Genomic DNA, 94,527 nt, shown 5'->3' on the forward strand with positions numbered 1-94,527 from the left:
GGAGGGGCCCGTCCTACCCGTGAGGAGCAGGACGCCCTGCGCGGGTTCGTGATGCAGGGGGGGCACCTCCTCCTGTCGGGCAGCCACGTGACGTCGGCGCTGGCCGTGGGCTCGGCGGAGGACCAGGCCTTCCTGGCGGACATTCTTCGCGCGGCGCCGGGCAGCGGAACGCCCCCATTCACCGTGGAGGGCATGCCGGGTGACTGGCTGGCCCAGCTCACCGGGGTGGCGCTGGATGACGGCACGCGGGGCGGCTACGCGGTGGGCGTGACGGACGTGCTGACGCCCGCGTCGGGTGGCACGTCCGTGCTTCGCTATCTGGGAACTGACCTGGCGGCGGGCGTGATGTCGGCGCCCAACGGGCGGGTGCTGCTGCTGGGCGTGCCCTTCGAGGGCATCGTCAGTCCGGTGCAGCGCGCCGGGCTCATGTCCTCGTTCCTGGTGCAGGCGGGCCTGCTCACGGAGCTGCCTCCGCCGCCGGCCGAGGAATCCGGCGCCGCGAGCCTGCTCACCGCCTGTGTGGCGGCGCGGGGCGTGGACCCGCACCCGCCACCGGAGCCCGAGCCGGAACCCGAGCCGGAGCCCCATGTGGTGGGGGTGCTGCCGCAGTTCTATCCGCTGGGAGATTCCGGCTGTGGCTGCGGGGCGGGTGGGGGAACGGGCACCGCCGTCTGGCTGTTGCTCGGGGTGATTGTTCAGCTTCGGCGTGCGCGTCGTCGCGGGGATGTCGCCGGGCGTTGACTCGGCGGGTCGCGATGCCTACGGTCGGCCGCCCTCGATTTTGACGTGACGACCTGTGGGTGCCTGGCACCCACTGCTCAAGGAGACGACGAACATGGCTACCCGGATTGCCATCAATGGTTTTGGCCGCATCGGTCGCTGCATCCTCCGCGCGGTGCTCAGCCGCAAGGAAGACCTCGAGATTGTCGCCATCAACGACCTCGACAAGCCCGCGGCGCTGGCGCACCTGTTCAAGTACGACTCCGTGCACCGCACCTGGCCGGGCGAGGTGAAGGCGACGGAGAAGGGCATCGTGGTGGACGGCAAGGAGATCACCGTCACCGCGGAGAAGGACCCGACGGCGCTGCCCTGGAAGAGCCTGAACGTGGACGTGGTGCTGGAGTGCACCGGCCGCTTCACCGCGCGCGACGCGGCGGAGAAGCACCTGAAGGCGGGCGCGAAGAAGGTCATCATCTCCGCCCCGGCCAAGGGCCCGGACATCACCATCGCTTACGGCATCAACCACAACGAGTACGACCCGGCCAAGCACCACGTCATCTCGAACGCCTCGTGCACCACCAACTGCCTGGCGCCCATCGCCAAGGTGCTGGTGGATAACTTCGGCATCGAGAAGGGCCTGATGACCACGGTCCACAGCTACACCAACGACCAGCGCATCCTGGACCTCACCCACGAGGACATGCGCCGCGCCCGCGCCGCCGCGCTCTCCATGATTCCCACCAGCACCGGCGCCGCGAAGGCCATCGGTGAGGTGATTCCGCAGCTCAAGGGCAAGATGCACGGCCTGGCGGTGCGCGTGCCGACCCCGAACGTGTCCCTGGTGGACCTGACGGTGAACACCGAGAAGAAGGTCACCGCCGAGGCCGTCATCGAGGCCTTCCGCAAGGCCGCCGAAGGCCCGCTCAAGGGCGTGCTGGAGTTCAGCGACGCGCAGACGGTGTCGGTGGACTACAACGGCAACCCGCACTCGGCCATCTTCGACTCCACCAACTGCTTCGTGATGGGCGACAACCTGCTCAAGGTCATGGCCTGGTACGACAACGAGTGGGGCTTCTCCAACCGCATGGTGGACACGGCGAAGTTCCTCGTCTCCAAGGGCGTCTAGTCCCAAGGGCGTTCAGGGTACCGAGAGGGAAAGACCGAGATGATCCGTTACATCGATGATCTGCAGCTGACCGGGAAGCGCGTCTTCATCCGCGTGGACTTCAACGTCCCGATGGAAGGACGGCGCGTGACCGACGACACCCGCATCCGCGAGGCGATGCCCACCATCCGGCGCGCGCTCGAAATGGGCGGGAAGGTCATCCTGGCCTCCCACCTCGGCCGCCCCAAGGGACCGGACCCGAAGCTGTCGCTGGAGCCTGTCGCCGTGCGGCTCGCCGAGCTGCTCGGCGGCAAGCACGAAGTCATCCTCACCGACGACTGCGTCGGTGACGGCGTGAAGAAGCAGGTGAAGGAGCTCAAGGAAGGCCAGGTGGTCGTCCTGGAGAACCTCCGCTTCCACAAGGAAGAGGAGGCCAACGACGAGACGTTCGCCCGCGAGCTGGCGGCGCTTGCGGACGTCTATGTCAACGACGCCTTCGGCACTGCCCACCGCGCCCACGCGTCCACCGCGGGCATGGTGCCCTTCGTGAAGGAGAAGGCGGCCGGCTTCCTGATGCGGAAGGAAATCGAGTACCTGGGCAAGGTGCTCAAGAACCCGGACAAGCCCTTCGTGGCCATCCTGGGTGGCTCGAAGGTGAGCGATAAAATCAAGGTCATCGAGAGCCTGCTGCCCAAGGTGGACGCGCTGCTCATCGGTGGCGCCATGGCGTACACCTTCCTGAAGGCGCAGGGCGTCGAGGTGGGCAAGTCCCGCGTCGAGGGCGACAAGCTGTCGCTGGCCACGCGCCTGCTGGAGGCGGCGCACCGGTTCAAGACGCAGCTGGTCCTGCCGGTGGACCACATCGTGGGCACCGAGCCCACGGAGAACAGCCCCGCCACGGAGACGCCGGACAACGCGATTCCGCCGGACATGATGGGCCTGGACATCGGTCCCAAGACGCGCGCCATCTTCGCGCAGCACATCCGCGATGCGAGGACGGTGGTGTGGAACGGGCCCATGGGCTTGTTCGAGGTGCCCAAGTTCGCCGAGGGCACCCGCTCCGTCGCCGCGGCCATGTCCATCAACACGCAGGCCACCACCGTCATCGGCGGCGGGGACAGCGCGGCGGCCGTGGAGCAGATGGGCTTCGCGGACAAGATGAGCCATGTGTCCACTGGTGGAGGTGCGTCCTTGGAATTCCTGGAAGGACGCGACTTGCCGGGCATCAAGGCGCTGGAGACGCGGTAGGCTCCGCGTCCGACACACCACACACCCCTGGGGGACACCATGGCCACCGCGCGTCGTCGGAAGATCGTTGCTGGCAACTGGAAGATGAACAAGTCGGTACCGGAGGCGCTGGCCCTGGTGCGCGATCTGCGAGGGCAGGTGGCTTCCCTGGGGGACACCGTGGAGGTGGTGGTGGCGCCGCCGTTCGTGGCGCTGCAGCCGCTGCATGTCGCTCTGGAAGGCGCGCCGCTGGCGCTGGCGGCGCAGAATTGTCACTGGGAGTCCTCGGGCGCCTTCACGGGCGAGATTTCCGCGCCGATGCTGGCGGAGCTGGGGTGCGCCTACGTCATCGTGGGGCACTCCGAGCGCCGGCAGCTCTTCGGGGACACGGACGAGCAGGTGAACAAGCGGGCGAAGGCGGTCCGCGCGGCGGGGATGACGCCCATCATCTGCGTGGGCGAGACGCTGGCCGAGCGCGAGGCGAACCAGACGCTCGCGGTGGTGGAGCGTCAGGTGCGCGGGGCGCTGGAGGGCTTCGAGGCCAAGGACGTGGCGGGCTTCGTACTGGCCTACGAGCCGGTGTGGGCCATTGGGACGGGGCGCAACGCCACGGCGGCGCAGGCGCAGGAAGTCCACGCGGCGATCCGGGGGCTGGTCGAGCGGCTGTATGACGGGGAGACGGCCGGGCGGGTGCGCATCCAGTACGGCGGCAGCGTGAAGCCGGACAACGCCGCGGAATTGCTGGGCCAGCCGGACGTTGATGGGGCGCTTGTCGGGGGCGCGAGCCTGAAGGCGGGCGACTTCGCGGCCATCGTCAAGGCGGCCACTTAGAGTTGATCCTGGGGGCGGGCGGAAGATGTTGTCACCCGTTCACCACTTTGGTGTAGGGTGCGCCTCCTTTTCACGGAACGTCTGAAAGAGTCCATATGCTGACCTTCGTCACGATCGTGCACGTCCTGGTGTGCGTGTTCATGATCTTCGTCATTCTGCTCCAGCCGGGTAAGGACGCCGGTATGGGCTCCGCGCTGGGCGGTGGTGCCGCCACGAGCGCCTTCGGCGGCCGGGGTGCGGTGACGTTCCTCAGCAAGCTGACCGGCGTCTTCGCCGCGCTCTTCTTCTTCAGCTCGCTCGGCCTGTCCTTCGTGGGGCTGCGCTCCTCGGTGGCGGCGGGTGGCTCGGTGGCTTCGCCTCCGGCGCAGCCGGCCCCGGCGACCTCGGGTGACGCGGCTCCGGGCAGTATGGAGCAGCCGCGCGGCGAGCAGTCGACTCCGCCCGCCGAGGGTGGTGGCAACCCGGCGACGGGTGAGCCGGCTCCGGCGCAGTAGTCGTTCGCGGTACGTGGTTCGTAGGAAGAATCTGATTCACGCAGCGGTTGAGATTGTCGTTGCGTGAATCAGAAAGCTCCGGTAGATGGACGCCGCAGCAAACGCCCAGGTGGTGGAACTGGTAGACACACCATCTTGAGGGGGTGGCGCCGAAAGGTGTGCGGGTTCGAATCCCGCCCTGGGCACTCCGAATCAGGCCTCCGAGTCGAAAGACTCGGGGGCCTTTTTCGTTTCTGGGTCAGGCTTCCTGGTGTACCGCACCGGGTTGTTGAGACACTAGGTTGGTCGTAATCAGGCCGCTTGCTTCAGTCTCAGCTCTCGCCGGGCCTGACTCGGCGAAAGGAAGTGGTGGCGCTCAAGTAGCCAGTGCTCGTTATGCCGGTGGGCCCATTCCAGCAGGGCCAGCCGGAGTTCCTCCACGATGGCGAAGGTGCGCACCCAGAGCAGTTGCTCCTTGAGGGGGCGGATGAAGCGCTCGGCGCAGCCGTTGCCCTCGGGACTGCGAATGAAGGACGGACTGGAGTTGGCCCCCAGGAAGCGCAGCTCGTTCTGAAAGACGTCGGAGGTGTACTGGCTGCCGTTGTCGTGGCGAATAGCCAGCCCCGAAGCCACGCCCTGGCCGTACGCACTGAAGCGCGCCTTGATGTCCTGCCGAATGGGCTCGAGAGCCTCGAAGCGGCTTCCCACCTTGGCGGCGTGGATGCCTACGCACTCGGCAGTGCCATGGTCGACGGCGATGAAGACGGTTGCCTGCCCTTCCGACGTCGTCACCGTGCAGGTGGCGTCGGTGCCCCACATGACATCGGGCCTGTCGGTGGTAATCGAGCCGTCGTGGTTGCGCGGCCCCAGCACCCGGCGGGCGCGGCCCGGTGCCAGCAGCCCCGCCTCGCGCATGAGTCGCAGGCAGCGCGCCTTCGAGGTGCGCACGCCCTGGGCACGCAGCCGAGCCCACATCTTGCGGTGCCCCTCGCCCAGGAAGGGCGCCGCCGCCAGCACGCCGCGGATGGCCTCCAGCAGCGCCTCGTCCGTCAGCGCCGCCTTGGGGCCGCGCCGAGCTGCAGGCGCGGCCACGGTGCGCAGGCGGGCACGGCGCCGGTACGCCGTGCACGGGGTACGCGCCAGGTGGCCGTCACGAGCGCCAGCCCGTACCGCTTGCCGCTGGAAGGCGAGAGACAGGCGCTCATCCTCTCGACTTCCTCCAGGGAAAACCCGGCGCGTTGCCCTCTAAGAGACGGGCCTTCTCAGCGAGCAACTCGTTCTTCATCATCAACTCGCCCACCATGGCCTTCAGCCGCAGCACCTCATCGTCTGCCGGCTCCGGCTCGCGGCTCTTGAGGTTGGCCTCGGCGCCAGCCAGGAACTTCTCCCGCCATTCGCTCAGCACCGCCGCAGTGACGCCCAGCTCCCGCGACAGTGCGTCGAGCTCCTCGCCCCTGAGCAATCGGAGCACGGCCTCTTCTTCCGCTTCGCCGAGAACAGACCGCGCTCCGCCGTCCTGTCCTGCGTCTGCTGCCTCTTCACATCCACCTCACGAGGGGGAGGCTATCCCCCAGAGAGGTGTCTCAAGAATTCCTGGGGCGGAGGACGACTCAGGATTACAAGAGAACTACGAATGCATCATCGGAAGGCGTCGGACCAATAGAGAACCGCGCCGCTTCGCTCATCGACAAGCACGATATAGCCCCACTTGTCGGTCGCCACTCCGCCCAACGTCGGAGCAACCCGGAACACGGAGAAGCCCAGATCCCGTAGCCGGGCACACGTTACTTCTCGCTCCTTAAGCGGAAATTCTCCAATGGTGTCTACCGGAAGCGAAAGCACGCATTCGCCTTGAATCGGATCAAGCTCGTCTACAAGTGAGGGCACATCTTTGGAGGGGACAATAAAGACTCCATGAACCACATCCCAATCCAGATGGTGTCGCTGCGCAATGTCCATCGCATTGGCGGGCACAAAGGAAGGGAGCCACTCACCGGAACCCATCCCTTCGGCATGTGGCTGGTGCCCATGGGAGTAGCGTCGATCGATTCTCTTCGCCTGCCAGGCGAACATCGAAAGCGCGACGACACCCGCCACAACGAGAACTGCAACTGCCACCGTCATAGCGAGCAGACGAAGTCTACGGCGAGTCGTCCCCATTTCTAATACTTTTTCACCCGAGGGCGCGGCATCCCAGTGTGGTTCCTGCATCGTTCCGCACACGAGTCGTCACGGCGCGGGTCGACCCCACAAGTATTACTGTCAACGTCTGCATATCCATCCTCAATATTGTCACCGATACGCACCCCTCTGTGCGCCTTATTGATCCCATCCAACAACTCCATGGACAGCCCAAGGTCCCATGCCCCCGCACTGTTGAGGGTAGAACTTGGCGTAGTCCCACACAACTGCGCAATGAGACAAGTAGTATGGCGGTGCGCCTTTGCGTCTCCGACCCCAATGCCGAATTCAGCCGTCGTCAAATCCAAACCGTGCTTGTTGAACATGTATGCGCAAGCCGGATTGATTGGATTCTCACCGGTTGGGTCCACGAACCGCATTGGATTGTTAAGCGCGTAGGCATACGCGGGCGTGCTCAGTCCCTGCTGCGCCATACCCTTTACGGACTCCGGGTCCTCCTGCAACGGCTCCGGCTGCAGATACCGCCCCGCGCTCGGATCGTAGTAGCGGTTCCAGTTTTCGAAGAGGTCAGTCTTGGCGTCGTGGTACTGACCAGGGAAGCGGGGTGGTGTCCACAAAGGCTGAGCGCCCGTTTGCAAACGTCGGTATTCGTAGGCGGACACGGCTACCCCCGTCTGGGAGCGAGCCGCAGTCGGCGCATTCCCAGTACAAGCGCAGCCAACCGACGCAGGGTCACAATCGCCCGCGCTCGCGCCTGGGCCAGCCGCGTCAGAGCGCGACAAGCCTCCCGCCGGCTGCTGGCCTGCTCCTTCTTCAGCCGCCCAGCCCCCCTGAACGCTTACGGGGTCCCGCTTGGTGGAATGGCTGTCCGACATCGGCCCCGACTACACAGCCAAGGACACCCGTGACTTCGGTCTCAGCCTTGGCCTGTGGGTGTGCACCACGCCCGCCTACTCGCCCCAGAGCAACGGCATGGCCGAGTCCTTCGTGAAGACCTTCACGCGCGACTACGTTTACGTCAACGAATTGCCCTCGGCCTTCCACGTCCTCGCCCAACTCCCCCTTTGGTTCGACGACTCCAACCGCTGCCACCCGCACCGCAGGCTGAAGATGAAGTCACCCCTCGAGTTCCGTACTGCTAACTCTCCTCCCTGGGCTGTCCGATTTGACGGGGGCAACTCCAGGCAGGAGGCGTCAGCTCCGCCGCGCATGCGCTGCCTCGATGCGCGAACCGGACGCTGAGCGAAGGAGGCGCCCTACCGAACGCCCTTTGGAATCAGATGAACTCCGGTCCCTGGAAGTCGAAGGGGATGCCTGGACGTTCGTTGTTCCATGCCCCCACGGCGAGGTGCGCTGCGCGGCACCCCCGCGTTCCGCAGCGCGTTCCGGGCTTTCGCCATCAGGCAGCATCCCGGGTCACCGGGCCGGAGGATATTCGAGCGGGTTGGGCGGCTCTTGGCTGATACGGCTCCGCGCCGCTTCAATCGCGTGAGCCGGTGAACTCCGGCAGCAGGAACTCGTCCGCGGCGGGCGCCTTCTCGATGAGGTCCAGCTCCACGAGCTGCTGGGCCAGTTGCTCCCACCGCTGGCGGTTCATCGTGCCCAGTCCTCGGGCCCGCGTCTCCTCCGTCTCGATGAGCGGCTTCTGCGCCTCGGCCCCCGCCGCGAACGTCTCCGCGTCCATCGTCGTGTTCAGCTTGCCCATCACCGCGTTGGTGGGCCCCGCGTTGTCCAGGTAGGCCCGCCACCCCTCGCGCACCGCCGCCACGAAGGACTTCACCCGCTCGGGCTGTTCCTCCCAGTACTGGCGCCGGGTGATGACCACGGCGAGGTACGGGTTGAAGCCCTCCTCGGCCACCAGGAACACTGTTGGCGTGGCGCCCTGCCGCTTCGCGGCGATGGGCTCGGCGGTGATGAAGCACTGCTGGGCGAAGTCCTTGTCCGCCAGGAAGCGCGCGACACCCCCGTCGTAGGGCACCACCTTCACCTTGTCGAAGCTGTACTTCTTCTTGAGGAAGGCCACGTAGGAGAGGCCCGGCTCCAGCGCCACTGTGCCCGAGGACAGCACGTCCGCGATGTTCTTCGCCCCGCGAGAGGCGTGGGCCATGATGGCGTGCGGAGACGTCTGGTACACCGCGAACAGCGGAATCACGTCCAGGCCTCGGGCCCGCGCGACGAGGAGCTCGTCGGCGCCGCTGATGCCGAACTCCACCTTGCCGGTGGCCACCATCTGCGGCACGGGGGCGCCGGCTCCGCCGCCGAGGATCTCCGCCTCGAGCCCATGGCGGGAGAAGGCCCCCGACTCCCGCGCCGCATAGAAGCCGCCGAATTCGGGCTCCGGCACCCAGTTGAGCGCCAGTTTCACCTTGGCCGGGGCGGCCGCCTTCGGAGGGGTGGTGCTGGCCCCCGTTGCGGCCTGGGAGCCCTGCTTGGGCTCCTCCTTCTGGCGCGAGCAGGCGCCCGCGGCCACGAGAAGCACCGCGCAGCCCAACAGTTTAAAGAGGCGTCCGCTCACCTTCAGCTCCTTTCCAGGCGATTCATGTTCCCTGCGCCGACGGGTGCCAGCGCCGCAGCAGCCGGGCGCCGGTGAGGCTCACCACACCGAACAACACCAGGCCCAGCCCCGAGGCCGCCAGCACCGCGGCGAACAGCAGATCCGTGCGCAGCTGACGGTACGCGGACAGGACGAGGATTCCCAGCCCCGCGGAGCCCTCAGAGAAGCCGGCGACGAACTCGCCGACGATGGCGCCAATGACGGCCAGCCCCGAGGCGATGCGCAGCCCCGTGAACAGGTGTGGCATCGCCGCGGGCAGCTCCAGCTTCCACAGCGTGGCGAGCCGCCGCGCGCCATAGAGGCGGAACATGTCCCGGAGCGAGGGCTCCACCGAGCGCAGCCCGGTGAGCGTGTTGGCGATGACCGGGAAGAGCGAGACGATGAAGGACGACACCGCGACGGCGCGGGGGCCCGGGCCGAACCACAGCACCAGCAGGGGGGCGATGGCCACGATGGGCACCGTCTGCAGGAAGAGGGTGTAGGGGTAGAGGGCGCGCTCCACCATCCGCGAGGAGGCCAGGAGGACGGCCACGAGCACCCCCAGGACCGCGCTCAACCCGAAGCCGACCAGGGCGGAGCGGCCCGTGGTGACCGCCGCGCCGAGGAGCGAGGACGCCTCCTGGGCTCCCGCGGCACCAATGGCCGAGGGCGGAGGCACCAGCCAGCGCGGAACCTCCAGCAGGCGCACCGTGCCTTCCCAGAGGGTCAGCAGGACGACGAGCGCCACCAGCGGAGGGACCGCCGCGCGAAGGGCTGAGCGGTTCACCAGCGCTCTCCTTGTTCCAGGGCCTCGTTGAGCAGGCGGGCCTCGCGGGCGAAGGACGCCTCGGTGCGCAGGGATGCGCTGCGCTCACCTGGCAGCTCCAGCGTCCGGTCCAGCACCACGCGCGCGGGACGTCGCGACAGGACCACGGCTCGCTCGGCCAGGTAGGCGGCTTCGGAGATGGAGTGGGTGACGAAGAGCACGGTCATCCCCAGCTTGCGCCACAGCGCGCGGAGTTGATCATCCAGCCGGCCGCGCGTCAGCTCGTCCAGGGCGGCGAAGGGCTCGTCCAGCAGTAGCAGCCGGGGGTGGGTGACGAGCGCGCGTGCCAGGGACACGCGCATGCGCATGCCGCCGGACAGCTCCGCCGGATAGCGGTCGGTGGCATCACCCAGCCCCACCTGCTCGAGCACGGCGCGCGCGGCAGCCTGCCGCTCCGGTTTCGACACGCCGGTCAGCTCCAGCGGCAGCGCCGCGTTGTCCAGCACCGAGCGCCAGGGCAGCAGGTGCGCGTCCTGGAAGACGTAGGCGATGGGGGCGCGCTCGCCCTGGGGGCGCTCCAGCGTCGGGGTGAAGGAGATGTGCCCGGCCTCGGCGCGGTCCAGCCCGGCCACCAGTCGCAGCAGCGTGGACTTGCCGCACCCGGAGGGCCCGAGCAGCGCCACGAATGAACCGGGCGCCACGTCCAGGTCCAGCCCCGACAGCACGGCGACGTTGCCCGGGAAGGTGCGGCGCAGGCCCTCGACCTTCACACGAACGCCCCCACTTCCGGAGATGGGGGCCAGGGGAGAGGGGGAAGGAAGGCCAGGAGGCGCCATGGAAGGAGTGTTTCTAACCGTCCAGCGCTCGGGAGGCGAGCGCGGAGTCAGGAGCAATCCTCAACGGTCAGTCCCTCGCATGCGCGTACTCGGCCTCTGGAAGCTCGCCGCCCGTCCGACGCAGGTGCACCCGGTCGAGCGTGACGCCCTCGGGCAGGCCCGACTCCACCTGCTTGAAGACGTACTCGGTGACGCGCTCGGCCGTGCAGTTCACCGTCTTGAAGTAGGGGTGCTCGTTGATGTTCGTGTCATGGAGCTCCCGGCACACCCGATCGATGATGTCCTGGAGATCCTTGAAGTCGATGATGACGTCCCAATGGTTCAGCGCTCGCGCCTTCACCCAGACGCGGACCCACCAGTCGTGCGTGTGCAGGGGCTCGCGCTGGCCGTCCGGGAAGGTGACTGCGTGGGATGCTTTGAATTCAGCGGTGAGGCTCAAGTAGTGCATCGCGGTCCACTTCGAAGTCGTGGTGGGAAGATCCTGGTGAGCCGCCCTCAGCGGGCACGCGCCATGATACCGCCTCCGGAGCCGGCTTCGACGGCCCGCTGAGTAAGGGAGCAGGCAGACCGAATCGAGGCTGTCGCCACGGAGTTCTTCCGAGCAGGGCCCCGCCAGAGGGCTCCAGGTGCCGACACGACGGCGCCTCGCCTGGCCCGTGCGCTTGCGGTGGGCACCGGCCTTGACGGATATGTGCATGAGTGTGTATATGCATGTCTATGCAACTCGACGTCTTCCAGGTGCTCGCCGACCCGACGCGACGCCGCATCGTCGAGGCCCTTCGGCACGGTGAGCAGCAGGTCAGTGACGTCGTCGAGAAGGCCGGAATCCACCAGTCAGGTGTCTCGCGGCATCTGCGCATCTTGTCGGAATCGGGCTTCGTCTCGATGCGGCCGGATGGGCAGCGTCGCCTCTACGCCTTGAAGCCGGAGCCGTTTCAGGAACTCGATGGGTGGCTCACCGGGTACCGGCAGCTGTGGGAGGCGCGACTCGATCGCTTCGGAGCCGCACTGGAGAAGAAGCAGCAACAACAACAGACTCGCCGAGTCGAAGAGAAGGGGCAGCGGAAATGAGCAACGAGAAGGCGAAGGTCGTCATCGAGCGCACCTACCGGGCGGGAATCGAGGACATCTGGGCGCTCTGGACCACGAAAGAGGGCTTCGAGTCGTGGTGGGGACCCCAGGGCTTCCGTGCCGCGGTGCAGGAACTCGATGCACGCGTAGGCGGCGCCCTTCGGTACGACATGATTGCCGACTCACCGGAGATGATTGCCGCGATGAAGCAGATGGGCCAGCCGACCTCTCACGCGACCCGTTCCCGCTTCACCGAGGTGGCGCCACATTCGCGGCTCGTCCTCACGAACGTCATCGACTTCCTCCCGGGTGTCGCTCCCTACGAAAGCAAGATCGCCGTGGACTTCCTCCCGAGCGGCGACGGCGTTCGCATGGTGGTGATGCTGGACGCGATGCACAGCGAGGCGTTCACGAAGATGCAGCAGGAAGGCTTCACGAGCCAGCTCACGAAGCTGGACTCGCGCTTCGCGTGATGGGACGGCGAGAGGTCCCGAATCGAATCCATCACGGAGCGTAGTTCCACTCGCTGGAGGGGCTCGGCGGGAGTCCTCGGTTTGCTTCAAGCCTGCTGCGCCCCGGACGGGCCGTTCAGCCCCGTCCGGATCGCCTGTGAATCACTCTGCGTAGTAGCTGTCCGTGTACACGCTGAATCCGGACTCGGTGTCGACGAAGAACGTCGCGCTGTGGTCGCTCCAGGGGTCACGCGCGTAGCCGTAGGAGCAGCCGAAGAACGAGCGGCCCTCAATCAGGGTGTTCAGGTTGGCCAGACCGGCGGCCTTCACTTCCGGATCCAACGTGCCGAAGCTCGCGGCAGCGTTGACGAACGCCTCGACATGGGCGCGAACCTCGGCGGCGTCAGCATTCGTCCCGCGGTGGTTATGCGGTTCGGACACCCGCTCCGTCCTTTCGCCGAAGCACTCATTGATCTGGAAGTTGTAGAACCGGCCGTTCATGTTCGCCCACCAGTCGAAGTGGCGTGCCATGAACACACCACCGTGCGGCCGCGGCAGGTTGTTCACCGCGTTGATGAGCGCCTCGAACGGACGGCTCAGCGTGGCCGCGTTGCGGAGGTTGCGGAAGCTCACGTCGGCGATGCCCGTCGTGTTCGCGATGGCGTCCGCGTTCGTGAACGGGCGCTGATTGCGCAGGTTCAGCGCGCCATTCCAGGCGTAGGGGAGGATGTCGTGCAGCTCGGTGGAGCTGATGCTGTTGACCAGCGACACGATGGCGGCCGCGTCATCCTGCGACAGCGCCAGCCCATTCGCGATGCCGTAGCAGTCCGTGTCGATGTAGTCCTGGCTCCGGGCGCCCTGCTCGATCTGCTGCAGACGCGCCGGACCGACCAGCGCCACGGAGGAGATGTCCGCCAGGGAGACGAACTGCGAAACCGCGCGCCGGTTGACCAGGTTGTGGACGACGTTGCTGGGCAGATAGGCGTCCAGCGTGTTGAACGTCGCTTCATTGACGAACTGGAGAATGCCCTGGCACTCGGTGGCGACATCCACGTCAGCCTCCGTCAGCAGCCCCTGCTGCTGCTCCTGGGGCTGCTGCGTGGACGTTTCGGTTTCGCTCGGACCACAGCCAACGAGCAGACCGGCGGCGAGGAAGGCAGATCCAACATAACGACGCATCGAGGGAACTCCTGCTAGGGGGGACAATGAAGTGAGGCGGCTTTAATACATCAAAATCGAATGTTCCTGGCAATCCTGATTCATGTTTGTGCCGTGTCACAAATTTGTTCCCAGGACTGTGCACTCCAGGTGTTGCCTGGGCCCTCTTCTCGTCGCGATAGGGTGCCTGTCTCCCTCTGAAACGACCCTGGGCGTCCCTTTCCCGATGCCGTGGTTTTTCGGCCTCCCAAGGCGTGGATGGATGATGAGGGATTGGGCGTGTCTGGCGTCTGTTTTCAACGTGGCACGTCGCTTTTGGCTACAGCGGATGAGTCATTGCGTGCGCTGCCGAGGGGCGAACGAATGGGACGGGTGTGAGGTCTGTTTTTCGTGAATAGCCCGTGATATGCTCTCCGGCATGGGGAACACCAGTCCGATTCGTCCTGGAGTCGCGCCTCGCCCCGCCGTGGCGCCATCCGCGTCTCACGTTCGGGATTCCGTGGCCACGCCGCCATCGGCGCCTGGGAATGCTGCTCGGCAGCCGCCGCCATCCAGGGACCGCTTCGAGCCACCGCGTTCAGTCCCTCTGGTGAATCTCTCCGGTCAAGGTGCCGCTCCATCCGGCGGACAGCGCCAGCAGGCCCTGGAGGTTACGCGGCAGAGTCCCCCGGGTTCAGTCGGGGCGGCCATCCGGCCCTTGCTGTCGGGGGCTGTGGGGATGCTGGGCACGGCCGGCCATGCCGTGGGGGCCTTGCCGGGCGCCGTGGTTCACGCCGTGCCCTTCGTGGGCCCCGCGCTTCAAGCCTCTGGCGTGACGAGGCCGTTGACGCGACTGGGGCCCGCCGTGGAGGCCTACGCTCGCGAGTTCGGCGCAGGCCAGGTGGGGGACTTCTACGCGCAGCAGCGAGAGTTGCTCAGCCAGCCCGCGACCGAGGCCAACATCGCGGAGTTCGCTCGGCGCGAGACGGAGTTCTTCCAGCGCGATCCTTCCGCCGAGGCTCGGGCCTTTGGGGCCATGTTCAGCGCGGAGGAGCGTGCGGCCCTCATCGGGCTCAGCGCGCGTGTGCAACGCCAGTTCCCATGATGAGGGACTGGCTCAACGCTTAGCGCGTGTTCCCCTCGGCGGTGACGTCCGGGGGACGTGGCGGCGCCCAGTTCCAGGCGACCACGGCCCATTCGTCCGTCGCGTCCCGGTAGGTGTGGATCGTCTCGAAGCCGACCCGCTCGTGCGCGCGCAGGGAGCGGAGGTTCCGCACGGAAATCTCGGTGACGATGAGGTCGAACTGATCTCTGAAGTGGTCCCGGTGCTGGTGGTAGAGCCGGTCGAACAAGCCCTGTCCCCGGTGCGCCTTGTCGATGCAGATCTGCCCCATCACGTAGAAGCGGTAGTCGCGCAGCGACTTGCTTCGGAACTCGAGCGAATCGAGGAGCGCGAACATGGGCTCCAGGATGGGGGCCAGCGCGCGGGCCTCGCGCGGCATCGACAGGGCGTAGGCCACCAGCACTCCGTCGTGGCGGGCGACAATGCTGGGCGCCATGGCGTGCATCTGTTCCAGTGCCGGCAGGTCGTGCTGAACCGTGACGAACCCCTGTGAGCGCATCTCTTCCGCGGACAGCGCCTGCTTCAGGTTCTTCTGTTGCAGCGCCAGGATGTGCTCCAACTCGTCCCGGTTCCGCACGGCGGTGACTGTGTAGGTGGGCGTCATCGACAGCAGGATATGCCGCAGCGGTGCGCCTTGCCGAAGCGACGCGGGGTGCGGGCAGGCGGGCGACAGAGGCTGCGCTTCAGTGGCGCGTAGGGCAGTGGGCGGGGCTCGACGTGGCGGGCCGCGCTGATGGGAAGGCGGGGAGATAGCAGTCTCCCTTGTAAACGTAACCGTCTTCAGCACAGTCCTTGGGGTCCACCGCCAGCTTCACCCAGCATCCGCCGTGAATGAGGACGTGGACCTTTCGAGGACACCGGCCCGACGAGTCGGGCCGCGTCTGACCGGGGAAGGGCTTCGGTGGCAGGTCCAGCGCGATAGTGGACCACGCCGATGGCGTTTGGGCCGTCGCGACCGGCGCCGCGAACACACTGTCTCCGACAGCGACCGTGCCTCCGTCCGTTGTGTCGACGGACATCGCAGCAGGTCCGGGCGCCACGGTGACCGAAGCTCCCGCGCGAGGCCGCCAGCCGAGGCTCAGTACCAGGGGGCCTCCAAGTCCGATGATGGCCACCCATGGCCACCGGGGGCGGCGGGCTCGATGGCGGACGGAACGTTCATTCCACTGCGCCGATGCACGGGAGTGAAGGGCACCTCCCACCGTGAGTGGTACATCCGATTCCGAGCCCGCCCGTGCCACCTCGGAATCCAGAGCCTCCGCCAGCTCGCGTGCGCTGCCTCGCACATGGAGGCTTGGAGCGAGCATCCGCGACACCAACGCGCTCAACTCCGGGCAGCAGTGCCCATTCGTGTCTCGCGGGGATGGGGCTTGGGCTCGCTCGGTGTGCCAGAACCTGGACTCCGCCACGTCAGGATGCGTCGACGGCGGATACCGCCCCGTGATCATCCGGAACGCGGTGACGCCCAGGGCGAAGACGTCATCCGCCTGTCCCGGCGCATACGGAGGCGCGGAGTCACTCGCCGCGAAGCGCCATGCTTCAGGGGAACGATAGGCCGGCGTCCCTGGTGGAAACGGCGAGCTCGTCTGCGTCGCGGCACCCACGTAGTGACTGGAACCGAAGTCCATGAGGAACGCCTGCCCATCGGCCTCACGCACCAGCACGTTGTGCCCTTTGACGTCCCGGTGCAGCCCCCCGGCCGCGTGGGTGGCTTCGAGCGCCCGCGCCAGCCTCGCGAGCAGGGCCATCACCTGCCGCGACGTGGGACGGTGCTCGCTGGCCCAATCGTAGAGCGGCGTGCCCTCCACCCAGTCCATCGCGAGGTAGGGGTGGGGCGGTCCCTTGGCGGGTTGCCAATGCCCGCTCGCTCGCAACCGGGGAACGGCGGGGTGATGGATGCGGGACAGCAGCTCGGCCTCGCGCGCGAAGCGTTCGTCCCGGGCATGCAGGGCCAGCTTGAGGGCCACGGTGTGCGTGCCCGTGATGTGCCGGGCCCGGTAGACGGCGCCGTAGGTGCCTCGGCCTCGCAGGTCCATGAGGCGCCACGGGCCCACCCGGGTTCCGGGTGGAAGTCGGGCCGGATTCAGGAAAGGGAGCCCCATGCAGACAGAGGCTACTTCCTGAGTAGTCAGTTTGCACCGGAATCTGTCAGGTCAATGTGGCTCGCTGGGAAGAAATCTGGAAGGCGCAGCGCGCGAAAAGCGACGCAACCCGTGGCCGCGGGGCGGCGGTTGCCGCGCGCCTCACTTGCCATCACCTTGACGCAATGTGCCGATGCCGGGTGGAGTGTCGGCCTGGTCTCCTTCCGGGGGAGGGCGTGTTCATGGCGAGTGTGGTGCCTGCTTACGCGGAGTGGTCCAATCTGGAGCGCCGAATCCGGGCGCTCGTTCCCGAGGCGTTCGACCCGACTGGCCGAGTGCTCAACCTCATCGCGGGTGAATGGGGGCATCCCGGAAAGGGGAAGCCCTACCTGTCCCCGGTGGACGGCACCGTCCTGGGCCGCCTGCCCATGATTGATGCGAACACCGCGCGTGTCGCAGCGAGCGCCGCCGCCGCGGAGGCACGGACCTGGGCCCACCAGGACCTCGATGCGCGCAAGGAGCGCGTCACCCAGTGCCTTTCCCTGCTGCGTGAGCAGCGTGAGCTGCTGGCCCTCATCCTGGCCTGGGAGATTGGCAAGCCGGTGCCACAGGCCCGCGTCAGCGTGGACCGCTGTATCACTGGCGTGGAGTGGTACGTCTCCCAAATCGAGCCCATGGTGGAGGGCCGCCGTCCGCTGGGGCTCATCTCCAACATCGCTTCGTGGAACTACCCGCTGTCGGTGCTGGTCCACGCGGTGCTGGTCCAGGTGCTCGCGGGCAACAGCGCCATCGCCAAGACGCCCACGGATGGTGGGCTCTATTCGCTGACCCTCTGCATGGGGCTCGCGCGCCGCTGCGGGCTGCCTGTGTCGCTCATCAGTGGCTCGGGCGGACAGCTCAGCGACGCGCTGGTGCGCAATCCGGAGATCGCCTGCCTGTCCTTCGTGGGCGGCAAGGCGAACGGGCGGGACATCGCGGCCAGCCTCTATGACCGCAACAAGCGCTACATGCTGGAGATGGAAGGGGTGAATGCCTACGGCATCTGGCACTTCAGCGACTGGGACGGGCTGGCGAAGCAGCTCAAGAAGGGCTTCGAGTACGGCAAGCAGCGCTGCACCGCGTACCCGCGCTTCGTCGTGGAGCGGAGCCTGATGCCGCGCTTCCTGGAGACGTACCTGCCCGTCGTCTCCGCGCTGAAGGTGGGGCACCCGCTACTGGCGGAGACTCCGGATGGCGAGCCACCCGCGCTCGACTTCGGCCCGCTCATCAACAGCCAGAAGGTCGAGGAGTTGCACGGCCTGATGAGCGAGGCGGAGGGCCGCGGCGCCGTGCCCCTCTTCGCCGGGAGGCTGGACTCGGAGCGCTTCCTGCCGGACCAGGACGTCTCCGCGTATCTGGCCCCGCACGCGCTGCTGCACGTTCCGCGCAACTGCAAGCTCTACCACGGCGAGCCCTTCGGCCCCGTGGACACGCTGGTCGTCGTGGACAGCGAGGAAGAGCTCATCGCGGAGATGAACGTGTCCAACGGCTCGCTGGTCGCCTCCATCGCCTGCGACGAGCCCGACACGTGCAAGCGCGTCTCCACCGAGCTGAGGGCCTTCAAGGTCGGCCACAACGGGCCGCGCTCGCGCGGAGACCGGGACGAGGTCTTCGGCGGCATCGGTGGTTCGTGGAAGGGGTGCTTCGTGGGCGGCAAGTACCTGGTCCAGGCCGTCACCGAGGGCGAGCCCGGCGAGCGGCTGCACGGCAACTTCCACGACTACACGCAACTCCCCGACACGCGCTGACGCGGGCTCATCGTCTGCTCGGGCGTCTGGCGCCGCGCACCTCGGCCGCGAACAGTTCCGCGGCGGGCGTGCGCGGCGCGCCTTTTCGCCACAGGAGCGCCGCAAGTTCGGCCCGGGGCGCAGGGGAGAGCCGCTTCACCACCAGCCCCGCGGCATCCGCGAGTTGAGGCTCCGGGAGCACCGTCACCGCGAGCCCCGCGCGAACGGTGGCCAGCACCGTGGCCACGGCGTTCGACTCCAACGCGACATGCGGCGCAATCCGGATGGCGGCGAACCAGGCATCCACGCGGGCTCGCACGCGCAACCCTCGGGAGAGCAGCGCGAAGGGTTCCTGGGCCAGGGGCTTCGCGCCCACGGTCTCCAGCTTCGCCAGGGGATGTCCCTTGGCGACCACCAGCGCCAGCTTGCTGTCGAAGACGGGCTCCGCCTCCAGGTCCGGTGAGCGCGCGGGGGCGTAGCCCAACCCCACGTCGAGACGGCCATCCGCCAGCCGCCGCTCCACCCGCCGTACCACGGCTTCCTCCGCGCTCAGCACCAATCCCGGGTGCCTTCGCAGCACGGCGGAGAGCGCGGGCAGCACGACGCCTCGCATGCTGGGCGGGTAGCCCACGCGCAGGGCGCCGGTGGTGAGGCCTCTCAGCGCGCCCACGGCGACCCTGCCCGCGTCCACGTCCTCCAGCGCTCGCGAGGCGTAGGTACGGAACAGCTCGCCCGCCTGAGTCAGGCGCACGCCGCTCCGGGCGCGCTCGAAGAGGGGCGCGCCGAGCTCCTCCTCGAGCTGGCGAATCTGCTGCGACAGCGTGGGCTGTGAGACGTGGACGCGCCTGGCGGCCCGCCCGAAGTGCAGGGTGTCCGCGACGGCGGAGAAGTAGCGGAGGTGGCGCAGTTCCATGGCGTCATCATAGGCATTGCCTATCGAAGCCATGGGAACAAACGAATGTACCAATCATGGCCCGCGCGTAAGTGTTCTCCCATCGCGAGGTCGTGAAGGAGGCACCCGATGAAGGCGGCAGACCTGTTCGTCAAAGCGTTGGAAGCGGAGGGCGTGCGCAGCGTCTTCGGGCTTCCGGGAGAGGAGAACCTGGACGTCATCGAGGCCATGCGGGCCGCGGGCATGCGGCTGGTGCTCACCCGTCATGAGCAGGCCGCGGGCTTCATGGCGGCCACGTATGGGCGGCTCACCGGCCGCGCGGGCGTCGTCCTGTCGACGCTGGGGCCCGGGGCGACCAACCTGGTCACGGCCGCCGCCTACGCGCAGCTCGGCGCCATGCCCATGGTGATGGTCACCGGGCAGAAGCCCATCCGGGCTGGCAAGCAGGGGCACTTCCAGATTGTCGACGTGGTGGGGATGATGCGCCCCCTGACGAAGCTGACGCGCACGCTCGTGTCGGCGGAGCATGTCCCTTCGGCCGTGCGTGAGGCGTTCCGCCGCGCCGAGGAGGAGCGCCCCGGCGCGACGCACCTGGAGCTGCCGGAGGACGTGGCCCGGGAGTCGACCGACGCCGTGCTGCTGGCGCCCAGCGCCCAGCGACGGCCCGTGGCGGATGAGGCGTCCATCGCGCTGGCCGTGGAGGCGATTGCTTCCGCTCGCCGGCCCTTGCTCATGATTGGCGCGGGCGCCAACCGCAAGCTCACGTCGGAGATGCTGCGTGTCTTCGTGGACAAGACGGGCATTCCCTTCTTCAGCACGCAGATGGGCAAGGGCGTCGTGGACGAGTCGCATCCCCTGTGGATGGGCACGGCGGCGCTGTCGGAAGGAGACTTCGTTCACCGCGCCATCGAGGCCTCGGACTGCATCATCAATGTGGGCCACGACGTCATCGAGAAGCCGCCGTTCTTCATGCGCGACAGCCGCCGCACGGTGGTGCATCTCAACTTCTCTTCGGCGGCGGTGGACCCCGTGTACTTCCCGCAGTTGGAGGTGACGGGCGACATCGCGAACGCGGTGTGGCGCATCGGTGAAGGACTGGGGCCTCGCGCGCACTGGGACTTCGCACCCATCGAGAAGTTCCGCGCGGGACTCGAGGCGCAGCTCGCACACGGTGGGGATGACGACCGCTTCCCCATCTACCCCGCGCGGCTCGTCGCCGAGCTGCGGCGCGCGCTGCCGGACGACGGCATCGTGTGCCTGGACAACGGCATGTACAAGCTGTGGTTCGCTCGCTACTACCGCACGCGCCGGCCCAACACGCTGCTGCTCGACAACGCGCTGGCGACGATGGGGGCGGGGCTGCCTTCGGCCATCGCGGCGAAGCTGGTGCATCCCCGCCGCAAGGTGGTGGCGGTCTGCGGAGATGGCGGGTTCATGATGAACTCGCAGGAGCTGGAGACGGCCGTTCGGCTGGGCCTGGACCTGACGGTGGTCGTCGTGCGCGACGACGGCTACGGGATGATTCGCTGGAAGCAGGGGGAGATGGGCCTGCCGGACTTCGGCATGGCGCTGGGGAACCCGGACTTCGTTCGCTACGCGGAGGCGTATGGGGCCCATGGCCACCGGCCGACCAGCGCGACGGAGTTCGGCGCGACGCTGGCTCGCTGCCTGTCGTCGAGCGGCGTCCACGTCATCGACGTGCCCATCGACTACTCGGACAACGCACGGGCGCTCGGCGCGGGCGCGGAGGAACTCGCCGCGCTCTGAGGGGGAACGGCGGTTCGCGAACACTGGAGGAACACCATGCTGGCTGAACGTTATCCGTACTACCTGGCCAACCGTCCCCGGCAGCCCAACGCGGAGCTGGCCGTCACCCACAAGTACTCGGGCGAGGTCGTGACGCACGTCGCGGTCGCGGACGCCGCGGCTGTCGAGGAAGCCATCGCCGCCGCCGTTCGCGCCGCCGAGCCCATGCGAAAGCTGGCGCCGTACGCGCGGCAGGCGGTGCTCGAACACTGCGTGCGCCGCTTCCGCGAACGCGCGGAGGAGCTGGCCCTGGCGCTCTGCATCGAAGCAGGCAAGCCGCTGCGCGACGCGCGGGGAGAGGTGGACCGGCTCATCGACACCTTCAAGGCCGCCGCCGAGGAGGCCGTGCGCGGCGGGGGCGAGGTGCTGAACCTGGAGGTGTCGAAGCGCGCCGCGGGCTACCGGGGCTTCACCCAGCGCGTGCCGGTGGGGCCGTGCTCGTTCATCACCCCGTTCAACTTCCCGCTCAACCTGGTGGCGCATAAGGTGGCGCCGGCCATCGCCGCGGGCTGCCCGTTCATCCTCAAGCCTTCGGACCGCACGCCGGTGAGCGCGCTCATCATGGCGGAGGTCCTGGCGGAGACGGAGCTGCCCGAGGGGGCATTCTCCGTGCTGCCCGTGCGGCTGGAGGACATCGGGCCGCTCATCGAGGACGACCGGCTGAAGCTGCTCTCGTTCACGGGCTCGGAGAAGGTGGGGTGGGAGCTGAAAGCGCGGGCGGGCCGGAAGAAGGTGGTGCTGGAGCTGGGCGGCAACGCGGCGTGCGTGGTGGACGAGGCGCCGGGCGCGCCGCTGGACTTCATCGCGGACCGGGTGGCGCAGGGGGCCTTCTTCCAGGCCGGGCAGAGCTGCATCTCGGTGCAGCGCGTGCTGGTCCATGCGTCGTTGTACGACGCGCTCCGGGAGAAGCTCGTCGAACGAGCGAAGGCGCTGCGGCCGGGCAATCCGTCGGACGAGGCCACGACGCTGGGGCCCATGATTGACGAGCCCGCGGCGCGGCGCCTGGAGGGCTGGATTCAGCAGGCCGTGCAGCGTGGGTCGCGGGTACTCACGGGTGGCGGACGGCGGGGCTCGGTGCTCGATGCCACGGTGCTGGAGGGGGTTCCAGAGGATGCGTTGCTGAGCAGCGAGGAGGCCTTCGGTCCAGTCGTCCTGGTCCAGCCCTTTGACAGCTTCGACGTGGCTCTGGCCCAGGTGAACAGCGGGCGCTTCGGACTCCAGGCGGGCATCTTCACGCAGGACCTGTCGCGGGCGATGAAGGCCTGGGACGAACTGGAGGTGGGCGGAGTCGTCGTGGGCGACGTGCCGAGCTTCCGCGTCGACACCATGCCCTACGGGGGCGTGAAGGGCTCGGGCATCGGCCGCGAGGGCGTGAAGTACGCCATCGAGGACATGACGGAGCTTCGGCTGCTGGTGCTGCGTCAGGCGTGAGGGAAATCGGCCATGGGCCCGGAACGCGGCGCCGCCTCCGGATTCTTCCTTCGCGTCGATCTGTGGCGGCGGGACGGCTGCTGGCGATATGAGACACTGCGCCAGCCACCGCACCCATGGACGAGAAGCGCTACCCCATCCCGGCCGGGCTCCACCGGGTGGAACAGGACATCCAGAAGAGCCGCTTCATCACCACGGCCGCCCCTGCGCCCACCGTGGAAGAGGCGAAGGCCTTCATCGCCCGCGTCCGCGAGGAGTTCGCCGACGCCACTCACAACTGCTGGGCCTTCGTGGTCGGGCCTCCGGGTTCCACCGCCCAGGTGGGCATGAGCGACGACGGCGAGCCCCATGGAACGGCCGGCCGGCCCATGCTCACCGCCCTGCTCCACGGGGGCGTGGGCGACGTGGCCATGGTCGTCACCCGGTACTTCGGTGGGACGCTGCTCGGGAAGGGCGGGCTGGTGCGCGCCTACACCGCTGGCGTCCAGCAGGCGCTCGAAAGCCTTCCCACCACGGAGCGTGTGCGCAAGACGCGACTGGCCGTCGAGGTGGAGTACACTCACGTCGATGGGTTGCGCCGCCTGCTGCCGTCCTACGAGGTGCAGGTACTGGCGGAGGAGTATTCGGCCACCGTGGGGTACCGGCTGGAGCTGCCCGTCACCCAAGTGGAGGCCCTGCGGACCGCGTTGAACGACCTGACATTGGGACAGGTGCTCGTCGAGCCGCTCGATTCGGACGATTGACCCTGGGCCACGGAGGGGAGAGCCTGCGGCCCGATGAGCGCTGGCCCCGACCTCTTCTCTGCCTCCGTCGACGTGAATCGCTTCGCGCCCCTGGCGGAGCGGATGCGGCCTCGCACGCCTGACGAGTTCATCGGCCAGTCCCACCTGCTGGGCCCGGGCCGTCCGCTGCGCCAGCTCATCGAGCGCAAGGCCATCGTGTCCTCCCTCTTCTGGGGGCCCCCAGGCGTGGGCAAGACGACGCTCGCGCGGATGATGGCCACCGGCGTGGACGCGGAGTTCGTCATCCTCTCCGCCGTGTCGGACGGCATCCCCCGCATCCGCGAGGTGGTGGCCGAGGCCGAGCGCCTGCGCAACCAGTACAGCCGCCGCACCGTCCTCTTCGTCGACGAAATCCACCGTTGGGCGAAGAACGTGCAGGAGCAGGCGCTGCCCCACGTGGAGAGCGGCCTCTTCGTCCTCCTGGGCGCCACCACGGAGAACGTCAGCTTCGAGGTCCGCCCCGCGCTCGTCAGCCGGTGCCGCGTGTTCCAGCTCAAGGAACTCACCGTCGCGGACATCCAGTCGGCGCTGACGCGGGCACTCGGTGACTCGAAGCGGGGCTTGGGCGCGCGCAACCTGACGGTGGGGGAGGAGGCGCTGACGCTGCTGGCGAAGGGCGGCGTGGGCGACGTGCGCAAGGCGCTGGGCGCGCTGGAGCTGGCGGCCAGCCTCACCGCGGACGGCGCGGAGATTACGCCCGAGACGGCGCGCGAGGCAGTGGGCACCAGTCTGTCCCGTCACGACAAGGACGGCGACCAGCACTTCGACTTGCTGAGCGCGCTGCAGAAGTCGTGCAGGGGCTCCAACGTCCAGGGCGCCGTCTTCTGGGCGGCGAAGCTGCTCCAGACGGGCGACGTGGCGTCACTGTGGCGACGGCTCAAGGTGATTGCCGTGGAGGACGTGGGCATGGCGATGCCCGAGGCCATCAGCATCGTGCGTGACTGCGAGGAGTCCTTCCACGCCATGGGCATGCCGGAGGGGCGCATCTGCGTGGCGCACGCCGTCGTCCTGCTGGCCACGGCGAAGAAGAGCAACCGTGCCTATGCGGCGCTGGACGCGGCGATGGCGGCGCTCCAGGAGCATCCGAATGCGGAGCCTCCGCTTCACATCCGCAACGCGCCCACCGAGCTGATGAAGGAGCTGGGGCACGGCAAGGGCTACCAGACGCCCTGGAACTTCAAGGACCACTACGTGCCCGGGCAGACGTACCTGCCCGCCCCGCTGGAGCGTTCCGTCTTCTACCGCCCGAGCAAGGAAGGCTACGAGGCGGAGATTCATGAGCGCATGAGCCACTGGTGGCGCGAGGACAAGGCGTCCCGAGGCGAGTAGGGCAGGCAGCCCCCGCGGGCCGGACTCTGCCGTCCGGTGCGCAATGCTCCTGGGCAGTAGTGCCGGTTGTTCATCCGGAGACGCCCTCCCAACTTGTTGCTCAATGAGCACACGGCGGTTCGCCGTCTCAGAGGGGGAATCATGATGAACACTCGCAGGTCCACGTTGGTGCAAGGTGTGTTGTCCGCGGCGGTCGCGGTCCTCGCTGTCCCGGTCGCCAGGGCGGCAATGCCACCCGCGCCTCCGGCTGACTGCTCGGTGGCGGGCGGCTACACACAACGCAACCTCGTGGCCAACAGTCCGGCGCTTGGCGCCGAGCATGTCGATCCGCACCTCGTCAACGCCTGGGGGCTTGCCTTCAACCCGATGGGCGTCTCGTGGGTGGCGAACGAAGGCACGGGCACCTCAACGCTGTATGACGGCAACGGGGTTCAGCAGCCCCTCATCGTGGGCATCCCCGCGCCGCCAGGAGAGACCGAGTCGGGAGAGCCCACCGGCGTGGTGTTCAATGGCTCGGAAGCATTCGTCGTGACAGGGACAGGTGTCTCGGGGCCCGCTCGCTTCATCTTCGCCACGGAGGAGGGCGTCCTGGCCGCCTGGGCACCCGCGGTGGACGAGGCCTCGGCCAAGATCGTGGCGGACAACTCCGCGATGGGCTCTGTGTACAAGGGGCTGGCGCTGGCCGGCACCGGCGCGGACGCCATGCTGTACGCGGCGGACTTCCGGAACAATCGAATCGATGTCTTCAACTCCAGCTTCACGCCCATGCCGATGCCGGGCGCCTTCGCGGACCCGTCACTGCCCGCCGGGTACGCGCCCTTCAACATCCAGGACATCGGGGGCACCCTCTATGTCTCGTATGCGCAGCAGAACGAGGAGCGTTCGGATGATGTCCCCGGCGTGGGCGCGGGCTACATCAACGCCTTCGACATGAACGGGCAGCTGCTGCGGCGGTTCGCTTCTCAGGGCGCGCTCAATGCGCCGTGGGGCATGGCCCTGGCGCCGGCGGGCTTCGGGCAGTTCAGCAACCACCTGCTGGTGGGCAACTTCGGGGATGGCGCCATCAACGCGTATGACCCTGCCTCCGGTGCCTGGGCAGGCGCGCTCACTCGGCCGGACGGACAGCCTCTCAAGGTCGACGGACTCTGGTCCTTGCACTTCGGCACTGGCGTGCAGGGCCTACCCGCCGAGGCGCTCTTCTTCACGGCGGGGCCCGCGGACGAGGAACAGGGACTCTATGGTCGGCTCGACATGACGCCCGTGTGTCCGCAGGGCGGCCTGCCCCCGTGGAAGACGCCTCGCGGGCCTGAGGCGCAGTGAGCGGGATGCGGGTATGGCGGCGCGGGCCGGAGCACGGTGCTCCGGCCCGCGCTGTCACGTGGGGCGCTACTACGAGGTGAAGGCGCGTCTCAGGGCTGCTGCGAGCCGCTGCCTCCGTAGCCCTGGTCCTGCAGTTGCTGCCAGCGCGCCTTGGCCTGATGTTCGCGCTGGAGGTTGGCGTCCACCTGGCGCTGCTGATCCGCCGCCTTTCGCCGGGCGTCGGCGACGGCGCTGGAGAAGTCCCCTGGGGACAACTCTTTCGCCCGGACGTCCGCGTTGGCGTTGACGGCTTCGTACTTCGCCTGTTCGAGCTGGGCGTCGGCCACGTCCAGCTCCCGCTGGCGCATGACCTCCAGCGACTTCAACGTCGTCACCGCGTCGTCGCGCCAGGCCGTCTCCGCCTCGGCCAGGGTGAGGGCGTGCTGGGCCGTGCAGTCGGCGTGCTGGGCCCGCTCGATGGCCGCGACGTCACCCGTTGCCTGCGCGGCCTCGAGCGCTGCCTCACCTGCTTCGTGGCGGGACTTCGCGGCGTCCTCGTTGCGTTGGGCGACTGCTCGCTCCGCCTCGGCGTCCTGTCTGGCCACCTGGGTGCGGGTGATCTGCTCCCGGGCATGGTCCTCCGTGAGCTGCGCCTCGCGCACGTTTCCCAGCTCGCCGGGTGGGACGCGCGCCACCCATTGCTTGTCCACCTTCGCGCTGGAGCGATGGGAGGCACAGCCTCCCAACAGCATCACGGCCGTGCCGGCCATCCCCAGGTACATGCGACGCCTGCCTGGCTGCGCCATGCCTTCCTCCCGGTCATAGGGTCCTGTCCGAAACTGTGCGCATCCGAGGGGAGGGTGAAAGCAGCGGCGCACCGCTCGGCGCGCCATACGCCCCTGCCCACGGGGCAGGGGCTGCGCACACACGCCGAACGCCGCGCTAGCGGGGGGCGAGCAGGGCTTCGAAGAGCGTGCGCGGGTCCAGCCCGGGTGGCAGTCCGGAGACGCCGCCGTCGTTCACCTCGACCACCGCCCAGCCCCCGTCCTGGAGCATGGCCACGTCCAGGGTGAGGAAGGGCGAGTCGATGCGCCGGGCCAGGGGCTCGAAGCCGGTGAAGTCCGGCACGTCGACGTCGAACTCGTGGTACGGCTCGGCGGCGAGGAGCCGGCCGCCTCCGAAGAAGAGCCGGAACTCGAGGTGGGCCGGGCCCGCGGGTGTCCGTCCGTACGTCTTGAAGGGGAGGAACTTCCGGACGACGAGGCCCCGCTCGAAGCGGTCTCCGCGCTCGTCGACGAGGTTGGCGCAAATCTGTTCGAAGCGCGCCTGCGTCGTGCCCTCGGGGATGAAGCAGGCTTCATCCCAACGCTCCTTGGCCGACTTCACGTGGTCCTTCACCAGCCAGGGCTGCGGGCCGAGCGCCTGGGCCGCGTGCCAGGCTTCTGCCGCGTCCATGCCCTCCGTCCAGACGCTGCGGGCGGTGTAGCGGGAGAGCCGGGGGTACCAGTTGGGTAGGTAGAGCGCCGCCGCGTACTGCTCGGGCGTCGTCGTCAGTCGGTGCCCCAGGGCGGACACGGCTTCGTCCAGCGCGGTGTACTCCTCTTCCGTCAGCATCCAGCCGCGGTAGAGGAGCCGGAGCCTGCCGCGCTCAGGGAGGGTGGAGAGCGCCTGCTCGGCATTGCCGGAGAGCAGGGCGCCCAGGTCTGCCTGGTAGGTGTCGACCCCCAGCGCTTCGGCCGCGTCGGCCTCCACGTCGAAGGGGTCGTCCTGGGTGGGATTCCGGCCGAAGAGGATGGCGCGCGCGTGAGACGGACGTCGGGAGCCTGGCATCCAGAAGCCTCGCATCAAGGGTGGCGGTGTGTGGGGGGCACCTCCGACGCGTGCGCGCGCGAACCCTGACACGGCCAGATGACGCCCCGTCCGGAGCGCTCTGGCCCGGTCCCCGCGCGGATTTCGCGGGGACCGGACGCGGGACGCTCAGTCCCCCAGCGCGTCGTACCGGACCAGCCGGAAGCGGGCGCCCTGCGCGTCCCGGATGCGGGCCGCCAGCTTCTCGTGCAGCTCCGGCGTCCAGGCGCTCCACCGCTGGAAGAAGGCCGCGGTGGCCGCCTTGTCACCGCCGTGCTGGAGCGCGAGCACCTTCTCCAGCAGCGACGTCACGACGGCCGGGTACTTGTCGTACTGGATGCTCAGGCGCGCCGTCTGCGGGTCCGCCTGCAGGAGGCCGTGCTCCAGGAACCAGTTGAACTGCACCAGTTGCATGCGCTGGTAGGGCTGGTCCTCGCGCGGGCGCACGTTCTGGAGCGTGCGGCGGATGCCGGAGGCCTGCACCGCGCGCAGCCCGGCGGCGTCCAGCGCGCCCTTCTTGTGGAAGTCATGCAGCGAGAAGAGGCTCACCAGGTCCGCCTTCATCTCCTCTACGGCGCCCGCGTAGTCCTCCAGCGCGTCGTCCAGCGTGCGCCCCTTCTGGTCACGGTCCGGCCCCAGGTAGTGGCCCACCTCGTGCCAGAGGGTGCGCTGGAAGTTGCCTTCGGAGACCAGCTCCCGGGCGTGGGCATCCACCACCGCGGCGCGCCAGATGCGCTCGTCGGACGCGAACAGGTCCGGGTTCCGCATGATGTTCTCCCGCAGGAGGATGGTGCGGCCGTAGCGGCGCGCGGCGAGCGCGTCGTTGGGGAGGATGCTCGCGGTGTTGGTGCCGCGCGACTGGCCGAAGTCGGCGATGACGTCGTAGACGCCCACGGGGATGTCTTCGCGCACGCGCTTCTTCGCGGCGTAGGGCAGCGCGTCCTCCACCGCCTGGAGCCCGCCCAGGCGCTTGCGCAGCTCCTGCGTGGCCGCCTCGTTGCTCAGCAGTACCGACAGGCTGTGGAACGCCTTCACGCCGAAGAGCGCGTCGTCATACGTCTCATACGCGCCCAACTGCACGTTGAGCTTCTGGAAGCGGCCCGTCACCCAGGCCGCGTCGCCGCTCTCGTAGTCGTTGGTGAGCAGGTCGCGCGCGCGGTTGCGCAGGTAGCGCGCCAGCTCCACGTCGCTGGCCTCCAGCCGCTGCGCCGCGCGCATCACCAGCCCGTAGGCCTTCACCAGCTCCGGCCCATAGGCCACGGCATAGGGCACCGCGTAGAGCGCCTTGGCGTCGGGCCGCTTCGCCTTCGCTTGCAGGGCCTGGCGCAGGCCCGGATGCAGCGTGTCCAGCACCGAGTGCGTCTGGAGGACCTTCACGTCCTGGCGCAGGTTGGCGGCCGTGGCGCGGCGAACGACCGTCTTCTCGCTCAGCAGGGATTGGCGCTCGCCGGGGTTCGCGGCCAGGAAGGCGTCCACCTCCGCCCGCGTGACGTCCACCGGGTACACGTTGCGCGCGGACACCTGCGCGTCCACCGGGAGGAACGCCTCCCGCGCGTTGCTCAGGGTGCTGGCGATGGGGCCCTGGTACAGGCGGTACAGCGTGAGCAGGTCTTGCGTGCGCTTGGGGCTGCCCAGCTTCTTGTCCAGCGCCTCCAGCTTCGCGTGAGCCGGGAGCGCCTGGTGGTGGCGTGAGGACTCGTAGAGCCCCTGGAAGATGGCGCCCACCTCCAGCAGGTCCTTCACCGCCGCCTGCTCGTCGGGCGTGAGGCGGGAGAGGTCCGGCGACAGGCGGACCTCCTGCGTCTTGGCGAGGACTTCGGCCACCTTCTCCTCTGGCCAGTAGCCCGAAGGCAGGGTGGGGGAAGGACGGCTGGGGGCGGCAGCCTGTGCCGACAGCGCCAGGAGGGCCGCGGCGCCCAGGGAAAGCGCGTGGGGGATTCGCATGGCGCGCAAGACTGCCACGGAGGTGGGCGTATTCCCCACGGGTTCGGTTGGATTGCGTCACGCACGGGTGACGTCCTGTGCGCCGGACAAGTCTTGCGCTACATGGTGCGCATGAAACTCAAACTTCCCTTGTTTCTTTCGCTATCCACGGTTCTCCCGGCGCTGATCAGCTGTGGAGCCCCGACGTCCACGGACACCGCGCACGAGGCCGTCGTGCTCGGAACGCAGGCCCAGGAGCTGGCCACCGGTACGCCCGCCGCCGAGGGTGTGCTGTCCTTCCTCAACGACTACTCCATCTCCTACACCGTGCTGGACCTGGAGGTGCCGCTGGACGCCCAGGCGGCGCAGGCGCTGATCGACTTCCGCGAGGGGCCGGACGGCGTGCTCCACACGGGCGATGACCGCCGCTTCGTGAGCATCGAGCAGGTGGACGCGGTGCCGTACGTGGGCCCCGCGGCGCTCGCGGCGCTGGAGGCCTATGCCCGGGGCACGGGCCGCGTGGAGCTGCCGGTCGACGGCCACGTGGGCACCTTCCACGGTGTGGCCTTCAACATGGCGGAGGCCCGCCGCGCCATCCTCGCGGCGAACACGGAGAGCGCGTCGAACCTGGGGGCCGTCTTTGGCATTCCCGCGGCGGCGGTGCAGAGCCTGGTTGCGGCGCGTCCCATCCTCCACATGGTGCAGTTGTCGCGGCTGGCGAACGTGGACGCCGTCACGATGGGACAGCTCAAGGTCCACACGCAGCTCGCGGCGGAAGGTGACCCGTGCACGGGTCCGACCCTGTGTCAGCCCGGGCTCGTCTGTGAGGGCCGCCCGGGTGACGGCTCCAGCCCTTATGGCCGCTGCATCGACGCCTCGTACTTCCCCGCCTACGGCGAGGTGTGCTCCCGCTTCGTCGCGTGCCAGACCCCGAAGTCGGTCTGCATCGGTCTGGCGTCGGGCTGGGTGGAGGGCTACTGCGCCCCGGCGTGGATGGGCAGCTCCTTCACCGAGTACTCGGACCTGCGGCTCCAGTCGACGAACCCGCTGGTGACGGCGCCGCTCGTCGCGGTGGGCCTGGCCACGGTGCCCATGGACATCAACGTGGAGCTGGACATCGTCCACACCGCGCCGCACCGGCTGGTGCTGACGCTGGAGGACCCGGGTGGTGAGACGGCCCTGCTGTGGGACGGTCCGAACGAGGGCACGCCGCCCTCGCGCATCGTCGTGACGCGGGGCATCCCGCGCGACGGCGCCGTCAATGGTCGCTGGAAGCTGCACATCGCCAACCCGTCCGGGGTGGGCAGCGGCACGCTGCGCTCGTGGACGCTGAAGCTCACCAGCCGCTACGACTGAGCCGGCTGTTTCGCGGTGGGCCTTCGCGCTTCGAGGGCCCACCGCGCGTTTCACGGTGGCTATGCGTGCCGGCTGGCGTGCACCGGTGGCCGCCGCTGGGCCCAGGGCCGCGCCTGCTCGAGCTGCCCCGCCAGTTGGAACAGCGTGGCCTCGTCGGCATACCGGCCGGCGAACTGGACGCCGATGGGCAGGCCCTCCGCGCTCCAGTGCAGGGGCACGGACATGGCGGGCTGCCCGGTGACGTTGAACAGCGCGGTGAAGGGGCAGTGGCCGAAGGCGTGGTCGTACCACTCCCGCGCCGTCCGGGGCGCGTTGGCGTCCAGGAGGCCCAGCGGGAAGGGCGGCGCCGCGACCGTGGGCGACAGCAGCACGTCGTACTGCTGGAAGAAGGCGCCCACCTGACGTGACACGAGGTTGAACACGCCGAGCGCCCGTTGCAGGTCCGTGGCCTTCAGCTCGCGGCCGTGGCGCACCGCCGCCCAGGTGGTGGCCTCCTGCAGCTCCGGTCCCGGGTCGCGGCCGGAGAACTGGCCCAGCATGCCCACCAGGGACGCCATGGTCGCCGACCAGACGGTGCTGACGGCCTCGTGCAGCAGTTGGCCGTCGTGCTCGGGCGCGGCCTCGACGACGTCATGGCCCAGCTCCGTACACAGGCGCGCCGCCGCTCGAGCGGCCTCCACACATTCGGCGCTCACCGGTGAGCCCATGGGGGCTTCCGTCATCAGCGCGATGCGCAGCCGGCCCGGCGCGCGGCCCACTTCCTCCAGATACGGGCGCTGCGGCGGCGGGGCGAAGTACGGGTCGCCCGCCTCCGGGCCCTGGGTGGCGTCCAGCATCGCCGCGCTGTCGCGCACGCTGCGGGACAACACGTGCTCGATGCCCATGCCGAAGATGAAGTCACCCGCGTCCGGCCCCAGTGAGTTGCGGCCACGCGTGGGCTTCAGCCCGAAGACGCCGCAGAGCGACGCGGGGATGCGCAGCGAACCGCCACCGTCGTTGCCGTGGGCCACCGGGACGATGCCCGCAGCCACCGCCGCCGCCGAGCCGCCGCTGGAGCCTCCTGGACTGCGCTTCACGTCCCACGGATTGCGCGTGGGGCCGTGCAGTACCGGCTCCGTGGTGGCGTTGTTGCCGAACTCCGGTGCGTTCGTCCGGCCCAGCAACACCAGGCCCGCGCGCCGGTAGCGCGCCATCAACGCGCTGTCGTGGGGGAACACCGTCCCCTGGGCCATCCGGCTGCCCATGTCGGTGGGCACACCCGCGGCGTGCAGGCCAATGTCCTTGATGAGGAAGGGCACGCCTCGGAAGGGGCCCTCGGGAATGCCTTGCTTCAGCGCCTCGCTGGCGTCGCCCTCTCGCGTGTCGATGACGGCGTTCAGCGCCGGGTTGACGGCGTGGATGGCCTCCACCGCCACCCGGAGCAGCTCTTCGGGCGTGACTTCCTTCCGACGTACCAGCTCCGCCAATCCCACTGCGTCAAGGCGGCTGTAGTCATCCAGGTTCATGAATCCCTCACAGGCGCCGGTGGACATGCGGCGGATCGGGCGCGGGAAGCAGGATATTCACGAATCCCAGGTAGTGCTCCAGGCGCCTCAGCCCGTCGCCTGGGTGCGCTCCTCCCGTTGTGCATTCACCAGCGACGCGTAGGTGCCCTGGCGCTCCAGCAGCTCCTGGTGCCGGCCGACCTCCACCACCTGGCCGGCCTCCATGACGAGGATGGTGTCGGCGTTGCGCACCGTGCTGAGCCGGTGGGCGATGACGACACGCGTGCACTTCAGGGACGCCAGCGCCTGCTGCACGTGCGCCTCGGTGGTGGCGTCCAGGGCGCTGGTGGCTTCATCGAGCAGGAGGATGGCGGGCCTGCGCACCAGGGCGCGCGCCAGGGCCAGTCTCTGCCGCTGGCCACCGGACATGGAGAGGCCCCGGTCCGTCAGCGGCGTGTCGTACTGCATGGGCATGGCCATGATGTCGTCGTGGATGTGGGCCCGCTTCGCGGCCTCCACGACACGGTCCATGTCCAGGTCTGGGTCGCTCAGGGTGATGTTCTCCCGCAGCGACGCGTTGAAGAACGAGGCATCCTGCAACACCACGCCCAGTTGGCTGCGCACCGCGCGCAGGTCCAACTCGCCCAGCTCCGCGCCGTCGTACCGGACGTGTCCGGAGGTGGGCAGGTAGAGCCCCAGCAGCAGGTGCGCCAGGGTGCTCTTGCCCGCGCCCGAACGGCCGACGAGCGCCACCATCTGCCCCGGCTCTACGCTGACCGACACGCCCTGCACCACCCAGGCGGAGTGGGGGTTGTAACGGAAGCGCACGTCCTCCAGGGTGACGGCGCCGAGCAGCGTGGGCGCGCGGCCCCGGTGCGCCGCGTCGCGTTCGGGGGGCGTGTCCAGCACGTCGTTGATGCGCTCCAGGTAGGTGCTCAGGAACTGGAGCTGCCCTCCGGTGCCCAGCAGGTTGGACAGGGGCACCAGCAGCGCGGTGGCCAGCGCGTTGATGCTCAGCATCTGTCCCAGGGACATCGCGCCGTCCAGCACGCGCCACGCGCCCACGCACAGCAATACCAGTGGGGACACGCGGCGCAGCGTGCCCGTCAACGCATCCAGCCACGCGGAGAGGCGGCCTCGCTCCAGCTCCACGTTGAGCAGGTCCACGTAGAGGTTGGAGTAGCTGCCCACCATGCGGCCCTCCACGCCGAAGGCCTTGAGCGTCTGCATGCCGGACAGCATGGCCATCAGGTAGCTCTGGCTGCGCACGCCCATGTCCAGGCTGCGCGACAACTGGCTGCGTTGTCTGGCCCGGGGAATCGCGAACACCAGCACCTGCAACAGGCCCAGGCCCACCACCAACAGCCCGAGCGACGCATCCGCCACCAGCAGCAGGCCCAGGTAGAGGAGCACCAGCGCACCGTCGAGCGCGCTGGACAGCAGGCCGGTGGAGAGCAGATCGCGGATGGCCTGCTGCGAGCCCAGCCGCGTCAGCAGGTCGCCCGCGGGCCGGAGCTGGAAGAACGGGTAGGCCAGGCTCACCAGATGGTCTAGCAGCCCCTGCGTCATCTGCGAGTCCAGCCGCGTGCGCAGCTCCACCAGGAGCTGGCCTCGCACCACCGACGTGAGCAGCTCGAAGAGCAACACTCCCGCGAGCGCCGCGGACAGCACCCCCATCAGCGAGTAGTCCTGCCGGGGCACCACGCGGTCCACCACCATGCCGGTGAGCAGCGGCACCGCCAGCGTCAGCACCTGGAGCACGGCGGACAGCGCGAGCACCTTCACCAGCGTGCCGGCCTGTCGCTTCACCAGGGGCACCAGGTAGCGGTAGGGCCCGCGCCGCGTGTGGCCCGGCTGGAAGTTCTCGGACGGCTCCAGCAGCAGCGCCACGCCGGTGAAGCACTGGCTGAACTGCTCCATGGAGACGCGGCGGCGGCCCTGGTCGGGGTCCACCACTTCGACCCAGCCGCGGCCCAGGCGTTCGAAGACGACGTAGTGCGTGAAGCGCCAGTGGAGGATGGTGGCCGGAGGCAGGAAGGGCAGCCGGTCCAGGTCCACGGAGATGGCGCGCACGCGCAGGCCCAGCTTCTGGGCGGCGGCCTTCAGCGCCTTCGCGCTGGCGCCGTCACGTCCGGGGCCTGTCACCTCGCGCACCGCGTCCAGGCCCATGTGGCGGCCGTGGTAGGCCAGCACCATGGCCAGACAGGCGGCGCCACAGTCCGTCATCGTCATCTGCCGCACTTCAGGCACGCGCTTGCGCAGGCCGAGTCTCCACCAGCGCTGAGTCTGCTGCGGAGCCTCGGCCGTCATGGCGGCACGTTTCCTTCCGGGGCAATGAGCGCCGGCCATGCCAGGACACCGAGCGCCAGCGCGAGGCCGAAGACGAACAGGAGCGCGAACGTCCACCGCGTCCACTGGCCACCGATGCGCAGCAGGTCACCTTCGTCCTGCACGACGCGCTGGTAGTGCGCCAGGGCTTCCTTGCGGAAGATGGAGGGGCGGCCGTCGGTGGGTGGCTGCATCGCGGGGACGTTAGCGCATGGGGTGGGGGACTGGCCCGGGACTGAACCAGTCCCCCTCTGGCCCGGTCATGTTCCGGGCCCTACCGCCGCTTCACTACATGCACACGTAGGGCGGGCACGGCGTGCAGTAGTAGCTGCCGAACTGCTCGCAGCTGTCCGCACCCGAGATGCTCTCCAGGACCTCGTCGCTCAGCTCCAGCTCGGCGGCGGGGTTGGCGGGCAGGGACGCGCGCTCCTCCGACGACAGGCTGTTGAAGTACTCGGGGTCACGCCACGCACGGAGGATGTGTTCCTTCTTGCTCATGACTGCTCCTGGATAGGAAAGGGGGTCGAATCAGAGACAGTGCCGCGGCGGGCACGGCGTGCAGATGGCGCTGGACTGGCCGGGCAGGCAGAAGTCGCCGCCGGTGATGACCTCCAGGAGGTCGTCCCCCAACTCCAACTCGGCGGCGGGGTTGGCGGGCAGGGACGCGCGCTCCTCCGACGACAGGCTGTTGAAGTATTCGGGGTCACGCCACGCACGGAGGATGTGTTCCTTCTTGCTCATGACTGCTCCTGGAATGGGCTGGAGGGACGGCCATCCGGGGTGCCCAGCCCTTCACCTCGGACGATTCGTGGAGACGCGACCGTCAGCAGCGAGGGCAACCGCTCCGGCATGGCCAGCCGCGCCAGTCCGTAGGCGATGCCCGCCAGGCCCACCATCATGCCCGGCGTCTCCGTGCTGCCTTGCAGGCCGAAGAGGTAGCCGTGCTCGGAGATGCCGCGCAGGATGCCGCCCGCCACCGCGTTCGTGCGCTCCTGGAGCTTTGAGTCCCCGAGCGTGGCCGCCGCTTCCAACAGGAAGTCCGCGTTGCCCAGGTCGCCGTGACACAGACCGTGGTTGCGTCCGAAGCCCCGAGCCAGCGTGGAGTCCAGCGCGATGGCAATCTCCTCGCGCACCGCGGCGTCGTCCACGAAGGAGAGCCCGGACAGTCGCGCCAGGCCGATGCCGGGGGCGCCGGTACACCACGCCCAGAGGAAGTGCTCCGCGCCTTCCGCTGTCGCCGCCAGCTCCTTCGCGCCCACGCGGAGGTCGGGCCAGTTGCGCTCCTCGGGCGTATAGAGCCCGCGCTCGTATTCCATGCCCGCGACCGCGGCGTCACGCAGGCGCATATCGCCCGTCCGCGCGAACAGCCGCAGCAGCGCCAGGCTGATGCCGGCGGCTCCGTGCGCCATGCCCGCGAGGTAACGGTTTCCGGCGGCTTCGCAAATCCAGGCCGCGCCTCGGGCCTGGGGCGTGGACGTCTCCAGCAGCCGTTGGCCGCAGGCGTCCACCGTGGCCCATAACGTGTCCGACGGGCGGTGCTCACCGAGCACCAACAGCGCCAGGAGGCAGCCCGCGGCGCCCGCGCCCACGTCCAGCACCGTGTCCTTCTCCACCAGGGGCCGCAGCCGCCGTACGTACCCAGCGGCCTCGTCCAGGAGCGCGTCGTCCTTCCACAGCACGCCCAGGTGCGTCAGCGCGTAGAGGATGCCGCCCCAGCCGTTGAGGATGCCCAGCCCCACCACGCTGGCGGGCTCCTCCGCAAGGAGGCGCGCCTGGGTGCGCAGCGTCGCCCGCGCAAGCCGCGTGAAGCGCGCGTCTTGCGTGACGTCCCCCAGGTAGCCCAGCGCGAGCGCGATGCCCGCGCGGCCCTGGAACACGTCCGGCCCCGGCGACCCGAGCCTCCAACCGCCGTCTCCCGCATCCAGGCCGAGCCAGTGCGCTTCGTCACGGCGCTCGAAGGCCAATGGCAGCAGCCGTTCGCCCGCGCGTCGTGCTTCCGCGAGCAACGCGTCGCGGAGGCCGGGCTGGGTGTGCTCCCGGAAGGGATACGTCGGACGCGCCACCGTCTGCGAGCTCAGCAGCAGGACATCCAGCGAGCGCTCCAGTACCCAGCGCTGCCGCGTCTGGTCCTCCGGCGACAGGCCCTCCAGCCGGAGGCGCACGCGCGCCATGCCCGTCTCCTGGAAGAAGTCCGGCAGGCGCTGGCCCGAGCCCGCCTCCAGGTCCTTCGAGTCGGCGCGCGCGGTGAAGTACGGCAGGTCTCCCCGCTCCAACTGCTCCGTCTCCAGGGGCACCAGCGCCGCGAAGTCCGGGACAGGCACCACGGCGCGCCACAGGTGGTCGAAGAAGCGTTGGCGCTCGAGCCCATCCGTCAGCGTGTGCGGGTGGTAGCTCTCGAAGAGGAGCGCGCCATACACCGCCGTGTTGCGGAAGAGGATGCGCATGGGCACGTGCGCGAAGGCGGCCAGCGGCCCGTCCTCGGCGAGCAGCGCCTCGCGGTGCTCCAGCAGCAGGCCGTACATGCGGGTGAAGCCGTCGGCCAGGGCGTCGCGGTAGGCCAGCACGGGCGCGGCTTCGCCGTCCAGTCGCGGCAGGTTGTTGGACCCGGGCAGCTCCACCGGCCGCCGCTCGAAGCGCATCCGGTCCGTTCCTCGCTCCGCCGTCATCAAGTAGGCCTGCGGCGTGAGCTGACCTGCACGAGCGCCCAGTCCGCTCAGGTCCACACCGGCCTTCTTGCGTGTGCCCCAGAACTGCTGCGGCAGCAGTCCGCTGCGGAGCACCGACACCGGCGGCGCCTCCACGGCGTGCTCGGAGTCTCGAAGCGTGCGCGTGCCCGACAGCGGGTGGAAGAGCGTCTCCACGTCCACCAGCACCGGGTGCTCACCGGCGGCGATGAGGTTCTCGAAGTGCAGGTCCGTGCCGTCCAGCGCGTGCATCAGCGCGACATAGGCGCCCTGGCGTTCGTAGAAGCGCCGGACCTCCTCCGCCGACGCGCACGGCGCGGGGTCCACGTACTCCATCCACCCGTATTCGCCTCGGTCCAGCGCCTCCGCGCCCTTCATCGTGGGCGTGGCGCCACGCGCGTTGAGCCACGTGAGGAGCTGCTGGAGTCCGGCCTCTGCTCCCAGTGAGCGCGGCTTGTAGACAATCCGCGGCCCGGACTCGAAGCGGAGGATGAAGACGCCCTGGCCGCCCCGGTGCGGGTCGGAGAGGCCGCCGCGTGCCTCGACCAGCGCGCCGGGAGACTTGCCCGCGTTGAACCGCTGCCAGAGCAGGGGCGCGTCCCGCGTCAGCCGCTTCATCAGCCCCAGGCAGTTGGACTCCCACTCCGCGATGCGCAGGACGGCGCAGCGGGCCAGCACCGGGTAGCGCTCCAGGATGTCCAGGGCGACCTGCGGCTGACGCAGCCGCTTCGTGAAGTCCTGGAAGCGCGCCTCCGGTGTGTCGCCCGCGAGCAGCCCCTCCAACTGGGCGGCATGGAGCTCCACCACCATGGCGCGGCCCAGCACTGGTGCCAGCACCTGGGGCAGGTGGCCCAGCATCGTGGAGACGACGACGCTCGGCTCCAGGTCGAGCCCAGGCGCGGCGTGCTTCATGGGCTTCAACGCGGCGGTGAGCTGAGTCACGGCGCGCGACACCAGCGGCTCCACCAGGGGCAGGAAGGCTGAACGGTCCGGGCCCTCCGTGCGCTCGGGCCAGATGACGGGCGCGTGAGAGGGCTCCGCGTAGGCGCGCTCCAGCACCTGCACCCAGCCGGGGACTTCAGCAGGCGGGGTCCAAGGCGCCTCGGTGGGTACCTCCAGCAGCGCGAGCAGCTCCGCCTCGGTCAGCCCCGACGATTGCAGTCTGCGCTGCCACCAGTCCGCCTGTCCGAAGGGCTCCTGCTGACGCCATGCATCCAATCGCTTGCGCGCCGCAGCGGATGTGTCTTGTTGCGTCGTACTGGCTTTGAGAGTGAATTCGGCCCGCTCGGTGAGTGTGGTGGCCCGTGCCCAGCGTGCGAACCGCGACGGAGTGTTGGCTCCCTGCGTCGCCTCGTCCTGCCTCTGCGTGATTTCCACGCGTCCTCTCGTTTCCTGGGCAAAACCCGGTGAGCTGGCTTCGTTGGAGTGTCAGGGAGACGACTGTGATACAGGTAAGTCATTTCATCTTTGCATGTCAATGCTGAGCGCCCGTGTTCGCTTGGCATGAAATACAAGCGGGAAAGTGGGAGTGATTTGTACGACGCCCTCGTCATCGGCAGTGGCGCGGGCGGTGGGCCGCTGGCGTTGAAGTTTTCCCAAGCAGGGCTTCACGCGCTGGCCAACAGCGTTCGGAGCGCGGACCACATCGTTCGCCGCTTCCAGGCGGGGGACTTCGCCTGAGCCGGGGCAGGGGGCGGCCGCCTGCCACGCGACGGTGCGCGCTCATGGCCGTTGCGCGACGCATCCTCGGGGCGTAGGGAAACAACGCCCCATGTCCGCCACCGCCCAACTGCTCGAAACCGTCCGGAAGGAAGCCAAGCCGGGAATCTGGTCCAACGGCGTGAACCTCGCCCGCTCCGGAGCCGTGGTGCTCCAGTCCCAGAAAGGGGGCGAGCTGGAGCTGAGGGTCCGTGCCAAGGGGCGCCCGGTCGCCCTCACGGTCGTCCTGTACCCGAACGACGACGCCTGGGAGTGTGACTGCCCCAGCCAGGTGGACCCCTGCGAGCACGTGGTGGCGGCGGCCATCTCCATCCAGCAGGCGGAGAAGCAGGAAACGCCCATGGAGACGGCGGCCACCCGCTGGGCCCGCGTCGTCTACCACTTCACCCGCATGGACGGCGGCCTGGAGCTTCGCCGCTCCATTGTCCAGGTGGACGGCACGGAGACGCCGCTGGAGGGCAGCCTGACGTCGCTGATGGCCCGGCCCGCGGAGGCCGCGAAGCTCCAGGTGGAGAACGCGGACCTGCTGGCCGACCGCATCCTGGAGCAGCGGCGCACGCGCGGCACCCTGGCGCCGGAGACGCTGGAGGCGGTGCTCAAGGTGCTGGAGTCGGCGCGCAACGTGCTGCTCGACGGGCGCCCGGTGGCGGTGTCCGACGAGCAGGTGCTGCCGCGCGCGGTGGTGGAGGACCGCAGCGGCCAGATTGTGGTGACGGTGACCAAGGACCCACGCATCCAGGAGGTGGTCAGCCCCGGAGTGGCGCTCGCGAGCGACACGCTGGTCCGCCTGGGCGAGACGTCCATGTCTGGCCCGTGGCTGCAGAACCTGCCCATCGTCCGCACGTACTCGGCGGACCATCTGGGGGACCTGACTTCCAAAATCATGCCCGAGCTAGGCCGCCGCCTGCCGGTGGAGGTCCGCAGCAAGCGGCTGCCGCGCCTGGACCGCGAGCTGAAGCCGCGAATCCTGCTGGAGCTGAACCAGCTCGACGCCGGCCTGTCCGTGCTGCCCACGCTCGTCTACGGCGCGCCGCCGGTGGTGCGCATCGACAACGGCCGCATGGTGTACCTGCGCGGCGCGGTGCCGCTGCGCGACGAGTCCGCCGAGCAGCGCCTCATCCACCAACTGCGCGATGAGCTGAACCTGGTGCCCGGCCGCCGGCTGACGGTGCAGGGCTCGGAGATGGTGCGCTGGGCGGACAAGCTGCGGCGTTGGCGAGGCGACCTCGCCGGTGACGCGGCGGGGCTGGTGAGCCCCGACGTCAAGCTGCGCCCGTCGCTCCACCTGGAGTCCAGCGTAACGGGGCAGGGCGTCCCCGACGTGCGCTTCCAGCTCTCCTTCCAGGTGGAAGGGGCCAAGGGCGAGGTCAAGGCCGTGGACGCCGCCGCCGTCATCCGGGCGTGGACGGAGGGGCTGGGACTGGTGCCTCTGGACGGTGGTGGCTGGGCGCCGCTGCCCCGGGCCTGGCTGGACAAGCACGGTCAGCGCGTGGCGGACCTGCTCAACGCGCGGCAGGAGGATGGGAAGGTCTTCAACCACGCGCTGCCGGAGCTCACCGCGCTGTGCGAGACGCTGGAGCAGCCGCCTCCGCCGGGCCTGGACCGGCTGGCGCCGCTCGTCTCCGGCTTCGAGAAGCTGCCCCCGCCCGAGCTGCCCGCGGAGCTCAACGCCACGCTGCGCCAGTACCAGCTCCAGGGCGTCAGTTGGCTGGGCTTCCTGCGCGGCGCGGGGCTGGGCGGCATCCTGGCGGACGACATGGGTCTGGGTAAGACGCTCCAGACGATTTGCGCCCTGGGGCGCGGGTCGCTCGTGGTGTGCCCCACCAGCGTGCTGCCCAACTGGGCCGCGGAGCTGAAGCGCTTCCGCCCGTCGCTCAAGGTGTGCGTGTACCACGGGCCTGGCCGCGCGCTGGAGCCGTCCGCCGACGTGACGCTCACCACCTACGCCATCATGCGCCTGGACGCGGCGGTGCTCGGCGCGAAGACGTGGGACTCGCTGGTGCTGGACGAGGCGCAGGCCATCAAGAATCCGGACAGCCAGGTGGCGCGCGCGGCCTTCGGGCTCAAGGCGAACTTCCGGCTCGCGCTCAGCGGCACGCCGCTGGAGAACCGGCTGGAGGAGCTGTGGAGCCTCATGCACTTCACCAACCCGGGCCTGCTCGGGGGGCGCAAGCACTTCGAGGACAAGATCGCGCGGCCCATCTCCGAGGGCCGGCAGGACGCGGCCGAGGGGCTGCGGCGCCGCATCCGCCCCTTCGTGCTCCGGCGTCTGAAGCGGGATGTCGCGCCCGAGCTGCCGCCGCGCATCGAGTCCGTCATGCACGTGCAGATGGATGAGCGTGAGCGCTCCGTCTACGACGCGGTGATGGCGGCCACGCGCAAGGAAGTGGTGGCGCTGCTGAACGAGGGCGGCAGCGTGCTCAAGGCGCTGGAGGCCTTGCTGCGGCTGCGTCAGGCCGCGTGTCACCCCGCGCTCGTTCCGGGCCAGCGGGCCAACACGTCATCCAAGGTGGAGACGCTGGTGGACGCGCTGGAGACGGCCGTCTCGGAAGGCCACAAGGCGCTCGTCTTCTCGCAGTGGACGTCGCTGCTGGACCTCATCGAGCCGCGCCTGAAGGCGGCGGGCATCGGCTTTGGCCGGCTGGACGGCACCACGGCCAACCGCGGCGAAGTCACCGAGCGCTTCCAGTCCGCGGAGGGCGAGCCGGTGCTGCTCATGTCCCTCAAGGCGGGCGGCACGGGCCTCAACCTCACGGCGGCGGACCACGTCTTCCTGGTGGACCCGTGGTGGAACCCGGCGGCGGAGGCGCAGGCCGCGGACCGCGCCCACCGCATCGGCCAGGAGCGCACGGTGATGGTGTACCGGCTCGTGTCCCAGGGCACCGTGGAGGAGCGCATCCTGGGGCTCCAGGAGAAGAAGCGGGCCATCTTCGAGGCGGCCCTGAGCGAAGCCGCCGCCGCGACGGCCATCACCCGGGAAGACCTGCTCGAACTCTTCTCATGACGCGCGCAGTCCTTCTTTTCGCAGTGGGGTTCCTCACGATGCTTCCAGAATCCGCCGACGCCCGGCCCCAGGCCGCCGCCGCGCTGCAGACGCTCATCCAGCAGGAGTGGCAGTACCAGTTGGAGCACAGCCCGACGTACGCGTCGGTGCAGGGCGACCGGCGCTGGAACGGCCGCTGGGATGACCTGAGCCTCAAGGCCATCGAGGCGGACCACCAGCACAACCTCCAGGTGCTCGAGAAGCTGAAGAAGGTGGACCGCAAGGCGCTCTCCGCGGCGGACCAGCTCAACTACGACCTGTTCCGCCGCGACTACGAGACGTGGGTGGAGGAGCACCGCTTCAAGACGTACCTGATGCCGGTGAACCACATGGGCGGCATCCCGGAGGGCATCAAACAGCCGCCGGGTGTGCAGACGGCCTACCAGCTCGCGGACAACCTGCGCTTCGAGACGGTGAAGGACTACGAGGACTGGGTGGCCCGGCTCCAGGGCTTCGGCACCTACGTGGACCAGGTGATGGCGCTGCTGCGCGAGGGACTGCGTGAGAAGCGCATCCACCCCCAGGTCGTCCTCCAGCGGATTCCGCCGCAGGTGGCGAAGCAGCTCGTGGCGGACCCGGCGGACAGCGGCTTCTTCGCGCCGTTCCGCCGCTTCCCCAAGGGCATTGCTTCCGCGGAGCAGGAACGCCTGTCCGCGGCGGGCCGCGCGGCGATTGCGCAGGGCGTGCTCCCCGCGCTGAAGCGCTTCCACCAGTTCCTTACCGAGGAGTACGTCCCGAAGGGCACGGAGGCGGTGGGCATCTGGCAGCTGCCCGAGGGCGCGGAGCTGTATGCCTTCCTCGCGCGCAAGTTCACCACCACCGGCCTGGGCGCGGAGGAGATTCACGCGCTCGGCCTGGCCGAGGTCCAACGCCTGCGCGCGGAGATGGAGGCGGTGAAGGCCCAGACGGGCTTCAAGGGCACGCTGGCGGAGTTCTTCCACTTCCTGCGGACGGATGCGCGCTTCTATGCGCGGGACGGGGACGAGCTGCTGATGCGCTATCGGGCCTTGTCCAAGCGCATCGACCCGTCGCTGGTGCGGCTGTTCAAGACACTGCCCCGGCAGCCCTATGGCGTGGAGCCGACGCCGGAGGCCATGGCTCCGGACGCGACCACCGGTTTCTATTACCCAGGGGCGTCGGATGGCTCGCGGCCGGGCACGTACCTGGTGAACCTGTATCGGCCAGAGACTCGCCCCCTGTGGGAGATGGTGCCGCTCACGCTGCACGAAGCCGTGCCCGGTCACCACCTGCAGACATCCCTGGCCGCCGAGCAACCCGGCCTGCCCGAGTTCCGCCGCTACGGCTACTACGTGGCCTATGGCGAAGGCTGGGCGCTCTACTGCGAGACGCTGGGCGACGAGCTGGGCCTGTACACCAGCCCGTACGACAAGTTCGGCCAGCTGGCCTACGACATGTGGCGCGCGGTGCGGCTCGTCGTCGACACCGGCATGCACGTGAAGAAGTGGACGCGGCAGCAGGCGCTCGACTTCTTCATGGAGAACTCGCCGCGCCAGGAGTTGGACACTACCAACGAGATTGACCGCTACATCGCCTGGCCTGGGCAGGCGCTGGCGTACAAGGTGGGGCAGCTCAAGATTCGCGAGCTGCGCACGCGCGCGGAGCAGGCCCTGGGCCCGGGCTTCGACGTGCGCGAGTTCCACGACATCGTGCTGCTCGACGGCGCCCTGCCGCTGGACATCCTGGAGGCGCGGGTGCAGGCGTGGGTGGCGGCGCGGCAGCGCGAGGCCGCCGCGCCCAAGTCTCAGCGCGCACCCTGAATCGCTTGGGGCGTCACGGCGCGGGGGGCGCCAGCCGGCCGTACTTCTTCATCGCCTGGATGAGCCGGTCCTGGGGCAGGCCGTAGACGCGGCTGCTCTCCGCGCCCGTCATCGTGTCGGAGGCCAGCATCGAGTTGAGGATGGCCTCCTGCGTGGCCTGGATGGTGGCCTCGAAGAGCGGCGTCATCCGCTCGTTGTCGAGCGCCGAGACGTTGGCCACGTCCGTGCCCGCGGGCGGCTTCAGGCGCTGCGTGGAGAAGGCCACGAAGATGTCGCCGGAGGAGTTGCCCCCCAGTCCTCCCATCTTCCCGATGCCCAGCGGCACGCGCTTCGCCAGCCGCTCCAGTTGATGCGGCAGCAGCGGCGCGTCCGTCGCCACCACCACGATGATGGAGCCGGCGCCCTCCGGCGTGCGGGGCTGGGTGTCGCCGCGCGACGCCGAGCAGGCCGGCACGTCCTTGAACATGCCGGGGCTCGGCTTCTTGGGCCCGGTGTAGCAGGGGCGCAGGTCGTTGATCTCCTCGCCCACCGGCACGCCCTCCACGGTGAAGAGGTGGCGCGCGCCGTAGTTGCACTGCAACAGCACGCCCACGGTGTAGCCCCCCTCTGACGCGGGAAGCTTGCGCGACGCCGTGCCGATGCCGGCCTTGAAGCTGTGGCACACCATCCCCGTGCCGCCGCCCACCGAGCCCTCCGCGACGGGGCCTCCCTTGGCGCTGTCGAGCGCGCGGTGGGCGTGTGTGGCCTTCACGTGGAAGCCATAGATGTCATTCAGCAGGCCGTCCCACGTCTCCGCGACGACGGGCAGCCCCAGCTCCCACTCCAATCCGCGCTTCATCGCCCAGGAGATGACGGAGTCGCGGACGGTGCCCACGTCATTGGTGTTGGTGAGCATCACGGGGCCGGCGAGCTGGCCGGATTCGGTGAGCCAGTGGGAGCCCGTCATCTCGCCATTCCCATTGAGGGCGTAGATGGCGGCGAAGACGTCCTCGGACACGCCGTCCTTGCCGCGGGGCAGCACGGCGGTGACGCCGGTGCGCACCGCGCCCTTGCCGCGCGGGCCGCGGGTGTCACCCGAAATCAGCGTCGTGTGGCCCACCTCCACGCCGGACACGTCGGTGATGGCGTTGTTCGGGCCGGATTGGCCGCCGAAGGTGATGCCCAGGTCGCGGGCGCGGGGCCTCGCCTGGGTGGACTGCGCTTCCGCTGGAAGGGACCACAGCAACAGACAGGACACGACGCCCAGGCGCAAAGGGAGACAGAACGGGTTCATGGCGTGGCGTCATATCGCGACCGCTTCAGGCCCCCAACTGGTGGTCCCGTCTGGCCATGTCCGTTGTCTCCCTGCCAGTATCTCCCTGAGTCCCCTCACCGTCGGGAGGCTGTCGGGCTGCACATGGCCGAACACGAAGACCTCGATGCGTTGTGGCGCAAGGCGCGGCCGGATGACCTCACCTCGTTGCGGCGGCTGGATGCTGCACTGGTTCGTTCCGGCTATCAGGTGGAAGGAAAGACGGTGCGCGAGTGGATTGCCGGGCTCGCCGGAGACCGCATCCGCTGGTTCGACGGCAGGGATGCACATGACCGCGTGTGCCAGGCGGGGCTCGCGGCGGTGCCCGCGCTCATGGATGCCCTGGCGCGAGCGAACCAGGAGGCTTCCTGGCAAGCCACGCGAAACATGCTCGGGCAGTGCGTCGCGGCGCTGGGAACCATCGACCCGCTTCCCACCTGTGCGATTCCGGCGCTCCTCGAAGTGCTTCGTCAGCCCGTGGCGCGGGTCCGGCGAATGGCGTTGGCGGTGCTGACGCGCATGCGCCCACGCGCCACCCCCATGGCCCTGCGCGCCGTCCTGCCGTGTCTCAAGGAGCGGGGCGACACGCAGACGCGGTTGCACGCGGCGCGGGTGCTGGCGGCGATGCAGGCCCCGTTGCCGGCAGAGGTTCGCGCTGTCGCGCTATCGCTGCTCGGAGATGCCCACCGCGCCATTCGCCGGGAGGGGCTCCATGTCCTCGCTCGTTTTCCGCGCGACGAAGAGGTCCTCACCGCGCTGGAAGAGCAGGCCATTCTGGACGATGAGAATCGGAACGAGGCCCTGCGCGTGCTGTCGCTACTTGCGCCGTCCCGAGCGATTCCAAGACTGCTCGAGGTGGCGAGTAGCGCGAGGTCACGCCGGCAAGAAGACGGGCCGCCTCCGCCTTCCTGGCGGGGCCCGCTCGGTGAGACCCGACGGCTCGAAGATGGGAAGCGAGCCCTCTTGTTCATCGCCCGGCTGGGCGTCCAGGGCGCGGAGGCGCTGGCGTCGCTCGACGCGCTCCGGTCCGTCGAGGTCCTGGCTCCCTATGTGGACGCCGTCATGGACGACATCACGCGCGCGGTGCTGCGCCAGCAAGCCCCGCCCTTGAGGACGGACCGTTTCCAGGAGCCGCTCTGCACCGCGCTCTTGACGGATGTGGCGTGGCCCGTCGAGCGCACCGAGGAGCCGTCCCTGGCGCTGCGCCCGTGGCTCGAGTCCCTGGCCGTCTTCGGCACCGAGGTGGAGGTGCGCGTGGCGCTCGCCGCCGCGAGGCATGTGCTGTGGCTGTGGGAGTCCCAGGACCCGAACAACGACTGGTCGCGCCGCGCCGTCATGGCCATGGACCGCTGGCTCTGCGAGCCCTCGGAGGAGCACGCGGCGCAGGTGGCCGAGGTGGGAAATTTCACCCCCAGCCAGTTCTGCGCGCCGGATGCCTTCTCCGCCGCCTGGTCGGTGAACTACGCCTGCGGGTGTGTCCCCCGGCCGTCTGCGCCCGTCGCCCCGCGCCGGCCTGAAGAGGACCCCCTGGGCGCGTGCGTCCATGCCGCGTGTCGGGCGCTGAGCCGCCGGTCGGTCATCACCTTCGCGCTGGGCGCCAGCGAGGAGTCTCCGGAGCCGCTCAGCCCGCATGAGTCGGCACGCGAGGTCCACCGTGCCATCGTGGACGAGGTGCTGCCCTGGGCCTGTGGTGCCTGGGACCCCGTGAAGGACACGCCACGGCTGCGCAAGGCGCTGCGCGCGGACGGCTGGCGCATCCCCGGCGCGCCCTGACTTCACGCGTCCGGCTGTCCGCGGGTGTGCAGTGGCCGTGAGACCGCCGGGCCGGGAAGTGTGTGCGCGCCTGACGCTGACGCACGTGAATGCCCCCCGAGCGCGCGTGCGGTCCACGGGGGCAGGTGACAACCCGCTGGCCACAGGCCTGAGGTCCGGCCCCGTGAATCATGGGGGCGTCCATGGCGTGGAGGGCAGGGGGCGGAGTCCAGCGGTGGTGGGCCGCCCTGCTGTGGGGGACGTGTGTCCTGCTGGCGGGCGTCGTCCGCGCGGACGGGTGGCGCGTGAAATACGACGCGCCGGTCCCGCTCTTCCTGGACCGCAGCTACATCCTCGACTCCCCCAACCGCATCCGCCGTCAGGGGGCGCCGAACTCCCCGGAGAAGCTCATCTTCGAGGCGCAGGTGGCGCCCAACCTCTTTCTGCCACAGCTCCATCACGGAGACTTCACGCGGCCCGGCGGTGAGTATTTCCTGTCACTCATCATCACCCCGGCGGTGCAGCTGCGCATCGTGGACACGGCGAGCGACCCCGCCATCCCGCCGTCCTTCATCGCGAAGGCGACGTTCCAGGTGGCGCACCTGCGACCGCTGGCGAAGCCTCGGGCAGAGGGCGCGGCGGTGCGGGGATTGGCGCTCGCGCTCAACGTCATCGTGGCGCACTACTCGAATGGGGAGTCCGGGTGCTTCTACAGCAACCAGACGCGCGGCGAATCCAGGTGCACGCCGTCGGAAGGGCAACTGCCGCTGAACGAGGTGTCCGGTAGCTTCACGACGAACTTCTTCCGCATGGAGTTCCACAGCCGGTTGGCTTTCGACGTGGAGCCGGACCTGCGCAACGCGTGGTTGGTGGGCGGGTTCGCCGCCTTCGAGCTGAACACCTCCATTGGCCCTGGCCGCATCACCCGCTCCCAGCGTGCCGTCTACGGTGACGGACACTGGGCGGCCGGCGTCATGGGCCAGCGCACGTGGAGCAACCACCGCTTCCCGTTGGAAGTGTCCGTGTCGCAGCCCTTCGGGGAGACGCCCTCGCAGCGGGCCACGTGGAAGACTGAGTTCGGCGTCTACCCCCGGTGGGGCGCGGGCTTCGGCGTCTTCGCGCGGTACGTGAAGGGGCAGGACTACTACAACATCCTGTTCCTGGAGCCCGTGGCGCTGTGGCAGTTCGGGCTCGCCTTTGAACTCAACCCCGGCGCGCGACTGCGGGCGGCCGAGGAAGGTCGGCCGCCCGGGTTTCCTTGAGCCGCGTCAGGGCAGGCGCGCGTCGAGCCACGTCAGGTGCGCGTCGACCGTCTCCGCCACCGCCTGCGCCTGGTCCGACGCGCTGGGGTCCGTGTAGGGATTGCCAATCTCCTTGTGCTGCCACTTCACCCAGGTCTGCTTGTACCAACCCCAGTCGAGGTTCGTGCCCGTCGAAGGCGGGGTGCTGCCCGCGTAGCCGGAGAAGGCGCGGATGCCCGTGGCGGGAGCGACCTCCTGGCCTCCCACCACGTGGAAGATGTGGAGCCTGTCGCGGCGGGGGAACTGGGCCGTCAGGTTCGTGGCCCACGCGCCATAGAAGGTGCCCCAGGGCCGCACGGGGTTGTTGATCTTGCTGTCGAAGGTCCCCAGCTCACCCTGGCTGTTGCGGCACACGCCATCGAATGACGACACGTAGATGTCGATGCCGTCGAGCGCCGTGTTCGCGCGGAGCGCTTGCGCCATGCGCATCATCAAGCATCCACCGCGCGAGCTGCCCGCCAGGTAGATGGCGCGCGTCTCCGGACGGACCTGCGCCTGGAGCCAGTTCGAGAAGCCATTCACGATGCGCTGCTTCGTGTCGCTGTCGAACAGGTGGTCGAAGTTGGCGTCGTTGACGACGGACAGGTACGTCTTCCCGCTGGGAAACAACCCCAGGGCGCGCAGCTTCATGGCCAGCGAACGGCCGTCCAGGCTCACGTTGGGACAGGAGACGCTGTCACAGGACGCATCCCAGTTGGAGGCCTGCCCGGTGACGCCGCTGGAGTGGCCGCTGCTCGAAATCTTCTGTCCCGCGGACATGAGGACAAGGGCCTCGCGCACGGCAGGCGCGTCCACCTCCGCGATGCGGATGTTGTGGAGCGCGATGTCCAAAGCGCCCGCCGCGCGGAAGTGCTCGAACCCCGCCGTTGCCTGATAGGCCCCCGAGCCGTTCCTGTAGACGACACGGCGGGACACCACCGTCTGGCTGCTGCCGCTGGGATACGTCAGCGCCTGGGCCTGGGCGTCCAGCGCGCCCTCGGGTTCGGGCGCGGACGGGGCCGGCTCCATGGGGCCCCCGCAGCCCGCGAGGGCGCCTGTGAGCAGCAGGGCCAGGTTCAGCCTGGAGAAGACACGACGAGCGACGCGTTCGGTGCGGACCATGGTGTGCTCCGAGGGCGGAGGGAGGTGCATCGGCACGCCCTGGGCACGCCCCCCTGGGCCCAGGGCGAAGTCGAAGTGCTCAGGGCACGCTCACGGTGGCTCGGGCCAGGGCGAGCCAGGAGTTGCGCCGGCCCGGGTCCTCCAGCGGCGCGGTGTCGTACCGCTGGGCGTACCCGGCGGCACCGAGGCCGAAGAAGGACGTCACCCACCAGCGGACCGCGAGGGCGCCGCCCGTCGTACCGCCGGGCTGGATGTCGGAGGCGCCCCGGCCCAGCCACAGCCGCTCCACGCGCGCGGCGAGCTCGACGGCGCCCGTGGGCACCTGCCCGGCGTTGACGGCGTCCATGCCGGTGGGGTCGTTCGGCGCCACGGGCCAGCGACCGCCGTCGCCCCGGGGGCGTCCCACTACCACCCAGGACACCTCCAGCGAGGCGCCCTGGCTCTCCATCCGCGGCAGTCCTTCGCGCGGGGTGTTGGGATTGCCATCGGTATCGCGAGAGCGCCGCTCCCAGGCCGCGGCGCCTTCCGCCAGCACCCGCACGGGCCCAACGTCCAGCCGCGCGTGCGCCTCCACCACCGAGCGAGGCCCCGATACCGGCGGGGACCGGTAGAAGACGAAGTTCTGGGGGCCGATGCCACCGATGCCGGCCCGGTCGTAGGCGTTCTCCACATGGACACCCGCGCCAGCGCGGAAGCCCCAGAAGGCATCCACGTTGCCCCGGGCGCGGCCCCAGCGTCCGTCCACGCGGGCGTCCAGGGCGGGCAGGCTGTTGTCATTGCCCAACGGACTGCGCGAGCCATTGCCCACGCGCACCCAGGCCTCCACGGGCAGCGTCTTGGGCGCCCACCAGGCCTCGATGCCCAGGTCGCGGCGCGGCCAGAACGTCTGCGCCAACAGGGACAGCTCGGGAATGGCCCGGGCCTCCAGGCTCTCGTCGCGCGCGCTGATGAACAACGGCGTCTTCGACATGCCCATGGACAGGCGCAGCGACTCGCCCAGGGTGGCGGCCACGAAGGCGTCGACGAGCGCGGGCTTCTCCTGCGCCCACTCCGCCACGCCGGAAGCCATCAGCCAGGGCACGGGGTAGGCCCGGGCACCCACGCGGAGGCGGGCCAGCGTGACGCCGTCGAAGCCCTCCACCTCGGAGACGTGCTGACGCCAGTCGATTTCACCCACCAGGACGGGCTGGAGCCAGTCCGGGGCCGCCAGCGCGGGCGTGCTCGCCAGCGCGGCCACTGCGATGAGGACACGGCGCATTCAGTCCACCGGGACAATCTGGAGGAAGTGCGTGGTGCCGTTGGACTCGTCCCTGTCGTGGTCGGCGATGAAGAGGCGGCGGTTGGCGGCGTCGTAGGCGATGCCGCGCACGTTCTGGAATCCACTGACGATGACCCGCTGCGCGCCGGTGCTGGGATTGATGCTGACCACGGTGCCCTGACGGGTGCCTGTGAGCAGCGCGCCGCCCGGCCCGAGCGACAGCAGGTCCGGCTCGGTGAGGGTGGCGATGGTGGTCAGCTCCGAGGGACGCGCCAGCGGCGAGCGGTACACCTTCCCGGCAATCTGGTCCGCGATGTAGAGCGAGTCACCCACGGCCAGTACGCCCACGGGCTTCTCCAGCGCGCCCACCACCTCCTGCTCGGTGCCGTCCAGGTTGAGCAGGGCGATGGAGCCCACATTCACGTTGCTGTTGCGGACGAAGTAGGAGTTGAAGAGCCGCCCGTCCTCCGTCACCGTCAGGCCGATGCGGCGGCGGTTGGTGGGCAGTCCCGGCACCGTGCCGGTGGTCCCGTCCGGCCGCGCGAAGAGCACCGCGCCCGCCGTCCCGAAGCCGAAGCGCACCGTCACCAGCGTGCCGTCCGGCATCCGCACCACCTCGCCCAGGTTGGTGCTGTTGGGCGGCGCGTCCGGCAGCGCGACGGCCAGGGACACGCCTTCACCGTCCCGGTATTTGAGGATGCGGTGGTTCTGGTCGTCGGCGATGTAGAGCGTTTCGTTCTCGGCGTCCCAGAACATCCCGTTGGGGTCGCCGTCCAGTGGGATGGCCTTTGGGCCCCGGTCCACGGGCGCATCCACTCCCGGACCGTCGGAGGGGGCGTCGGAGCAGCCCACGAGGGAGAGCAGGGCAAGAAGGGACAACAGGGGAGCGCGCATGGCCGGACTTCTAACTCACGGGACGGTGAATGTTGGCTGATTTCCCAGTCTAGAAAGCCTCGCCCACGTTCAAATAGAAGCTGGGTTCGCTTCCGTAGGCGATATCGAGCCGGATGTTGACGGGAACGTCGGACATGGGTGCGAAGCGCAGCCCTACGCCAGCCGCGGGTTTGATGTCACGCATGTCGAAGTCGCGTGGGCTGCGTGCCACCGTCGCCGCGGAGACGAAGGCCACGCCGCCCAGTCGCCAGAAGAGGGGCGCGCGGTACTCAACCTGCGCGCCCAGGTGCTGGCGCTCGCGGAAGCGTCCCTCCAGGTAGCCTCGGCTCAACTCCATCCCACCCAACCGTCCCGTGTCATAGAAGGGCGGTTCACCGTCGCGCAGGTCGACGAGTCCCTGCATCGCGAGAACGTGCCGCTGTCCCCATGGAAGTGTGAGGTAGCGCCGGACATCCAGCCGCAGCACATCGAAGACGTAGTCGGAGCTCCACGCGTCCCGGGCCCGGCGCAGGTTGAGCCGCGCCACCAGTCCTGTCACCGGATTGAGCGTGTTGTCTCGTGAGTCATAAAGGGCGGTCAGTCCGAATTGAACCGTCGAACCGCCCTCGGCGCCCGTCATGTGCCGCACCGCCCCGTCCTCCGCGACATAGGTGAAGCGCGCGTGCTGATAGCGCACGGTGGGGCCGACATAGAGGCGGGGGACGATGCGCCACTTCGGACTCAGTTCAAGTTCGAAGAAGATGGGTGTGAAGTCCTCCTCGTCCTCCGCCCGCGTGCGTGCGCCCATGCCGAAGAAGCGGTCCGGGAAGCGCGCCGCGCTGGCGGTGGCCGTCAGGTTCAGCCGGTCGTCGAGGAGATTCACGTCCGGCTGGAGGAGGAGGGTGAACTGGCCACGGGTGCTCGCGGCGGCGGCCAGCATCACCTGGGACTCCCTGCCGCCTCGCGACGCCGGGGGCTGATAGATGAGCGATGCCGCGCCGCCCAGGAGGAAGCTCGTCTCCGGCTGATAGGCGGGCAGCACGAAGGGGACGACGCTGAAGCGCCCCTCCGGTGCTTCCTCGGGAGTGGCCACGAGCAAGACGCCGAGGACGGCCGTGAGGAGCGGTGTCATGGCGGGGCCTCAGACGTTTTCGTCGAGCCAGTCGAACAGGCGCGCTTCGGCCAGCGCCGTGGACGCCGCCTGACAGTGCAGGGGCGCGGCCTCTTCGTGGGTGAACATCATCAGGTGCTTGGGGCTCCGGAGCGCGTCGTAGAGCTTCTGGGATTGGCCCGGCGAGGCATCCTCCGCCTCGCCCTCCATGATGAGTACCGGGCAGCGGATGCGGTCGACGATGGCCTCGTTGGTGAACTCCTCCAGCTTGCGGAAGAGCTCCGACGGCGACCGGGCGCCATGCTTCCAATACACGTCACGCAGCCAGTACTGGGCGGTGGGCCAGCGGTCCGCGAGCGCGGTAATCGCCTGGTCGAACTTCTCCGGGTGTGACTTCAGCAGCGCCAGCGAGCCCGGGAGGAAGCGGTTGAAGTGCGAGCTGGTGGACTCCCACCAGCTGAGGACGCCGGGGTTGGCGATGCACAGGGCGATGCGAGGCTCGAACGCCGCCGCCCGAGGCGCCAGGGCGCCGCCGAACGACAGTCCCATGAGGAGGATGCGGCGAGGGTCCACTCCGCTGATGCGCTCGGCTGCGTCCACCACGGGGCTGACGGCCTTCTCCCAATCCGGCCGGAAGCTCAGCCGGTGTTCCCGCAGCGAGCGGCCCTGGCCCGGGCCGTGGAACATGAGCACGTGGTAGCCGCGCCGGGTCGCGCCTTCCCAGACCCACTTCGTCTCCTCCGGCCAGGCATGCAGCCCCTGGTGGAGGAGGATGACGGGCGCGCTGGGCTTCGCGTGCGGCGAGCGCACGAAGTACGCCGCCAGCGTGGTGCCCTCGTAGGGGATGGCCAGCGGCTGCACGTCGTAGCCGAGCAGCCCGTTCGACTTCTCGAAGGTGGTCGCCGCCTGCCGCGTCACCTCGAGCGTCCGCGGGTCCTCCAGGTCCGTGTAGTGCATCGTCGCCGCGCGGTAGTAGTTCGCCGCGCGCGCGTAGGCCTGGCCGGCGCTCAGCAGGTGACCCTTGGACTCGGCGTCCTGGGCGTGGCCGTGGACTCGCCGCGCCGTCTGGGTCCACGCCTCGAACCAACTGCGCTCGTCCCCGGGCTGGATGCGGCTGGCCGTCTCCAGCACGTCCCCCACGTCGCTCTGGCCATGGGTGGCATGGCTGAGGAACCAGAGCACCTGGTTGTCCATCAGCCCGTCCCCCGTGAGGCGGATGTCGTACCAGGCGTCGCTTCGGGGGTTGATGCCCTGTACGTCCTTGGACACCGGTGCCAGCGCGCTCCGCAGCCCCAGCGCCGCCGCCGCGCCGCCAGCAAACAGCCCCGCTCCCATCAGCACGCCTCGTCGAGAGGGGCTTCCTGCGGTAGGTTCGCCTTCGGGCTTGATCATAGGATTCAATCCCCTGGGTTAATCAGTTGGTTGAATCAATAGATTTAAGGTTGCCCGCGCCTGTCAAGCGCCGGCGCGGACTCACGTCGTTTCAGGGGTTTACAGGGATGGGGACCAAGGAGCAGGAGGCCCGGGAGCGCATTCTCCGGGCGACCATCGTGTGCATCGGCCGGGACGGACTGGATGCGACGGGCATCCGGGAGATTGCCCGTGAGGCGCAGGTGAACAGCGCGGCCATCAGCTACTACTTCCGGAGCAAGGAGAAGCTGGTTGCCCTGGCGCTGGAGCAGACGCTGGACCAGGCCTTCGGAAACGTCCTGGAGGACTTCGATCGGCTCCGGTTGGAGGGCCTGGGCATTCGCGAGGCGTTCGAGACGCTGCTCGAGGATTTGATGAGCAACTCGCTGCGCTACCCGTACATCGCGCACGCGCACTTCCACGACGCGCTGGCCCATCAGCGCTACGACAGTTCCGCTATCCAGCGCTTCAATGCGTTCCTGGCCGAGCTGGCCGGGCGGCTGGCACCGGGGGCGCCGCATCTGCCGGAGAACCGGCTGCGGATGGCGCTGACCCAGGTCTGGGCCTCCCTGAGCCTGCTGTCGATGATGCCCCGGCTGTTCGACCAGTTCATCCTGCTCGACTTCGGCACGCTCGACACGCGGCGCGCCTGGGTGCAGCAGGCGTCACGGCTCCTCTTCGTTCCGTGAGGGCCGTGTCACACGTGTCTCGTCAGAACGCCGCGCCGTTCGCGCGCAGCCCTGGAGAGCTGGCGACCCCCGGCGTCAGCGTGTCATGCGCGACGAAGTTCGCATCCGGCGTGGCGTCCGTCGAGCGGTTGGCGGAAACCCCGGGCACGGTGGACGTGTAGTCGTAATAGTCCACCAGGGTGGAGTCCTGTCGCCGGACGCGCACGACGTCACTGCCGTTCCCCAGGCCCAGCAGGCCACTGGAAGCGGCCAGCGCATTCGCCTGTCCCGCAGGCACCGCCGCGGCGCCACCGAAGACGACCACCGCCTTGCCACCACCCAGCTGCGTCCCCTGCGCGAAGACATGCCGCGCGGAACCGCTGGTGGAGTCCCACAGCGTCCAGCCGGAGATGTCCACGGGGAAGCGACTGGCGTTGACCAGCTCCACGAACTCGTACGCGGTGGCCTGGGCGCCTTCATTGGCCAACACCTCGTTGATGAACACGCGCGCGGCGCCATTGGCGATGGTCAGCGCCTCGTCATTCATGTCCGTGTGCGCCGGTTCGTAGACATCCACCACGCGTACCCACACGTTCGAGGCCGCCTCGTCCGGAAGGCTCCAGACGACGCGCCCCAGGGCCGCCGGGACGGACTCGGCCAGGAAGCTCCAGTCCGTGCCGCCATTGGTGGAGACCTCGACGCGGACTTTGCCCACGCCCCAGGACGTCCAGGTGATGGGCAGCGTGCTCCCGCCCTGGTACGTCCCGCCGTGGGGCGACTTCAGGCGGAGGAAGGGGCCGGTTGCCGTGCTGAAGGCGTAGCTGCTGACGACGGGGCGGTGGTCACTGACCACGTTGAGGAAGTCGGGGAACCACTCGTCCACGTAGAGCACGCGGGCCGATTCCGTGACGTAGCGGTCCGCCGCCTCGTTGGTGGCCAGGGTGTGGTCGACGACGTTCTCGAAGCCAATGGAGGTGTCATCCCCCGCCAGCGACAGCTCCCGGGTGATGAAGGTGTAGCGAGCCGAGTCGGAGACGAAGTTCTGGTAGGGCGTGGCCAGCGGCGCGCCGGAGGTGGGGTCGAGCGAGATGGACTCGTCCGCGTCGTCATTCCAGTCGCCAATCACGAAGACGTGCTGCGTGGGCAACTGCTCGTCAATGTACGCCTTGAGCGCCGCGGACGCGCGCTCCCGGGCTTCGCGCGGCCCCGTCGGGTCGGCGCTGTTGGCGCACATGTGGACGACGATGACGGTGAGCGGCGTCTCCGCCCCATTGATTTCGGTGGTGAAGTCCACGCGGAGCGGCGGGCGGTCCGCGAAGTCGGAGATGTTGCCAATCCGGACCAGGGTCGCGCTCTGGAAGGTGAGGGCGCTGTCGTAGAGTACGCCCAGCTTCTGGCTGCTCGTGCTGTAGGGAGACGTTCCGCCAGAGACGAAGACCGCGTTGTTGGAGAGGAAGCCGTCGAAGCCGGGGAGCTGGGCCTTGAGCAGGTCGAAGTCGGCGGTATCCACCATCTCCACCATGGCCCACAGGTTGGCGCCCGCCGCGAGCATGATGTCGCGCGCACCGGCAATCTGCAGGTCATCGGACGTGCCGCCATCCGACGAGGAGTTCGACGGGCCGCGCGAATCCGAGCCGAAGTAGGTGAGGTTCCACTGGCCCGCGGTGAACACGGGGGCGCCCGGCGCGCTCACGGAGAGCGTCAGCTCCCGGGTGCCCGTCTGGCCATTCGCATCCTCCACCGTGACAGTGAAGGTCCTGTCGGCCACCTGGGCGGGCGTGCCGCTGAGCGTGCCCGTGGCGGACAGCGTGAGGCCCGCTGGCGCCGTCCCCGCCGTGATGCTCCAGGTCAGGGGCGCGGTGCCACCCGCGGCGGCCAGCGTCGTCGTGTACGCCCGGCCCACGGTGCCTTCCGGCAGCGCCTCGGTGGTGATGCCAGGCGGCGCATCCTGTCCGGCGTCCGCCCCCGCATCGGAATCGGTGCCCGCATCGGAGTCCGTCCCAGAGTCGGGATTGTTTCCGGCGTCCACGACGACGCCACTGTCCGCGGGCGTGGGCGTGGGCGTGGGGTCGTCCCCGCAGGCGGTCAATTGGAGCAGGACGAGAAGTGGCGCGAGTGCGCGGGGTGGCGACATGAACGACTCCAGGGCAGGGAACGAAGCTCGAAGGACAGCGATGGTAGCCGATGGGGCGGACATGCGCCCTCTGCCACGACAGGACCGCCGCGTCCTCAGGTCGCGCCTTCGTCAATGACTGACTGGATTGCGGCCGCCAACCAACGCTGGGTGGACGTGTCGAGCCCTTCTGAGAGCCGTTGGATGGGCAGCAGCCGCCCGCTGACGAGCAAGCCATTCCAGAGGATGTTGAGCCGGGCCGCGCGCCCCTCGCCATCCGGAGCGCCCAGCCAGCGGGCCAGGGGGGCGATGACCTGCTTCTGGAGCAATTCGACGCTGGTCGCATGGGCTTCGGGGTCGGACGCCGACAGGATGAGCATCGCCAACGGACCCGAGGCGTCGTGTGCGCCCAGGAAGAGGGACACCACCGTCTCTCCAAACTGGCGCCTGTCTATCTGGAGCAACGGGCCGATATCGAGCACCTGCGCCAGCGTCTCCCGGTACAGCCCCTGCTTGGAGCCGAAGTAGCGGCCCACGAGCGAGGAGTTGACTCCGGCCAGCGCCGCGATGTCCCGCACCCCCGTGTTGGCGAAGCCCTGTGTGGAGAAGAGGGCCCGCGCGGCGGTCATCAGGGAGGTGCGTGTGCGTTCGGAGTCTCTTTGCCGAACGGCTGGCTTTGCAGTGGGCAGTCGGGTCAAGGGCATCTGGGTTTACTTATAATTCCGACTGAGTTATGTCTATGTAAGTAAACGACTGTGTACGTCGTGTGTGGCTTCCAACTTGAAAGGATATGTGCGGATGACTGCGACAAAGCAGGAGGGGAGCGCTTTTTCTCCGGAGGCCTTGAAGGAGAAGTACCGCCTCGAGCGTGAGAAGCGGCTGCGGCCCGACGGCAATACGCAGTACATCCCCGTGAAGGGCGTCTTCGCGGACTTCGACAAGGACCCTTATGTCGAGCCTGGCTTCACACGTCCGGCGCTGGCGGAAAAGCTAGACGTCTTGATTGTCGGAGGTGGGTTTGGCGGCATGTTGTCGGCCGCGCGGCTGCGTCAGGCGGGCGTGGACTCCATCCGCATTGTCGAGAAGGGCGGCGACTTCGGTGGCACCTGGTACTGGAACCGCTATCCAGGCGCCGCTTGCGATGTGGAGTCCTACATCTATCTGCCGCTGCTCGAAGAGACTGGCTACATGCCCACGGAGAAGTATGCGCGGGCGCCCGAAATCTTCGCCCATTGTCAGCGCATCGGCAGGCACTTCCAGCTCTATGAGAAGGCGCTGTTCCAGACCCTGGTCCAGTCCATGGACTGGGACGAGGACGCCCGGCGCTGGAACGTCACGACGGACCGAGGGGACCGGCTGGCGGCGCGGTTCGTCATCATCGCGGGAGGCATCCTCCACAAGGCCAAGCTGCCCGGCATTCCAGGCATCGAGACGTTCAAGGGGCATTGCTTCCATACCAGCCGCTGGGACTACGCCTATACCGGTGGCAGCCCCACCAGCCGCATGACCCGGCTGGGCGACAAGCGCGTGGGCATCATCGGCACGGGCGCCACGGCGGTTCAAGCCATTCCCCAACTGGGGGCTGTGGCCCAGCAGCTGTATGTCTTTCAGCGCACTCCCTCGAGTGTTGGCGTGCGTGGCAACCGGCCCACGGATGAGGCCTGGGCGAAGTCGCTCCAGACCGGCTGGCAGCAAGATCGCATCCGCAACTTCTCCGCGATTGTCTCTGGCCGCCCGCTGCCGGTCGACATGGTCCAGGACGGCTGGACGTACATCTTCCAGGACGGCGCGACCCAGCAGGCCCGGACGCCCGAGGAAGCAGTCGAACTCCGCCAACTGGCTGACTACCAGAAGATGGAGGAGATCCGCGCGCGGGTGGATGCCATTGTCTCGGATGCGGCGACGGCCGAGGCGCTCAAGCCTTATTACAACCCGATGTGCAAGCGGCCCTGTTTCCACGACGAGTACCTGGAGACGTTCAACCGGCCCAACGTCCAGCTCGTGGACACCGAAGGCAAGGGCGTGGAGCGGATTACGCCGACGGGTGTGGTGGTGAAGGGGAAGGAATACCCGGTCGACTGCCTCATCTACGCCTCGGGCTTCGAAGTCTCGGGTGACTACACCCGGATGCTGGGCTTCGACATCCGGGGCCGCGATGGCACATCGCTCCGGGAAAGCTGGGCCGACGGTCCGGCGACGCTGCATGGCATGCACAGCCGCGGCTTCCCGAATCTGTTGATGTTCACCACGACCCAGAGCGGCTGGGCCATCAACTTCGTGCACATCCTCGACGAGCAGTCCCAGCACGCCGCCTACATCATCGGGCGGTGCCTGAAGCAGGGCGTGGAAGTCATCGAGCCCTCTGCACAGGCACAGCAGCAGTGGTGGGACGTGATTCTCTCCCGTCTCAGGACGGGGATTTCCTTCGGCGGGGCGGATTGCACGCCCGGCTACTACAACAACGAAGGCGTCAGCCCGGGGCCGAACGCCATCCGCTATGCGACCTTCGGAGGCGACACGCTCGCGTTCATCGATGTCCTGCGTGCCTGGCGGCAGGGCGATGGACTCGTGGGCCTGGAACTCACGCAGGGCAAGGTGGATTCGCATCCATGAGTGCCTCCATGTTCCGATGCGTCTCCAAGTCCCTTGCCGCCGGTCTGCTGTTGATGGCGGGCCCGGCCCTGGCGACCCCTCCCAAGTCCTACCGTCAGGAGACGGTGGTGGCCGGCTCCTACTTCCAGGGTGTCCACGGGCTCGCCGTGGATGGCAAGGGAAACCTGCTGGCCAGCAACCTGCTGGGCCAGTCGGTCCACGCCGTCAACCTGAGCACGGGCGCGGTGAGCACGCTCGTGGGGCCTCCGCTGGGCGGCGCGGATGACGTTGCGCTGGGGCCTGACGGCTCCATCTACTGGACGGGTTACTTCTCCGGCCAGTTGATGCGGCGCACTCCGGATGGGAAGACGCGTGTCATCGCCAGGAACCTGCCGGGCCTCAACTCGCTGGCTTTCCGCGGCGATGGCCGGTTCTACGTGACGCAACTCGGGCGAGGTGATGCGCTATGGGAGGTGGACCCGACCGGGCGCAAGCCGCCCCGGAAGGTCATCGACGCGCCCGGTTATCTCAATGGCTTCGAGTTTGGCCCCGATGACCGGCTGTATGGCCTGCTCATCCTCAAGGGGCAGATTGCCCGCGTGGACGTGGACACGGGCCTCATCGAGAAGGTGGCGGAAGGCTTCACGGTGCCCGTCGCCGTCAACTTCGACGCGCGCCGGGAGAACCTCTACGTCGTCGACGCGGCGACGGGTGAACTGGTGCGGGTCCGTCTGCCGTCGGGTGCCAAGGAGGTCGTCGCGAAGCTGCCCACCGGGCTCGACAATCTGGCCGTGGGCCCGGATGACCAGGTGTACGTGTCCAACATGGTCGACAACGACATCCGCGTGGTGAATCCCGCCGATGGCTCCGTTCGCCTCCTGGTCGAATCTCGCTTGTCCGTGCCCTCCGGTATCGCCGTCGTGCCAGATGACCCCGAGGAGACGCTGTACGTGGCGGATGTGTACGCCCTGCGCAGGGTGGGTGGGCGTGAGGGCTTGGTGACCCAGACGACGCGGGTCCTCTCGTCGCAGCTGAACTTCCCCATGAACGTGAGCGTGACTGCCCGGCATGTCGTGCTGAGCACGGCCTATCTGGGCAGCCACAGCACCCTCCAGGTGTTGGACCGCGGCACGGGAGCGCTCCTGCGGACCATTCCCAGTCCAAATGGCGCGCAGGGCGTGGTGGAATTGGAGGACGGCACACTGCTCGTCGCTGAGGCCGCCACGGGCCGGCTCGTTCGTGTGGATACCTCCGAGCCCGCCGTCACCACGGTGCTGGCGGAAAGGCTGGGTGGGCCCGTGGGACTCGCGGCCGACACGAAGGCGAAGGAGCCTGGGGTGTACGTGACGGAGGTGCGTTCGGGGAAGGTGACCCGCGTGCGCCTGTCGGATGGGGCGCGGCGCACGGTGGCCACGGGCCTCAAGGCGCCCGAAGGCATCGCGCTGCATCCCGATGGTGGGTTGATTGTCGCGGAGGTGGGCCGCAAGCGGTTGGTGCGCATCGACGCGGCCACGGGCCGGGTGACGGTGCTCGCCAGTGGCCTGCGCATCGGTCTGCCTGAGAGCGAGGGATTGCCTCCGGGCTACATCCCCACGGGCGTGGGCGTGGGCGCATCGGGCACCCTCTATGTGACGTCCGACATCGAGAGCGCGCTCTACCGCTTCGTCCCCGTGCCTTGAGCCTGCACGGCCCACCGTCACACGGGGACTTCGAGGTTCATCGAGAGACCCGCTTCGAACTCGGGCGCTTGCCGGAGCCGCTCCAGGACGATGCGGGTGCAGTGGAGCGTGACGAGGGGAATCGTTCCCGGTTCGCTGATCCACCGGACCGCGTCCATCAAGTGGTGGGCTTTCAGGAACGCGAGCACGGCGTCCCAGAAGCGGCGTCCTTCGTCGAGCGCGGCCTGGTAGGCGGGCCGACGGTCCGGGGCCGATGCCGGGATGGCATCGGCTCCACGCTTCTTGCGCGGCGAGGGCCGGTACGGCGCGGCGCTCTGCCGGGGCATGACGATGGCTTCAATCCACATCGCGTCACCCTCCACACTCCCGGTCCTCGGGTGGGTCTGGGGATTATCGGACATGGCGCGTGCAGGTTGCGCCCCCTTCGGCTCGCACTCAAGGGTGGGGCCCGCTCGCCCCCATGGCATGCGTTGCCTGCTTCGGGGCTCAAGGCTCGCTCGCACTTCATGCGTGACAGTGGGCGCACGTCTGCTTGCTTGCTGACTCTGCGCTACGCCAACTGCCTGAAGTTGCAGGAGCGCCTATCAGGTGACGCGGTGGTGTGCTCCGGGCCGCCTACCGTCCGTGCAACCACATCCTACCTTGTGAGGCATGAAGGCATCTCGTCGGCAGCTCCCCGTCTATGTGCCGCCGCGGACGGTCTGGATCGTCGGAACGCAGGTCCTGCTGCTCATCCTGTGCTGGGCCGCGCTCCGGGCGCTGTACCCGGTGCTCACGCTGCTGGCCGTCGTGCTGCTGCTGTCCATCGCGCTGAGTCCGCTGGTGCGCCAACTGAAGCAGTGGGGGCTTCCTCGCGGCGCGGGGGTGGCCATCGTGGCGCTGGCGCTGCTGGGGATGATGGGCGTCCTGGTGGGCTCGCTGGTGCCCATGCTCATCCACCAGTTGCAGGGCCTGGTCCAGTCGATGCCCGCCATGCTTGAACGGCTCGCGCAGTCCCGCTGGGTGGAGGAGCTGAGCACGCGTTATGGCGTGCAGGTCCAGGCGGAGGACCTCATCCGATTCGAGCCCTCGGACGTGGCGGGCCGCCTCATCAACGTCCTGTCGTCGACGCTGGGCCTGGTGGCGGGTGGCATCACCGTGGTGGTCCTCACGGTGTTCAGCCTGTTGTTCGGTGAAGACCTCTACGAGAGCACCATCCAGTGGGTGTCGCCGCGCCGCCAGCCTCGCGTGCGGTTGCTCATGTCCCGGATGCGCAAGGCCGTGGCCAACTACCTGGCGGGGACCCTGCTGGTGATGACCATTGGCGGAACGGTCGCTGCCACCATGGCGCTCATCCAGGGCGTGCCGTACTTCCTGCCGCTGGGATTGATGGTGATGATGATGGGCGTCATTCCCTATCTGGGCAGCATCATCAGCGCGGTGCTGGTGGGCATCATCACCCTGGCCGCGGTGGGCCTCAAGGATGCGCTCATCGCGGTGGCCGTGTTCATCGTGTACCAGCAGATTGAGTCCAACGTGCTGGGCCCCATGATTCAGCGGCGGGCCATCAAGATGAACCCGCTGCTCATCTCCATCGTGGTGCTCTGCGGCGGCGCGCTGGCGGGGCTGCCCGGCGTCGTCCTGGCGGTGCCGCTGGCCGCGGCGGCGCAGGTGCTGGTGCAGGAGGTGCTGGGGCTTCGCCGGGAAGCGTGGCAACGCAGCCATCGATTGGAAGACTCGAAGCGGGAGCCGGGCCGCGGCGCGGTGGAGGAAGGGCTGCTCTTCGCGGGCCCCATGGCGGGGCCACGTCCGGCAGCGCCGCCGAGTCGAGAGCCACCGCCGTCGCCGGACACTCCCTCGGCGCACTGAGTGTGAAAGCAGAAGGGCCTCCGGACGTCGACCCGGAGGCCCTTCGCGTTCATTCCGCCGTCACGCCGGGTGACGGGGGTCGTTCATCAACGGGCCGCCTGCGTCGAGCGCCCCTGCACGCTGCGCGTCTTCTCCGGCGCCGCGGAGGCCACCGCGGCCGCCACGCCGAAGACGAGGTCGTCGCGGTCATTGTAGCCGCCGGAGGTGCACGAACTCGCGGTGCCACCGTATCGGAACTGCGCGCGGATGGCGTGGTTGCCCGCGGTGGCGCCCAGGTTGAAGGTGTGCGTGAAGGTCCGCGCACCGCTGCCCGTACAGGCCACGTCCGTGGTCAGCGCCGTCCACGACGGCGCGGAGGTGTTGGTCGTGTAGTACAGGTCGAAGCGGTCCGTGGTGCCCCAGCACCACACCGTCACCTCGGCCGTCACCTGCTTGCCGACGGAGAAGGCGCTGTGGTCCACCGTGCGGAGGACCACACGGTCGATGCTCTCATCGCTGTGGTAGGTGCCGGAGCTTCCGTCCGCGCAGGAGGCGTTGAGGGTGTTGGGCTGGTTGGGCTCGGCGCCGCCGGACAGGGTGCCGCGGCCGTTGACGAGCACCGTCCCGGTGTCACACCCGCACACGTTGCCGCAGGACGGTGTCCGCAGCGTGGCGTTGTAGGTGGCGGCCACCGGCGTGCAGATGTTGGTGGTGGTGAAGCTCCTCGCCGTGCTGTAGGCGCTGGTGCCGCAGGAGTCGGCCGCCCGTGCGCGCCAGTAGTACGGGGTGCTGCTGCTCAGCGCTGGCGTCACCGTCCACGCGCTGGCCGTCAGGGCGGTGGCCGAGCGGACCACGTTGGTGAAGGCCGAGTCCGTGGCCACCTGGACCTCGTAGGTGGCGGCGCTGGGCACGTCGCTCCAGTCGAGCGCCGCGGACGTGCCGACACCGGTGGCGCCGTCAGCGGGGCTGCTCAGCGTGGGCGCCGCCAGGGCGACGCAGCCGCGCGTGGTGAAGGTGGACGCCGCGGTCCAGGCGCCCACGCCACCGCACGAGTTGCTCGCGCGCACGCGCCAGTAGAACGAGGTGCTGGTGGCCAGGGCTGGCGACACCGTCCAGGTGCTGGCCGTCAGCGCGGTGGCGCTGGCCACCACGTTGGTGAAGGCCGCGTCGGTGGCGACCTGCACCTCGTATGTGGAGGCACCGGAGACGTCGTTCCAGTCCAGCACCGCGGACAGCTCCACGCCGGTGGCGCCGCCGGAGGGCGCGGCGAGCACGGCCGTGCCGGGCGCGGCGCAGACGGGCGTGGCGCACGTGCACGCGCTGGCGGCGCCGTAGCACGCGTTGGAGGACGCCGGGACGATGGAGTAGCAGTACTGCCGGCCGTTGGCGACCTCGCCGTCCGTGTAGGTGGTACCGGTGACGGTGGCGACCTTCGCCTTGCCGAAGTCGCAGCCCGCGAAGCCCTCCGTCTTCATCACCCAGTACTGGGTGGCGCCCGCGGACGCGTTCCAGCTCAGGCTGACCTGTCCGTCACCCGGGGTGGCGGTGGTGTTGGCGGGCGCCGCGGTGGGGCCGGCGGCGCAGCCGCTGTTCGTCACCGTCGGGGTGGTGCACGCGATGCGGTGCCGGTTGTACGCCGCGTAGATGGCGGACATGTGCGGCGTGCCGTTGGCCAGGTTGCCGTCGTCGTCGTCCGCCGCCAGCCACTGCATGTAGCCGTTGGTGGCGCCACAGCCGTCGGACGTGCCCGCCGTGCAGTTACAGGCGTGCCACGTGCCCACGTTGCCGCTGCCCTGGTAGAACGTCTTGTTGCCCACGATGAAGGCGGTGTTGGAGTCGTAGTTGAACGGCGGCGCCGTCAAGTCGCGCGTGACGAAGTCCCAGGCCGCCTGACGCACGGGCGAGGCCGCGCAGTGGACCTGGCGGCTGCACGGGCCGGAGCCGGAGCTGCACATGGGGCACACGAAGTTCTGCGGCGTGGCGGGGATGTTGGGCACGCTGGCGGCCCAGTCCGCGTCACGCACGCCGGAGCACTTGGTGTTGCACCACGACTGGCCGGAGACCTGCGCCTCCTGCTGGTTGTAGCCCGTGCCGTCCGGCGTCAGGCCGCAGCCGGTGTTGACCGTTTGGAAGAAGCCATAGCCCACGCAGGACGTCTGCAGGCGGTAGATGGCCGCGATGTCCGCGTAGCCTTCCGACGAGTTGCTGAGCGAGCCGTTGGCGTCGAAGTCGTCGATGCCGTGGCCCCACTCGTGGTCGAACACGGCGCCAATCTCACCAGTGTTCCGGCAGCCGCCGCCGCTCCGGTAGAAGTTCACCGAGCTGCCGTTCCAGAAGGCGTTGCAGGTGCTGTTGATGTTGACGTTGGAGAGCAGCTGGCCCTGGAGCCAGGTGTTGGTGGGCAGCCACCCGCGGGCCTGCTCGGCCAGCTTGTTCAGCTCGTAGAAGCTGGAGCGGGACGCGGAGGTGTTGCCCGGCGAAGTGCCCGGAGGCACGGTGCAGTCGTGGCCGTTCCCCATCAGGTCGAGGTTGCCCGTGGAGGAGCTGACGTTGATGGCGCCGCACGAGTCGCTGATGCGCACGTACTTGCCCGCAAGCGTGGTGGTGACGGTGCCGGAGCTGTAGTTGAAGACGCCCGCGCCGTCCGTGAAGTTGTTCGGCGCCGGCAGGCCCGTATTGGCCCAGGGCATGGGCGAGTTGGGCTGTATGGTGCCGCACGTCTCGTTGGAGGTGCAGATGTCGATGTTGGTGGTCGGATAGATGCCGCCCTTGATCTGCGCGTCGAAGTAGTGGTTGTCGTCCTCCACGGCGAGCACCTCGCCGGTCTGGGCGTCCACCGTCGACTTCCAGCGCTGGTCCCCGCCGGCCTCGGAGAAGCCGTAGGTGTACACGAGCCGGTGCTCGTAGCCGGTGCCGACGGCGCCGTTGAAGGACTCGCCGTTGAGCGCCACGGGGGCAATCTCCAGCGTGGGCTGCTGCCACAGCGTCTGGGGACTGGTGTTCAGCCCCACGAAGCCGTTGCCGGACACCAGCGCGTCCTGCGGGGCCAGCCGGGGGCGGGTGTCGATGCGCACATTGGCCCAGGCCTCGGTGCCGATGAGGATGAGGTTGCCGTGGCTGATGGTGGCCGCGATGCGTCCGTGGCGCACGGGGACGCCGTTGACCTGCTGGGAGATGTGGACCTGGATGAGGTCGTCGTTGATGCGCGTCACCCGGGGGTTGCCCATCTGCATCAGGTCGACGTTGAACGCGGCCTGGTTGTCCGCGATGAACTTGAAGATGAGGTCACCGACGGCGGCCTCGTCCACGTTCGCGATGGAGCGGCCAATGGACTCACGGACCTCGTCCATGGTGACCTTGTTGTTGAAGCCGTCACCCGGGATGAGGGGAATGGTGCCTTGCACCGCGGTGGGCGTTCCCGTGCGGGGGTCGACGTAGACGTTGAACTCGCGCCCATTGCGCTTGAAGAAGTCGTCCCACGCGTCGGCGCCGAGCGAGTTCATCTGCTGGCGGGCCTGCTGCAACGGCATGTTCTGGATGGGCAGGTACAGCTCTGGTTTGAAGAAAGCCTTTTCGGCGACGGCGCTCTGTCCCTTGTCTGGTGGCTTGAAGGCCCAGGCGGAGGTGGATAGGAGCAGGACGAGACATGCTGCTGACACCCGTGTGTGGCGCATGCGTTTCTCCTCTGCGGACCCGCGGAGGCACATGCCCTCGCGGTGGCTCCTGCACGGAGCACGTCAACGCCCATACCGGGTGTGAAATTAAATCTGAATACGTGGGATTCCGTTCGCTATTCCCGAAGAAAGTTTTGCAAGAATAACGGGACTTAGAAGTGTTCACTGGTGATGTGCTTGGCGTTTGAACCGCCGTGCACGAACCGGGCTGTCATCCCGCGGGATTGAAGTTTTCCCATGAGGGCGCGAATCGCCTTCAGTCTGGCCAGATGCGCACCCAGTCATCCTGGATGAGCTTGCCGCTGGCGCGGTCGGTGCTCCCGTTGGCCATGAAGCGCCGGGGCGCGGTCAGCGCGAGCACGCCGGCCTCCACCCAGAAGAAGAGCAACGCGGCGGCGACGACGGCGGGCAGCCGCATTGCCCACCGCTGAGCGGAGGCGCGTGTGGCGAGCACCACGAGCGGAAGCAACAGCAACGGGATGAGCGCGGGAAAGACGGCGAGCAGGCCGCGCGTGTAGCCGAAGAAGGCGACGGTGATGAGGGCCCGGTGCAGCAGCACCGCGGTGAAGAGCGCGAAGCCGCGCCACGCGGGCCGCAAGGACAGCACGGCGCCCGCGAGCATCAGCAGGGTGAGCGGCCACTTCAGCCACGCGCTCTCCGGCACGAAGACGTCCACGGGGGCCCGTGCGCCGTTCAGTCCCGCGGGCAGGTTGGAGGCCCCCAAACCCAGCCGGAAGCCGTCCAGCCAGCGGTCCAGCTTCGCCAACCACAGACGCGCCGCGTCCGCCGGGTAATCCCGCATCCACGCGAGCCCCTCCGCGTACCCGTGCAGCAACAGGTGGCGCTGGGCGGAGTTGGCCACGTCCAGGAAGCCCTCCTGGCCCATCTGGTTGACGCTGTCGGGCGTGAAGCCCCCGGTGGCCGCGGCGTGGTTCGCCATGGCGAAGTTGATGGGGCCGTATACGGTGACGGGGGCCAGCACGGGCAGCGGCTCCAGGTGCGGCGTCCGGGCGTTGAGCTCGCGCAGCACGCGCGCGTTGTGGATTGCCCAGGGGGCCAGCACGACGGCGGTGACGAGCAGGGCCGCGCCCCAACGCAGGGCCAGTGTCCGCGGGGGCGTGGCGCCTCGGTAGAGCCAGGCCCAGGCGAGGAGGAAGGGCCAGAGGTACAGGTGCTCGGCGCGGGTGAGCGAGCCCAGGCCCATGACGGCGCCCAGCAGCACGGCGCCCGTCCACGTGGGGCCCGCGCGGTGCTGGAGCATCAGCGCGCAGGTGGCCGAGAGGAAGAGGACGTAGAGCACTTCGTTGCTGTACGTGGTGGACAGCACCAGCCAGCCGAAGCTGCACGCGAAGAGGGTGGCGCCCAGCAGGCTCCAGCCGGTGCCCAGCACCTTGCGCCACCACCAGCCCGTGAAGGCGACCGTGCCCGCGTTCAGCAGCGCCAGCGCGAGCTTGTACGGGTAGGCGCTGCCCTGCGGCGGGCCCAGCACGCGGTAGAGCAGCCCCAGGAGCCAGGGGAACAGGGGCGGGTGGTAGGGCAGGGTGGCGGGCCCGGTGTGCCCCCGCGCGAGGTCGGCGGCGTAGGCGTGGAAGAAGCGCGCGTCGCCGTAGAAGAAGATGGAGAAGGGCCAGGTCCGGTCAGGCGACGCCTGCAGGTAGAGCCAGCGCAGCAGCAGGCTGAGGCTGAAGGTCGCGGCGGCGCCCAGGGCCACCGGGTGCCGCCGACACAGCTCGCTCACAGCGGTGAAGCGCTTGCGCATGCCACCCCCCGGACGCGTTGCCCGCCACCTTAGCCAGGCGCGAGCGCGGCGGCCAGGCGGCGCTCAGCTCCGCAGGGGCGGCTTGCCCTGGTGCGCCACCAGCAGGTCATGCATGTCGTTGGCGTGCTCCTCCTCCTTGGCGAGGATGTCCTCCAGCATCCGGCGCGTCGTCGGGTCATGGTTGGCGAAGTAGCGCACCATCTCCTGGTACGTCTGGATGGCGATGCGCTCGGCGATGAGGTTCTCCTTGATCATATCCACCAGGTTCTGCCCTTCGGCGTACTGGCTGGCGCTGCGGGAAAGCAGTCCTTCGGGGTTGAACTCCGCCTTGCCACCGAGCTGGTTGATGCGCTCGGCGATGCGAAGCGCGTGCTGCTGCTCCTCGCGGGCGTGCGCTCCAAACTCGTCCTTCACGGACTCGCTCTGGATGCCCACCGCGGCGATGTAGTGGTAGGTGTAGCGCAGCACGCAGACGATTTCCGTCGCCAGCGCGTCGTTGAGCAGCTTGATGGTGGCGTTGACGTCGCCCTCGTAGTCTTCGGTGATGGCGCCTTCCTCCAGGTGCTCCCGGGCTCGGCGGCGAATCTCGGTGATATCCGTGAGGAAGGGCTGCTGGACTTCGGCCATGGTGGTCCCCCTGTTCTGGGCCTCGCGCAAAGGTAGGCAGGGCGGGGCGCGTGGAATCCACCCACGGGAGGAACAGTTCGCCGCCACGCCCCGGGGGCGGGCGAGGGCGCGGGGACTTCTTCCGAGCTTTCAGAAAAACGACGAACTTCCACGCGTCGGTGGCAGGCTGCACGCGTTCGTTTCCTAGACTCGGCCGCCGCGGCAGTCGCCCGCCCGGTCTGTCTTGACGCCCGGCATGGAGGGAAGTGTGTCCCACGCAGGTGAGCAGGCCATCCTGGCCATTGACCTCGGGACGTCCGCCGTCAAGGTGGCGGCCGTCACGCTGAGGGGACGGATTCTGGGCGGTGACGTGGAGCCGCTGGAGCTGTCCCTGCTCCCGGATGGGGGCGCCGAGCAGCAGCCGGAGGCGTGGTGGCGCGCCATCGTCCTGGCGACGCGGCGCCTGCTGGCCTCCGGGGCCGTGCGCGCGGGGGATGTCATCGGCGTCAACTGCAGCTCGCAGTGGTCCGGCACCGTCGCGGTGGACGAGTCCGGCGCGCCCGTGTGCCCCGCGCTCATCTGGATGGACTCGCGCGGCGCGGCGGACGTGAAGCGCGCGGTGGGCGGCTTCCTCTCCGTGGAGGGCTACGACGTCCGCCGCCTGATGACGTGGATTCGCCTGTCGGGCGGAGTGCCCAGCCTGTCAGGCAAGGACCCGGTGGGCCACATCCTCTACCTGCGGCGCGAGCGCCCGGACGTGTACCGCCGGACGTACAAGTTCCTGGAGCCGAAGGACTGGCTCAACCTGAAGCTGAGTGGCCGCTTCGCCGCCTCGTATGACTCCATCACCCTGCACTGGGTGACGGACAACCGCGCGCTGGGCCGCATCGCCTACGACGACCGGCTGCTGAAGATGGCGGGGCTCGAGCGGGAGAAGCTCCCGGACCTGGTCCCCGCCTCCACGGTGCTGGGGCCGCTCCACGCGCAGGCCGCGAGCGAGCTGGGCCTGCGCGAGGACGTTCAGGTGGTGACGGGCGCGCCGGACATCCTCGCCGCCGCCGTGGGTTCTGGCGCGGTGGGAGACTTCGAGCCCCACCTGTGCGTGGGTACTTCGTCGTGGCTGTGCTGCCACGTGCCCTACAAGAAGACGGACCTCTTCCACCAGATGGCGTCCGTGCCGTCCGCCCTGCCCGGGCGCTACCTGCTGGCCAACGAGCAGGAGTCCGCCGGCATCTGCCTCACCTTCCTCAAGGACAACATCCTGTATGGCCGGGATGCGGGGGCGGGCACGGACGGTGACGCGCCGGACCTCTACCGGGTGATGGAGGCGCAGGCGGGCAACATCCCCGCGGGCAGCGACCAGCTCATCTTCCTGCCCTGGCTCAACGGCGAGCGCAGCCCGGTGGACGACAAGTCGCTGCGCGGCGGCTTCTTCAACCAGTCCCTGAAGACGACGCGGGCGCACATGGTCCGGGCGGTGATGGAGGGCGTGGCCTACAACTCGCGCTGGCTCTTCACCTATGTGGAGCAGTTCGTGGGCCGGCGGTTGGACTCGCTGCGAATCATTGGCGGCGGGGCACGCTCCGCGCTGTGGTGCCAGATTCACGCGGACGTGCTGGGCCGCGCGGTGCAGCAGGTGGATGAGCCGGTGCTCGCCAATGCACGCGGCGCCGCGTTCCAGGCCGCGGTGGCGCTGGGGCGGCTGACGGTGGAGGAGATTCCCTCGCTCGTGCCGGTCGCCCGCACCTTTCATCCGGATTCGAAGAACGCGGCGCTCTACGACGAGCTGTTTCGCGAGTTCGTCAACATCTACAAACACAACAAGGCCATCTTCGCGCGGCTCAATCGCGCGCGAAGCGCCTGAACCCCCAGGAGTTCGCCATGGCACTTCCAGACCTGAAGGCGCTGAGCCTGCTCAACCACGTCCCGCCGAGGCTGCTTTCCGCGGCGGAGCGCTATCTCAAGGCGGTTCCGGGCGTGAAGGGCCTGCTCAACCGGGAGACGGGCTCGCTGCTGTCCGAACTGGAGAGCGGCCTGAAGCCCTACCGCGGGAAGATGCAGTCGTTCGACCACCTGCCGCCGACGGGGCGCTCGCGCGAGGACGTGCTGCGTGAGCTCCAGGCCCTGGAGTCGCAGGAGGAGTACCGCTGGCGCGAGGGCCGCGTGTCCGGCGGCGTGTACAACGGCGACGCGGAGCACATCGCGTTCCTCAACCGCGTCTATGCGCTGCATTCACAGAGCAACCCGCTGCACGCCGACCTGTGGCCCAGCGCCACCAAGTTCGAGGCGGAGGTGGTGGCGATGACGGCCAGCATGCTCGGCGCGGACGTGGCGAACGCGGGCCAGCCGGAGGAGGCGCGCATCTGCGGGGCCATGTCGTCCGGTGGCACCGAGAGCATCATGCTGGCGATGAAGACGTACCGGGACTGGGCCCGGGAGACCAAGGGCATCACCAAGCCGGAGATGGTGGCGCCCGCCAGCGCGCACCCAGCCTTCGACAAGGCGGCGCACTACTTCGGCATCAAGATGGTGCGGGTGCCGGTGGGCCCGGACTACCGCGCGGACGTGGCCGCCATGCGCAAGGCCATCAACCGCAACACCATCGTCCTCATCGGCTCGGCGCCCGGCTTTCCGCACGGTGTCATCGACCCCATCGAGGCGCTGTCCGAGATCGCGCGCAAGAAGCGCATCGGCTTCCACACCGACGCGTGCCTGGGCGGCTTCGTGCTGCCCTTCGCCATGAAGCTGGGCTACGACGTGCCGCCCTTCGACTTCCGGCTGCCGGGCGTGACGTCCATGTCCGTGGACACGCACAAGTTCGGCTATGCGGCCAAGGGCTCCTCGGTGGTGTTGTACCGGGGCACGGAGCTGCGCTCGCACCAGTACTTCACGGCGACGGACTGGCCGGGTGGCATCTACTTCTCGCCCACCTTCTCCGGCAGCCGGCCCGGGGCGCTCATCGCCTCGGCGTGGGCCGCGCTGGTGAGCACGGGGGAGCAGGGCTACCTGGACGCCACCCGGAGCATCCTGGAGACGGCGGCGGCCATCAAGAAGGGCATCCGGGACATCCCGGAGCTGCACGTGCTGGGGGACCCGCTGTTCGTCATCGCCTTCGGCTCGGAGTCCCTGGACATCTTCCAGGTGATGGAGCGGATGAGCGAGCACGGGTGGAACCTCAATGGCCTGCACAAACCGTCCGCCGTCCACCTGTGCGTCACGCTGCGCCACACGCAGCCCGGCGTCGCGGACCAGTTCCTGGTCGACCTGCGCGACGCCGTGGACTACGTGAAGTCCCATCCCAGCGCGAAGGGGACGATGGCGCCCGTGTACGGCATGGCCGCCTCCGTGCCCTTCCGCGGTCTGGTGAGCGACCTGCTCAAGAAGTACATGGACCTGCTCTACAAGGTCTGAGCGAAGTCCGAGAAGGGCTGGAAGGGATGGGAAACGGAAGCTGGGCGCAGCCGCGAGACCTGCGCCCATTGCTCCTGGGCGAAGCCATCGGGATTCAGTCGGACGGCCCCCTTGCTGCGAATGGCGACATTCAGAGCAAGGGCATGCCGCCGTGACATGGGCGCCTGGTGCAGTGCCTCCAGTATCAGTGCGGCGGTCACCGGTTGTCCGTGTAGATAGCGCGTGCCCGGCATGAAGCGCTTTCGCTGCTCCTTCCACCAGGCCTCAACAGCCTCGTGGTCGGGGAATGGCAGTTCGTCCTCGGGCGCCGGGATGAGCGGGGCATCGTCCTCATCCCCCTCATTGTTTGGTGCCTCCCGACGGAAGGGTCCTTCCACGACCAGGCCCGTGATGGTGGCGATGGCTTCCGCCGCGAGGTGGGCCACCTTCGGGTTTCGCAAGAGGGGGAGGCAGGCCTCGACGGCCGCCGGACTCCCACTGGTTCCCAGTGCCCGGAGCATGTCCCCCTGGAGTTCGGGCGTACCCAGCGCATTCGTTAGCATCTCGATGTCCTTGGGTTGCCCTCCCATCGCCACCAGGAGCGCAGTTCGCGCCATGGCCGGTGCGCGGGCATCGACGAAGTGCCTGCAGGCGCTCCATGCAGCCCGTCGGCCCAGCAACAGCCCCGCGACAAGCGCGGCGTCGCGGACTGTCGCGTCGGGCGAGTCCAGGGAGCGCGCCATCGCCGCAGTGTCGAGTGGGGACAGCCAGCGGCCCACCGCGCGCAGAGCGGCGGCCTGGAGCCGGGGAACTGCGCTGGACAAGAACGGTTTCAGTTCGACACGGGGATGCGGCTGCCGGAGGCTTACGGCATCGAGCGCGGTGGCAAGTACGGACGCAGGGGCCGTGCCTTCCGTCAATATCTTCTCCAGCCGTGCCGTGAGGGCCTCGCCCCCTCCCAGTTCCAGCACGCGGCGGATGCAGGACTGTCGCTGCTCCGAAGCCTCGTCAAAGCCTTCCAGCAGCGTGTCGAGATGCGCTGCCGTCGAATCCGACAGCAAGGTGAAGGCGGCGGCACAAAAGAGGCCAGCCTCCTCTTCTTCGAGCGCGGGTCGCAGCAGCCGCTCGACGGTGAGCGCTCCGCCCTCGCGCAGGCCTTCCACGTGCGCCAGCAATCGCTCCTCAGGCCCGTCGATGACCTCTCGCAGTACGTACCGAGGCGAGCGTAGCGAACGTTCCCACTGTCCCCAGAGAAAGGCCGCTTCGTTGAGGTGCTCTTCGAGGATGTCCCAGAGAATCATGGACACCTAGTTGACCTTCACCGAGGCGCCCTTGATTCGATTGGTGCCTGTGGCGTGGGTTTCGACCTGGACGCCCCGGATGACGACCTTCCCATTGCGCCGCAGCGTGATGGTGGCTTCGCCACATCGGAGCACGACCTCCTCTTTCCCCTCCAGGACGACTCGCCGGCCATCCACCTGTGCATCCAAGGCGGATTCAGAGTCGGCTGCTCCCGAAAGCAATGCCTCGACCAAGGGCGAGGTGGATGCCGGTTGAAGCAACCCGATGAGCACCGGCCGCGACAGGTCATCCTGCTCGAAGAGCAGGAGCGCCCCTGGCCTTCGCGCGGTGGCGTCCGCCAGGACCTTGGGGCTCATTGGGATGATGGTGCGCGCGGAAAGGGGACCCGCCGTATTTCCCTCGAAGTCCACCTGTGGATTGCCCTCTCCATCCACGCCTACGAGCCAGCCGACCCGTGGCCCCCGGGAGTCGACACGCGGCTCTTCCGCATCTCCTACGAACGGAACCGTTTCTCCAGCCTTTGCACGCATCGGCTTATCTCCTGCCTTGGGGACTTGTCTCGCGACCGCTTGTCAGACGCCCGCGTAGCCTTCGGCGGGTTTGAACTGGAACCCTCGCATGCCTGACTTCTGGAGCACTTCCTTCACCGACTCGTGGACGATGAGGACGGACGGCTTCCCGAAGAGCCTGAACAGCTTCGCCCCTTGGATTTTCTGGGGGGCCAAATGCAGTTCCTTCAATTCGAAGATGGTGTTCTTGCCCAGGGGCTCCGCTGGGAAGCCGACCATGGGCGTGAAGACCGACGTCTGCCGGTCCATGCAGTCAATCAGGCCGACGACGTTGGCCGCCTGATGGCTGGACGTCTTCTTGCCTGACGACTCGTCGATGAGCGTCAGCGGGTAGTAATCGACGTTGTCGATTCCGGCTGATTCCAGGGCCTCGCGGAAGCGGGGGGATAAGACGAGGGTGGCGGGAGACGCGCTCATGTAGTCCACCATGTCCCCCTCGGCGCCCACGCGTTTTCGCGCGGTCAGGGGAGGCAGGGGCCCCAGCTTGGCGCCGCTCATGAACGACACCTTTTTCTTTTCGAATCCCGGAATGGGATCCAGGTACAGGCTCGTTGCGTTGTCTTCGGCGGGCCCATAGCGAATGACGTGGTACATCAGACTCCCTTCAAGGATTTGCGTTGCGTGTTATTGATGATCTGCTGTCGCTGCTGTTCCGCATAACGTTGCCGCCGATCCTCCAGGGTTCGAACCGCGCTGGTATAGACCGACAGCGAGTTCAAGTGCAGCCCCCAGAACTCCACGCCACTGGCTTGTTGCCGGATGCCCAGGATTCGAGTCTGGACGAACACCGAAGCTTGCTTCAACTGCTCTGCAAGGGCGAGCTGTAATGCGACATCTTCCTTGCCCTGGCAGACCTCCGCGTATGCGTTCTCGATGTCATCCAAGAGATCTGCGATGGGGGAGGTGTATGCGCCAGGATGGCTGCCGTTGTGCTGCTGCAGGAGGTGGAGCGCGACGTCTGCCTCGTCTTTGGGCAGGAGCATCCCATTGGAAACGCCGTTGATGTCCCAGCCCGCGAGGACGGCGTTGTCCTTCAAGGTCGAGGTACTGTCCAACTGCTCGACAGGTAGGATGTGATGGGCCTCGACCCGATAGGGATGGGTCTCCGCCTTGAGCGTGATGGTGCCATCCTTGCGCTGGTCCAGGTACATCTTGCGAACGTTGGTCTCGCCATGCCCTCCCTTGGCCCATGGCTCCAGGTTCTTTCCGTGCAGGGTATCCCGTAGCTTTTGGCCCTGGCGCGACACGTTCCCCGTTCCCTTCGGGTTGTACTCCGCGTCGAGGTCCTTCTCGTGTCCCTCGCAGTTGGACCACTTGCACTTCTTCTTGTCCGGGGCCTTTTCCTCATCGGCCTGCTTCGCGGCAATCCCGGTGGCACCATCAAATTGATTGGGCATGGTGGGCCTCAACCCATGATGTTCTTCTTGTTGTGGAAGAGGGGGTCACCCATGCGACACACGTTCTTGCCTTCGAACTTCACGTCGAAGGAATAGAGCATGAATTCCGCCTCGCCCTTGGTCGAGCCACTCACGACGCCCCCTGCGGAACCGGCTTCATCGCCCGCGGTGAGGCTGTACTTCGCGCCCTTGACCATGGGCATTTTTCCCTCGACCACGACGGATTTGGGGCCCTTCGCCGTATCGCTGGACTTGCCAATGTTCGGGTATGGAATGGGGACGGGCCCGGAGGGCGTTGGCGTCTTGCATACGTCAGGGAAGACCGTGTTCATGCCTCCGCTCCCCTGATGCACGACACCTCGGAAATTGACGAAGACCGAACTTGGCATTGGCTCTTCCCCTATGACGGCCTGGGTTCTCTGCTGACGAGGGTGGCGGCGCGCAGAGTCGTTTCGGAAGAACACCAAGCAAGGCATGGCCCGGGCAGGTGACCTCTCTTCAGTCCGAGCGCCGCGAGTCCAACGAGGACCGGGCCAGTCGCCGCCCCGAGGTCTCCGAAGCAATCCGCGGGGTGCTCCATGCGCAGTTCCGGGTGCAGGGCCTCTCGGTTGCGGATGAACGCCACGCCCCATTCTTTTGCCCCGAAGCTCTCGCCGTTCAGGCTCGCGAACACGGTTCGAATCGGAAGGCCAGAGGCCCCCTCGACGGCGGCGCGGACTGCATCTGCCAGTCCATCGCCCAGGTATGGTTGTTCGCTATATCGATGTCCCAGTTCCTCGCCCAGGCCCGGAGAGGACACGTGGGCTATGGCCGTGGAGTTCGGGAGGATTCTCTGCGCGGACAGCAAGAGAAACCCAGCGCCTTCACCTGGCACGAAGCCATCCAAAACCTCCTCCGCATGAACCCGTCCCTCTTGGTCCAGCATGCCGAGCACTCCGGCGTCCACATGGCTGTCGACGCCTCCAACCAGGACCGCGCGCACCGTACGGGTCTGCAGCAAGGCGAGGGCAGGCTTCAGCAATTCCAGTCCCGCAGCTCTGCCGCGGGCCGACAGGCGGCTCGTTCCCGCGGCGAAGCGAATTCCCGTTTGCAGTGAGAGCCGTTGAAGAAATTGATCATCCAGGGGCCCTTGCCGCCCGGGAGTGGGCTCGGGGCTCGCAAGGAGCAAGGGCAGAGGCTCTTCCTTGAGGAGGTCGGCTGCCTCCTGCAGTGCATGGGTGGCGAGCCGGAGCATGCGGGCCTGCCGTGATGTGAGCGAGTGCTGGGCCGCCAGTTCCGGAACGAGAGACGGCAACGCCTCGTCAGGCAGGGAGGCGAGGATCATCGGGCGTCCCTGACGGTTGATGAAGTCATGCTCGCGGAGTCGGCTGATGCCCGCGCGAATGGCAGTGGCACTCGCCGCGGCCCTGAGCCCGACTGGTGTCGTCATTCCCACTGCGTGAATCCAGGCTCCGCCGCGTTCCATGCCCATGCTCCACGCCCTACGGTTCCAATTGCAGCTTGTTCAGACGGGCCACGACGTGCCGGACCTGAAGCACCTTCTTGTCGCACGGAACAGATGCACGCCAGAGCATGCACACGCGGTGCTCATCTGGCTCGATGAGTACCGTCTCAAGGCTGGCTCGCGGCGTTTCCTGCTTGCCTGCGACGTCGACTCGGATGGCGGGCTCGCAGAGTGGCAGGGTGAATTGGCACACGCCTTCTTTCAGCGCATGCAGGATGGAAACGGTCTCACCACCCTTCAAGAAGGCTGGGGCAATCAGGTCCGAGGAGGCGACTTGGAAGAAACGCTCGTCGAAGTCGGCCGGAAGGAAGGGGGCGCGGCGCTTGCGCCATGTCTCGTCGTACGTCCCAACGTATTCCTTGCGTGGTGACCAGGAGGGCGCAATGGGCGCGAAGCAGGCGGGTTCCGCGCGATCTCCTGCCTCGGCGACCGGGCGGCGTGGATCCTCCAAATTCGGGAGAGGCAGTCCGACCAGTTCCGACATGCCGCGTTGCCCGCGAAAGCCTCGTCCCACCGGATTACGTGCCACGAACAGCGACTTGCCTGATGGCGTGACATGGGTTCCGCCAAAGGCCCGCTCGTAGGTGAGCGGCATGGTCAGAAAGGGCTCCGGAGAGGAAATGCGGGGCCCCCAGACCCCTGCGCGCCAGGAGCGATCTCCAATGACTCGGATGGCCTTGGTCAGCCTGCCGACAGTGAGTTGGACATCCAACTCCGTTACGGCCTTGCCCCGAGGCGCATGTGCGTTACCGACGAGAAGGACATCCGTGGATGTCTTGCATAGGTGTCGATCGCCGGCCTGGCGCAAGCTCGATGCGGTCTCTTCGTTCCAAGGGACGTCGGACACCAGGAGCGGCACCTGCTTCTCGGCCACGGAGAGGCTTCGCACAGGCGGTCGGAGGTTGAATGTGCCTTTCATTGCCACGTACAGCGTGTCGACCCCGCGCGGATCCGGAAAAAGGTCGATACCGACCTCGAATGGCGTGGAGTTGGTCACCTGCAGCATGAATGGGCCTCTGGGTTAGCTCATTGACATGATGTTGGTTGTTAGCACTTGGGGTGTTGTGAGTGCAAATGTCCGGAAATCGGGCTTGTGTGTGCAGGGCGTGTGTCTTTTATTTGACGCTAATGTTTGGCTCTGCGGGGTGGCGCCATCGGGCGCATGATGGTCATTCCTCCTGCGAGTCGGCAGAAAAGGTGAGCATCTCGTGGAAGGCCCGTGGCATTACGGTGCCACGGCCCCCTGTCGCGCGTGGCACGACATGAGGCCTCAGGAGGATGTTCGCACGGCGGTGCCGGATGGTGCCGAGCGAGCTGCACGGCACCATCGGCCGAAGAGTCTTCCGTCTGCTTAGAGCGCCCGGCTGGCGATTTCCGCCAGCTCCGCGTCCGTCAGCACCAGGGGGTTGGCTTTCATGCTGCTGGCCTCCTTGGCCTTCGCGACCAGCCCGGGCACCTGGGCCTCCGTCAGCCCATAGCGTCCCAGTCCCGGCACGCCCAGCGCCGCGCGCAGTTCGTCTACCCACGTGACGGCGTCCTCGGCCCGAGCATCGGCCCGCCCCGTCAGCAGCACCGCGAGTTCCTGCACCCGCGGCAGTGACGGATGCGTTGGCGCACGGGCCCGCAGCGCGCGCAGGTTGACGTCCAGCACCGCGGGCAGAAGTGCCGCGCACACCGCGCCGTGGGGCGCGTCGAACATGCCACCCAGGGGCGCGGCAAAGCCGTGCACCGCGCCCAGACCGGCATTGGCCAGACACAGACCGCCGAAGAGACTGGCCAGGGCCAGGTCCTCGCGGGCGGGCGCATCCGGACCGTCCAGCACCGCGCGCCGCAGCGAACGCGCCGACCGGCGCAGCCCCTCTCGCGCCAGCGCGTCGGTCAGCGGGTTGGCGCGCGCGGAGAGGAAGGGTTCGATGAGCTGCGACAGCGCGTCCATGCCGCTGGAGGCCAGCACTGCGGCCGGCGCCCCCGTGAGCAGGTCCGGGTCCACCAGCGCCACACGCGGCAGCATGTGCGGACTGCGCAGGCTGGCCTTCGCCTTCGCGTCCTTCGAGCCAAGCACTGCGTTTCGCGTCACCTCGGAGCCGGTGCCGGCCGTGGTGGGGATGGCCATGAAGGGCTGGGACGGGCGGGTGAGCGGCTGGCCCCGGCCAATGACTTCCAGGTAGTCCAGCGGGTCGCCCCCATTGGCGGCGAGCGCGGCAATGGCCTTGCCCGCGTCCAGCGCGCTGCCTCCGCCCAGGGCCACCACCACATCACAGCCCGCTTCCGCGACGCGCGCGGTGCCTTCACGAGCACGCTCCACGGTGGGCTCGCCGTCCACGGAAAAGACCGTCACGCCCAGGCCCAGGCGTTCCAATGCGTCCTGGAGGGGCCGCGCGCGTGTGGGATTGGCACCGGTGACGAGCAGCACCCGGGAGCCCCCGAGGCCGCGGATGGCCTCCGGCGCTTCGGCCAGGCGGCCCGGGCCGAAGAGGACGCGGGTGGCGGTGGCGAACTCGAACGAGGAAGAAGCGCTCACGTCCGTCACCACCCGTCGTCGTCGGGGAAGCGGTTGACGAACTTCCGGCTGGTGCGGGGCTCCGCCATCATCGGCGCCACGGTGTCGCGCCAGGTGAGGTAGTGCGCCGTCTCCTTGTGCGCGGCGGGGGCCTGCGGCGTCCGGTACGCCTCTACCAGCACGAAGCGCGTAGGGTCCTCGGCGTCCTGCACGACGTCGAAGCGGGCAATGCCAGGCTCCTTCACGCTTTCGCGCGCATTGGCGAGCGTGGCCTGGTGGAAGGCGTCCACGTGCTCCGGCTTGACGTGGACCTGGACGTGAACGACGAGGAGGCTGTGGGACATGCCCCGGAAACTACTCCGGGCCGGGGCCGCGTGGGGACGCGGCCTCCGGCCCGGGAGGGGGCAGGGGTGTTGGCTGCCCGTCAGTGGCTACGGGGCCTTGAGGACCGTCGTCGGGCTGATGACGTCTTCCAGCTTGCGGGCCATGGTCCACCCGTCGTGGTAGACGATGCCCACGGGGCTGACGGTGTCATTCCGGTACAGGCCGACCTTCAGGTAGTTGAGCTGACCCTTGTACTGCGTGGCGATGAAGCGCTTGGGCAGCACCACCTTGCCGTTCAGGTACAGCTCCACGAAGCCCACCTTGGAGTCCGGCGACCACTTCACGTGGAAGATGAAGTCCAGCCAGCGGCCGCGAACCAGCGGCGTGCGCCAGACGATGGTGCCCGGGTTGCCGCCGATGTTGAGGCGAATCTCCTCGCCGTAGACGTAGAACTCCACCGGGGGCGAACCGGAGTTGCCCTCGTGGTGCCACTGGGTGAAGAGCTGCCACGTCTTCGCGCTGGGGAAGCTCGAGTCGAACATGGTGCTGAAGCGGTAGTAGTACTCGGAGCCCGTGGCCTCGCGCGTCATGCGCACCAGCTCGTTGCGGTTGCCGCTGGAGTTGATGGGGTCGTCGCCCTTGCGCACGGTGGCCTTGAGGGCGTAGCGGCCCTGCCGCGCGGGCGAGCTCACCAGCGCCAGCCGGTCCGCGCTCACCATCTGCGTGTGGCTCCACTGGGAGCGGCTGTTGGTCTCGAAGTCTCCGACCCACACCACGCTGGCGCCGTTGCCCGGCGTGGGCGGTTCCGGATCCGGGTTGGGGTCGGGGTCGGTGGGAGTCGACGTCGTGGACGAGCAGGCACGCGCCTCTGCGATGCTGGCCCATTCATTGACGTTGTTGCCCTGGAAGGTGACGCGAACCCGGCGCGTGTTGACGGCCTTGAAGCTGTACGTCTCCGCGGCGGACGTGGTGCCGCTGCTCTTGCCCGAATAGACCTGTGTATAGGTATAGCCATCCGGTGAGACAGAGACGGTGAACTCATTCGTGCGGGTATTGCCCTGGTGCCACGCGACGGAGACACCGGCGACCTGCTGGATGGAGCCCAGGTCATAGTCAACCCAAGAGCCCCGGCCGCTCCGGCTCCAGCGTGTGCCCAGGTTGTCGTCCATGGTATTGGCCGGGACGTTCCCGTCGTGGCCGTTGGAAATCACCGACCGGGCCGTCAGTGGGGTGCACCCGGGGGTGGTCAACGCCGCGGCGCTGACCGCGGAGTTGTCGAGGGCGTCGAATTCGATGGGGGACGCACCGGCTTGAGATGAAACATCATCTTCAGGGGCGCCGCAGCCCGTGCTGCTCATACCGAGCAGCGTTCCAACCAGCAGGAGGGTCTTCTTCATGGAGGATCTCTGGGAACTAAAGACAGACGAGGGGGAGTCCGCGCCGTGGGGGGACGGGCGGGGTTGGTGCTTGGCTTTGCTAGGTGGACTTCTCCAAGGTCACGGCGGGTCGCTGCCGTGTCGAGCGCTGAACGAGCATCCGCCAAAAGTATTTCGTATTCAACACGCGATTTCGCGCCTGCTTGCTCTCCAGGCGCCAGCCGGGGCGTACCTTGTTTCTGTTTCATTCGGCGTGATTGGAATTGTTTGTCATTGTGCGATGCGGGCACTGGAAACGCGCTGGGCGTGAGGCTTTCGATGCACTGCGGGCCTGGGCGGGCGCCGGAGTGCACTGCGACGCGAGTCGGGGGTGTGCGGTGGGGAGCGAACAGTCCCACACCCCTGGCGGCCGGAAGCGCGAGGTGCGTGCCGGCGCTACAACACCCCGGGTCGTACCGGCGACGCGAAGGACCGGCGCTCGACGCACACAGCGTCATCCTTCAGGGAGGTGACCATGAACCCGGCTTCGGGCTCGTGCGTTGCGTGTGGGGCGCGTTTCCTGGGAGGCGTACTGGCGTGTCCGCGGAGCGCGGCGGGGGTACCCCGGGACGCGCCGGTCCGCCGATGGGCGCCAGGGTTGTGCCACCCGCCGCTGGTGGGCCGCGTCGCGGTGCTGAAGCGGCTGATGGGGCTGGCGGAGGATGTGCGGCGCGGGCTGGGACGGGCGGTGTGGTTGATGGGGGAGGCGGGGATGGGCAAGACGCGCATCAAGGACGCCTTCGTGGATCGCCTGGCCTCGGATGGCTTCGAAGTCTGGGAAGGCAGTGGCTTGGCGTTGCCGGGCGCGCCGGCGGGCATCTTCCGGGAGCTGCTGGACGCCACGCGGGCGCTCAGCCCGCCCGCCGGGACGGGCCGCGTGTCCAGCGCGGACGCGGAGCGAATCCAGCGCTTCCTGGAAGGCCGCGAGCGCCAGGGCATTCCGGCGAGCCTCGCCTCCGAGCGCACCGCCCTGTTCGACTCCCTGTGCCACGCGCTGATGCCCCACCGCCGGCCGCGCCTGCTGGTCCTGGAGGACTGGCAGCATGGCGACGCGCTCAGCCACGCGGTGGTGGAGGAGCTGGTGTCGCGGCTGTCGCATACGCCGCTGCTGTTGCTGGCGCTCCAGCGCCCCAGTGGCACGGCGCCAGCGCCTCTCACGGCGGAAGTCCTGACGGTGGGACGGCTGGGGTCCGCCGAGTCCGCGGCGCTGCTGGAGTGCAGGCTGCGGAACCGGGGGACACTGACGCCCGCGGCCCGGGAGGCGGTGCTGCGTGGCAGCTCCGGACACCCGCTGCACCTGCTGCATGCGGTGACGCTGCACGAGGAGCAACCGGAGCGGGAGGCGCCACTCACGGGCGAGGCGGCACTGGCGGCACGGCAGGCCTTGTTGCCCCCGGCACAGCGGGACGTGTTGCGGGCGGCGTCGGTGCTGGGCCCGTCGTTTCCCCGGGCGGTGCTGGTGGCGTTGGCGGGTGGGGTAGGGCCGCTGGCGCTGCTGGAGACGGGGGGCTGGCTGCGCTCCGTCGCGGGAGGCCGGTACACGTGGGCGGTGGAGCCCGCCCCGGGCGTCGACGAGCTGCCGGAGGCGGAGTTGCCCGCGGCACACCGGCGGGCCGCGGAAGCCTATGAGGCCCTTCCGGAGCCGCTGCGTCAACGCGCCTGTATGGAATTGACGCGGCAATGGCTGTCAGCGGAGGAGTCCTCCCGGGCACTGCCTTATCTGGTCTCACTGGCAGGTTGGAACCTGGCGGCATTGGAGCCGGGGCCCGCCATGGCTGTGTATCGCTTCGCATTGGGACTGGCGAGCGCGCTCAAACCAGACGCAGCGCGGGAGTGGCAGCGGATGCTCTGGGAATACATGGGCGACGCGCACCGGCTGGCGGGCGAGCCCGCGGAAGCGGACGCCGCGTGGCAGACGGCGCGGAAGCTGGATGATGAGGGGTTGGCGTCTCCCGCGGGGGACCGGGCTCGGCGTCTGTTCAAGCGGGCGTCGGTGGTGCTCGCGCTCGGAAGGTATGAGGAGGTGCTGGGGCTCGACAGGGAGGGTCGCCGGGATTGTCTGTCCGCGGCGCCGCTGATGTCCGTGTCGCTGGACGCGCTGTCCGCGTTGGCGCTGTCCGCGCTGGGGCGGTTCGAGGAGGCGCGCGCGAGGATTGTCCTGGCCCGCGAGCAGCTGCCGCAGGCGGCCCGGGAAGACGGCCCCGCGCGGGCGGGCGTGGAGGCGCTGCTCCACCGAGCCATGGGCAGCGTGCAGCTGGGGCTGGGATTCCCGGAGGCCGCGGCATCCGAATACGCCCAGGTCCTGTGCTGGAGCGAGCGCGCGGGGGATACGTGGGAGCACTCCACGGCGCTGCTGAACCTGGGCGATGCGTATTCGCGGGCAGGAGACAGGGAGCGCGCGGCGCACTTCTTCCAACTCGCGCTCGAGCTGGACTCACGCACGGGAGACCGCCGAGGCATGGCCTACACGCACCATGGTCTGGCGCTGCTGCACACGCGCGCGGGCGCGCCGGAGTTGGCGAAAGAGGACGCACTGCGAGGGCTCCAACTGGCGTCCATGCTGGAGGATCGGCGGCTCCAGTCGTTGCTGCGGTGCGTGCTGGGGCGAGCCCAGTTGCAACTGGGCGAGCTGGAGGAGGCCGGACGTCAGCTGCAACTGGCAGCGAGAGACGCCTCCGCCGCGGGAGCTCGCTTGGAGCTGCTCCAGGCGGAGGCGTGCTTGCGGGTGCTGGAGGCGCGGCGCTGAGCGTCAGGGGCCGATGGGCCCGCGAGAAGATGCACATTCGCCATGAGCAGCACTCCTCGCTACCCACAGGGCCGCGAGGCATGAAATTGTTCATGCGTGATCGAAATCGGGACCATCGAGGCATTCGAGCGGCACCTCTCGGCGGGCGTCGGGTTCGCCAACGTCATCATTCAAGGGCTGGATCTACGGCGGTACACCCAGGAGCTGGCCTCCGCCGAGCTCGTGGGCGCCGTCTTCCTGGGCTGTGAGCTGGAGAAGGATGCGCTGAAGGCCACCGTGGAGCATGGGGCCATGGTGTTCCCGCCCATCTCCGGCGTGCCCTATCAGCCCTACCGTGGCGAGCTGTACACGCCGGAGGAGCTGTACGCGGGCTTCGACCCGGCTCAGCCGGAGTCCTACGTGGACACGCCGGATGCGCGCATCTACGCGCACTGGGCGGCGAACGGGCGCGGCAGTCCTCCCACGCTGCTGGAGACGCTGGCGCAGCGGCTCCACGACCACTCGGTCACGGAGGCCATGCAAGGATTGCTGTACCGGTCCGGGAGCGTGCGCAAGGTGGTGGCCATCATGGGCGGCCACTCCATGAAGCGCGGCCAGCCGGACTATCGCGCAGTGGCGTCCCTGGCGCGCGAGCTGGCGCGCCGTGGCTTCTTCATGGTCAGCGGCGGTGGTCCGGGCGCCATGGAGGCCACGCACGTGGGCGTGTGGTTCGCGCGGCGCACGGAGGCGGAGCTGGACGCGGGACTGGCCCTGCTCGCGCAGGCGCCCAGCTACACCGACCGGGAGTGGCTCGCGCGGGCCTTCGATGTGCGCCGTGCCTTTCCCCTGGGCGAGGACGACCTGCCGTACTGCGCAAGCCTGGGCATCCCCACGTGGCACTACGGGCACGAGCCGCCCAACCCCTTCGCCACGCACATCGCGAAGTACTTCGCCAACAGCGTGCGGGAAGACGGTCTGCTGACCATCGCCACGGGCGGCATCGTCTACTCACCCGGCAGCGCGGGCACCATCCAGGAGGTGTTCCAGGACGCGTGCCAGAACCACTACAACTCGCTGGGCGTCATCAGCCCCATGATCTTCCTGGGCACCGAGTTCTGGACGCGCACCCGGCCGGTGTACCCGCTGTTGCACCAACTGGCGCAGGGCTACGACTATGCGCGCTACCTCATGCTCACGGATTCGCAGGAGGAGATTGTCCGAGCGCTGGAGGCGTATGACCGCGAGGCGCACCCGCCTCGCTGAACGCCCGCTGCTTTGCCGGGAATCTCCGAGTCCCCCGCCTTCCAGCGGGCAGGCACGGGGGCAGGGGCCCGGCGAATCCGTCAGGACGCGCTCGCCCTGCTGCGTTGTCACTGTTCGACGCAGCCGGGGCGGCGTATCCTCGCGGTCTCGGGAAGGAGTGCCCGGATGCGGCCCCGGGCCGTCTTCTTCGACTTGGATGACACGCTGATTGACCGCGCGGGCGCCTTCGCGCGCTACGTGGACACGCTCGTCTCCCGTTACCTGTCGTTGCTCCCCGAGGCTCGGCGTGCCGAAGCCGTGGTCTGGATGCACGAGGTGGATGGGCGTGGCGGCGCGTCCCGGAGTGAGTTCTGCCAGCAGGTGACGAAGGCGTTCCCATGCCTGGGCCTCACGCCAGACGCGCTCTGGGAGGACATGGCGTCGCGCCTGCCTCTGCTCGTCCAGGAGGACGCGGGCGTCTGTGATTGGGTGGCCTCCGTGGCCCGCTGCCGGCCGGTGGCGGTGGTGTCCAATGGCTCGGCGCGGGTGCAGCGCACGAAGATGGCCCGCGCGGGGCTCGCGGAGGTGCTGCCGGATGTCTTCCTCTCCGGCGAGGTGGGCGCTTCGAAGCCGGATGCCCGCATCTTCGAGGCCGCGCTGGCCCACGTCGGACGTTCGCCGGAAGAGGTGCTGCACGTGGGCGACGACCCGGAGCGGGATGTCGTGGGCGCCGCGCGGCTGGGACTGGCCACTTGCTGGGTGTCTCACGGCCGCCCGTGGCCCTCCGCGCTGCCTCCGCCCATGTTCACGGTGGAGTGCATTCCATCGTGCATTGACGACATCGCCGGAGTGCTCACTCGATGGACATGAACGCGGTGGTCGGCACACACGACCTGCTCTTCATCACCCTGGACACCCTGCGCTACGACGTCGCCGAGGCGCTCGCGGCCCAGGGGCGCACGCCGAACCTCTCCGCGCTGCTGCCCGGAGGCCAGTGGGAGCAGCGGCACTCTCCCGCGAGCTTCACGTACGCGGCGCACCACGCCTTCTTCGCGGGCTTCCTGCCCACGCCCGCGATGCCGGGGCTGCATCCCCGGTTGTTCTCGATGCGCTTCGAGGGCAGCGAGACGACGGCCTCGGACACCTGCGTGCTGGACGCGCCGGACCTCGTCACCGGGCTGGCGGGCCGCGGGTACCACACCGTCTGCATTGGCGGCGTGGGCTTCTTCAACAAGCGCAATCCGCTGGGCAACGTGCTCCCCGGACTCTTCAAGGAGAGCCACTGGAGCCCCGAACTGGGCGTGACGGACCCTCGGTCCACCGAGCACCAGGTGACGCTGGCCGTCCAGCGGCTGGATGCGCTGCCGCGTGAGCAGCGCGTCTTCCTCTTCATCAACGTGTCGGCGCTCCACCAGCCGAACCGGCACTATGTGCCCGGCGCCATCCAGGACTCGCGCGAGTCGCATGCCGCGGCATTGGCGTACGTGGACTCGCAGCTCCCTCCGTTGTTCGCCGCCTTGCGGCGCCGGGGCCCCGCCTTCTGCATCGTCTGCTCGGACCACGGCACCACCTACGGCGAGGACGGCTTCACCGGCCATCGCCTGGCCCACCCCGTGGTGTGGACGGTGCCCTACGCTGAATTCCTGCTACCTCGAGAAACCGCACCATGACGCGTCTGGAGCAGATGCTCGAAGGGTCGCCCTACGTGGCGTACCTCTACGGCTACCCGCACAAGACGGCCTACCGGCCCTTCACGCCCGCGCTCCCGCTGGAGTCCGTCTGGGCGGAGGAGCGGCGGGACGCGCTGTTCCTCTACATCCACGTGCCCTTCTGCGAGATGCGCTGCGGCTTCTGCAACCTCTTCACCGCCGCTGGGCCGAAGCAGGACGTGGTGGACGGGTACCTGGGCGCGCTGGTGCGCGAGACGAAGCGGGTGAAGGAGGCGCTGGGGACGGCGAGCTTCGCCCGGGCCGCCATTGGCGGCGGCACGCCGACGCTGCTGGACGTGGCGGGGTTGAACACCGTGTTCGACATGGCCGAGGGCGTCATGGGCGCGGACATGAAGAACATCCCCGTGTCCGTGGAGGTGTCGCCAGAGACGGTGGACGCGCAGAAGCTCCAGGTGCTGCGCTCGCGCGGCACGGACCGGGTGAGCATGGGCATCCAGAGCTTCATCGAGGCGGAAGTGGCCGCGGTGAAGCGGCCCCAGAAGACGGCGCAGGTGGAGGCCGCGCTGGACCTCATCCGCACCACGGGCTTCCCCACGCTGAACCTGGACCTCATCTACGGCATGGAGGGGCAGACGGAGGAGAGCTTCCTCTACTCGCTGCGCACGGCGCTCCGCTACTCGCCGGAGGAGATTTATCTCTACCCGCTCTACGTCCGGCCGCTGACCTTCCTGGGCAAGAAGGCGCGGGCGTGGGACGACCTGCGCCTCTCGCTGTATCGCGTGGGCCGCGACTTCCTCCTGTCGGAGGGCTACACGCAGGTCTCCATGCGGATGTTCCGTGCGCGCCATGCGCCGGACGCGGGCGGTCCGGTGTATCGCTGCCAGGAGGACGGCATGGTGGGGTTGGGCTGCGGGGCGCGCTCGTACACGGGCCGGGTGCATTACTCGTCTGATTACGCGGTGGGCTCTCGCGAGGTGCGCTCCATCATCTCGTCGTACAGCGAGCGGACCGAGGCGTCGTTCGGCGAGGTGGGCTACGGCTTCCGCCTGGACTCGGAGGAGCGGCGGCGCCGCTACATGCTGTTGTCGCTGTTGGCCGACGGCGTGGACCTCGCCGTGTACCGGCAGCGCTTCTGCACCGACGCGCTGGAGGATTTTCCGGAGCTGCAGGAGTTGGAGGCGCACGGACTGGCGCGGAAGAACGGTGGCGTGGTGCAGCTCACCGCGGCGGGCGTGGAGCGCTCCGACATGATTGGCCCCTGGCTGCACTCCGAGCAGGTGCAGGCGATGATGAAGGAGTACGCTTGGCGATGAAGCTCACCGTGCTCTATCGAGGCCCGCTGTCCAGCTGCAACTACGGCTGCGAGTACTGCCCTTTCGGCAAGTGGAAGCACACCGACGAGGAGCTGGCCAAGGACCGCGCGGACCTGGAGCGCTTCGTCGCGTGGGTGGAGGCGCGTACGCAGGACACGGTGTCGGTGTTCTTCACTCCGTGGGGCGAGGCGCTCATCTGGCCCTGGTATCAAGAGGCGCTGGCCCGCCTGTCGCATCTGCCGCATGTGGAGCGACTGGCCATCCAGACGAACCTGTCCTGCAAGCTGGATTGGGTGGCCCAGGCGCGCGCGGACAAACTGGGCATCTGGGCCACGTACCACCCGGAGTGGACCAAGCGGCACCGCTTCGTGGCCCAGTGCGCGAAGCTGACCGAGCTGGGCGTGCGGCACAGCGTGGGCGTGGTGGGGTTCCTCCGCTTCACCGAAGAGGCGGAGGCCCTGCGTGCCGAGCTTCCCGCGGACACCTACCTGTGGATCAACGCGGTGAAGGACGGGCAGGAGGAGCCTTACACGACGGAAGACGTGGCGCGCTTCACGCGGTTGGACCCGCTCTTCCCGGTGAACAACACGCGCCATCCGAGCCTGGGCCGCGCGTGCCGAGGCGGGGAGTCCGTCATCTCCGTGGATGGAGAGGGCACGGCGCGGCGGTGCCACTTCATCGACGAGGCGATTGGCAACATCTACGCGCCGGACTTCGACTCCGCGCTGAGACCCCGGCCCTGCTCGAAGCAGACCTGTGGGTGTCATATCGGGTACGTGCACCTGGAGTACCTGGAGCTGGACCGCGTCTTCGGCTCTGGCATCCTGGAGCGTGTGCCGGCGACGCCTCTGTGGAAGGGCGCGCTGGGTAAAGGAGTATCTGGAGCGGTTCCCGGCAGCGTGAGGTACGACCGTCACGGAAGCTGACGCAGGGCTTCGCGAATCTCCCACTCGTAGACGGTGAGCCCGTCACGGCGGAGGTTGGGGAGCAAGTCTCCGAAGGCATTGGCCTCCAGCACCCGGTGCCCGGTGAAGTGCTCCTCGTACATGAGGTCGATGCCCACGTGCAGGCAGTCATGGGCCCGCGCCACGGTGCGGCAGCTCTGCATGGCATCCGCGAGCTCGTTCCGTGGCACCGCCGCGTGGAAGTCGTCCAGGTCCCCCCGCCAGCCGCCCAGGTGCAGGTTGGTGATGGGCCGCATGCTCTGCCGCACCACCGTGAAGGCCGGTTCGCCTCGGACCATCAGCACCCGGCAGTCGAAGTAGTCGCCGCCCAGCCGGGCCTTGGGAATCGAGCGCTCTACCTGTGAGCCTTCGCCCAGCAGATACGTGAGGATTTCATCCACCTGCTCGGGGTTCTCGACGCGGCGGACCTTCAGCGAGTTGTACCAGCCCGTCTTCGCCACTTCGATGGTGGTGGTCAGCGTGTCCGCCGAGCGCCCCCGCCGGTAGATGGCGAGGCACGACGCGGAGGAGCCACACGATACCTTCACGAACACCTCGCGGCAGTCCTCCTCCCGCATCCGTTCGCGGAGTGATTCCACGTTCGTGACACCGTCCAGCGGCTCGGGAACCGACACGCCCAGGGCGGCGTAGCGGCGGGAGGTGATGCGCTTGTCGAAGAGGTCCGCGATGGCGGAGGGCTTCTGGAGGATGCGCCAGCGGGGATGCGCCGCGAAGATGGACTCCAGCTCCGCCAGGACTCGCAGGAAGCCCAGGTGGTGCTGCCGGGGGCTGAGAATCCGGCCGTGGTCCACGGGCAGGCGGTCCACCTGCTCTGGCGTCAGGACGGAGCAGCCCTGGCCCAGGGCGTCCGCGTAGCCCCGCTTGAGCAGGGCCTTCTCCACGTCCCAGTTCTCGCCCGTGGAGTCGATGCGGACGAGCGCCTCCGAGTCCGGCAGGTCCGCCAGGAGCCCCGTCGACGCCAGCAGCTCGCGCCAGGGCACGACGTGCGCGGAGGGAAGCCCCTGCCTGGCGAGGGCGTCCTGGAACAGCGTGACGCGCCGGTTCTCCGGATTGCCGATGAGGATGAACGGAGGCGCGCCCATGAAGCCGGACTACTCGCTTACCGCGACGTAGCGGCCGCCTTCGTCATCGTCGTAGATGTCGCGTTGGTTCCCCGCCGCCACGTCCGGGCACAACGAGGCCAGCAGCTTCACGCCTTTACGCGTGAGCTGGTTCTGCGACACGTCCAGCTTCTTGAGGTGCTTGAACGCCGCCGCGTTCGCCACCAGGACCGCCGCGTCGGAGTCCATCAGCGTGCCCTTCGACAAGTCCAGCGACTCCAACTGCTTCAGCACCTTGGCCTTCGGCAGCACGGTCGCGAGCTCGTCGGAGAAAGCCGCGTTGCACAGTCCCAGATGCTTCAGGTTCGGCAGCTCCGTGGCATCGAGGATGGACTGGATGTCGCTCGGGCGGCACCGTCCGCCGTACTCCTCGCTGCCGAACCAGACTTCCAACTGCTCCAGCTTCGGCCACTTCGCACTGGCGATGGACTGCACCGCGGGCCGAGGAAGGCCGCCCGACTCCATCGTGAAGCGACGCAGCTCCGGCAGCTCCACCGGCCCCAGGCGCACCTCTCCGCCACGCAGCCTCAAGGTGGTGAGGTGGGGCAGGGCCTTGAGCAGGGGCGCGAGGTTCCCCAGCTTGACCCAGGAGATCTCCGACTCGTCCGGGAAGACGAAGTCACCAATGAACAGCCGCTGAAGCGTCTTCGGCGCCAGCTTGGTGACGACCTTGATGAGGTCGCCGTACTCGTTGTCACCGTCGTTGTCCGGCAGGCCGAGCGTCAGCTCCTGGAGGAACCGCGCGGAGGGGCTGCGGAGCAGCATTGTCAGTGTTTCGACGACGTCGAAGTCGGCGTCCGAGTCGAACCTCGGCGCCGCGACGCGCGCGCCACGGATGAAGCCCAGGTGCCACTCCAGCGTCAGGGCCTTCTCGCCGAGCATCGACGTGAGGCCCACGCCCAGCAGTGCTCCCTGGTGCTTCTTGTACAGGGCCGCGACCTTCCGCTTGAGGTTGGTGGCCTCCGCGCCCTGTGCCTGGCGCTGCGCGTGCTGGAGCGCAATCAGCTCACCGCGCGGGTCGCCCTGGCCCTGGAGCCAATCAGCGTAGACGAGGTAGCCGTCGTCAGAATCCGGAGCTTGGAGGATGGCGGCCTCCAGCTCCGGGTTCGTCTTGGCCGCGGGCGCCGTGTCCTTCGGCTTGATGCGCGTGTACCCCTTCTTCGTCTTCTCCAGGACCTGCTTCTGGTACGCCTGCAGCGCTTCATACGCCTGCTTGAACTTCTGGGTCTTCTCCTGGCCCTCCGCGCCGATGCGGCCCCAGCGGGTGGTGACGACGGTGTCCTTCCGTTCGATTTCCCAGAACTTGCTCGAAGTGCCTTCCGTGTACTCGAAGCGCGGCATGGTGTGACCCCCCTGGAGTGCGCTGCGACGCTACTCACCCACCGCGGAGTAGCGGTACTCCTCTTCGTAGTCGCGCTGGTTGCCCACGTTGGCGTGGGGAATCGCCTTGGGCAGCAGCGACTGGCCTTCGTCCGTCAGCGTGTTCTCCGTGACGTCGAGCTGCTTGAGGTGGGCGAAGGCCGCCGCCTTGTCCGCCAAGGCGCGCGCGCCCTCGTCGGACAGGGTGCCCATGGAGATGTCCAGCGTCTCCAACTGCGGGAGCACCTTCGCGGTGGGCAGCGCCTGGGCGAGCGCGTCCGTGAACTCGGAGTTGCGCAGGCCCAGCTGCTTGAGGTTCGGCAGGCCCTTGCCGTCGAGGATGGGCTGGATGTCCTCCACGCCGCCCTCCGCGCCGTAGTTGTCGCTGCCGAACCACACCTCCAGGCGCTCCAGCTTCGGCCACTTCGCGTTGGCGATGGACTTGACGGCCGAAAGCGGCAGGCCGCCCGTCTCCACCGTGAACTCGCGCAGCTCGGGTAGGTCGATGGCGCCCAGCTCCAGCTCACCGCCGCGCAGCCGCAGCTTGCGCAGGTCGGGCAGCACCTTGAGCAGGGCGGAGATGTCGGTCAGGTGCGTCCAGGAAATCTCGGTGTCGTCCGGGTACTCGAAGTCACCGATGAAGAGCTCCTGAATCGTCTTCGAGCCCCCGGCCTCGACGAGCGCCTGGACGGTCTCACCGTACTCGTTTTCACCGTCGAAGCTCGCCATGCCGATGGTGAGGCCGCGGATGAAGCGCGCGGAGGGGTGCTTGAGCAGCGCCCCGGCCGTCTCCGGGACGTTGAAGTCAGAGTCGTATTCCTTCTGGCCCACGCGCGCGGAGCGGATGAAGCCCAGGTGCCACTCCAGGGACAGCTCCTCCGACTTCACCCCGGCCGCCAACTCGCCGAGCAGTAGCGTCTGGTACTTCTTGATGTGCGCCGTGGCCTTGCGCTTCAGGTCGCTGGCCTCCGTGCCGCTGGCCTGGGAGGCCGCGTGCTGGATGGCGATGAGCTCGCCGCGCGGGTCGCCCTGGCCCTGGAGCCAGTCGCTGTAGACGAGGTACGCGTCCACGTTGTCCGGGTCCTTGAGGATGGCGGCCTCGAGTTCCGGATTGGATGCAGGCTCTTCACCCCCACCGCCTTCGGAATCGTCATCGTCGCTCTTGTCGGCCAGGACGTAGCCCTTCTTCTCCTTCTCGCGGACGAGCTTGTCGTGCTCCTTCTGGGCCTCAGCGGGAGAGCCGAAGGTCTGGGTCTTCTCCTGGCCGTCGGTGCCGATGCGGCCCCACCGCGCGGTGAAGCTGCTGCCGGAGAGGTTGATTTCCCAGAACTTGCTGGAGCTGCCTTCCTTGAACTCGTACCGCGGCATGGCCCGTCCTTCGTCCGTTGCGCCGGGTGGGGCGCGTTGTGAGACGGACGCTAGAGAAGCCCTTGCGCAAGCTCAAGCGTTACGCCGACCCATGCCTCCCAATGCGCGCTGCTGAGGGCTGCGCCCATCGGCGCTTCCGACTTTCGAGAATCCAGGTCTTCTCGCTTGTCTCGGATGTTTCGCACGCGAGGAGAGGGGCCGCTGAGGTCGAGCACGTGCCGCTCGACGCGGGAGGCGCCGGGATGAAACAGCTTCTCGACTTGACTGCTTGCGTCGAGGAGCACCAGGTCCACCCGGGCGCGCTTCGCACGCTCTTCCGCATCCGTCAGGACCTCGTCGAGCGTGGAGGCGGTGAGGACCTCCGCCGTGCCACGGGCGCGCCACTCGCGCAGCAGCAGCTCGCAGAGGCCGCGTTCAGCCTCCAGGGGGGCAGCGCCGTCATGGGCGTGCAGGAAGACGGCGCGGAAGTGGAGCTCCTCGCTGCCCAGCCAGAGGGAGAGCCGCCGCACGAGGCAGAGCAGCAGGCCCATTGACACCACGACGCGCTGCCAGCGGACCCCCGCGTCCTTCACGCGCGCATCCACGAGGTCCGGCGGCAGGACGAAGGTGATGACGCGCCGGCGGCGAACGGAGATGCTCTCGTCGCGCGTGTAGTAGAGGAGTTCGCCCTCCACATAGCGCACGTCGAAGAGGTCGAGGTTGGGCTCGTCCTCCATGTAGACCAGCTCGGAGGTGACGAGGTTCTCCAGGCTGCCTACGTTGGACACGGAGGAGAATCCACCTTGTGGGAAGGCGGCCTCGTCCTCCAACGCCATGGGGAGCGGTGCGGTGCTCACAGGGCGGGCGCGGAGCTTGGGCGGCAGGGTTCGCGACAGGGCCTCCGCCGCCTCCACTGCTTGCTCCAAAGCCATCCGCTGCGCCTTGCCCTGGAGGTGTTCCAGGTTCTCCAGCGTGAATGACTCCGCGTCGCCGAGCAGGGCATGGGCGCGCCGGGCCGCGCTCGCCAGGGCTTCGTAGCCTTCCGTGAGCCGTTCCAACGCGGTGCTGGTTCCTGATTCGCGCAGGGCCGTGTAGCCCGTCTGGAGCAACTCCGTGGGCGGACGCTCCAGGACGCGCCGGGTCAGGGCGGGGCTCACCGGGCTTCCCGCCGTGAAACCCATGCGGGTCAGGATGCGCGCGACGAGGAAGGCGACACCTCGCGGCCGGAGCGTCTCGGGCAACCGTGCGAGGGCGGCGGAGACCGCCTCCAGGTGGGGCTCCGCGGCCAGGCGCGCCAGCACGTGGTCGTCATACGCGCGCACCGCTGCGCGCAGCCGAGGCTGGGTATCGGGAACGGGCGCGGAGGGCGCGAGCGGAACCCCCGCGACGAGCCGGCCGAGGTCCGCGATCAGGGCGGGTGGGGGC

General features: G+C 68.5%; 79 protein-coding genes, 1 tRNA gene and 1 pseudogene. 34 read left to right on the forward strand and 47 right to left on the reverse strand.

The features are described from left to right. The 6 genes from F8M74_RS14750 to F8M74_RS14775 all read left to right on the forward strand — a co-directional run. A partial coding sequence (locus F8M74_RS14750) for an MYXO-CTERM sorting domain-containing protein (protein ID WP_239004930.1) occupies positions 1-741 on the forward strand: 741 nt, incomplete at its 5' end. Between the two features lie 94 nt (positions 742-835). Further along, positions 836-1,846: a type I glyceraldehyde-3-phosphate dehydrogenase gene (gene gap / locus F8M74_RS14755; RefSeq protein WP_011552882.1), complete on the forward strand. Its 1,011-nt coding sequence runs from the start codon at positions 836-838 to the stop codon at positions 1,844-1,846. A gap of 39 nt (positions 1,847-1,885) precedes the next feature. Beyond that, positions 1,886-3,073 carry a phosphoglycerate kinase gene (pgk, locus tag F8M74_RS14760; protein ID WP_141254648.1) on the forward strand — a complete coding sequence of 396 codons (1,188 nt, stop codon included), beginning with the start codon at positions 1,886-1,888 and terminating at the stop codon, positions 3,071-3,073. Between the two features lie 39 nt (positions 3,074-3,112). Further along, positions 3,113-3,883: a triose-phosphate isomerase gene (tpiA, locus tag F8M74_RS14765; RefSeq protein WP_140862107.1), complete on the forward strand. Its 771-nt coding sequence runs from the start codon at positions 3,113-3,115 to the stop codon at positions 3,881-3,883. Between the two features lie 95 nt (positions 3,884-3,978). Further along, on the forward strand, positions 3,979-4,377 hold the full coding sequence (secG, locus tag F8M74_RS14770) for a preprotein translocase subunit SecG (protein ID WP_141254649.1): 399 nt from the start codon (positions 3,979-3,981) through the stop codon (positions 4,375-4,377). A gap of 103 nt (positions 4,378-4,480) precedes the next feature. Further along, positions 4,481-4,562 (forward strand) — tRNA-Leu (locus F8M74_RS14775). A 106-nt stretch (positions 4,563-4,668) separates the two neighbouring features. Here F8M74_RS14775 and F8M74_RS14780 read toward each other — a convergent pair. From F8M74_RS14780 to F8M74_RS14795, 4 genes are all read right to left on the reverse strand, one after another. Then, positions 4,669-5,448, reverse strand: coding sequence for an IS3 family transposase (locus F8M74_RS14780; protein WP_141254650.1), 780 nt, complete (start codon positions 5,446-5,448; stop codon positions 4,669-4,671). 109 nt (positions 5,449-5,557) lie between these two features. Next, positions 5,558-5,827 (reverse strand): transposase, encoded by a 270-nt coding sequence (locus F8M74_RS14785; RefSeq protein ID WP_141254651.1) that lies wholly within the window; start codon positions 5,825-5,827, stop codon positions 5,558-5,560. Between the two features lie 167 nt (positions 5,828-5,994). Then, positions 5,995-6,567 (reverse strand): hypothetical protein, encoded by a 573-nt coding sequence (locus tag F8M74_RS14790; protein ID WP_141341503.1) that lies wholly within the window; start codon positions 6,565-6,567, stop codon positions 5,995-5,997. Beyond that, positions 6,519-7,373, reverse strand: coding sequence for an RHS repeat-associated core domain-containing protein (locus F8M74_RS14795; RefSeq protein ID WP_141254653.1), 855 nt, complete (start codon positions 7,371-7,373; stop codon positions 6,519-6,521). Before F8M74_RS14795 ends, F8M74_RS14790 begins: the two co-directional genes overlap by 49 nt. Between F8M74_RS14795 and F8M74_RS14800 the strand changes: the two are divergent. Continuing rightward, a pseudogene (locus F8M74_RS14800) lies at positions 7,354-7,632 on the forward strand (integrase core domain-containing protein); the annotation flags it as partial. The gene F8M74_RS14795 and the pseudogene F8M74_RS14800 sit on opposite strands and share 20 nt — an antisense overlap. A gap of 346 nt (positions 7,633-7,978) precedes the next feature. Here F8M74_RS14800 and F8M74_RS14805 read toward each other — a convergent pair. The 4 genes from F8M74_RS14805 to F8M74_RS14820 form a co-directional block, all read right to left on the reverse strand. Continuing rightward, a complete protein-coding gene (locus F8M74_RS14805; RefSeq protein WP_228559513.1) occupies positions 7,979-8,977 on the reverse strand; it encodes an ABC transporter substrate-binding protein in 999 nt (332 codons plus the stop codon). Between the two features lie 58 nt (positions 8,978-9,035). Further along, positions 9,036-9,818 (reverse strand): ABC transporter permease, encoded by a 783-nt coding sequence (locus tag F8M74_RS14810; protein WP_140798095.1) that lies wholly within the window; start codon positions 9,816-9,818, stop codon positions 9,036-9,038. Next, positions 9,815-10,567, reverse strand: a complete 753-nt coding sequence (locus F8M74_RS14815; protein ID WP_141254656.1) for an ABC transporter ATP-binding protein — start codon at positions 10,565-10,567, stop codon at positions 9,815-9,817. Before F8M74_RS14815 ends, F8M74_RS14810 begins: the two co-directional genes overlap by 4 nt. A 133-nt stretch (positions 10,568-10,700) precedes the next feature. Further along, a complete protein-coding gene (locus F8M74_RS14820) occupies positions 10,701-11,081 on the reverse strand; it encodes a 6-carboxytetrahydropterin synthase (protein WP_141254657.1) in 381 nt (126 codons plus the stop codon). A gap of 263 nt (positions 11,082-11,344) precedes the next feature. Between F8M74_RS14820 and F8M74_RS14825 the strand changes: the two genes are divergently transcribed. Together F8M74_RS14825 and F8M74_RS14830 are read left to right on the forward strand one after the other, a co-directional pair. Continuing rightward, entirely contained in the window at positions 11,345-11,704 is a 360-nt protein-coding gene (locus F8M74_RS14825; RefSeq protein ID WP_301340587.1) for a helix-turn-helix transcriptional regulator, read from the forward strand. Next, positions 11,701-12,177 (forward strand): SRPBCC domain-containing protein, encoded by a 477-nt coding sequence (locus tag F8M74_RS14830; protein WP_141254659.1) that lies wholly within the window; start codon positions 11,701-11,703, stop codon positions 12,175-12,177. Before F8M74_RS14825 ends, F8M74_RS14830 begins: the two co-directional genes overlap by 4 nt. Before the next feature lie 141 nt (positions 12,178-12,318). On the opposite strand, the gene F8M74_RS14835 is transcribed toward F8M74_RS14830, so the two are convergent. Continuing rightward, complete coding sequence (locus F8M74_RS14835) at positions 12,319-13,335, reverse strand: hypothetical protein (protein ID WP_141254660.1); 1,017 nt, start codon at positions 13,333-13,335, stop codon at positions 12,319-12,321. 697 nt (positions 13,336-14,032) lie between these two features. Between F8M74_RS14835 and F8M74_RS14840 the strand changes: the two genes are divergently transcribed. Beyond that, entirely contained in the window at positions 14,033-14,398 is a 366-nt protein-coding gene (locus F8M74_RS14840; protein ID WP_141254661.1) for a hypothetical protein, read from the forward strand. A 19-nt stretch (positions 14,399-14,417) separates the two neighbouring features. On the opposite strand, the gene F8M74_RS14845 is transcribed toward F8M74_RS14840, so the two are convergent. Together F8M74_RS14845 and F8M74_RS14850 are read right to left on the reverse strand one after the other, a co-directional pair. Beyond that, a complete protein-coding gene (locus F8M74_RS14845) occupies positions 14,418-15,020 on the reverse strand; it encodes a GNAT family N-acetyltransferase (protein ID WP_141254662.1) in 603 nt (200 codons plus the stop codon). Positions 15,021-15,099: 79 nt separating this feature from the next. After that, positions 15,100-16,452 (reverse strand): serine/threonine-protein kinase, encoded by a 1,353-nt coding sequence (locus F8M74_RS14850; protein ID WP_141254663.1) that lies wholly within the window; start codon positions 16,450-16,452, stop codon positions 15,100-15,102. Positions 16,453-16,739: 287 nt separating this feature from the next. On the opposite strand from F8M74_RS14850, the gene F8M74_RS14855 reads away from it, so the two are divergent. Further along, positions 16,740-18,284, forward strand: coding sequence for an aldehyde dehydrogenase family protein (locus F8M74_RS14855; protein ID WP_141254664.1), 1,545 nt, complete (start codon positions 16,740-16,742; stop codon positions 18,282-18,284). 7 nt (positions 18,285-18,291) lie between these two features. Here the strand turns inward: F8M74_RS14855 and F8M74_RS14860 are convergent, their stop codons facing one another. Then, entirely contained in the window at positions 18,292-19,176 is an 885-nt protein-coding gene (locus F8M74_RS14860; protein WP_141254690.1) for a LysR substrate-binding domain-containing protein, read from the reverse strand. Between the two features lie 108 nt (positions 19,177-19,284). Between F8M74_RS14860 and F8M74_RS14865 the strand changes: the two genes are divergently transcribed. The 5 genes from F8M74_RS14865 (at position 19,285) to F8M74_RS14885 (ending at position 25,823) form a co-directional block, all read left to right on the forward strand. Then, entirely contained in the window at positions 19,285-20,922 is a 1,638-nt protein-coding gene (locus tag F8M74_RS14865; RefSeq protein ID WP_141254665.1) for an acetolactate synthase large subunit, read from the forward strand. 36 nt (positions 20,923-20,958) lie between these two features. Then, positions 20,959-22,392 carry an aldehyde dehydrogenase family protein gene (locus F8M74_RS14870; protein WP_141254666.1) on the forward strand — a complete coding sequence of 478 codons (1,434 nt, stop codon included), beginning with the start codon at positions 20,959-20,961 and terminating at the stop codon, positions 22,390-22,392. Positions 22,393-22,508: 116 nt separating this feature from the next. Beyond that, positions 22,509-23,135 carry a YigZ family protein gene (locus tag F8M74_RS14875; protein ID WP_141254667.1) on the forward strand — a complete coding sequence of 209 codons (627 nt, stop codon included), beginning with the start codon at positions 22,509-22,511 and terminating at the stop codon, positions 23,133-23,135. A gap of 33 nt (positions 23,136-23,168) precedes the next feature. Continuing rightward, positions 23,169-24,503: a replication-associated recombination protein A gene (locus F8M74_RS14880; protein ID WP_141254668.1), complete on the forward strand. Its 1,335-nt coding sequence runs from the start codon at positions 23,169-23,171 to the stop codon at positions 24,501-24,503. A gap of 141 nt (positions 24,504-24,644) precedes the next feature. Continuing rightward, complete coding sequence (locus F8M74_RS14885; protein WP_228559515.1) at positions 24,645-25,823, forward strand: TIGR03118 family protein; 1,179 nt, start codon at positions 24,645-24,647, stop codon at positions 25,821-25,823. A gap of 89 nt (positions 25,824-25,912) precedes the next feature. Here F8M74_RS14885 and F8M74_RS14890 read toward each other — a convergent pair whose 3' ends face one another. The 3 genes from F8M74_RS14890 to F8M74_RS14900 form a co-directional block, all read right to left on the reverse strand. Further along, the gene (locus tag F8M74_RS14890) at positions 25,913-26,608 is read right to left on the reverse strand and encodes a hypothetical protein (protein ID WP_141254670.1); all 696 of its coding nucleotides are present in this window, start codon (positions 26,606-26,608) and stop codon (positions 25,913-25,915) included. 136 nt (positions 26,609-26,744) lie between these two features. Continuing rightward, positions 26,745-27,632, reverse strand: a complete 888-nt coding sequence (locus F8M74_RS14895) for an ATP-grasp domain-containing protein (protein ID WP_216619928.1) — start codon at positions 27,630-27,632, stop codon at positions 26,745-26,747. 147 nt (positions 27,633-27,779) lie between these two features. After that, positions 27,780-29,594 (reverse strand): NUDIX hydrolase, encoded by a 1,815-nt coding sequence (locus tag F8M74_RS14900; protein WP_171410226.1) that lies wholly within the window; start codon positions 29,592-29,594, stop codon positions 27,780-27,782. Positions 29,595-29,807: 213 nt separating this feature from the next. Here F8M74_RS14900 and F8M74_RS14905 point away from each other — a divergent pair, with 213 nt between their 5' ends. Beyond that, complete coding sequence (locus F8M74_RS14905) at positions 29,808-30,929, forward strand: proprotein convertase P-domain-containing protein (protein WP_228559518.1); 1,122 nt, start codon at positions 29,808-29,810, stop codon at positions 30,927-30,929. Between the two features lie 59 nt (positions 30,930-30,988). On the opposite strand, the gene F8M74_RS14910 is transcribed toward F8M74_RS14905, so the two are convergent. From F8M74_RS14910 to F8M74_RS14935, 6 genes are all read right to left on the reverse strand, one after another. Then, positions 30,989-32,434: an amidase gene (locus F8M74_RS14910; protein ID WP_141254674.1), complete on the reverse strand. Its 1,446-nt coding sequence runs from the start codon at positions 32,432-32,434 to the stop codon at positions 30,989-30,991. 87 nt (positions 32,435-32,521) lie between these two features. Continuing rightward, a complete protein-coding gene (locus F8M74_RS14915) occupies positions 32,522-34,723 on the reverse strand; it encodes a peptidase domain-containing ABC transporter (RefSeq protein ID WP_141254675.1) in 2,202 nt (733 codons plus the stop codon). Further along, positions 34,720-34,935: a hypothetical protein gene (locus F8M74_RS14920; RefSeq protein ID WP_141254676.1), complete on the reverse strand. Its 216-nt coding sequence runs from the start codon at positions 34,933-34,935 to the stop codon at positions 34,720-34,722. The genes F8M74_RS14915 and F8M74_RS14920 overlap by 4 nt, the downstream gene beginning before the upstream one ends. 94 nt (positions 34,936-35,029) lie before the next feature. After that, on the reverse strand, positions 35,030-35,239 hold the full coding sequence (locus F8M74_RS14925) for a mersacidin/lichenicidin family type 2 lantibiotic (protein ID WP_141254677.1): 210 nt from the start codon (positions 35,237-35,239) through the stop codon (positions 35,030-35,032). Between the two features lie 30 nt (positions 35,240-35,269). After that, positions 35,270-35,482 carry a mersacidin/lichenicidin family type 2 lantibiotic gene (locus F8M74_RS14930; RefSeq protein ID WP_141254678.1) on the reverse strand — a complete coding sequence of 71 codons (213 nt, stop codon included), beginning with the start codon at positions 35,480-35,482 and terminating at the stop codon, positions 35,270-35,272. Then, entirely contained in the window at positions 35,479-38,643 is a 3,165-nt protein-coding gene (locus F8M74_RS14935; protein ID WP_228559520.1) for a type 2 lanthipeptide synthetase LanM family protein, read from the reverse strand. The genes F8M74_RS14930 and F8M74_RS14935 overlap by 4 nt, the downstream gene beginning before the upstream one ends. A gap of 285 nt (positions 38,644-38,928) precedes the next feature. Here F8M74_RS14935 and F8M74_RS14940 point away from each other — a divergent pair, with 285 nt between their 5' ends. From F8M74_RS14940 to F8M74_RS14950, 3 genes are all read left to right on the forward strand, one after another. Then, positions 38,929-39,105 (forward strand): hypothetical protein, encoded by a 177-nt coding sequence (locus F8M74_RS14940; RefSeq protein WP_153881035.1) that lies wholly within the window; start codon positions 38,929-38,931, stop codon positions 39,103-39,105. Between the two features lie 91 nt (positions 39,106-39,196). Continuing rightward, positions 39,197-42,148: a DEAD/DEAH box helicase gene (locus F8M74_RS14945; protein WP_141254680.1), complete on the forward strand. Its 2,952-nt coding sequence runs from the start codon at positions 39,197-39,199 to the stop codon at positions 42,146-42,148. Continuing rightward, the gene (locus tag F8M74_RS14950; RefSeq protein WP_141254681.1) at positions 42,145-43,965 is read left to right on the forward strand and encodes a DUF885 family protein; all 1,821 of its coding nucleotides are present in this window, start codon (positions 42,145-42,147) and stop codon (positions 43,963-43,965) included. Before F8M74_RS14945 ends, F8M74_RS14950 begins: the two co-directional genes overlap by 4 nt. 13 nt (positions 43,966-43,978) lie before the next feature. Here the strand turns inward: F8M74_RS14950 and F8M74_RS14955 are convergent, their stop codons facing one another. Then, the gene (locus tag F8M74_RS14955) at positions 43,979-45,238 is read right to left on the reverse strand and encodes a P1 family peptidase (RefSeq protein WP_141254682.1); all 1,260 of its coding nucleotides are present in this window, start codon (positions 45,236-45,238) and stop codon (positions 43,979-43,981) included. 123 nt (positions 45,239-45,361) lie between these two features. Between F8M74_RS14955 and F8M74_RS14960 the strand changes: the two genes are divergently transcribed. Continuing rightward, positions 45,362-47,029 carry a HEAT repeat domain-containing protein gene (locus F8M74_RS14960; protein ID WP_141254683.1) on the forward strand — a complete coding sequence of 556 codons (1,668 nt, stop codon included), beginning with the start codon at positions 45,362-45,364 and terminating at the stop codon, positions 47,027-47,029. Positions 47,030-47,211: 182 nt separating this feature from the next. Beyond that, positions 47,212-48,270 carry a hypothetical protein gene (locus F8M74_RS14965; protein ID WP_141254684.1) on the forward strand — a complete coding sequence of 353 codons (1,059 nt, stop codon included), beginning with the start codon at positions 47,212-47,214 and terminating at the stop codon, positions 48,268-48,270. A gap of 6 nt (positions 48,271-48,276) precedes the next feature. Here the strand turns inward: F8M74_RS14965 and F8M74_RS14970 are convergent, their stop codons facing one another. The 5 genes from F8M74_RS14970 to F8M74_RS14990 all read right to left on the reverse strand — a co-directional run bounded on the left by F8M74_RS14970 (position 48,277) and on the right by F8M74_RS14990 (position 53,987). Further along, positions 48,277-49,410 (reverse strand): hypothetical protein, encoded by a 1,134-nt coding sequence (locus F8M74_RS14970; protein ID WP_228559521.1) that lies wholly within the window; start codon positions 49,408-49,410, stop codon positions 48,277-48,279. Positions 49,411-49,489: 79 nt separating this feature from the next. Continuing rightward, complete coding sequence (locus F8M74_RS14975; protein WP_141254685.1) at positions 49,490-50,668, reverse strand: hypothetical protein; 1,179 nt, start codon at positions 50,666-50,668, stop codon at positions 49,490-49,492. Next, positions 50,669-51,562 (reverse strand): hypothetical protein, encoded by an 894-nt coding sequence (locus tag F8M74_RS14980; protein WP_141254686.1) that lies wholly within the window; start codon positions 51,560-51,562, stop codon positions 50,669-50,671. A gap of 49 nt (positions 51,563-51,611) precedes the next feature. Further along, positions 51,612-52,673: a BamA/TamA family outer membrane protein gene (locus F8M74_RS14985; protein ID WP_141254687.1), complete on the reverse strand. Its 1,062-nt coding sequence runs from the start codon at positions 52,671-52,673 to the stop codon at positions 51,612-51,614. 9 nt (positions 52,674-52,682) lie between these two features. Next, a complete protein-coding gene (locus tag F8M74_RS14990; RefSeq protein WP_228559523.1) occupies positions 52,683-53,987 on the reverse strand; it encodes a S9 family peptidase in 1,305 nt (434 codons plus the stop codon). Between the two features lie 164 nt (positions 53,988-54,151). Between F8M74_RS14990 and F8M74_RS14995 the strand changes: the two genes are divergently transcribed. Next, positions 54,152-54,751 carry a TetR/AcrR family transcriptional regulator gene (locus F8M74_RS14995; RefSeq protein ID WP_011552930.1) on the forward strand — a complete coding sequence of 200 codons (600 nt, stop codon included), beginning with the start codon at positions 54,152-54,154 and terminating at the stop codon, positions 54,749-54,751. Positions 54,752-54,773: 22 nt separating this feature from the next. Here F8M74_RS14995 and F8M74_RS15000 read toward each other — a convergent pair whose 3' ends face one another. Then, positions 54,774-56,864 (reverse strand): lamin tail domain-containing protein, encoded by a 2,091-nt coding sequence (locus F8M74_RS15000; protein WP_228559525.1) that lies wholly within the window; start codon positions 56,862-56,864, stop codon positions 54,774-54,776. A gap of 95 nt (positions 56,865-56,959) precedes the next feature. Next, positions 56,960-57,472, reverse strand: coding sequence for a TetR family transcriptional regulator (locus tag F8M74_RS15005; protein ID WP_020478807.1), 513 nt, complete (start codon positions 57,470-57,472; stop codon positions 56,960-56,962). A 169-nt stretch (positions 57,473-57,641) separates the two neighbouring features. On the opposite strand from F8M74_RS15005, the gene F8M74_RS15010 reads away from it, so the two are divergent. Both F8M74_RS15010 and F8M74_RS15015 read left to right on the forward strand, forming a co-directional pair. Beyond that, a complete protein-coding gene (locus F8M74_RS15010; protein WP_171410227.1) occupies positions 57,642-59,456 on the forward strand; it encodes an NAD(P)/FAD-dependent oxidoreductase in 1,815 nt (604 codons plus the stop codon). Then, a complete protein-coding gene (locus tag F8M74_RS15015; protein ID WP_171410228.1) occupies positions 59,453-61,114 on the forward strand; it encodes an SMP-30/gluconolactonase/LRE family protein in 1,662 nt (553 codons plus the stop codon). Before F8M74_RS15010 ends, F8M74_RS15015 begins: the two co-directional genes overlap by 4 nt. 17 nt (positions 61,115-61,131) lie before the next feature. On the opposite strand, the gene F8M74_RS15020 is transcribed toward F8M74_RS15015, so the two are convergent. Further along, positions 61,132-61,461 (reverse strand): hypothetical protein, encoded by a 330-nt coding sequence (locus F8M74_RS15020; RefSeq protein ID WP_228559529.1) that lies wholly within the window; start codon positions 61,459-61,461, stop codon positions 61,132-61,134. A 304-nt stretch (positions 61,462-61,765) separates the two neighbouring features. On the opposite strand from F8M74_RS15020, the gene F8M74_RS15025 reads away from it, so the two are divergent. Beyond that, on the forward strand, positions 61,766-62,962 hold the full coding sequence (locus F8M74_RS15025) for an AI-2E family transporter (RefSeq protein ID WP_141255324.1): 1,197 nt from the start codon (positions 61,766-61,768) through the stop codon (positions 62,960-62,962). Positions 62,963-63,048: 86 nt separating this feature from the next. Here F8M74_RS15025 and F8M74_RS15030 read toward each other — a convergent pair whose 3' ends face one another. The 3 genes from F8M74_RS15030 to F8M74_RS15040 form a co-directional block, all read right to left on the reverse strand. Next, positions 63,049-66,615 carry a PepSY domain-containing protein gene (locus F8M74_RS15030; protein ID WP_171410229.1) on the reverse strand — a complete coding sequence of 1,189 codons (3,567 nt, stop codon included), beginning with the start codon at positions 66,613-66,615 and terminating at the stop codon, positions 63,049-63,051. A gap of 256 nt (positions 66,616-66,871) precedes the next feature. After that, a complete protein-coding gene (locus F8M74_RS15035; RefSeq protein ID WP_141255322.1) occupies positions 66,872-68,374 on the reverse strand; it encodes a glycosyltransferase family 39 protein in 1,503 nt (500 codons plus the stop codon). A gap of 63 nt (positions 68,375-68,437) precedes the next feature. Then, entirely contained in the window at positions 68,438-69,001 is a 564-nt protein-coding gene (locus tag F8M74_RS15040) for a bacterioferritin (protein WP_141255321.1), read from the reverse strand. A gap of 235 nt (positions 69,002-69,236) precedes the next feature. On the opposite strand from F8M74_RS15040, the gene F8M74_RS15045 reads away from it, so the two are divergent. Continuing rightward, the gene (locus tag F8M74_RS15045) at positions 69,237-70,844 is read left to right on the forward strand and encodes an FGGY-family carbohydrate kinase (RefSeq protein WP_141255320.1); all 1,608 of its coding nucleotides are present in this window, start codon (positions 69,237-69,239) and stop codon (positions 70,842-70,844) included. A 17-nt stretch (positions 70,845-70,861) separates the two neighbouring features. After that, a complete protein-coding gene (locus F8M74_RS15050; protein WP_141255319.1) occupies positions 70,862-72,391 on the forward strand; it encodes an aminotransferase class V-fold PLP-dependent enzyme in 1,530 nt (509 codons plus the stop codon). Here the strand turns inward: F8M74_RS15050 and F8M74_RS15055 are convergent. From F8M74_RS15055 to F8M74_RS15100, 10 genes are all read right to left on the reverse strand, one after another. After that, positions 72,379-73,671: a TIGR02270 family protein gene (locus F8M74_RS15055; RefSeq protein WP_141255318.1), complete on the reverse strand. Its 1,293-nt coding sequence runs from the start codon at positions 73,669-73,671 to the stop codon at positions 72,379-72,381. The genes F8M74_RS15050 and F8M74_RS15055 overlap by 13 nt on opposite strands. 6 nt (positions 73,672-73,677) lie before the next feature. Continuing rightward, positions 73,678-74,202: a DUF6484 domain-containing protein gene (locus F8M74_RS15060; RefSeq protein ID WP_141255317.1), complete on the reverse strand. Its 525-nt coding sequence runs from the start codon at positions 74,200-74,202 to the stop codon at positions 73,678-73,680. A 42-nt stretch (positions 74,203-74,244) separates the two neighbouring features. Continuing rightward, the gene (locus F8M74_RS15065) at positions 74,245-74,835 is read right to left on the reverse strand and encodes a DUF1629 domain-containing protein (RefSeq protein ID WP_141255316.1); all 591 of its coding nucleotides are present in this window, start codon (positions 74,833-74,835) and stop codon (positions 74,245-74,247) included. Next, positions 74,835-75,638, reverse strand: a complete 804-nt coding sequence (locus F8M74_RS15070) for an AHH domain-containing protein (RefSeq protein WP_141255315.1) — start codon at positions 75,636-75,638, stop codon at positions 74,835-74,837. Before F8M74_RS15070 ends, F8M74_RS15065 begins: the two co-directional genes overlap by 1 nt. Positions 75,639-75,646: 8 nt before the next feature. Then, positions 75,647-76,114: a DUF4150 domain-containing protein gene (locus F8M74_RS15075; protein WP_306341650.1), complete on the reverse strand. Its 468-nt coding sequence runs from the start codon at positions 76,112-76,114 to the stop codon at positions 75,647-75,649. Beyond that, positions 76,039-77,067, reverse strand: a complete 1,029-nt coding sequence (locus tag F8M74_RS15080) for a beta-ketoacyl synthase N-terminal-like domain-containing protein (protein ID WP_141341805.1) — start codon at positions 77,065-77,067, stop codon at positions 76,039-76,041. The genes F8M74_RS15075 and F8M74_RS15080 overlap by 76 nt, the downstream gene beginning before the upstream one ends. Positions 77,068-77,119: 52 nt before the next feature. Further along, positions 77,120-78,148 carry a DUF2169 domain-containing protein gene (locus tag F8M74_RS15085; protein WP_141255312.1) on the reverse strand — a complete coding sequence of 343 codons (1,029 nt, stop codon included), beginning with the start codon at positions 78,146-78,148 and terminating at the stop codon, positions 77,120-77,122. A 345-nt stretch (positions 78,149-78,493) separates the two neighbouring features. Further along, positions 78,494-79,675 (reverse strand): iron-containing alcohol dehydrogenase, encoded by a 1,182-nt coding sequence (locus F8M74_RS15090; RefSeq protein ID WP_141255311.1) that lies wholly within the window; start codon positions 79,673-79,675, stop codon positions 78,494-78,496. Further along, on the reverse strand, positions 79,669-79,986 hold the full coding sequence (locus tag F8M74_RS15095; RefSeq protein ID WP_141255310.1) for an antibiotic biosynthesis monooxygenase: 318 nt from the start codon (positions 79,984-79,986) through the stop codon (positions 79,669-79,671). Before F8M74_RS15095 ends, F8M74_RS15090 begins: the two co-directional genes overlap by 7 nt. An 87-nt stretch (positions 79,987-80,073) precedes the next feature. Beyond that, positions 80,074-81,363 carry a heparin lyase I family protein gene (locus F8M74_RS15100; protein WP_141255309.1) on the reverse strand — a complete coding sequence of 430 codons (1,290 nt, stop codon included), beginning with the start codon at positions 81,361-81,363 and terminating at the stop codon, positions 80,074-80,076. A gap of 493 nt (positions 81,364-81,856) precedes the next feature. Between F8M74_RS15100 and F8M74_RS15105 the strand changes: the two genes are divergently transcribed. From F8M74_RS15105 to F8M74_RS15130, 6 genes are all read left to right on the forward strand, one after another. Continuing rightward, on the forward strand, positions 81,857-84,127 hold the full coding sequence (locus F8M74_RS15105; RefSeq protein WP_240462290.1) for an AAA family ATPase: 2,271 nt from the start codon (positions 81,857-81,859) through the stop codon (positions 84,125-84,127). 96 nt (positions 84,128-84,223) lie between these two features. Then, positions 84,224-85,369, forward strand: coding sequence for an LOG family protein (locus F8M74_RS15110; protein ID WP_141255307.1), 1,146 nt, complete (start codon positions 84,224-84,226; stop codon positions 85,367-85,369). Positions 85,370-85,534: 165 nt separating this feature from the next. After that, positions 85,535-86,218 (forward strand): HAD family hydrolase, encoded by a 684-nt coding sequence (locus tag F8M74_RS15115; RefSeq protein WP_141255306.1) that lies wholly within the window; start codon positions 85,535-85,537, stop codon positions 86,216-86,218. Then, a complete protein-coding gene (locus F8M74_RS15120; protein WP_141255305.1) occupies positions 86,209-87,018 on the forward strand; it encodes an STM4013/SEN3800 family hydrolase in 810 nt (269 codons plus the stop codon). Before F8M74_RS15115 ends, F8M74_RS15120 begins: the two co-directional genes overlap by 10 nt. After that, a complete protein-coding gene (locus tag F8M74_RS15125; protein WP_141255304.1) occupies positions 87,015-88,331 on the forward strand; it encodes an STM4012 family radical SAM protein in 1,317 nt (438 codons plus the stop codon). The genes F8M74_RS15120 and F8M74_RS15125 overlap by 4 nt, the downstream gene beginning before the upstream one ends. Further along, a complete protein-coding gene (locus tag F8M74_RS15130; protein WP_141255327.1) occupies positions 88,328-89,257 on the forward strand; it encodes an STM4011 family radical SAM protein in 930 nt (309 codons plus the stop codon). Before F8M74_RS15125 ends, F8M74_RS15130 begins: the two co-directional genes overlap by 4 nt. Here F8M74_RS15130 and F8M74_RS15135 read toward each other — a convergent pair. From F8M74_RS15135 to F8M74_RS15150, 4 genes are all read right to left on the reverse strand, one after another. Continuing rightward, entirely contained in the window at positions 89,245-90,378 is a 1,134-nt protein-coding gene (locus F8M74_RS15135; RefSeq protein WP_141255303.1) for an STM4014 family protein, read from the reverse strand. The two genes, F8M74_RS15130 and F8M74_RS15135, sit on opposite strands and share 13 nt — an antisense overlap. Positions 90,379-90,387: 9 nt before the next feature. After that, the gene (locus tag F8M74_RS15140; protein WP_141255302.1) at positions 90,388-91,737 is read right to left on the reverse strand and encodes a WGR domain-containing protein; all 1,350 of its coding nucleotides are present in this window, start codon (positions 91,735-91,737) and stop codon (positions 90,388-90,390) included. Between the two features lie 30 nt (positions 91,738-91,767). After that, positions 91,768-93,123, reverse strand: a complete 1,356-nt coding sequence (locus F8M74_RS15145; RefSeq protein WP_141255301.1) for a WGR domain-containing protein — start codon at positions 93,121-93,123, stop codon at positions 91,768-91,770. Between the two features lie 50 nt (positions 93,124-93,173). Next, positions 93,174-94,527, reverse strand: a 1,354-nt coding sequence (locus tag F8M74_RS15150) for a hypothetical protein (protein WP_141341913.1), incomplete at its 5' end; no start/stop codon positions are given.

The organism is Myxococcus sp. CA023 (assembly GCF_010998615.1).
Taxonomy (GTDB): domain Bacteria; phylum Myxococcota; class Myxococcia; order Myxococcales; family Myxococcaceae; genus Myxococcus.

Excerpts from the sequence above, each read along its gene's own strand:
- gap (WP_011552882.1), top strand. The coding sequence starts at position 836 with ATGGCTACCCGGATTGCCATCAATGGTTTTGGCCGCATCGGTCGCTGC.
- pgk (WP_141254648.1), top strand. The coding sequence starts at position 1,886 with ATGATCCGTTACATCGATGATCTGCAGCTGACCGGGAAGCGCGTCTTC.
- tpiA (WP_140862107.1), top strand. The coding sequence starts at position 3,113 with ATGGCCACCGCGCGTCGTCGGAAGATCGTTGCTGGCAACTGGAAGATG.
- secG (WP_141254649.1), top strand. The coding sequence starts at position 3,979 with ATGCTGACCTTCGTCACGATCGTGCACGTCCTGGTGTGCGTGTTCATG.
- F8M74_RS14790 (WP_141341503.1), bottom strand. The coding sequence starts at position 6,567 with ATGCAGGAACCACACTGGGATGCCGCGCCCTCGGGTGAAAAAGTATTA.
- F8M74_RS14795 (WP_141254653.1), bottom strand. The coding sequence starts at position 7,373 with ATGTCGGACAGCCATTCCACCAAGCGGGACCCCGTAAGCGTTCAGGGG.
- F8M74_RS14820 (WP_141254657.1), bottom strand. The coding sequence starts at position 11,081 with ATGCACTACTTGAGCCTCACCGCTGAATTCAAAGCATCCCACGCAGTC.
- F8M74_RS14825 (WP_301340587.1), top strand. The coding sequence starts at position 11,345 with ATGTCTATGCAACTCGACGTCTTCCAGGTGCTCGCCGACCCGACGCGA.
- F8M74_RS14830 (WP_141254659.1), top strand. The coding sequence starts at position 11,701 with ATGAGCAACGAGAAGGCGAAGGTCGTCATCGAGCGCACCTACCGGGCG.
- F8M74_RS14835 (WP_141254660.1), bottom strand. The coding sequence starts at position 13,335 with ATGCGTCGTTATGTTGGATCTGCCTTCCTCGCCGCCGGTCTGCTCGTT.
- F8M74_RS14840 (WP_141254661.1), top strand. The coding sequence starts at position 14,033 with ATGCTGGGCACGGCCGGCCATGCCGTGGGGGCCTTGCCGGGCGCCGTG.
- F8M74_RS14845 (WP_141254662.1), bottom strand. The coding sequence starts at position 15,020 with ATGACGCCCACCTACACAGTCACCGCCGTGCGGAACCGGGACGAGTTG.
- F8M74_RS14850 (WP_141254663.1), bottom strand. The coding sequence starts at position 16,452 with ATGGACCTGCGAGGCCGAGGCACCTACGGCGCCGTCTACCGGGCCCGG.
- F8M74_RS14855 (WP_141254664.1), top strand. The coding sequence starts at position 16,740 with ATGGCGAGTGTGGTGCCTGCTTACGCGGAGTGGTCCAATCTGGAGCGC.
- F8M74_RS14860 (WP_141254690.1), bottom strand. The coding sequence starts at position 19,176 with ATGGAACTGCGCCACCTCCGCTACTTCTCCGCCGTCGCGGACACCCTG.
- F8M74_RS14865 (WP_141254665.1), top strand. The coding sequence starts at position 19,285 with ATGAAGGCGGCAGACCTGTTCGTCAAAGCGTTGGAAGCGGAGGGCGTG.
- F8M74_RS14870 (WP_141254666.1), top strand. The coding sequence starts at position 20,959 with ATGCTGGCTGAACGTTATCCGTACTACCTGGCCAACCGTCCCCGGCAG.
- F8M74_RS14875 (WP_141254667.1), top strand. The coding sequence starts at position 22,509 with ATGGACGAGAAGCGCTACCCCATCCCGGCCGGGCTCCACCGGGTGGAA.
- F8M74_RS14880 (WP_141254668.1), top strand. The coding sequence starts at position 23,169 with ATGAGCGCTGGCCCCGACCTCTTCTCTGCCTCCGTCGACGTGAATCGC.
- F8M74_RS14885 (WP_228559515.1), top strand. The coding sequence starts at position 24,645 with ATGATGAACACTCGCAGGTCCACGTTGGTGCAAGGTGTGTTGTCCGCG.
- F8M74_RS14890 (WP_141254670.1), bottom strand. The coding sequence starts at position 26,608 with ATGGCGCAGCCAGGCAGGCGTCGCATGTACCTGGGGATGGCCGGCACG.
- F8M74_RS14895 (WP_216619928.1), bottom strand. The coding sequence starts at position 27,632 with ATGCCAGGCTCCCGACGTCCGTCTCACGCGCGCGCCATCCTCTTCGGC.
- F8M74_RS14900 (WP_171410226.1), bottom strand. The coding sequence starts at position 29,594 with ATGCGAATCCCCCACGCGCTTTCCCTGGGCGCCGCGGCCCTCCTGGCG.
- F8M74_RS14910 (WP_141254674.1), bottom strand. The coding sequence starts at position 32,434 with ATGAACCTGGATGACTACAGCCGCCTTGACGCAGTGGGATTGGCGGAG.
- F8M74_RS14915 (WP_141254675.1), bottom strand. The coding sequence starts at position 34,723 with ATGACGGCCGAGGCTCCGCAGCAGACTCAGCGCTGGTGGAGACTCGGC.
- F8M74_RS14920 (WP_141254676.1), bottom strand. The coding sequence starts at position 34,935 with ATGCAGCCACCCACCGACGGCCGCCCCTCCATCTTCCGCAAGGAAGCC.
- F8M74_RS14925 (WP_141254677.1), bottom strand. The coding sequence starts at position 35,239 with ATGAGCAAGAAGGAACACATCCTCCGTGCGTGGCGTGACCCCGAGTAC.
- F8M74_RS14930 (WP_141254678.1), bottom strand. The coding sequence starts at position 35,482 with ATGAGCAAGAAGGAACACATCCTCCGTGCGTGGCGTGACCCCGAATAC.
- F8M74_RS14940 (WP_153881035.1), top strand. The coding sequence starts at position 38,929 with ATGAAATACAAGCGGGAAAGTGGGAGTGATTTGTACGACGCCCTCGTC.
- F8M74_RS14945 (WP_141254680.1), top strand. The coding sequence starts at position 39,197 with ATGTCCGCCACCGCCCAACTGCTCGAAACCGTCCGGAAGGAAGCCAAG.
- F8M74_RS14950 (WP_141254681.1), top strand. The coding sequence starts at position 42,145 with ATGACGCGCGCAGTCCTTCTTTTCGCAGTGGGGTTCCTCACGATGCTT.
- F8M74_RS14955 (WP_141254682.1), bottom strand. The coding sequence starts at position 45,238 with ATGAACCCGTTCTGTCTCCCTTTGCGCCTGGGCGTCGTGTCCTGTCTG.
- F8M74_RS14960 (WP_141254683.1), top strand. The coding sequence starts at position 45,362 with ATGGCCGAACACGAAGACCTCGATGCGTTGTGGCGCAAGGCGCGGCCG.
- F8M74_RS14965 (WP_141254684.1), top strand. The coding sequence starts at position 47,212 with ATGGCGTGGAGGGCAGGGGGCGGAGTCCAGCGGTGGTGGGCCGCCCTG.
- F8M74_RS14970 (WP_228559521.1), bottom strand. The coding sequence starts at position 49,410 with ATGGTCCGCACCGAACGCGTCGCTCGTCGTGTCTTCTCCAGGCTGAAC.
- F8M74_RS14975 (WP_141254685.1), bottom strand. The coding sequence starts at position 50,668 with ATGCGCCGTGTCCTCATCGCAGTGGCCGCGCTGGCGAGCACGCCCGCG.
- F8M74_RS14980 (WP_141254686.1), bottom strand. The coding sequence starts at position 51,562 with ATGCGCGCTCCCCTGTTGTCCCTTCTTGCCCTGCTCTCCCTCGTGGGC.
- F8M74_RS14985 (WP_141254687.1), bottom strand. The coding sequence starts at position 52,673 with ATGACACCGCTCCTCACGGCCGTCCTCGGCGTCTTGCTCGTGGCCACT.
- F8M74_RS14990 (WP_228559523.1), bottom strand. The coding sequence starts at position 53,987 with ATGGGAGCGGGGCTGTTTGCTGGCGGCGCGGCGGCGGCGCTGGGGCTG.
- F8M74_RS14995 (WP_011552930.1), top strand. The coding sequence starts at position 54,152 with ATGGGGACCAAGGAGCAGGAGGCCCGGGAGCGCATTCTCCGGGCGACC.
- F8M74_RS15000 (WP_228559525.1), bottom strand. The coding sequence starts at position 56,864 with ATGTCGCCACCCCGCGCACTCGCGCCACTTCTCGTCCTGCTCCAATTG.
- F8M74_RS15005 (WP_020478807.1), bottom strand. The coding sequence starts at position 57,472 with ATGACCGCCGCGCGGGCCCTCTTCTCCACACAGGGCTTCGCCAACACG.
- F8M74_RS15010 (WP_171410227.1), top strand. The coding sequence starts at position 57,642 with ATGACTGCGACAAAGCAGGAGGGGAGCGCTTTTTCTCCGGAGGCCTTG.
- F8M74_RS15015 (WP_171410228.1), top strand. The coding sequence starts at position 59,453 with ATGAGTGCCTCCATGTTCCGATGCGTCTCCAAGTCCCTTGCCGCCGGT.
- F8M74_RS15020 (WP_228559529.1), bottom strand. The coding sequence starts at position 61,461 with ATGTGGATTGAAGCCATCGTCATGCCCCGGCAGAGCGCCGCGCCGTAC.
- F8M74_RS15025 (WP_141255324.1), top strand. The coding sequence starts at position 61,766 with ATGAAGGCATCTCGTCGGCAGCTCCCCGTCTATGTGCCGCCGCGGACG.
- F8M74_RS15030 (WP_171410229.1), bottom strand. The coding sequence starts at position 66,615 with ATGCGCCACACACGGGTGTCAGCAGCATGTCTCGTCCTGCTCCTATCC.
- F8M74_RS15035 (WP_141255322.1), bottom strand. The coding sequence starts at position 68,374 with ATGCGCAAGCGCTTCACCGCTGTGAGCGAGCTGTGTCGGCGGCACCCG.
- F8M74_RS15040 (WP_141255321.1), bottom strand. The coding sequence starts at position 69,001 with ATGGCCGAAGTCCAGCAGCCCTTCCTCACGGATATCACCGAGATTCGC.
- F8M74_RS15045 (WP_141255320.1), top strand. The coding sequence starts at position 69,237 with ATGGAGGGAAGTGTGTCCCACGCAGGTGAGCAGGCCATCCTGGCCATT.
- F8M74_RS15050 (WP_141255319.1), top strand. The coding sequence starts at position 70,862 with ATGGCACTTCCAGACCTGAAGGCGCTGAGCCTGCTCAACCACGTCCCG.
- F8M74_RS15055 (WP_141255318.1), bottom strand. The coding sequence starts at position 73,671 with ATGATTCTCTGGGACATCCTCGAAGAGCACCTCAACGAAGCGGCCTTT.
- F8M74_RS15060 (WP_141255317.1), bottom strand. The coding sequence starts at position 74,202 with ATGCGTGCAAAGGCTGGAGAAACGGTTCCGTTCGTAGGAGATGCGGAA.
- F8M74_RS15065 (WP_141255316.1), bottom strand. The coding sequence starts at position 74,835 with ATGTACCACGTCATTCGCTATGGGCCCGCCGAAGACAACGCAACGAGC.
- F8M74_RS15070 (WP_141255315.1), bottom strand. The coding sequence starts at position 75,638 with ATGCCCAATCAATTTGATGGTGCCACCGGGATTGCCGCGAAGCAGGCC.
- F8M74_RS15075 (WP_306341650.1), bottom strand. The coding sequence starts at position 76,114 with ATGCCTTGCTTGGTGTTCTTCCGAAACGACTCTGCGCGCCGCCACCCT.
- F8M74_RS15080 (WP_141341805.1), bottom strand. The coding sequence starts at position 77,067 with ATGACGACACCAGTCGGGCTCAGGGCCGCGGCGAGTGCCACTGCCATT.
- F8M74_RS15085 (WP_141255312.1), bottom strand. The coding sequence starts at position 78,148 with ATGCTGCAGGTGACCAACTCCACGCCATTCGAGGTCGGTATCGACCTT.
- F8M74_RS15095 (WP_141255310.1), bottom strand. The coding sequence starts at position 79,986 with ATGTCCCACAGCCTCCTCGTCGTTCACGTCCAGGTCCACGTCAAGCCG.
- F8M74_RS15100 (WP_141255309.1), bottom strand. The coding sequence starts at position 81,363 with ATGAAGAAGACCCTCCTGCTGGTTGGAACGCTGCTCGGTATGAGCAGC.
- F8M74_RS15105 (WP_240462290.1), top strand. The coding sequence starts at position 81,857 with ATGAACCCGGCTTCGGGCTCGTGCGTTGCGTGTGGGGCGCGTTTCCTG.
- F8M74_RS15115 (WP_141255306.1), top strand. The coding sequence starts at position 85,535 with ATGCGGCCCCGGGCCGTCTTCTTCGACTTGGATGACACGCTGATTGAC.
- F8M74_RS15120 (WP_141255305.1), top strand. The coding sequence starts at position 86,209 with ATGGACATGAACGCGGTGGTCGGCACACACGACCTGCTCTTCATCACC.
- F8M74_RS15125 (WP_141255304.1), top strand. The coding sequence starts at position 87,015 with ATGACGCGTCTGGAGCAGATGCTCGAAGGGTCGCCCTACGTGGCGTAC.
- F8M74_RS15130 (WP_141255327.1), top strand. The coding sequence starts at position 88,328 with ATGAAGCTCACCGTGCTCTATCGAGGCCCGCTGTCCAGCTGCAACTAC.
- F8M74_RS15135 (WP_141255303.1), bottom strand. The coding sequence starts at position 90,378 with ATGGGCGCGCCTCCGTTCATCCTCATCGGCAATCCGGAGAACCGGCGC.
- F8M74_RS15140 (WP_141255302.1), bottom strand. The coding sequence starts at position 91,737 with ATGCCGCGCTTCGAGTACACGGAAGGCACTTCGAGCAAGTTCTGGGAA.
- F8M74_RS15145 (WP_141255301.1), bottom strand. The coding sequence starts at position 93,123 with ATGCCGCGGTACGAGTTCAAGGAAGGCAGCTCCAGCAAGTTCTGGGAA.